Source organism: Lachnoanaerobaculum sanguinis, from assembly GCF_033242365.1.
Taxonomy (GTDB): Bacteria; Bacillota; Clostridia; order Lachnospirales; family Lachnospiraceae; genus Lachnoanaerobaculum; species Lachnoanaerobaculum sanguinis.
The window spans coordinates 1-115,343 of the sequence record NZ_BTHK01000006.1 but is presented as its reverse complement, the minus strand read 5'-3'; the positions used below and the strand labels follow the sequence as shown (position 1 = coordinate 115,343).

Annotated in this window: 113 protein-coding genes, 1 tRNA gene, 2 pseudogenes and 1 other annotated feature (1 of these 117 running past the window's edge); of the genes and pseudogenes, 90 read left to right on the top strand and 26 right to left on the bottom strand. The window is 37.8% G+C overall.

The genetic code is table 11. The features are described 5' to 3' along the window. From SBH76_RS05605 to SBH76_RS05560, 10 genes and pseudogenes are all read left to right on the top strand, one after another. Positions 1–443, top strand: partial view of an ABC transporter ATP-binding protein gene (locus tag SBH76_RS05605; RefSeq protein WP_009663194.1) — the end only. Its footprint begins 610 nt before the window's first position; 443 of the gene's 1,053 nt are visible here — the last part of the coding sequence; the start codon falls outside the window, past its left edge; its stop codon occupies positions 441–443. A gap of 44 nt (positions 444–487) precedes the next feature. After that, positions 488–2,149 (top strand): peptide ABC transporter substrate-binding protein, encoded by a 1,662-nt coding sequence (locus SBH76_RS05600; protein WP_317977099.1) that lies wholly within the window; start codon positions 488–490, stop codon positions 2,147–2,149. A 26-nt stretch (positions 2,150–2,175) separates the two neighbouring features. Then, positions 2,176–3,828 carry a peptide ABC transporter substrate-binding protein gene (locus tag SBH76_RS05595; RefSeq protein ID WP_317977098.1) on the top strand — a complete coding sequence of 551 codons (1,653 nt, stop codon included), beginning with the start codon at positions 2,176–2,178 and terminating at the stop codon, positions 3,826–3,828. 199 nt (positions 3,829–4,027) lie between these two features. After that, complete coding sequence (locus tag SBH76_RS05590) at positions 4,028–5,716, top strand: peptide ABC transporter substrate-binding protein (protein ID WP_317977097.1); 1,689 nt, start codon at positions 4,028–4,030, stop codon at positions 5,714–5,716. A 120-nt stretch (positions 5,717–5,836) separates the two neighbouring features. After that, positions 5,837–6,430: a type IV toxin-antitoxin system AbiEi family antitoxin domain-containing protein gene (locus SBH76_RS05585; RefSeq protein ID WP_317977096.1), complete on the top strand. Its 594-nt coding sequence runs from the start codon at positions 5,837–5,839 to the stop codon at positions 6,428–6,430. Further along, positions 6,427–7,266 carry a nucleotidyl transferase AbiEii/AbiGii toxin family protein gene (locus SBH76_RS05580; RefSeq protein WP_317977095.1) on the top strand — a complete coding sequence of 280 codons (840 nt, stop codon included), beginning with the start codon at positions 6,427–6,429 and terminating at the stop codon, positions 7,264–7,266. The genes SBH76_RS05585 and SBH76_RS05580 overlap by 4 nt, the downstream gene beginning before the upstream one ends. A gap of 259 nt (positions 7,267–7,525) precedes the next feature. Beyond that, positions 7,526–7,759: pseudogene (locus tag SBH76_RS13850) on the top strand (AAA family ATPase); the annotation flags it as partial. 124 nt (positions 7,760–7,883) lie between these two features. Then, positions 7,884–8,501: a TetR/AcrR family transcriptional regulator gene (locus SBH76_RS05570; protein WP_317977094.1), complete on the top strand. Its 618-nt coding sequence runs from the start codon at positions 7,884–7,886 to the stop codon at positions 8,499–8,501. A gap of 80 nt (positions 8,502–8,581) precedes the next feature. After that, entirely contained in the window at positions 8,582–9,310 is a 729-nt protein-coding gene (locus tag SBH76_RS05565) for an ABC transporter ATP-binding protein (protein WP_317977093.1), read from the top strand. Beyond that, the gene (locus tag SBH76_RS05560) at positions 9,285–10,835 is read left to right on the top strand and encodes a hypothetical protein (RefSeq protein WP_317977092.1); all 1,551 of its coding nucleotides are present in this window, start codon (positions 9,285–9,287) and stop codon (positions 10,833–10,835) included. Before SBH76_RS05565 ends, SBH76_RS05560 begins: the two co-directional genes overlap by 26 nt. A 92-nt stretch (positions 10,836–10,927) precedes the next feature. Here SBH76_RS05560 and SBH76_RS05555 read toward each other — a convergent pair whose 3' ends face one another. The 9 genes from SBH76_RS05555 to aroF form a co-directional block, all read right to left on the bottom strand. Continuing rightward, the gene (locus SBH76_RS05555; RefSeq protein ID WP_317977091.1) at positions 10,928–15,190 is read right to left on the bottom strand and encodes a 2-hydroxyacyl-CoA dehydratase; all 4,263 of its coding nucleotides are present in this window, start codon (positions 15,188–15,190) and stop codon (positions 10,928–10,930) included. 229 nt (positions 15,191–15,419) lie between these two features. After that, positions 15,420–16,190: a tryptophan synthase subunit alpha gene (gene trpA, locus SBH76_RS05550; RefSeq protein ID WP_317977090.1), complete on the bottom strand. Its 771-nt coding sequence runs from the start codon at positions 16,188–16,190 to the stop codon at positions 15,420–15,422. Next, entirely contained in the window at positions 16,183–17,373 is a 1,191-nt protein-coding gene (trpB, locus tag SBH76_RS05545; RefSeq protein WP_317977089.1) for a tryptophan synthase subunit beta, read from the bottom strand. Before trpB ends, trpA begins: the two co-directional genes overlap by 8 nt. Next, the gene (locus SBH76_RS05540) at positions 17,360–17,971 is read right to left on the bottom strand and encodes a phosphoribosylanthranilate isomerase (protein ID WP_317977088.1); all 612 of its coding nucleotides are present in this window, start codon (positions 17,969–17,971) and stop codon (positions 17,360–17,362) included. Before SBH76_RS05540 ends, trpB begins: the two co-directional genes overlap by 14 nt. Then, positions 17,958–18,761: an indole-3-glycerol phosphate synthase TrpC gene (trpC, locus tag SBH76_RS05535; RefSeq protein ID WP_317977087.1), complete on the bottom strand. Its 804-nt coding sequence runs from the start codon at positions 18,759–18,761 to the stop codon at positions 17,958–17,960. The genes SBH76_RS05540 and trpC overlap by 14 nt, the downstream gene beginning before the upstream one ends. Next, positions 18,754–19,770 (bottom strand): anthranilate phosphoribosyltransferase, encoded by a 1,017-nt coding sequence (gene trpD, locus SBH76_RS05530; protein ID WP_317977086.1) that lies wholly within the window; start codon positions 19,768–19,770, stop codon positions 18,754–18,756. The genes trpC and trpD overlap by 8 nt, the downstream gene beginning before the upstream one ends. 231 nt (positions 19,771–20,001) lie before the next feature. After that, the gene (locus SBH76_RS05525) at positions 20,002–20,568 is read right to left on the bottom strand and encodes an anthranilate synthase component II (protein ID WP_317977085.1); all 567 of its coding nucleotides are present in this window, start codon (positions 20,566–20,568) and stop codon (positions 20,002–20,004) included. Next, positions 20,565–22,028 (bottom strand): anthranilate synthase component I, encoded by a 1,464-nt coding sequence (trpE, locus tag SBH76_RS05520; RefSeq protein WP_317977084.1) that lies wholly within the window; start codon positions 22,026–22,028, stop codon positions 20,565–20,567. Before trpE ends, SBH76_RS05525 begins: the two co-directional genes overlap by 4 nt. 1 nt (position 22,029) lies before the next feature. After that, positions 22,030–23,043, bottom strand: a complete 1,014-nt coding sequence (gene aroF, locus SBH76_RS05515; RefSeq protein ID WP_317977083.1) for a 3-deoxy-7-phosphoheptulonate synthase — start codon at positions 23,041–23,043, stop codon at positions 22,030–22,032. A 61-nt stretch (positions 23,044–23,104) separates the two neighbouring features. After that, positions 23,105–23,349 (bottom strand) — a binding site (T-box leader). Between the two features lie 180 nt (positions 23,350–23,529). On the opposite strand from aroF, the gene SBH76_RS05510 reads away from it, so the two are divergent. The 14 genes from SBH76_RS05510 to SBH76_RS05445 all read left to right on the top strand — a co-directional run bounded on the left by SBH76_RS05510 (position 23,530) and on the right by SBH76_RS05445 (position 33,562). Further along, positions 23,530–24,351 carry a DUF1751 domain-containing protein gene (locus tag SBH76_RS05510; protein ID WP_317977082.1) on the top strand — a complete coding sequence of 274 codons (822 nt, stop codon included), beginning with the start codon at positions 23,530–23,532 and terminating at the stop codon, positions 24,349–24,351. Positions 24,352–24,466: 115 nt separating this feature from the next. Further along, on the top strand, positions 24,467–25,903 hold the full coding sequence (gene pyk, locus SBH76_RS05505; protein WP_317977081.1) for a pyruvate kinase: 1,437 nt from the start codon (positions 24,467–24,469) through the stop codon (positions 25,901–25,903). A 147-nt stretch (positions 25,904–26,050) separates the two neighbouring features. Next, positions 26,051–26,569 (top strand): peptidylprolyl isomerase, encoded by a 519-nt coding sequence (locus SBH76_RS05500; protein ID WP_007595243.1) that lies wholly within the window; start codon positions 26,051–26,053, stop codon positions 26,567–26,569. Then, positions 26,547–27,185 carry a GNAT family N-acetyltransferase gene (locus SBH76_RS05495; RefSeq protein ID WP_317977080.1) on the top strand — a complete coding sequence of 213 codons (639 nt, stop codon included), beginning with the start codon at positions 26,547–26,549 and terminating at the stop codon, positions 27,183–27,185. Before SBH76_RS05500 ends, SBH76_RS05495 begins: the two co-directional genes overlap by 23 nt. A gap of 113 nt (positions 27,186–27,298) precedes the next feature. Continuing rightward, positions 27,299–28,177 carry a 4-(cytidine 5'-diphospho)-2-C-methyl-D-erythritol kinase gene (gene ispE, locus SBH76_RS05490; protein WP_315049861.1) on the top strand — a complete coding sequence of 293 codons (879 nt, stop codon included), beginning with the start codon at positions 27,299–27,301 and terminating at the stop codon, positions 28,175–28,177. A gap of 20 nt (positions 28,178–28,197) precedes the next feature. Beyond that, positions 28,198–28,878 (top strand): GntR family transcriptional regulator, encoded by a 681-nt coding sequence (locus tag SBH76_RS05485; protein ID WP_317977079.1) that lies wholly within the window; start codon positions 28,198–28,200, stop codon positions 28,876–28,878. Continuing rightward, positions 28,878–29,927 carry a D-alanine--D-alanine ligase family protein gene (locus SBH76_RS05480; protein ID WP_317977078.1) on the top strand — a complete coding sequence of 350 codons (1,050 nt, stop codon included), beginning with the start codon at positions 28,878–28,880 and terminating at the stop codon, positions 29,925–29,927. The genes SBH76_RS05485 and SBH76_RS05480 overlap by 1 nt, the downstream gene beginning before the upstream one ends. Before the next feature lie 6 nt (positions 29,928–29,933). Then, positions 29,934–30,737 (top strand): glutamate racemase, encoded by an 804-nt coding sequence (gene murI, locus SBH76_RS05475; RefSeq protein ID WP_317977076.1) that lies wholly within the window; start codon positions 29,934–29,936, stop codon positions 30,735–30,737. 289 nt (positions 30,738–31,026) lie between these two features. Then, entirely contained in the window at positions 31,027–31,473 is a 447-nt protein-coding gene (locus tag SBH76_RS05470) for a YwiB family protein (protein WP_007595250.1), read from the top strand. Between the two features lie 49 nt (positions 31,474–31,522). Next, positions 31,523–32,104, top strand: a complete 582-nt coding sequence (locus tag SBH76_RS05465) for a rhomboid family intramembrane serine protease (RefSeq protein ID WP_007595251.1) — start codon at positions 31,523–31,525, stop codon at positions 32,102–32,104. A gap of 7 nt (positions 32,105–32,111) precedes the next feature. Beyond that, on the top strand, positions 32,112–32,348 hold the full coding sequence (locus SBH76_RS05460; protein ID WP_007595265.1) for a DUF3791 domain-containing protein: 237 nt from the start codon (positions 32,112–32,114) through the stop codon (positions 32,346–32,348). Next, complete coding sequence (locus SBH76_RS05455; RefSeq protein ID WP_317977075.1) at positions 32,345–32,818, top strand: DUF3990 domain-containing protein; 474 nt, start codon at positions 32,345–32,347, stop codon at positions 32,816–32,818. Before SBH76_RS05460 ends, SBH76_RS05455 begins: the two co-directional genes overlap by 4 nt. Next, the gene (locus SBH76_RS05450; RefSeq protein WP_007595266.1) at positions 32,815–33,045 is read left to right on the top strand and encodes a DUF3791 domain-containing protein; all 231 of its coding nucleotides are present in this window, start codon (positions 32,815–32,817) and stop codon (positions 33,043–33,045) included. The genes SBH76_RS05455 and SBH76_RS05450 overlap by 4 nt, the downstream gene beginning before the upstream one ends. Then, positions 33,023–33,562 (top strand): hypothetical protein, encoded by a 540-nt coding sequence (locus tag SBH76_RS05445; RefSeq protein ID WP_317977074.1) that lies wholly within the window; start codon positions 33,023–33,025, stop codon positions 33,560–33,562. Before SBH76_RS05450 ends, SBH76_RS05445 begins: the two co-directional genes overlap by 23 nt. 176 nt (positions 33,563–33,738) lie before the next feature. Here the strand turns inward: SBH76_RS05445 and SBH76_RS05440 are convergent, their stop codons facing one another. Further along, positions 33,739–34,002 (bottom strand): type II toxin-antitoxin system RelB/DinJ family antitoxin, encoded by a 264-nt coding sequence (locus SBH76_RS05440; RefSeq protein WP_317977073.1) that lies wholly within the window; start codon positions 34,000–34,002, stop codon positions 33,739–33,741. 176 nt (positions 34,003–34,178) lie between these two features. Between SBH76_RS05440 and SBH76_RS05435 the strand changes: the two genes are divergently transcribed. From SBH76_RS05435 to SBH76_RS05425, 3 genes are all read left to right on the top strand, one after another. Further along, positions 34,179–37,637, top strand: coding sequence for a DNA polymerase III subunit alpha (locus SBH76_RS05435; RefSeq protein WP_317977072.1), 3,459 nt, complete (start codon positions 34,179–34,181; stop codon positions 37,635–37,637). Between the two features lie 133 nt (positions 37,638–37,770). Further along, positions 37,771–38,541, top strand: a complete 771-nt coding sequence (locus SBH76_RS05430) for an Mrp/NBP35 family ATP-binding protein (RefSeq protein ID WP_317977071.1) — start codon at positions 37,771–37,773, stop codon at positions 38,539–38,541. Positions 38,542–38,595: 54 nt separating this feature from the next. Beyond that, positions 38,596–39,309: a GTP pyrophosphokinase gene (locus SBH76_RS05425; protein WP_007595280.1), complete on the top strand. Its 714-nt coding sequence runs from the start codon at positions 38,596–38,598 to the stop codon at positions 39,307–39,309. 45 nt (positions 39,310–39,354) lie between these two features. On the opposite strand, the gene SBH76_RS05420 is transcribed toward SBH76_RS05425, so the two are convergent. Further along, positions 39,355–40,725 carry an MATE family efflux transporter gene (locus SBH76_RS05420; protein WP_317977070.1) on the bottom strand — a complete coding sequence of 457 codons (1,371 nt, stop codon included), beginning with the start codon at positions 40,723–40,725 and terminating at the stop codon, positions 39,355–39,357. Positions 40,726–40,739: 14 nt separating this feature from the next. Beyond that, positions 40,740–42,104: a class II fumarate hydratase gene (fumC, locus tag SBH76_RS05415; RefSeq protein ID WP_317977069.1), complete on the bottom strand. Its 1,365-nt coding sequence runs from the start codon at positions 42,102–42,104 to the stop codon at positions 40,740–40,742. A 70-nt stretch (positions 42,105–42,174) separates the two neighbouring features. On the opposite strand from fumC, the gene lepB reads away from it, so the two are divergent. The 16 genes from lepB to SBH76_RS05335 all read left to right on the top strand — a co-directional run bounded on the left by lepB (position 42,175) and on the right by SBH76_RS05335 (position 55,524). Then, positions 42,175–42,705, top strand: coding sequence for a signal peptidase I (lepB, locus tag SBH76_RS05410; RefSeq protein ID WP_009663364.1), 531 nt, complete (start codon positions 42,175–42,177; stop codon positions 42,703–42,705). A gap of 21 nt (positions 42,706–42,726) precedes the next feature. Continuing rightward, positions 42,727–43,566: a ribosome biogenesis GTPase YlqF gene (gene ylqF, locus SBH76_RS05405; RefSeq protein ID WP_007595285.1), complete on the top strand. Its 840-nt coding sequence runs from the start codon at positions 42,727–42,729 to the stop codon at positions 43,564–43,566. A gap of 9 nt (positions 43,567–43,575) precedes the next feature. Continuing rightward, entirely contained in the window at positions 43,576–44,220 is a 645-nt protein-coding gene (gene rnhB / locus SBH76_RS05400; protein ID WP_034211472.1) for a ribonuclease HII, read from the top strand. After that, positions 44,213–44,554, top strand: coding sequence for a YraN family protein (locus SBH76_RS05395; protein WP_007595287.1), 342 nt, complete (start codon positions 44,213–44,215; stop codon positions 44,552–44,554). The genes rnhB and SBH76_RS05395 overlap by 8 nt, the downstream gene beginning before the upstream one ends. Then, positions 44,551–45,408, top strand: a complete 858-nt coding sequence (gene pgeF, locus SBH76_RS05390) for a peptidoglycan editing factor PgeF (protein ID WP_317977068.1) — start codon at positions 44,551–44,553, stop codon at positions 45,406–45,408. Before SBH76_RS05395 ends, pgeF begins: the two co-directional genes overlap by 4 nt. Before the next feature lie 81 nt (positions 45,409–45,489). Beyond that, entirely contained in the window at positions 45,490–45,798 is a 309-nt protein-coding gene (locus SBH76_RS05385) for a hypothetical protein (RefSeq protein ID WP_128674906.1), read from the top strand. Positions 45,799–45,814: 16 nt separating this feature from the next. Continuing rightward, positions 45,815–47,101 carry an aspartate aminotransferase type Ic gene (locus SBH76_RS05380; RefSeq protein WP_007595293.1) on the top strand — a complete coding sequence of 429 codons (1,287 nt, stop codon included), beginning with the start codon at positions 45,815–45,817 and terminating at the stop codon, positions 47,099–47,101. Continuing rightward, the gene (locus SBH76_RS05375; protein WP_317977067.1) at positions 47,101–48,738 is read left to right on the top strand and encodes an ABC-F family ATP-binding cassette domain-containing protein; all 1,638 of its coding nucleotides are present in this window, start codon (positions 47,101–47,103) and stop codon (positions 48,736–48,738) included. The genes SBH76_RS05380 and SBH76_RS05375 overlap by 1 nt, the downstream gene beginning before the upstream one ends. Next, positions 48,719–49,507, top strand: a complete 789-nt coding sequence (locus SBH76_RS05370; RefSeq protein ID WP_290648022.1) for an exodeoxyribonuclease III — start codon at positions 48,719–48,721, stop codon at positions 49,505–49,507. The genes SBH76_RS05375 and SBH76_RS05370 overlap by 20 nt, the downstream gene beginning before the upstream one ends. A 25-nt stretch (positions 49,508–49,532) precedes the next feature. Next, entirely contained in the window at positions 49,533–51,332 is a 1,800-nt protein-coding gene (locus tag SBH76_RS05365; RefSeq protein WP_317977066.1) for a glycosidase, read from the top strand. Then, the gene (locus tag SBH76_RS05360) at positions 51,329–52,021 is read left to right on the top strand and encodes a hypothetical protein (RefSeq protein WP_317977065.1); all 693 of its coding nucleotides are present in this window, start codon (positions 51,329–51,331) and stop codon (positions 52,019–52,021) included. Before SBH76_RS05365 ends, SBH76_RS05360 begins: the two co-directional genes overlap by 4 nt. 144 nt (positions 52,022–52,165) lie before the next feature. Further along, positions 52,166–52,237 (top strand) — tRNA-Gln (locus tag SBH76_RS05355). Between the two features lie 69 nt (positions 52,238–52,306). Continuing rightward, positions 52,307–52,954, top strand: coding sequence for a gamma-glutamyl-gamma-aminobutyrate hydrolase family protein (locus tag SBH76_RS05350; protein WP_317977064.1), 648 nt, complete (start codon positions 52,307–52,309; stop codon positions 52,952–52,954). A 24-nt stretch (positions 52,955–52,978) separates the two neighbouring features. After that, complete coding sequence (locus SBH76_RS05345; protein ID WP_317977063.1) at positions 52,979–53,689, top strand: acyl-[acyl-carrier-protein] thioesterase; 711 nt, start codon at positions 52,979–52,981, stop codon at positions 53,687–53,689. Between the two features lie 9 nt (positions 53,690–53,698). Next, the gene (locus tag SBH76_RS05340; RefSeq protein ID WP_317977062.1) at positions 53,699–54,520 is read left to right on the top strand and encodes a CvfB family protein; all 822 of its coding nucleotides are present in this window, start codon (positions 53,699–53,701) and stop codon (positions 54,518–54,520) included. After that, positions 54,511–55,524: an SH3 domain-containing protein gene (locus tag SBH76_RS05335; RefSeq protein ID WP_317977061.1), complete on the top strand. Its 1,014-nt coding sequence runs from the start codon at positions 54,511–54,513 to the stop codon at positions 55,522–55,524. Before SBH76_RS05340 ends, SBH76_RS05335 begins: the two co-directional genes overlap by 10 nt. A 48-nt stretch (positions 55,525–55,572) precedes the next feature. Here SBH76_RS05335 and SBH76_RS05330 read toward each other — a convergent pair whose 3' ends face one another. Beyond that, on the bottom strand, positions 55,573–55,809 hold the full coding sequence (locus tag SBH76_RS05330) for a hypothetical protein (protein ID WP_007595311.1): 237 nt from the start codon (positions 55,807–55,809) through the stop codon (positions 55,573–55,575). 160 nt (positions 55,810–55,969) lie between these two features. On the opposite strand from SBH76_RS05330, the gene trkA reads away from it, so the two are divergent. From trkA to SBH76_RS05230, 20 genes are all read left to right on the top strand, one after another. Further along, positions 55,970–57,328 (top strand): Trk system potassium transporter TrkA, encoded by a 1,359-nt coding sequence (gene trkA, locus SBH76_RS05325; RefSeq protein WP_317977123.1) that lies wholly within the window; start codon positions 55,970–55,972, stop codon positions 57,326–57,328. Then, positions 57,328–58,776: a TrkH family potassium uptake protein gene (locus SBH76_RS05320; RefSeq protein WP_035620132.1), complete on the top strand. Its 1,449-nt coding sequence runs from the start codon at positions 57,328–57,330 to the stop codon at positions 58,774–58,776. The genes trkA and SBH76_RS05320 overlap by 1 nt, the downstream gene beginning before the upstream one ends. An 84-nt stretch (positions 58,777–58,860) precedes the next feature. Continuing rightward, positions 58,861–59,931, top strand: a complete 1,071-nt coding sequence (locus SBH76_RS05315) for a methionine ABC transporter ATP-binding protein (protein ID WP_007595317.1) — start codon at positions 58,861–58,863, stop codon at positions 59,929–59,931. Then, on the top strand, positions 59,888–60,568 hold the full coding sequence (locus SBH76_RS05310) for a methionine ABC transporter permease (RefSeq protein WP_007595319.1): 681 nt from the start codon (positions 59,888–59,890) through the stop codon (positions 60,566–60,568). The genes SBH76_RS05315 and SBH76_RS05310 overlap by 44 nt, the downstream gene beginning before the upstream one ends. Before the next feature lie 72 nt (positions 60,569–60,640). Then, positions 60,641–61,540, top strand: coding sequence for a MetQ/NlpA family ABC transporter substrate-binding protein (locus SBH76_RS05305; RefSeq protein ID WP_034211438.1), 900 nt, complete (start codon positions 60,641–60,643; stop codon positions 61,538–61,540). 376 nt (positions 61,541–61,916) lie between these two features. After that, the gene (locus SBH76_RS05300) at positions 61,917–62,678 is read left to right on the top strand and encodes a tRNA threonylcarbamoyladenosine dehydratase (RefSeq protein ID WP_315086718.1); all 762 of its coding nucleotides are present in this window, start codon (positions 61,917–61,919) and stop codon (positions 62,676–62,678) included. A 35-nt stretch (positions 62,679–62,713) separates the two neighbouring features. After that, positions 62,714–64,111, top strand: a complete 1,398-nt coding sequence (locus SBH76_RS05295) for an alanine/glycine:cation symporter family protein (RefSeq protein WP_317977060.1) — start codon at positions 62,714–62,716, stop codon at positions 64,109–64,111. Positions 64,112–64,190: 79 nt separating this feature from the next. Next, on the top strand, positions 64,191–64,499 hold the full coding sequence (gene trxA, locus SBH76_RS05290) for a thioredoxin (RefSeq protein ID WP_034211430.1): 309 nt from the start codon (positions 64,191–64,193) through the stop codon (positions 64,497–64,499). A 65-nt stretch (positions 64,500–64,564) separates the two neighbouring features. Next, on the top strand, positions 64,565–65,482 hold the full coding sequence (gene trxB / locus SBH76_RS05285; RefSeq protein WP_317977059.1) for a thioredoxin-disulfide reductase: 918 nt from the start codon (positions 64,565–64,567) through the stop codon (positions 65,480–65,482). A 14-nt stretch (positions 65,483–65,496) separates the two neighbouring features. Next, positions 65,497–66,042 (top strand): glutathione peroxidase, encoded by a 546-nt coding sequence (locus SBH76_RS05280; protein ID WP_317977058.1) that lies wholly within the window; start codon positions 65,497–65,499, stop codon positions 66,040–66,042. A 75-nt stretch (positions 66,043–66,117) separates the two neighbouring features. After that, positions 66,118–66,561 (top strand): MarR family winged helix-turn-helix transcriptional regulator, encoded by a 444-nt coding sequence (locus SBH76_RS05275; RefSeq protein ID WP_007595340.1) that lies wholly within the window; start codon positions 66,118–66,120, stop codon positions 66,559–66,561. Positions 66,562–66,601: 40 nt separating this feature from the next. Further along, complete coding sequence (locus SBH76_RS05270) at positions 66,602–67,120, top strand: NUDIX hydrolase (protein WP_317977057.1); 519 nt, start codon at positions 66,602–66,604, stop codon at positions 67,118–67,120. A 118-nt stretch (positions 67,121–67,238) separates the two neighbouring features. Further along, positions 67,239–67,382 carry a cyclic lactone autoinducer peptide gene (locus tag SBH76_RS13845; protein ID WP_008749952.1) on the top strand — a complete coding sequence of 48 codons (144 nt, stop codon included), beginning with the start codon at positions 67,239–67,241 and terminating at the stop codon, positions 67,380–67,382. Between the two features lie 37 nt (positions 67,383–67,419). Next, on the top strand, positions 67,420–67,872 hold the full coding sequence (locus tag SBH76_RS05260) for a hypothetical protein (protein ID WP_317977056.1): 453 nt from the start codon (positions 67,420–67,422) through the stop codon (positions 67,870–67,872). Between the two features lie 74 nt (positions 67,873–67,946). Further along, on the top strand, positions 67,947–68,780 hold the full coding sequence (locus SBH76_RS05255; protein WP_317977055.1) for a CAP domain-containing protein: 834 nt from the start codon (positions 67,947–67,949) through the stop codon (positions 68,778–68,780). A 223-nt stretch (positions 68,781–69,003) separates the two neighbouring features. Beyond that, positions 69,004–69,663, top strand: a complete 660-nt coding sequence (locus tag SBH76_RS05250; protein ID WP_317977053.1) for an amino acid ABC transporter permease — start codon at positions 69,004–69,006, stop codon at positions 69,661–69,663. Beyond that, positions 69,644–70,315 (top strand): amino acid ABC transporter permease, encoded by a 672-nt coding sequence (locus tag SBH76_RS05245; RefSeq protein WP_317977052.1) that lies wholly within the window; start codon positions 69,644–69,646, stop codon positions 70,313–70,315. The genes SBH76_RS05250 and SBH76_RS05245 overlap by 20 nt, the downstream gene beginning before the upstream one ends. A gap of 19 nt (positions 70,316–70,334) precedes the next feature. Then, positions 70,335–71,108: an amino acid ABC transporter ATP-binding protein gene (locus SBH76_RS05240; RefSeq protein ID WP_009663356.1), complete on the top strand. Its 774-nt coding sequence runs from the start codon at positions 70,335–70,337 to the stop codon at positions 71,106–71,108. 24 nt (positions 71,109–71,132) lie between these two features. Then, positions 71,133–71,984 (top strand): transporter substrate-binding domain-containing protein, encoded by an 852-nt coding sequence (locus SBH76_RS05235; protein WP_317977051.1) that lies wholly within the window; start codon positions 71,133–71,135, stop codon positions 71,982–71,984. Between the two features lie 97 nt (positions 71,985–72,081). Next, the gene (locus SBH76_RS05230) at positions 72,082–72,573 is read left to right on the top strand and encodes an HD domain-containing protein (RefSeq protein ID WP_007595358.1); all 492 of its coding nucleotides are present in this window, start codon (positions 72,082–72,084) and stop codon (positions 72,571–72,573) included. Between the two features lie 71 nt (positions 72,574–72,644). Here SBH76_RS05230 and SBH76_RS05225 read toward each other — a convergent pair whose 3' ends face one another. The 8 genes from SBH76_RS05225 to SBH76_RS05190 form a co-directional block, all read right to left on the bottom strand. Then, positions 72,645–73,334, bottom strand: a complete 690-nt coding sequence (locus SBH76_RS05225) for a DUF421 domain-containing protein (protein ID WP_007595359.1) — start codon at positions 73,332–73,334, stop codon at positions 72,645–72,647. Positions 73,335–73,337: 3 nt separating this feature from the next. After that, entirely contained in the window at positions 73,338–73,787 is a 450-nt protein-coding gene (locus tag SBH76_RS05220) for a DUF3290 domain-containing protein (RefSeq protein WP_317977050.1), read from the bottom strand. 152 nt (positions 73,788–73,939) lie between these two features. After that, positions 73,940–74,692, bottom strand: coding sequence for an ABC transporter ATP-binding protein (locus SBH76_RS05215; RefSeq protein WP_317977049.1), 753 nt, complete (start codon positions 74,690–74,692; stop codon positions 73,940–73,942). A 25-nt stretch (positions 74,693–74,717) separates the two neighbouring features. Beyond that, positions 74,718–75,482: an ABC transporter ATP-binding protein gene (locus SBH76_RS05210; RefSeq protein WP_007595362.1), complete on the bottom strand. Its 765-nt coding sequence runs from the start codon at positions 75,480–75,482 to the stop codon at positions 74,718–74,720. After that, positions 75,482–77,062: an ABC transporter substrate-binding protein gene (locus SBH76_RS05205; RefSeq protein WP_314096944.1), complete on the bottom strand. Its 1,581-nt coding sequence runs from the start codon at positions 77,060–77,062 to the stop codon at positions 75,482–75,484. Before SBH76_RS05205 ends, SBH76_RS05210 begins: the two co-directional genes overlap by 1 nt. Positions 77,063–77,148: 86 nt before the next feature. Next, positions 77,149–77,943 (bottom strand): ABC transporter permease, encoded by a 795-nt coding sequence (locus SBH76_RS05200; protein WP_314096942.1) that lies wholly within the window; start codon positions 77,941–77,943, stop codon positions 77,149–77,151. Then, positions 77,933–78,883, bottom strand: coding sequence for an ABC transporter permease (locus SBH76_RS05195; RefSeq protein WP_314096941.1), 951 nt, complete (start codon positions 78,881–78,883; stop codon positions 77,933–77,935). The genes SBH76_RS05200 and SBH76_RS05195 overlap by 11 nt, the downstream gene beginning before the upstream one ends. A 166-nt stretch (positions 78,884–79,049) precedes the next feature. Then, positions 79,050–79,988 (bottom strand): alpha-hydroxy-acid oxidizing protein, encoded by a 939-nt coding sequence (locus SBH76_RS05190; protein ID WP_317977048.1) that lies wholly within the window; start codon positions 79,986–79,988, stop codon positions 79,050–79,052. Between the two features lie 275 nt (positions 79,989–80,263). On the opposite strand from SBH76_RS05190, the gene nrdD reads away from it, so the two are divergent. Further along, on the top strand, positions 80,264–82,432 hold the full coding sequence (nrdD, locus tag SBH76_RS05185) for an anaerobic ribonucleoside-triphosphate reductase (protein ID WP_317977047.1): 2,169 nt from the start codon (positions 80,264–80,266) through the stop codon (positions 82,430–82,432). Positions 82,433–82,517: 85 nt separating this feature from the next. Here the strand turns inward: nrdD and SBH76_RS13840 are convergent. Then, positions 82,518–82,792, bottom strand: a pseudogene (locus SBH76_RS13840) (transposase); the annotation flags it as partial. A 169-nt stretch (positions 82,793–82,961) separates the two neighbouring features. On the opposite strand from SBH76_RS13840, the gene SBH76_RS05175 reads away from it, so the two are divergent. The 4 genes from SBH76_RS05175 (at position 82,962) to SBH76_RS05160 (ending at position 87,828) form a co-directional block, all read left to right on the top strand. Then, entirely contained in the window at positions 82,962–84,266 is a 1,305-nt protein-coding gene (locus SBH76_RS05175; protein WP_317977046.1) for a four-carbon acid sugar kinase family protein, read from the top strand. 13 nt (positions 84,267–84,279) lie between these two features. Beyond that, positions 84,280–85,281 (top strand): 4-hydroxythreonine-4-phosphate dehydrogenase PdxA, encoded by a 1,002-nt coding sequence (gene pdxA / locus SBH76_RS05170; protein WP_060931073.1) that lies wholly within the window; start codon positions 84,280–84,282, stop codon positions 85,279–85,281. 140 nt (positions 85,282–85,421) lie between these two features. Next, positions 85,422–86,831: a GntP family permease gene (locus SBH76_RS05165; protein ID WP_317977045.1), complete on the top strand. Its 1,410-nt coding sequence runs from the start codon at positions 85,422–85,424 to the stop codon at positions 86,829–86,831. 262 nt (positions 86,832–87,093) lie between these two features. Continuing rightward, positions 87,094–87,828 (top strand): DeoR/GlpR family DNA-binding transcription regulator, encoded by a 735-nt coding sequence (locus SBH76_RS05160; RefSeq protein ID WP_317977044.1) that lies wholly within the window; start codon positions 87,094–87,096, stop codon positions 87,826–87,828. Between the two features lie 297 nt (positions 87,829–88,125). Here the strand turns inward: SBH76_RS05160 and tyrS are convergent, their stop codons facing one another. Beyond that, positions 88,126–89,352, bottom strand: coding sequence for a tyrosine--tRNA ligase (tyrS, locus tag SBH76_RS05155; protein WP_317977043.1), 1,227 nt, complete (start codon positions 89,350–89,352; stop codon positions 88,126–88,128). A gap of 258 nt (positions 89,353–89,610) precedes the next feature. Here tyrS and SBH76_RS05150 point away from each other — a divergent pair, with 258 nt between their 5' ends. From SBH76_RS05150 to nox, 9 genes are all read left to right on the top strand, one after another. Then, entirely contained in the window at positions 89,611–90,639 is a 1,029-nt protein-coding gene (locus tag SBH76_RS05150; protein ID WP_317977042.1) for a 3-deoxy-7-phosphoheptulonate synthase, read from the top strand. After that, positions 90,639–91,187 (top strand): anaerobic ribonucleoside-triphosphate reductase activating protein, encoded by a 549-nt coding sequence (gene nrdG / locus SBH76_RS05145; protein ID WP_317977041.1) that lies wholly within the window; start codon positions 90,639–90,641, stop codon positions 91,185–91,187. Before SBH76_RS05150 ends, nrdG begins: the two co-directional genes overlap by 1 nt. Beyond that, positions 91,159–91,848: a hypothetical protein gene (locus SBH76_RS05140; RefSeq protein WP_315036809.1), complete on the top strand. Its 690-nt coding sequence runs from the start codon at positions 91,159–91,161 to the stop codon at positions 91,846–91,848. The genes nrdG and SBH76_RS05140 overlap by 29 nt, the downstream gene beginning before the upstream one ends. A gap of 70 nt (positions 91,849–91,918) precedes the next feature. Next, positions 91,919–93,382 (top strand): sensor histidine kinase, encoded by a 1,464-nt coding sequence (locus SBH76_RS05135; RefSeq protein WP_317977040.1) that lies wholly within the window; start codon positions 91,919–91,921, stop codon positions 93,380–93,382. Positions 93,383–93,394: 12 nt separating this feature from the next. Next, entirely contained in the window at positions 93,395–94,117 is a 723-nt protein-coding gene (locus SBH76_RS05130) for a response regulator transcription factor (protein ID WP_317977039.1), read from the top strand. A gap of 126 nt (positions 94,118–94,243) precedes the next feature. Next, positions 94,244–95,302 carry a TRAP transporter substrate-binding protein gene (locus SBH76_RS05125; RefSeq protein WP_290650530.1) on the top strand — a complete coding sequence of 353 codons (1,059 nt, stop codon included), beginning with the start codon at positions 94,244–94,246 and terminating at the stop codon, positions 95,300–95,302. A 57-nt stretch (positions 95,303–95,359) separates the two neighbouring features. Further along, positions 95,360–95,896 carry a TRAP transporter small permease gene (locus SBH76_RS05120; protein WP_317977038.1) on the top strand — a complete coding sequence of 179 codons (537 nt, stop codon included), beginning with the start codon at positions 95,360–95,362 and terminating at the stop codon, positions 95,894–95,896. Continuing rightward, entirely contained in the window at positions 95,893–97,188 is a 1,296-nt protein-coding gene (locus SBH76_RS05115) for a TRAP transporter large permease (protein ID WP_009663286.1), read from the top strand. Before SBH76_RS05120 ends, SBH76_RS05115 begins: the two co-directional genes overlap by 4 nt. 203 nt (positions 97,189–97,391) lie before the next feature. Next, positions 97,392–98,726: a H2O-forming NADH oxidase gene (nox, locus tag SBH76_RS05110; protein ID WP_315086120.1), complete on the top strand. Its 1,335-nt coding sequence runs from the start codon at positions 97,392–97,394 to the stop codon at positions 98,724–98,726. Positions 98,727–98,790: 64 nt separating this feature from the next. Here nox and nagE read toward each other — a convergent pair whose 3' ends face one another. From nagE to licT, 3 genes are read right to left on the bottom strand one after another with little or no spacing between them, the layout of a single operon-like run. After that, complete coding sequence (gene nagE / locus SBH76_RS05105) at positions 98,791–100,236, bottom strand: N-acetylglucosamine-specific PTS transporter subunit IIBC (protein ID WP_317977037.1); 1,446 nt, start codon at positions 100,234–100,236, stop codon at positions 98,791–98,793. 60 nt (positions 100,237–100,296) lie between these two features. Continuing rightward, complete coding sequence (locus SBH76_RS05100) at positions 100,297–100,776, bottom strand: PTS sugar transporter subunit IIA (RefSeq protein WP_317977036.1); 480 nt, start codon at positions 100,774–100,776, stop codon at positions 100,297–100,299. Between the two features lie 3 nt (positions 100,777–100,779). Next, a complete protein-coding gene (gene licT / locus SBH76_RS05095) occupies positions 100,780–101,616 on the bottom strand; it encodes a BglG family transcription antiterminator LicT (RefSeq protein ID WP_317977035.1) in 837 nt (278 codons plus the stop codon). Positions 101,617–101,928: 312 nt separating this feature from the next. On the opposite strand from licT, the gene SBH76_RS05090 reads away from it, so the two are divergent. The 13 genes from SBH76_RS05090 to SBH76_RS05030 all read left to right on the top strand — a co-directional run bounded on the left by SBH76_RS05090 (position 101,929) and on the right by SBH76_RS05030 (position 115,206). Then, positions 101,929–102,621: an L-ribulose-5-phosphate 4-epimerase gene (locus SBH76_RS05090; protein ID WP_317977034.1), complete on the top strand. Its 693-nt coding sequence runs from the start codon at positions 101,929–101,931 to the stop codon at positions 102,619–102,621. A gap of 7 nt (positions 102,622–102,628) precedes the next feature. Continuing rightward, a complete protein-coding gene (locus SBH76_RS05085) occupies positions 102,629–104,221 on the top strand; it encodes a xylulokinase (protein WP_317977033.1) in 1,593 nt (530 codons plus the stop codon). Positions 104,222–104,446: 225 nt separating this feature from the next. After that, on the top strand, positions 104,447–105,310 hold the full coding sequence (locus tag SBH76_RS05080; protein WP_317977032.1) for an Rpn family recombination-promoting nuclease/putative transposase: 864 nt from the start codon (positions 104,447–104,449) through the stop codon (positions 105,308–105,310). Between the two features lie 232 nt (positions 105,311–105,542). After that, positions 105,543–107,156, top strand: coding sequence for a sensor histidine kinase (locus SBH76_RS05075; protein ID WP_317977031.1), 1,614 nt, complete (start codon positions 105,543–105,545; stop codon positions 107,154–107,156). Positions 107,157–107,170: 14 nt separating this feature from the next. Then, the gene (locus SBH76_RS05070; protein WP_317977030.1) at positions 107,171–107,827 is read left to right on the top strand and encodes a response regulator transcription factor; all 657 of its coding nucleotides are present in this window, start codon (positions 107,171–107,173) and stop codon (positions 107,825–107,827) included. A gap of 25 nt (positions 107,828–107,852) precedes the next feature. Next, positions 107,853–108,617, top strand: a complete 765-nt coding sequence (locus SBH76_RS05065) for a hypothetical protein (protein ID WP_317977029.1) — start codon at positions 107,853–107,855, stop codon at positions 108,615–108,617. 9 nt (positions 108,618–108,626) lie between these two features. Further along, complete coding sequence (locus tag SBH76_RS05060) at positions 108,627–108,920, top strand: hypothetical protein (RefSeq protein WP_317977028.1); 294 nt, start codon at positions 108,627–108,629, stop codon at positions 108,918–108,920. A 1-nt stretch (position 108,921) separates the two neighbouring features. Continuing rightward, positions 108,922–110,115 carry a signal peptidase I gene (locus SBH76_RS05055; RefSeq protein ID WP_317977122.1) on the top strand — a complete coding sequence of 398 codons (1,194 nt, stop codon included), beginning with the start codon at positions 108,922–108,924 and terminating at the stop codon, positions 110,113–110,115. After that, entirely contained in the window at positions 110,115–111,218 is a 1,104-nt protein-coding gene (locus SBH76_RS05050) for a DUF5305 domain-containing protein (RefSeq protein WP_317977027.1), read from the top strand. The genes SBH76_RS05055 and SBH76_RS05050 overlap by 1 nt, the downstream gene beginning before the upstream one ends. A gap of 173 nt (positions 111,219–111,391) precedes the next feature. Continuing rightward, complete coding sequence (locus SBH76_RS05045; RefSeq protein ID WP_282668925.1) at positions 111,392–112,405, top strand: signal peptide protein; 1,014 nt, start codon at positions 111,392–111,394, stop codon at positions 112,403–112,405. A gap of 139 nt (positions 112,406–112,544) precedes the next feature. Continuing rightward, entirely contained in the window at positions 112,545–113,012 is a 468-nt protein-coding gene (locus SBH76_RS05040; RefSeq protein ID WP_317977026.1) for a YcxB family protein, read from the top strand. Beyond that, positions 113,009–113,995: a TRAP transporter substrate-binding protein gene (locus tag SBH76_RS05035; protein WP_317977025.1), complete on the top strand. Its 987-nt coding sequence runs from the start codon at positions 113,009–113,011 to the stop codon at positions 113,993–113,995. The genes SBH76_RS05040 and SBH76_RS05035 overlap by 4 nt, the downstream gene beginning before the upstream one ends. Positions 113,996–114,003: 8 nt before the next feature. Continuing rightward, entirely contained in the window at positions 114,004–115,206 is a 1,203-nt protein-coding gene (locus SBH76_RS05030; RefSeq protein ID WP_317977024.1) for an iron-containing alcohol dehydrogenase, read from the top strand. The last annotated feature ends 137 nt before the right edge of the window (positions 115,207–115,343 follow it).

The following is a 115,343-nucleotide window of genomic DNA, read 5'->3' as shown; positions in this document are numbered from 1 at the left end:
AGCCTGTATCAGCACTTGACGTTTCCATTCAGGCTCAGGTTGTAAATATGTTTGAGGATTTACAAAAGGAAAGAGGGCTTACCTATCTGTTCATCGCTCATGACCTTTCTATTGTAAATCATATAAGTAACAGAATCGGTGTTATGTATCTTGGAAGAATGGTCGAGCTTGCAGATTCAGGAGAGATTATATTCAGACCGCTTCATCCATATACAAAGAGTCTTATCTCCGCAATACCTGTAGCAGATCCTAAGGTATCAAGAGAAAGATCGAGAATTGTGCTTGAAGGTGAAGTGCCTTCACCTCTTAATCCGCCAAGCGGATGCCATTTCAGAACCAGATGTAAATATGCTACAGAGCAGTGTGCAATGGAAGTTCCGAAGTGGAGAGAAGTGGAAAAAGGACATTTTGTAGCCTGCCACAATATTGAGAGGATAAACTAGAAATTAGAACCTGTTGGTTTTGATAAAAATATTTAGGAGGATTTATGAAGAAACAATTGGTTTTAGCTACATTGATTCTTACCGGTGCACTTGTACTTGCAGGTTGCGGCGGTGGCGGATCAAAGTCGGCTACAAAGGCGGGAGGCAAGATTCTTACTATCGAATTGGGACCGGAAGTGGAATCAATTGACCCTGCACTCAATACAACAAATGACGGAGCAAACTATCTCACATATCTTTTTGACAACTTGTTAAGAATTGACAAGGAAGGTAAGGTAGCTCCAAGTTTGGCTGAAAAATATGAAGTAAGTGATGACGGACTTACATGGACATTCCATTTAAGAGACGGCTTAAAGTGGTCGGACGGTTCGGATCTTACAGCAAATGACTTCGTATACAGCTGGCAGAGAATGATCGACCCTGAGGTTGCCGCACCATATGCGGAGATAACTCTCGGAATGTTGGAAGGTTATGAGGAGGCTATAGGTAAACCTGATGCGGACGGTAATCCTACGATAGATCCTGATGTTACAAAACTCGGTGTTGAGGCAACCGATGACAAGACTTTGGTTGTTCATATGTCATCACCTACACCTTATTTTGACAAGCTTGCAACATTTGCCGCACTTTCACCTGTAAAGAAGGATGTAGTAGATGCAAATCCTGACGGATGGACACTTGACCCTAAGACATATATATCTTCAGGCCCGTTCAAGCTTACAGAGTGGAAATCGGGAAGCTATTTAATGCTTGAGAAAAATGAGAATTACTGGAACAAGGATGCCGTAAAGCTTGACGGTATCAAATGTCTTCTTATGCAGGATCAAAATGCCGCATTCAGTGCATATGAGTCGGGAGATGCTTTAATGATTAAGGATATTCCTACACAGGAAATTACAACATTGCAAAAGAGATCTGACTATCACCTTGATCCACAGCTTGGAACATATTTCATCGACTTGAACAACACATTGGATGAGTTCAAGGATGCAAGAGTTCGTCAGGCGCTTTCACTTGCACTTGACAGAAAGTATATCTCAGAGACTATTACAGCAGGTACATATACTCCTGCAAGCGGATTTGTAAGTGCCGGTACATCAGACTGGGACGGATCACTTTGGGCAGATAAGATTACAGATCCTTCAGTATATATAAATGTTGACGATTTCGCAGGTAACCTTGCAAAGGCTAAAGAGCTTTTGGCCGAGGCGGGACATCCGAACGGTGAAGGACTTCCTACACTTACATACTCAACAAATGATTCAGCTTATCATAAGAAGATTGCCGAGTATTTACAGCAGGCATGGAAAGAGCTTGGAGTTAATGTGGAAGTTAATATAGTTGAGTGGAAGTCATTTACACCGCAGAGAAGATCCGGAAACTATCAGATTGCAAGAGACGGTTGGGTAATGGATTACAACGATCCTTCAAATATACTTCAGCTTACACAGACAGGAAACGGAAACAACAGCTCAAAGTATTCAAATCCTGAGTATGATGCACTTTTAGAGAAAGCCGCTAAAGAGGTGGATCCGCAGACAAGATTCGGATATTTCCATCAGGCTGAGGAGATGCTTATGAGAGATATGGGTGTAACACCGCTTCTTTACTACAATGAGATGTATCTTCAGAGCGATAAGGTAAAAGACAGCTATCATACAGCTGACGGTATCTATCACTTTGAGTATGCCGATATTGCAGAATAAAAAATATTAGAATTTTAGGAGAATTTATGAGAAAAAGATTGTTTTTGGCTACACTGACAATTGCTGCAGCAGTAGCACTTTCAGCATGTGGAGGTTCAAAATCCACAAGTAAGAGCGGAAAGATCCTTACTATTGAGGAAGGACCTGATGTTGAAACAATTGACCCTGCACTCAATCAGTCAGCTGACGGTGCAAACTATTTAACAATGATATCAGACAACTTGCTTAGACTTGATAAGGACGGCAAGATAGCGCCAAGTTTGGCTGAGAAATATGAAGTAAGTGATGACGGACTTACATGGACTTTCCATCTGAGAGACGGACTTAAGTGGTCTGACGGTTCAGCGTTTAGCGCTAACGACTTTGTATACAGCTGGCAGAGAATGGTTGACCCTGAGGTTGCCGCACCATATGCAGAGACTGTACTTGGAATGGTAGAAGGATATGATGAGGCTATCGGTAAGCCTGATGCCGACGGTAATCCTACAATAGATCCTGATGTCACAAAGCTTAAGGTAGAGGCACCGGATGACAAGACTTTGGTTGTTCATATGTCACATCCTGCACCATACTTTGACAGACTTGCGGCATTTGCAGCACTTTCACCTGTAAAGAAAGATGTAGTAGAGGCAAATCCTGACGGATGGAGTCTTGATCCTAAGACATATATCTCTACAGGTCCTTTCAAGCTTACAGAGTGGAAGCAGGGAAGTTATTTGTTGGTTACAAAGAATGAAAATTACTGGAACAAGGATGCCATAAAGCTTGACGGTATTAAATGTCTTCTTATGCAGGATCAGAATGCGGCTTTCAGCGCATATGAGTCGGGAGATGCATTAATGATTAAGGATTATCCTGTACAGGAGATAACAACAATACAGAAGAGACCGGATTATAAGTCCAGTCCTAAGCTTGGAATATCATATATCGATATCAACAATGATTTGGATGAGTTTAAGGATCCTAAGGTGAGAGAGGCACTTTCACTTGCACTTGACAGAAAGTATATGGCGGAAACTATTTCAGCAGGTATACTTGCACCTGCAACAGGTTTTATACCTGACGGTGTAGTGGATTGGGACGGAAGCGCATGGGCTGATAATATCACAGATAAGTCTGTATACTTTGATAATGACAATTTTGATGCAAACCTTGCAAAGGCTAAGGAACTTTTGAAGGAAGCCGGACATGAGAACGGAGCAGGTCTTCCTACTATGTCATATACAACAAATGATGCAGGCCTTAACAAGAAGGTTGCAGAGTACTTACAGCAGGCTTGGAAAGAGCTTGGAATAAATGTTGAAGTAAATATCGTTGAGTGGAAGTCATTTATACCACAGAGAAGATCCGGAAACTATCAGATAGCAAGAGACGGATGGGTAATGGATTACAACGATCCTTCAAATCTTCTTGAGTGTGCATACAGTTCAAACGGAAACAACAGCTCAAGATACAAAAGTCCGGAGTTTGATGCTCTCCTTGATAAGGCAGCACAAGAGTCTGATGCAAAGACAAGATTCGGATATTTCCATCAGGCTGAGGAACTTCTCTTAAAGGATGCCGGAGTTATTCCGATACTTTATCAAAATGAGACATATCTTCAGAGCGATAAGATAACAGACAGTTTCTATACATCAGACGGTATTTGGCACTTTGAGTATGCCGATATAGCAGAATAATATATTATATTTTAGAGTCGGAACTTGCTTTCCGACTCTTTTTGTATAAATATTGATAATCTTTGATGCATAAATTTGAGTTTCTAATGTTTTAACTTGTCAAGATATTATTTATTTAATTTAAAGGGTAGACAAAGATATTCAATTATGGTATATTTATTCACATAATTGAATAAAGTTAAAAATGAAGGAGGAATTAATGAAAAAAAGATTTATTGTTGCCGCATTGGCAATAGCCGGTGCAATGGCCCTGTCAGGTTGTGGCGGTTCAAAATCAGGCGGTGAAGGTACAAAAAGTGGTGATACTACACAAACAGCTGCAGGTAAGAAGATACTTACAATTCAGCTCGGACCTGATGTAGAGTCAATTGACCCTGCGCTCAACTCTGCCGTAGACGGAGCAAACTATATATTGTTTGCTTTTGACAATCTTTTAAAGATGGACAAAGACGGAAAAGTTGTACCGGGACTTGCCGAGAAGTATGAAGTAAGTGATGATCAGCTTACATGGACATTCCACTTAAGAGACGGCTTAAAGTGGTCTGACGGTTCAGCTCTTACAGCTGATGATTTTGTATACAGTTGGCAGAGATTGGTTGATCCGAGTGTTGCCGCACCTTATGCACAGACCGTACTCGGAATGGTAGAAGGCTATGACGATGCTATCGGAAGACCTGACGGTGACGGCAATACCACAGTAGATCCGGATCCTACAAAGTTAAAAGTAGAGGCACCGGATGATAAGACTTTGATTGTACATATGGCAAAGCCTACACCATACTTTGATAAGCTTGCCGCATTTGTTTCTCTTTCACCTGTAAAGAAGGATGTAGTAGAGGCAAATCCTGACGGTTGGAGTATCGATCCTAAGACATATATCTCAACAGGTCCTTTCAAGCTTACAGGATGGGAACCCGGAAGTTACCTTATGTTTGAGAAAAACGAGAACTATTGGGATGCGGATTCCATAAAGCTTGACGGTATCAAATGTCTTCTTATGCAGGATCAGAATGCGACATTCAGTGCATATGAATCAGGTGATGCTTTAATGATTAAGGATGTTCCTACACAGGAGATTACAACATTAAAGGATAGATCGGATTTCCATATAGATCCTATACTTGGAACATACTATCTTGATTTAAATACTACCTTAGATGAGTTCAAGGATCCTAAAGTAAGAGAGGCGCTTTCACTTGCTTTAGACAGAAAATATATTTCAGAGACAATTACAGCAGGTACATATACTCCTGCAAGCGGCTTTGTAAGTGAAGGTGTAACAGACTGGAACGGCACAGCATGGCAGGATAATATAACAGATAAATCAGCTTATATAAATATTGATGATCATGCAGGTAATCTTGCAAAGGCTAAAGAGCTTTTAAAAGAAGCAGGATATGAGAACGGTGTCGGTTTACCTGAGATGGTTTACTCAACCAATGATGCAAGTTATCACAAGAAGATTGCCGAGTATTTACAGCAGGCATGGGGTGAGCTTGGTCTTAAGGTACAGGTAAATATCGTTGAGTGGAAGTCATTTACACCACAGAGAAGATCGGGTAACTATCAGATAGCAAGAGACGGTTGGGTAATGGATTATAATGACCCTTCAAATATCTTGGAGCTTGCATTAACCGGAAACGGAAACAACAATGCCAAGTACAGCAATCCGGAGTTTGATGCTCTTATGAGCAAGGCGGCTACAGAGAAAGATCCACAGACAAGATTCGGATACTTACATCAGGCTGAAGACTTTATAATGAAGGATACAGCTATGGTTCCGCTTCTTTATTACAATGATTTCTATCTTCAGAGCGATAAGATAACAGGCAGCTGGCATTCACCTGACGGCTTCTGGCACTTTGAATATGCGGATATAGCTGAGTAAGATAACAGTATAATATTAAATTTGGGCAGAAACTTCATAGATTGGGGTTTCTGCTTTTTTATATTTATATTGACTTTTTCGCTACAAAAAATTAAAATTGTAGCGAAAGGGTTTGAGAATATGGATGAAAGAAATATTATTGATAGGTTACTTGAAGAACAGAACGGTTATATCAGACTGGTTGAAGCTCAAAATGAAGGATTGTCAAAGTATTCTGTTTTGGATTATGTCCGTAAGAATGAAATGGAAAAGATTGCACCCGGTATATACATTTCACCAGATGCATGGGAAGACAGACTGTATTCGATTCAGCTAAGGAATAGAAAAGTTGTTTTTTCCCATGAAACGGCCCTGTATATTCATAATCTTTCCGACAGAGAGCCTTTTTCACCTGTAATTACTGTTGGACGAGGTTATAATGCGAAACATCTAAAAGATATCGGTGTTGTAGTACATACGGTAAGACAGGAATGGTTAGAGCTGGGATTGACAAAGGCGCAGACTTTTACCGGTAATACTGTGAGAATCTACGACAAAGAGCGTTGTATATGTGATATTATCAAAAATAAAAAAAGAATGGATATTCAAGTATTTCAAAAGGCTTTGACATCATATTTTTCAGATAGTGAAAAAAATATTCATAATCTCATGGAATATGCAGGTATTATGGGGGTCTTAGATAAGGTGAGACAATATACAGAGGTATTGTTATGATTAAAAATGCTACAGCTGTAAAGGCAAAGATAAAAAATAAAACAGGTGGTGATAGTGACAAATCGCAGATAATGCTAAGAATATATTTGATGGAGCGATTTCTGGAAAGAGTTTCTTTGTCACAATACAGAGACAATTTTGTGTTGAAAGGTGGTCTTTTAGTATCTTCTCTGGTAGGTGTGGATATGCGTTCAACTATGGATGTAGATACTACAGTAAAATCACTTCCTTTAAATAAGAGGTCAGCACAGAAGATTTTGGAAGAAATAATAGCAATTGAAGTAGATGACGGAGTTATTTTTCATATAACCAAGGTACAGGATATTATGGAAGGCCACGAGTATGAGGGTATTCGTTTTATGATAGAATGTACGATGGATAAGTTAAAACAGACCATTAAGGTCGATATCTCAACAGGTGATGAGATTACGCCGAGGGCGGTAGCATATAAGTTACCGCTTATTATTGAGGACAGATCAATTAATCTTTGGGCGTATAATTTGGAGACACTTCTTGCAGAAAAACTTGAAACCATCATGGTAAGAGCTGAAGCTAATACAAGGATGAGAGATTTCTATGATATACATGTTTTACTTGAGCAAGATGTAGTGACTATTGACAGAGATACAATGAAATCTGCATTTTATGCTACATGTAAGAGACGAAAGTCTACTGAGCGGATTGTGACGATAGATGATGTTATCAATAAGATTGCTGATGATGAAGTGATGAAGCAGCAATGGAAGAACTATCGAAAAACCAACTATTACGTAGGTGCATTAGAATGGTATGATGTAATAGAAAGCACGAGAACATTAAGAACAATGGTTGAGTAAAAAATAACGATATTGTAGATTGTTCCTGAAAATGAGATATTTTTTATATGGTCCTGTCTTTGACAGTTTTGAAATATAAAATACCCTTCAAACCCTGTGTTTTAGCGGCTTTGGAGGGTATTTGCATTTCGTTTTGAAACTAAAAAATAGTATTTTTTATTAACTGATAGTATATTTTTTACCAAGTGCAAGTTCTATTTTAAGCATATCTGGCTGATAGCATATATCGGTCAGAACTACAAATTTAAAGATATAGTGCGGTACTTTGAAGATGTTTGCACTATACCCGTCTATAAAAGAAGTTTTAGATAATGGTGGAACACTTTTTGTAGACGAACTTAATGCAAGATTGCATCCGTTACTTGTGCGTAATATAATACTTACTTTTTTATCTGAAGAGATAAATACCATGAATGCTCAACTTATCTTTACTACTCACGATATATGGCAGTTTTCAAACGATTTACTGCGAAAAGGGCTGATAATATGGATGACAAAATACCCTTACCTGCATTGTAGATTATATCTACTTTGCAGGTATTTTGCATTGAGATACACAAAAACTGATTGACAACTTGTCAGTTAAAGTATATCATATGACTGAGCGGAGGTATAAAATGAGAGATGTGAAAGAACCTGAAATACGGCGCACCGAGATTATGGATGCTGCAATGATACTTTTTATGGAGAAGGGGTATACCAATACAACAACTCAGGATATAGTCGATAAAGTAAATATATCAAGAGGATTATTATATTATCATTTCAAAAATAAGGAGGATATTTTATATTGTCTTGTAGAAAGATATTCAGAGAGATTGTTGAAAGATATTTACAGTATCGTCTATGATGAAGATAAATCCGCTATAGAAAAAATCAGGTCTTTTATAGATATCACAATTATATCTTCACAAAATATTACTGTAGAGGATACGGTACTGCAAAAAACAGTTGAACTTAAAGAAAATCAATACATGATAGACAATTTATCCCATAAGCTTGTTGAAAAGCTTACAGTATATTTTGAAAAAATTATAAATCAAGGGATAGAAGAAAAGAATTTTTCTGTAAAATATCCGACAGAAACGGCAGAGTTTCTTATGACGGCATATGTTTTTGTATCAAATAACATGAGCATAAAATATTCAAAAAAAGAACCTGTCAATAATTACTTAAATGCATTTAAGACAATGCTTGAACAAAGCTTAAATGCAAAAAAGCTCTTTGAAGATTAAAAATAACCGATAGCTGATACCAAACAAGCTATCGGTATTATTTAAAAGAATAACTGACAATTTGTCAATAAAGGAGAATTATGTTGGAAATAAAGAATTTCAGTAAATTTTATGGAAACAAAAAGGTAGTTGATAACCTGTCAATTTCAGTACAGTCAGGGGATATTTATGGTTTTATCGGAGCAAACGGAGCCGGAAAAACTACAACAATAAAAGCTGTAGTCGGTATTCATGACTTTGAAGATGGAAGTATAACCGTTGGCGGGCATTCAATTAAATCACAACCTGTGATCTGCAAAAAAATGATGGCATATATTCCGGATAATCCTGATCTTTATGAACATTTGACAGGGTTTCAGTATATAAATTTTATTGCTGACTTGTTTGAAGTTACTACTGGAATACGTAAAGAAAGAATTCAAAAGTACAGTGAATTATTTGAGATGACAAAGCATCTTTCAGGATTAATATCTTCGTATTCACATGGTATGAAACAGCGAACTGCAATTATTTCAGCACTGGTACATGATCCGAAGCTGTTTATCTTGGACGAACCTTTTGTTGGACTCGATCCGAAGGCGACTTTTTGTTTGAAGAGGATAATGCATGAATGTGTGTCAAACGGTGGGGCTGTTTTCTTTTCAACACATGTATTGGAAGTTGCAGAAAAATTATGTAATAAGATTGCAATTATAAAAAACGGGAAGTTAATAGCAAGCGGTAATATAGGAGATGTAAAAGGAGATAAATCCTTGGAAGCTTTTTTTATGGAGGTAGAGGATAATGAAAGAATTGTGGATACTTATTAGAGTGCAAATATATAATTTCTTTCCAATAAACGAAATCAGATATTCGAAAAATAATAAAAGCTCCGGTAGTATTACAAGCTTTGGAATAACTGTGCTTTTTGTATTTTCCTGTATATATAATATCATGATAGCCAAAACGCTGGTGCAGGTAGGGCAACAGGAATTGATACCTGCATATATTTTGGCGGTATCAAGTTTTGCTATATTATTTTTGACAATATTTTATTCTAACGGGATTTTATTTGGCAGCCGTGATATGGAAGCACTCTTATCTTTGCCGGTGAAAAACTCAGATATCATAAGCAGTAAATTCATGTTTATGTATTTATTGAACTTTTTTATAGGTTTGATGTTTATGCTTCCCGGAGGAATTGTTTGGGTAGGGAGTGAAAGCTTAGGGGCAGTTGATATTATTCTGTTTTTTCTTTCTATATTGTTTGTGCCGTTGATACCTATGTGCATAGCGTTATGTATGGGAATAATTATCGTTGTTGCCTCATCCTTTTTTAAAAGAAAAAATATTGTTGCTCTGATTTTTTCATTTGCAATGATAGGTGCAATAGGATATATTGCAGTAACAGCCATGGGTAATGAAAACAGCATCGGCATTATACTTGCCAAGCAAATCACAGGACTGTATCCGATATCTAAGCTGTTTATGCAATATTATAATTTCCCTATGTACATTGGAGAAGGAGGTTTTATTTTTCTTTCAACGGCAGTTTTTTATATATTTATAAAAATTGTTTCGGTGAAGTATAGACTGCTTAATACTCTTGCGAAAAGAACACCCGGATATGTCGACAACAAAGAAACATATAATAGAAAATCGTTATTTGTTGCCCTATATAAAAAAGAACTGGGTCGATTTTTAAACTCTTATATGGAGATGTTGAATGCAGGGTTTGGAGTGATACTTTTATGTGTTTTCAGTATATTTTTGTTGTTTAATTCTGTGGAACAAATTGGAGGGTATTTGGGAATTGAAAATGTAAATGAATATTTTTCAAATCTGTCTCCGCTTTTTATTGCGGCTATGTTGGTTATCAGTTGTCCGGCAGCTTCAGCCATATCTTTAGAAGGAAAAAACATTTGGATTTTACAAAGTTCTCCTGCCAGGGTAAAGACTATATTGAATTCAAAGATAGCACTGAATCTTACACTCCATATGATCGGATATATAATTTCAGTATTTGTATTCATATTAAAGCTTGATATGAACTTTATTCAAATATTTAACCTGATCATTGTTCCTATATGTTATTCGCTTTTTATAACAGTGACGGGAGTTGCCTTAAATAAAAAATATCCCAACTATGAGTGGGAAAGTGAGATGATAGTAGTAAAGCAGAGTATGCCTGTTATTCTATCCGGGCTTATAGGGATTGTTGCACTCATTATTCCAATTTTTCTTTATTTAGTTTTAAAGCTTATGATAACATATATCTTGCAAGCGACATCGATTTTTTTACTTGTTATTTCAAGTGTGGTTTATAAAAATGTGAGCAATTCAAAATTTATTTGATTTAATAAGGAAATAAAAAGTTTATAATACTACGAAAATTATTCTTAAAAAAGAAGCTCCACAGATATATATCCGGAAGCTTCTTCTTTATTTTATGATATAACCTTCTTATTCTGTTCTTTCAAATTCTTCTGTGCTGTTGCAAGCATCAGCTTAATTCTGTTGAGCTGGTTTACTTCCGAAGCACCCGGATCATAGTCTACCGCTATGATATTTGCTTCAGGATGTGAACGGCGAAGCTCTTTTATAACACCTTTACCCACGACATGGTTTGGCAGACAACCGAAAGGCTGTGTACAAACAATATTTGGAGTACCGGTCTCTATAAGTTCAAGCATCTCTCCGGTAAGGAACCAACCCTCACCTGTCTGATTTCCGACAGATACATAGTCCTTTGCCATATTTGCAAGATGATCTATTCTTGAAGGAGCGATGAAATGCTTACTCTTTTCAAGTGCCTTTCTTGCATCACTTCTTAGTGCCTCAAGTACCTTGATACCTACATTTGCCATAAATGCAGATTTTTTTGACATACCGAGGTTCTCGGCTTTAAAGTTACTGTTATAGAAACTGTAAAGTAAAAAGTCCAAAAGGTCAGGCATTACAGCCTCAGCACCCTCTTTTTCAAGCAAATCAACTATATGGTTGTTTGCAAGAGGAGAGAATTTAACAAGAATCTCTCCTACAATACCTACTCTAGGCTTTTTGATATTGAGTCTTGGAAGATTATCAAAATCCTTTACAATAGCTCTTATATTTCTTTTAAACTCACCGAAGTTCGGCTTTCTTACAGAAAGTGAATCAATAACACGATTTCTCCACTTTTTATGAAGTCTGTTGGCGGCGCCTTTTTCCTTCTCATAAGGCCTTGTAGCATACAAGACTCTCATAAATAGATCGCCGTATACAACAGCTTGCATTGCTTTGATGATCATTGCAGGAGTCATCTTAAAGCCCTCATTTGTCTCCATGCCGTTGGCATTTACTGAGATTACCGGGATCTGTTCCATATCCACTTTTTCAAGAGCTCTTCTGATAAAGCCGATATAATTGCTGGCTCTACATCCGCCACCGGTCTGACTCATAAAAATGGCAGTCTTATTCGGATCGTATTTTCCTGAAAGCAATGCTTCCATTATCTGTCCTACAACTATCAATGAAGGATAGCAGGCATCATTGTTTACATACTTTAATCCGCAGTCTATAGCGGAACGTGAATCATTTTGGAGTACCTCTACATGGTAGCCGAAGGCATTGAGTGCAGGCTCCAAAAGATCAAAATGTATAGGAGACATCTGTGGACAAAGAATTGTATACTCATCCTTCATCTCCTTGGTAAACACTTTTCTGTGATAAGCGGAAGAGTGTATTTTTCTCTCAAAGTTCTTTTTATCTCTTACACGCAGTGCAGCGATAAGCGAACGTATACGAATTCTTGCGGCACCGAGATTGTTTACCTCATCGATCTTAAGTACCGTATAGATCTTTCCTGAACCTGTAAGTATATCACTTACCTGATCCGTGGTAACGGCATCAAGTCCGCAACCGAAGGAATTAAGCTGTACAAGATCAAGGCAGTCATCCTGCTTTACAAGACTTGCAGCAGCATAGAGTCTGGAATGATACATCCACTGATCGCTTACGATAACAGGTCTTTCTATCTTGGCAAGATGAGAAACCGCATCCTCTGTAAGTACGGCAATTCCGAATGAAGTGATCATATCAGGAATACCATGATGTATTTCAGGGTCAACATGATAAGGTCTTCCGGCAAGAACTATACCGTGGCGGTTGTTCTTATGAAGCCACTCTATAGTCTTTTCACCTTCTCTTTCGATATCTTTCTTTGACTGAATAAGCTCTGTCCATGCAGCATGTGCAGCGAACTTTACTTCTCTTTCATTTATGTCAAATTCCTGCTTCATTACCTTGATAAGCTGATTTGTAAGTACCTCTTCATTTGTAAATGCCATGAAAGGATTCAAGAATCTGGTATTTGTCTCTCTGATCTCCTCCACATTATTCTTGATATTCTCAGCATATGAAGTAACAATAGGGCAGTTGAAATGGTTTCCGGCATCCGGCTGCTCATTTCTTTCATAAGGTATACATGGATACCATATAGTACGAACGCCGTTCTTTATAAGCCATGAAATATGTCCATGTGTAATCTTTGCAGGGTAACATTCAGACTCACTTGGGATGGACTCAATACCAAGCTCGTATATCTTCTTTGTTGACATAGGAGAGAGCACCGTTCTGAATCCGAGGTTTCTAAAGAATACAGCCCAGAACGGGAAGTTCTCATACATATTTAAAACTCTCGGTATACCGATAGTACCTCTGAATGCCTTGTCGGCTGTAAGCGGCTCATAGCCGAACATACGATTATATTTATATTCATAGAGGTTTGGAACATCCTTTTTAACTCTGTCCTTACCAAGACCTCTTTCACATCTGTTTCCTGATATGAAGTTTCTTCCGCCTTCAAATTTGTTGACCGTCATTACACAGTTATTGTTACAGCCACGGCATCTGGTCATGGATGTGTCATACTGCAGTGATATGATATCATCAAGAGAGAGCATGGTGGTCTGTTTTCCTTCATATCTTTCTCTGGCTATAAGTGCCGCACCGAATGCACCCATTATTCCGGCAATATCAGGTCTTGTAACAAAACCGCCTGAAATCTTTTCAAGTGCACGGAGTACTGCATCATTGTAGAATGTACCGCCCTGTACAACTATATGTTTTCCAAGATCTGCCGCATTTGAGATTTTTATAACCTTAAATAAAGCATTTTTTATAACCGAGTATGCAAGGCCGGCCGAAATATCGGCTACGGTAGCACCTTCTTTTTGTGCCTGCTTAACATTTGAGTTCATGAAAACGGTACATCTGGTACCAAGGTCTACAGGATTCTTTGCAAACAATGCTTCCTTTGCAAAGTTTTGAACCGAGAAGTTCAAAGAACCTGCAAAGGTCTCAATAAATGAACCGCAACCTGCAGAACAGGCCTCATTTAACTGCACGGAGTCTACTGTACCGTCCTTGATACGGATACATTTCATATCTTGACCTCCGATATCAAGTATACAGTCGACCTCAGGCTCAAAGAAAGCAGCTGCGTAGTAGTGTGCAATTGTTTCAACTTCACCTTCATCAAGCATAAAGGCGGCTTTTAGAAGTGCCTCACCATATCCTGTAGAACATGAATATACAATCTTTGCTTCAGGATTGATTTTTTCCTTTACCGACTTTATAGCCGAGATAGCTGTAGCCAGTGGGGAACCGTTGTTATTTGAATAAAAATTCCAAAGAAGGCTACCGTCTTCACCTACCAAAGCAATCTTTGTGGTGGTGGAACCGGCATCTATTCCAAGGAATATATTGCCCTTGTAGTCTTCAAGCTCGGCAGTTTTTACACTGTGGCCGAAATGTCTTCCGCTGAATTCCTCATAATCAGCCTCAGTCTCAAAGAGCGGATCAAGTCTGGCAATCTCATGCGCCATCTCAATACCTTCTTTAAGCTTGGCAATAAGATCTGAAATACCGATCATAGCATCCTTGCTCTCACAGTTAAGTGCCGCACCTATGGCTGCAAAAAGATGTGAATTGTCAGGATCTACGATATATTCATCTGTAAGATTAAGTGTTCTGATAAATGCCTGCTTAAGTTCTGAAAGGAAGTGCAAAGGACCTCCGAGGAATGCCACATGACCTCTTATAGGCTTACCGCAGGCAAGACCTGAAATAGTCTGATTTACCACCGCCTGGAAAATGGAAGCGGAGAGGTCCTCTCTTGTAGCTCCCTCATTGATAAGCGGCTGTACATCCGTTTTTGCGAAAACTCCGCATCTTGCGGCTATAGGATAAATTGACTTATAACTCTTTGCATATTCATTAAGTCCTATAGCATCTGTTTGGAGGAGAGAAGCCATCTGATCGATAAAACTTCCTGTACCTCCGGCACATATACCGTTCATTCTCTGGTCTATACCGCCTGTGAAGTAGATGATTTTTGCATCTTCTCCACCAAGCTCTATTGCAACATCGGTTTGAGGTGCAACAGCCTTCAGTGCGGTTGCAACTGCGACAACTTCCTGTACAAATGTGGACTTTAGATGCTTTGAAAGGGTAAGACCGCCTGAGCCGGTGATCATCGGAATGATATTCACTTCCCCTATTTTTTCAAAGGCATCTGATAGCTGTGCCGCCAAAGTCCCCTGTATATTTGCATAATGTCTGCGATAATCTGAAAATACTACTTCATGCTTGCCGTCAAGGATAGCAATTTTGACTGTAGTCGAACCTATGTCTATACCGAGTACATAGGTTTTTTCTGTGTTTTGCATATTATAACCTCTTTTATAAGCTTGTGATTATACAATATGGGGCTATGCCCCTGTGAAACCCGGATGCAGGAATATACCTTACAATCCGTTAAAATCAGTAGCTTGAACATGCCTTTTATTTTGAAAAATAAAATTGCACACAAAACCACACATGTAAAAACATGATTTTATATCATAGCATATTGCTAGGAATAAGGCAATGAATAAGAGGTTAAAAGTGTATTAAAGATTACAAAATGGCGTCTTTCATCTCTTTAACATAGGCTCCTATATATGAAGGAGCTTTGGTTTTGTATTGTTTTAAGAGCTTTATGATGGCTGAACCTACGATTACTCCGTCTGCTATCTGACTCATTTCCTTAGCCTGTTCGGGAGTTGAAATACCGAAGCCTATAGCACATGGAATATCGGTGTTTTCTCTTACTATCTTTACTATGGAGTTTAAATCAGTGGTGATCTCACTTCTGGTTCCTGTTACACCAAGGCTTGATACGATGTATAAAAAGCCTTTGGCTTCTTTTGCAATCATTGCAATACGGTCATCAGATGTAGGTGCAATAAGAGAGATGAGATCGATATTATATTTTTCAGAAATATCAAGGAATTCATTTCTCTCTTCAAACGGGATATCAGGAAGTATAATACCGTCAATACCTATCTCTTTGCATTTGGCAAAGAACTTTTCAGGACCGTAGGAAAATACTACATTGGCATAGGTCATAAATACAAGTGGAACAGTAACTTCCTTTCTGAGATCCGCAACCATAGCAAATACCTTATCGGTGGTAATACCGCCTTCAAGAGCACGAATATTTGCGCCCTGTATCACTACACCTTCAGCAGTAGGGTCGGAGAAGGGTATACCTATTTCCACCAAATCTGCTCCGTTTTTTACCATTTCAAGTATTGCAGCTTTGGTAGTTGCAACATCAGGGTCACCACAGGTGATAAAAGGTATAAATGCTTTTTTATTTTTTAATGCTTCATATATTTTATTCATGTAAGTCTTCTCCTTTATATCTTGCAATAGCCGCACAATCCTTATCACCTCTTCCGGAGATTGTGATTACAATAATTTGGTCCTTCTTCATAGTAGGTGCTATTTTCATGGCATGAGCAACGGCATGAGCTGACTCTATGGCAGGTATAATACCCTCCATTTTAGAGAGGTATTCAAATGCTTCTACTGATTCATCATCCGTTACAGGTACATAGCTTGCTCTTTTTATATCATGAAGATAAGAATGCTCAGGTCCTACACCCGGATAGTCAAGTCCGGCAGAGATGGAATATACAGGTGCTATCTGACCGTATTCATCCTGACAGAAATAGGATTTCATACCGTGGAAAATACCGAGCTTTCCGGTATTTATAGTAGCAGCTGTTTCAAATGTATGAATTCCCTTTCCTGCCGCTTCACAACCGATAAGTGCCACATCCTTGTCTTCAATAAAATTGTAAAAGCTTCCTATGGCATTTGAGCCGCCACCTACACAGGCAAGTACGGCATCCGGCAATTTACCTTCTTTTTCAAGGATTTGTTCCTTAATTTCTTTTGAAATTACGGCCTGGAAATCTCTGACTATAGTAGGGAAAGGATGAGGTCCCATTACTGAGCCTAGGCAGTAATGAGTATCATCTATTCTGCTTGTCCATTCTCTCATAGCCTCTGAAACGGCATCTTTTAGAGTTTTTGTTCCGCTTGTAACAGGGATAACTGTAGCACCAAGCAGTCTCATCTTATATACATTAAGTGCCTGGCGAATAGTATCTTCTTCACCCATAAATACTACACATTCCATACCCATCAATGCCGCCGCGGTTGCTGTTGCAACACCGTGCTGTCCTGCACCTGTTTCTGCAATAAGTCTGGTCTTTCCCATCTTTTTTGCAAGCAGTGCCTGTCCGAGGACATTGTTTATCTTATGTGCACCTGTATGTGTAAGGTCCTCACGCTTTAAATAAATCTTTGCACCGCCAAGATCTTCAGTCATTTTCTTTGCAAAATAAAGTTTTGAAGGTCTGCCTGCATAATCATTTAGAAGATAATTGAGTTCTTTGTTAAACTCAGGATCATTTTTATAATGATTATATGCTTTTTCCAATTCTATCACTGCATTCATAAGAGTTTCAGGGATATACTGTCCTCCGTGAACTCCAAATCTTCCTTTAATATCTGTCATTGTCTACCTCTCTTACTAAATTTACAAATTTTCTTATCTTAGCGGCATCTTTTTTGCCTTCGGTTTCTATTCCCGAACTTACATCCACACCGAATGGATTTAGCTTAATTATTTTTTCTTTTATATTATCTAATGAGAGTCCGCCTGCTAAAAAATACTCTCTGTCAAAGCCGTCAAGTAAGGCTTCATCAAAGGTCTCCCCACAGCCTGCCCCCGCATCCAATAAGATAAAATCCGTGTTTTTATTTATTGATTTTATATCAGACTTTGATTTTATCTGATAGGCATATATTATAGGTACATTTATCTTTTTCTTTAATGTATTTATATAGCCCTCATCTTCATTTCCATGAAGCTGAACAATATCAATGATTTTATTTTTGACAAGATAGGCTATATTCTCAATATCTTCATTTACAAACACACCCACAGCCTTTACTCTGTTATCAAGCCTGCTTTTCAGTACCTTTGCCGTATCAAATGATATATATCTTTTACTTTTTTCGGCAAATACAAAGCCTATATAATCAGGTAATACTTCATTTATCACCTTGATATCATCTTCACTTTTTATGCCGCAAAGCTTAATTTTTGTCATATCTACCCTTTAACCAATCCAAAGTGAATTTTTTATTTTCTGCACGCATTAGTACTTCACCTACCAAAGCGGCATCGGCTCCCATATCAATGATATTTTTTATATCTTCAGGGCTGTTTACACCGCTTTCTGAAACAAATAAGATATCCTTAGGCACAAGGTCTCGAAGTCTTTTACTGTTATTCGTGTTTACGGAAAAGTCCTTCAGATTTCTGTTATTTACTCCGATCATACGGGAATTTATCTTTAAGGCTTTTTCGATTTCAGACTCGTCATGACATTCCACAAGGGTGGAAAGTCCCAGATCATCACTTATATCTTTGAAATACTTCAACTCTTCAACCGATAATATGGAGCAAATCAAAAGGATACAGGATGCACCCATTGCCTTGGCTTCATATATCATATATTCATCTACGGTAAAATCTTTTCTAAGCAGTGGGAGAGTAACTGTATTTGATATTTCCTTTAAATACTTATCACTTCCAAGAAACCACTTAGGTTCTGTGAGCACCGATATACAGTCTGCACCTGCCTCCTCATATTCCTTTGCAATTGAAAGATATGGGAAATCCTTTGCAATAATACCTTTAGACGGTGAAGCTTTCTTGCATTCACATATAAAAGATAATCCAGGTTTTTTTAAGGCATTTTCAAAAACAAATTTTGGTGCTTGAATATTTTCGGCTTCAGATCTTATCAAAGACAGAGGAATATTTTTCTTTTGCTCTTCGATTCGCCATTTTGTATATGTGGCTATTGTATCTAAAATAGTTATTTCTTTACTCATTGCTTACTCTTATAAAATCTTCTAAAACCTTAAGCGCTTTTTTGCTTTCAATAAGATTTATTGCAAGATCTATTCCTTCCTGTATACTGCCTGCCTTATCACCTATATAAAGAGCCGCTCCGGCATTTAAAAGTACCGCATCTGTTTTATGGCCTTTTTCACCGTTTAGTATGGCAAGAGTAATGGCTGCATTTTCCTTAGGATCACCACCTGCCAAATCTTGTTTTTCACAGCGTGTAAGACCGAAATCTTCAGGCTTTATCTCATAGGTGGTGAGTGAACCGTTATTTATTTCGCAAACCTTGGTAGGAGCGGAGAGTGATATTTCATCAAGCTTATCCATACCATATACTACCATACCTCTTTTAACTCCAAGATCCACAAGCACTTTTGCAAGAGGTTCTATAAGGTATTCATCATATACTCCAAGGAGCTGGCGCTTCGGTTTTGCCGGATTTGTAAGAGGCCCAAGTATATTAAAAACCGTTCTAAACCCAAGCTCTTTTCTTATAGCTCCTACATATTTCATAGAACTGTGATATTTTTGAGCAAAGAAAAAGCACATGCCGACCTTTTCCAAAAGCTCTTTACATTTATCGGGATCTTCTTCAATATTTACGCCCAATGCCTCAAGGCAGTCTGCCGTACCGCATTTTGAAGAAGCCGCTCTGTTTCCGTGTTTACTTACTTTCATACCGCCGGCAGCAGCTACCAAAGCTGAGGTGGTGGAGATATTAAAACTTCCGGCATTGTCACCGCCGGTGCCCACTATTTCAAAAAGGTCAAAATCCGTATCAACAGCTGTGGCATGCTCTCTCATAGCCATAGCACAACCTGCGATTTCCTGTGTGGTTTCAGCTTTCGCACTCTTTGTAGAAAGAGCTGCAAGAAATGCGGCATTTTGTGTAGGCGAAGTCTCACCGTTCATAATCTCATTCATTACCGCATAGGCTTCATCAAAAGTTAAATCTTCTTTATTTACAATCTTTACAATAGCTTCCTTAATCATAGTATCCTTTCAGTTCATTATTTTATAGGTTTTAAAGTTTGTAATCCCAATCGCAGTTCTTTCTTAAAGCTTCGTAGGATTTTACGCAACCTGCGGAACTCGTTTGTTCGCTTGAAGAACAGCGAACTACACTCAAACAAGTCCTCGGTTGCTTAATCCTATCTCGCTTTTGCGAAAGAACTAATCGCTACAGGGATTACAAAATAAAACCTATAATGTATGGCTAAAATTTCAATTTTGTATAAAATTCCTCAACATCTCTTTTCCGTATTCTGTCATTATGGATTCCGGATGAAACTGCACTCCATAAATCGGGTAGCTTTTATGTTCTACCGCCATTACTTCACCGTCATCTGTTCTTGCTACCACTTTTAATTCTGCAGGAATTGTATCCTCGCTTGCGGCAAGTGAGTGATATCTGGCAACCTTACTCTCCGTGGGTAAATTTAAAAATATAGTACCGGAGGTATCAAAATATGTAAGAGAGTCTTTTCCGTGCATCAGCTCCTTGGCATAGGTTATCGTTGCCCCGAATGCCATACAGATTGCCTGATGTCCAAGACAAACTCCAAGAATCGGAATACTTTGTCCAAGCTCCTTTATTACATCTATAATTATACCTGCATCCTCAGGTCTTCCGGGACCCGGTGAGATAATAATCTTTTCCGGAGCAAGAGCTTTTATTTCTTCCACAGTCATTTCATCATTTCGTATTACTTTTATATCAGGATTAATTTCACCTACCATTTGAAACAGGTTGTAGGAAAAACTGTCATAATTATCAATCAATAAAATCATTTGTTTATCTCCTGTGCCTTTTTTAGCGCATCGACTACAGCGCCTGCCTTATTTATGCTTTCCATATATTCCTTATCAGGCTCCGAGTCGGCTACAATACCGGCACCGCTTCTGATAAATACTTTTCCGTTTTTCTTATATGCAAGTCTGATGGCAATGCAGGTGTCCATATTTCCGGTAAAATCAATATATCCTATAGCTCCTCCATAAACTCCTCTTTTGTTGTTTTCAAGTTCACCGATAAGCTGACAGGCACGAATCTTAGGTGCTCCTGAGAGGGTACCTGCAGGAAGAACCGCTTCAAGTGCATCCAGTGCATCGTTTTCAGGTCTTATTTCACCCTTTACAGTAGAGCCTATATGCATTACATGCGAATATCTTTCTATAGAGTGGAATTTTTCCACCTTCACACTTCCGAATTTACTTATCTTGCCAAGGTCATTTCTTCCAAGATCTACAAGCATGTTGTGTTCAGCCAGTTCCTTTTTATCAGCAAGTAATTCTTCTTCCAAAAGCAGATCCTCAGCCTCTGTTTTTCCTCTCGGTCTTGTACCAGCAAGAGGGAAGGTGTGGAGTATTCCGTCTTCAAGCTTTACCAGAGTTTCAGGTGAAGCTCCCGCAATCTCTACATCGGTACCTGAAAAATAAAACATATATGGTGAAGGGTTTACCGTTCTAAGCACTCTGTAGGTATCAAAAAGACTTCCGCTAAAGTCCGCCTGCAAGCGGTTTGAAAGTACTATCTGGAATATATCGCCCTCCTTGATATGATGCTTTGCCTTTGCAATCATCTCTGAAAATTCTTCTTGTGAGAATAAAGGCTTTACTTCAGAGAGCAGTTTTCCTGTTTCATAGGATTTCTCACCCGTAAATAAAAGATTTTTTATTTTCTCAAGTCTTTTAACAGCGTTCTCATAGGCAATATGAGTATCTTCATTAAGTGAAATATTTGTAATAAGGATAATTTTTTGCTTTACATGGTCAAATACAATCACATCTTTAAAAAGCATTACATCAATATCTTTAAAGCCCTCAGAATCTTCTACATTTCTTTTGATACTCGGTTCCTTGTAGTTTATATAGTCAAATGAAAAATATCCGACTAAACCGCCTGTAAAAGGAGGTAGAGAGGTAAGTCTCGGGCTTTTGTATTTTTTCAACAAATCTCTAAGATAGCCGGTAGGATCGCTACACTCAAATTCTTCACCGTCCACATTTATTTTGCCGTCATTACAGCTTATAGAAAGTGTGGGATCAAATCCGAGAAATGTATATCTTCCCCAACTCTCGTTAGCCTTTGCCGATTCCAACATATAGGCATGTGTTGAAGCCTTTTTTAGAATTCTTATCGCTTCAATAGGTGTGATAAAGTCGGATAATATTTCCATACTGACCGGTGCGAGAGTGTATTCTTTATTTTCTTTTATTTTTTCTATTTCATTTAATGTAGGGTAATACATACTATAATGTCCTTCCTTCAAGTACAACTCTTTTTTTGATTTCATCCATAAGGGCAGCGAACTGATCAAGGTCAAGTGATTGTGCACCGTCACATAATGCTTTAGCCGGATCATTGTGTACCTCAACCATAATGCCGTCAGCACCTACAGCAAGTGCGGCCTTTGCAAGCGGCGGTACAAGCGATCTGATGCCCACCGCATGGCTTGGATCCACCAGTACCGGAAGATGAGTTTTCTCTTTTAAAAGTGCGACCGCTCCAAGATCCAAAGTATTTCTTGTGGCAGTCTCAAAGGTTCTGATACCACGCTCACAAAGTATTACATTTTCATTGCCTGATGCCATGATATATTCGGCACTCATAAGGAATTCCTCAATAGTGTTACAAAGTCCACGCTTTAAAAGTATAGGCTTTTTCAACTTTCCGACTTCCTTAAGTAAATCAAAGTTTTGCATATTTCTGGCACCTATTTGAATAATGTCCACATTCTCAAACAGCGGTAATTGTGTTTGATTCATTACCTCAGAGATAATCGGAATATTGACTGCGGCCTTGGCACTCTCCAAAAAGTCAATCCCTTCCTTACCGAGTCCCTGGAAAGCGTAAGGAGAAGTTCTCGGTTTAAATGCTCCTCCGCGAAGTATTACAGCTCCGCTGTCTTTAATACTTCTTGCAACCATTGTAATCTGATCTCTTGTTTCCACGCTGCAAGGTCCTGCAATAACGGTAAATGTACCGGTACCTATACTGATGTCGTTTACCTTTATGACAGTATCGTCAGGGTGAACGGTTCTGCCTGCAGCCTTATATGTTTCTGTAACTCTTTTTCCGTAGTCAACTATCGGATGAGTTGCTACTATAGTGTCCATATCTATTTTTGAAGTGTTGCCGATTAAGCAAACAGCCGTATGTTCCGTTCCCGGTGCATATATTGTATCAAATCCTATATCTTCAAATTCTTTTCTAAAGTTTTGTATAGCCTCTTCACTGATGCCTGCTTTTAATATAAAAACCATAAGTCCTCCTGAGTAAATAAAAAAGTCCCTGACAAATAAAAACCTAAAAAGGCTGATATTTGTCAAGGACGAAATTTCAACAATAAAAAATCGCGGTGCCACCTTGATTCACAGTATGACCTGTGCACTTTAAGATACCTACATATCCCTTGCAACTGACGTATGCGTACGTTGTAGTATACTTTGCCGAAGCATTTGACTACACCCTCCATGGTCCATTTGCTAGACTGTTTCTTATCCGGCTCTCACCTTCCCGGACTCTCTGTGAAGTCATGACTAACTTTATCTCCATATCAACGGTTTGATTATTTTTTGAATTCTAATATAAAATTTTTATTATGTCAACAAAAATATTTTTAGGTGTATACTAAAAAACTCAAATCATTTACATACAAGCAGTATAAATGTTATAATAGGCGCGTGTTCTTTGGCAAAAGGCTTTAATACACAAAGTCCATCAAAAAATAGATGTAAGAAAGGAGTGCGATGGGTTTTTTAGAAAAATTGGAAAGAAAATTCGGCAGATATGCAATCAGAAATTTGATGATGTATCTGACTGTATTATATAGTATAGGTTTTGCTATATCCTTGATAAATATTGAAATATATTATAATTATTTATCATTGGATATACCTAAAATACTTTCGGGTCAGGTGTGGAGACTTATTACATGGACTATGTATGCACCGGATCAAAGTATATTTTTCGGGGCTATAATGCTGTATTTGTATTATAATCTCGGAAGCAATCTTGAAAGGGTTTGGGGAAGTTTCAGATTTAATCTCTATATGTTTATGGGATATTTCTTCCTTATTGTAGGAGCATTTGTGCTGTATGCAATATACGGGGATGCTGTAAGCATGTTTCCGCTTACACCCGACAGCCTGAATATGTCAATATTTTTGGCTTTTGCAGTAACTTATCCTGAGATGAGCTTTTATGTATACTTTGTATTACCGATAAAGGCAAAATATTTGGCATTTGTATATTTACTTATTGAAGCATATAGCTTTATAATGGGTGGCGTCATTACAAAGGTATCAATAGGGCTTAGCTTGTTCAACTTTATAATATTCTATTTACTTACAAGAAACTGGTATAGAATATCACCGAAGAATATAGCCGGAAGGGCGAAATTTAAAAAGGCGGCCAAGATAAGACCGGCAGGTGAGTCGATACATAAATGTGCGGTTTGTGGAAGAACCGAAAAAGATGACGATACACTGGAGTTTAGATTCTGTTCTAAATGTAAGGGAAATTTGGAGTATTGCTCAGACCATTTATATACACATATTCATGTGGAATAGAGCTTACATCCGTATTTTGAAGTATTATTGGTTTGCCGTTTATTTTTAAATATATCTTGATACATTTAAAAATGAGCGGTAGTATTTACGCTTATAAAAATAAAGAGGAAAAGAAATGAAGAGAACAAAGATTATCTGTACCATGGGTCCAAACACAAATGATAAAAAGCTTATGAAAGATATGGCGATTGCAGGGATGGATGTTGCCAGATTCAATTTTTCACATGGTGATTATGAGGAGCATCTTGGCAGACTGAATATACTGAGAGAAGTTAGAGAAGAAACAGGAAAGCATGTAGCTGCTCTACTTGATACAAAGGGTCCTGAAATAAGAACAGGTTTACTTGAAGGCGGTCAGAAGGTAACTTTAGTAGCGGGAAATGAATATACACTTACAATAAACGAATGTGTGGGAAATGATAAGAAAGGCTTTATCAATTACAGCGGTCTTAATGATGATGTAAAGGCGGGAGACAGGATACTTATAGATGACGGTCTTATCGAGCTTGAGGTAATATCTGTTGAAGGAGCCGATATACATACGAAAATTCTAAACGGCGGTGAGCTTGGAGAGAAAAAGGGTGTAAATGTACCGGGAGTTTCTATAAAGCTGCCTGCACTTACGCAGAAGGATATCGAAGATGTAAAATTTGCCTGTGACAACGGTTTTGACTTTATTGCGGCCTCTTTTATAAGAAACGGAGATGCGGTTCGTCAGATTAGAGAAATATTAAAGGAGAAGGGTTCAACTATCCAGATTATTTCAAAGATTGAAAACCAGGAAGGTATCGACAACATGGACGATATCATCGAAGCAAGTGATGGTATCATGGTTGCAAGAGGTGATATGGGTGTTGAGATCGATGCCGCAAAATTGCCTTTTATACAGAAAAAGATTATTGAAAAATGTTCTGTGGCAGGAAAGCCTGTAATTACAGCTACTCAGATGCTTGATTCAATGATAAGAAATCCAAGACCTACAAGAGCTGAAGTTTCAGACGTTGCAAATGCCATATATGACGGTACGGATGCAATAATGCTTTCAGGTGAGTCCGCAATGGGTAAGTACCCTCTTGAAGCACTCAAGATGATGGTAAAGATAGCAAAAGAGACGGAGATACATCTTGACCATGCACTTTACAGAGGCAGAAAAGTAAACAAGATGGACAGGAAGAATATTTCAAATCAGGTTGGCTATGCAGCAGTATATACTGCAGACCAATTGGATGCAAAGGCAATAATAGCCCCTTCTATTACAGGATTTACCACAAGAATGCTTTCAAAGTGGAGATCAAGTATACCTGTTTACGGAATGAGTCCAAGTATTTCAACAGTTCGTCAGATGCAGCTTTTCTACGGCGTAGTTCCTGTATGGGCAAAGAGGGCGGACACTACAGATGAGCTTATATCATCTTCAGTTGAGATATTAAAATCAGGAAAATACATTAAGGAAAATGATCTTGTAGTAATTACGGCAGGCATCATACCTGATAAAATTGAGAGAGGACCTGCAAAATATACAAATACAATGCAGGTCGAGATAGTAAAATAATTAATAAATTAGCATACTTTTTTATACAAAAATAAGTAGAAATATGGTAAAATACAGATAAATGAATGACCGTAGAGGTCCTATAAATAAAGTCACAAGGATGTATACATTCGGGTGACTTTATTGGGATTATAAAGGAGAGAAAACATGAAAAACCCAATAGTAACATTAACAATGACAGACGGCTCAGTAATCAAAATCGAACTTTATCCTGAGGTGGCTCCAAACACTGTAAGAAATTTTATCAGCCTGATCAATGAGAAGTTCTATGACGGACTTACATTCCACAGAGTAATTTCAGGATTTATGATACAGGGCGGATGCCCACAGGGAAACGGAATGGGCGGTCCTGACTATCAAATCAAGGGAGAGTTTAACCAGAACGGATTCCAGAATGATTTGGCTCACAGCAGAGGAGTTATTTCAATGGCAAGAGCTATGAGTCCGAACTCTGCAGGTTCACAGTTCTTTATAATGCATCAGGATGCACCTCATTTAGACGGAGCATATGCCGCATTCGGAATGGTAATCGAGGGAATGGATGTAGTTGACAGAATTGCAGCTGCAGATACAGATTATAATGACAGACCGAATACAGAGCAGAAGATTGCAACTATGACAGTGGATACATTCGGCGAGACTTATGAAGCTCCTGAAAAGTGTTAATGTTTCAGGACAGCATTGTGATATATTAATATCTGATGAAAATGTGGCTTTGTGGGAGGCATTTAACTCTCACAAGGCCACAATTGCTGTACTTGGTAAAGAAGATATAGATATATCTGTTTCAAAATATGCGGTGGAAAGTCTTGAAGACATTGATGAGGAATATATAAAGAAGGTTGCCTGCAGAACTCTGGGTATGCCTTTTAATATAGGCAAGGTGGAAGGTATAAATATTCGTGAGATGAGACCCGACGACTTTGAAATTTTATCTAAATTTAGAGAATTTCCTTTTAAAACAAAAAATGACTTACAGGAATATATTTCCTTTCACTACGATTTTTACGGCTATGGATTATATGTATTTGAAAACGATAATGAGTTCATGGGTCTGGCAGGATTTTACAATAAAGACGGAAAATGTTATATTTCATATATGACTGAAGAAAGATACCGAAGGTGCGGATATACATTTAAAGTATGCAGGTATTTACTGGATTACTTAAGAGAGTCTGTAAAAATAATTGATGTATATGCACAAATAGACAAATCAAATATAGCATCGATTAGTTTTGCTAAAAAACTTGGTGTGATAATAAATGAAATTTTAATAGAGTGATGTTTAATTGCATACGCAGGTTAGAAAAACCTAACTGTTGTTTTTATACAAATTTTAATGTATAATTTTAGGAACAATATTTTTAGGGGCAGTAAAATACAGAGGTTTATTGAATGAAAGTGAAGGCATTTGCAAAAATTAATTTATGCTTGGATGTACTGAGAAGAAAAGAAAACGGTTACCATGAAGTAGAAATGGTTATGACAAATGTTGATATATTTGACGTACTTGAAATTAAAGAACTTGAAGAAAAAAAGATATTACTTAAATCATACAATACGGATTTGGCAATGGATGAGACCAATCTTATATACAAGGCCATAGCGCTTTTGCAAAAGGAAACCGGAAAGACATTCGGAGTGGAGGTTTTGCTGGAAAAGAATATTCCGATGGAAGCAGGTATGGCAGGGGGAAGTGCAGATGCGGCGGCTACATTAAAAGCGGTAAATGAGCTTTTTAAACTCGGTGTAAGTGATGAGAGACTTTTGGAGCTTGGAGCAAGCCTCGGTGCGGATATACCTTTTTGTATAATGGGAGGAACGGTACTGGCAAGCGGAATTGGAGAAAAGCTTAGGCGATTAAGCCCCTTACCGAAAATGAAACTTTTAATAGTAAAACCGAAAGCGGGGCTTTCTACAAAAAAGGTATATGAGAGCCTTGATATAGACGGCCTTAATAAGGCAGGATTTATACATAAAGATGTAGGTGAAATGGTTTCGGTTATAGAGAGTGATGAAGCCGATAAGACAAAGATAGAAAAAATTGCCGGGAGACTCGACAATATTTTGGAGGTGCCTTCTATAAGACTTTTGCCTTTAATAGCGGATATCAAGCAAAAGATGCTTGATAACAATTGTCTTGGAGCTCTTATGAGCGGAAGCGGAACCGCAATATTCGGTATCTATGAAAATGATGAGGATATGATAAAGACCAAAGAAATATTGGAAAAAGACGACAGAATAAATTATATACAGATTACAAATACACTATAGAAAGATATATGGAGGATACAATGACAGCTTTTTCGCATGCAGAAGGAGATGAATATATGCCACTGAGAGATGTGGTTTTTAAAACTTTAAGACAGGCAATTCTAAGAGGAGAGTTGCAGCCGGGTGAGAGACTTATGGAGATAGCTCTCTCAAAGAAGCTTGGAGTGTCAAGAACACCTATAAGAGAAGCTATAAGAATGCTTGAACTTGAAGGCCTTGTGCTTATGATTCCGAGAAAGGGTGCAGAGGTTGCAGGGATTACCGAAAAGAATCTTAGAGATACTCTGGAAGTGAGAAGAGCCTTGGAGGAGCTTGCAATAGAACTTTCATGTACAAAGATTACGGATGAGGAGTTAAATGAGCTTGAGCAGGCTGAAGAGGAATTTGTTGATTCAATAGAAAATAAAGATATTATTGATATTGCACGTGCAGATGAGAAATTTCATGATATAATATTTACAAGCACAGGCAATGATAAGCTGGTACAGATGATAAATAATCTACGTGAGCAGATGTATCGTTACAGACTTGAATATGTAAAGGCTGAAGCGACAAGAAATCAGCTTATGGAAGAGCATGAGATGATATTAAAGGCGCTAAAGTGCAGAGACAAGTCGGAGGCTAAGAGAATCATTGCCGAGCATATAAATAATCAGGAGGTGAATGTTTCCAAGAAGATCAAGGAGACACCTACAAAATAATGAGGAAATTAGTGATAATATTCGGAGGACAGTCCTCTGAACATGAGATATCTGTAATATCTGCAACCAATATATCAAAACAGGTGGATACTGATAAATATGAGCTCATTTTAATCGGTATCACCAAGGAAGGTAAATGGCTCAAGGTTGAGAATATATCTTCAATGGAAGACGGAAGTTGGATTAATTCAAAGAATTGTGCATTTATTTTGCCTGATGCAACAAAAAAGTGTATAATAGTAGAGACAGATGGGGAATATAAGGAAATTCATGTGGATGTGGTATTCCCTGTACTGCATGGACTCTATGGTGAAGACGGTACTATTCAAGGACTGTTGGAACTTGCAAAGATTCCCTATGTAGGGTGTGGAGTTTTAGCCAGTGCCGTAGGTATGGACAAGCTCTATACAAAACTTGTTGTTGACAAGCTCGGTATAAGACAGGCCGCATATGAGCCGGTACTTGACTATGAAGCGAGGGAGGATTTTGAAGGAGTAATAAAGAGGATTGAAAACAGATTTGACTATCCGGTATTTGTAAAGCCTTCAAACGCCGGTTCTTCAAGAGGCGTATCAAAAGCCTCAAACAGAGAGGAACTGGAAAAAGGTATAAAAGAAGCTCTAAATCATGACAGAAAAGTTCTTGTGGAAGAAACTATAGTGGGACATGAGGTGGAATGTGGAGTGCTTGGCAAACCGGGAGATGTAATGGCAAGCGGAGTCGGTGAGATAAAATCGGCGGCAACATTCTATGATTATGATGCAAAATATAAGCTGGATTCACTCACATTGCTTGACTCAAAGCTTCCTGACGGAGTAAGAGAAAAACTTCCCGAGTGCGCAAAAAAGATTTTTACAGCTTTGGACGGATTCGGACTTTCAAGAGTGGACTTCTTTGCAAAGGAAGACGGAGAGATTGTATTTAATGAGATAAATACAATGCCCGGATTTACCGCAATAAGTATGTATCCTATGTTATTTGAGGCTGCGGGTATCGGAAAGAAAGAGCTGATTGACAAACTTATTGATTTGGCTTTTGAGAGAAGGTGATTTTTCTTGAATTTACCTATAGGAATATTTGATTCAGGTGTCGGAGGGCTTACGGTAGCAAGGGAAATAGTGTCGCAGATGCCAAATGAAAGTACTGTTTATTTTGGAGATACGGCAAGAGTTCCATACGGCTCCAAGTCAAGAGATACTATTATTAAATACTCCGGACAGATTGTAAAATTTTTACAGACAAAAAATGTAAAAGCTATTGTGATTGCGTGCAATACCGCCAGTGCTTTTGCGCTTGACATATTAAAGACAGAGATTGATATACCGATTATGGGTGTTATTCATGCAGGTGCCATAACTGCCGCCAAAACCACAAAGGTGGGAAGGATTGGAGTTGTGGGTACCAGCGGAACCATATCAAGCGGTATATATGAGAAAACTATTCATCAGATAAATAATGAACTTGAAGTAATACAAAAGGCCTGTCCGCTTTTGGTTCCTTTGGTAGAAGAGGGCCTTATAAATGACAGAGTTACAGATGAGATTATTTCAAGGTATGTTAGTGAATTAAAGAGCAGACATATTGACAGTCTGGTATTGGGATGTACCCATTATCCTTTACTGTATAAGACTTTTGGAAGGATTATGGGAGAGGAAGTTTCCCTTGTAAATCCTGCATATGAGACCGCGAAGGAATTGAAATCTTTGTTGGAGCGTGAGAATCTTTGTGCCGTGGATGACGGCGAAGTTTTTCATGACTTTTATGTCAGTGATATGGCGGAAAGATTTAGTGATTTTGCATCTTCTATTATGCCCGGCATAGTAAAGAAGGCCGGTATAGTCAATATAGAGGAATTTTAGTGACAATAAAATATTGTTACGATTAAAAAACATTTAAAGCTTTGCAGAATGCATACAAATTGGATTGGCTAGACAAGAGTGTACATAAAGCAGACAGGCATTCTTTGTTGAGCATAGTTATCAGTTTTTTATTTAAGGTTATTTTATATAGAATAGTGGGGAGATACATTTTTCTAGTAAACTATCATTCTTTTATTTTAAACTTGATATTTGCATAACAACCAGTGGTAGCTTAGGGTTGGGTAGAGACCGCATTGCGGCTTCTACTATGGTTTTAAGGTAGAAGATTATGAAAGAATTTGTAGATATTGAGATTAGCGGCTCTCATTTGAGGTATGATGAGAACGATCCTATTGCCGTGAATATTTCAGGAAATCACTATATTGATGGTGATATACACAAAATAACTTACGTGGAAGAAGCCCAAGGTTTTGATGAAATTATCCTTAATACAATAATAGTAAAGAAGAACAGGGTTGAAATTATCAAAGAGGGTGTGGTAAATTCCAAGATGGTATTTGCCAATAACAGTAGGTACAAAACAATATATGACACTCCCTTTGGAAGATTGGATATGGAAACAGAGACAAAGCTTCTGCTCATAGATATGAATGAGGAGGAGATAAATGTCTATGTTGAATATATACTCTACATAGAGGGAGATAGGGCATCAAATTCAAAGATGCGCATTCACATAGTTGAAGCTGTTGATAGAGTAGATAAAAAGGGTGGTTGATCCACCCTTTTTTAGAACAGGTTAGTTAAACCTAAGTCAAGGAGGAAATATGGACAATAAATTAAAAATTTCATTCAATTCACCGGTTATATTGGGATTTGTTATTTTGAGCTTTATAGTATTTGTAATGGATGTTATTACGGGAGGACTTTCCACAAGACTTTTCTTCAGTGTATACAGATCGTCTTTTATAAATCCTCTTACATATATCAGATTTTTCGGACATGTACTTGGCCATGCAAATCTTGATCATTTCCTTGGTAATATAATGCTGATACTTGTAATCGGACCGATGCTTGAAGAAAAGTACGGTTCGGCGAATATACTCTTTGTAATTCTTGCAACTGCACTTGTAACGGGATTGGTACATTTCTTTGTATTCCCGTCTTCAGGATTGCTTGGAGCAAGCGGTGTAGTGTTTGCATTTATACTGCTTTCATCATTTGCAGGATTTAAAGAAGGAAAAATTCCTTTTACATTTATTCTTGTAGCGCTTTTATATATCGGAGAGCAGATATATCAAGGATTCTTTGTACAGGACAATATTTCAAATCTTACTCATATCCTCGGAGGTATAGTAGGTGCCCTGCTTGGATATGTGATGAATAAGGGGAGAATGAACAGGTACTAGGGTATTTATGGAGAGAGAAATAATATATGATATTTCTGTTCTGGAATATGTGTTATTTTGTATAGAAGGTCTTGCAAAAAAGCTGGGAAAAGATGGAAGAGAAGTATATCAAATACTGACAGAGGACAGCGATATATTAAACAGTTATATAGTACCGTCATATGATGTATTACATACACAGGGCAAAGATTATATTATTGAAGATATTTTGGATGTGATGAAGAAAAGAGGTCTGACGGTATGAGACTATATCATGGTTCATATACAGAAATTAAATCACCGGATTTATTACATTCAAGAAAAAATGTTGATTTCGGATTGGGATTTTACACAACTCCATTGTATGAACAGGCCGTAAATTGGGCAAGAAAGTTTAAAAGAAATGGAGGCAATGGGATAATATCATATTATAGATTTGATGAAAAGGTACTTCATAAATTAAAGGTATTAAACTTTGATACATATTCAGATGAATGGTTGGACTTTATTCTAAATTGTAGAGCAGGTAAGGATGTATCAGATTATGATGTGGTAATAGGTGGTGTTGCTAATGATAAAGTTTTTAACACTATTGAATTATTTTTTGATGGACTGATTGACAAGAAAGAGGCTATAAGTCGATTAAAATATGAAAAGCCTAATCTACAGATATGTTTCAGGACACAAAAAGCGTTGGACTACAGTTTATTATATGAGGGAAGTGAGACAATATGAATGCAAATCCTGTGTTATTACAAAAGAAATATGCACGCATTATAGAAAATTTTGCACGAAAAAAAAACATTTCAATTGAGGAATCTTTAGATTTTTTTTATCACTCATTTACATATGAACTGATGAGTAAAGGGATTTCCGATATGCATTGTATGAGTGATGAATATTTGATTGAAGATTTGGAGCGAGAATATAGTGGCGAGTATGGAAATAGGAAAGCTATATGAGATATACTCAACCGATGATGAAAGCTTTAGTGTAGGATATCTGCTGCATCAAAATGATGATATCTGTATATTTAAAGCGTATGATGATCAGGGGAGAGAAGCAGGAATTTATGCTTTTAAAAAGAAAATAATAAGCTCATGTTTTGAGGGTACGGAATATTTAGCCAAAATGAAATTATATATAGATTACTGGAAGGGTAAAGAGACAAAAACGGTATCTATGAATGACTTGGACGGTGAAATATCTATTGGAAATATCCTCGAATATATAATTTTGAGTAAACGAATATCAACTGTTATGATAGATTCGAATGATGAAATGTATACAGGTTTTATTTCAGAATTAGATGCTGTATCTGTAGCTATAGAATGTGTAGATATATCAAATGCAAAAGTTTATGATAAAATAAAAATTAATGTAGGAGATATATGCTTTATAGAATTTAACAGCGTAGATAATGATGTACTTTTGTATGCGTACAGGAATCTTAACGGAAAGCATGACTGTTGTAAATAGATTATCTATAAGCGATCAATTGTTTAAAAGGGAGATATTACAAAATTCTTATACTTTGTGATATCTCCCATTATTTTAATTATAATGTCCACGACAGGATAGAATTGTCCTGACTTTGCCAATAAAGGTAGTCTTCCCATGCATCAAAATCCCACTGTAATGTTCTTGCCATAACTTTAATCCTCTATTAATTCATGTTCGGCAAGTTTAAGCTGACCGGCTTTGTATTTGTCAAGCTTTTCTTTCAAATACCTTTGATTATTCTCCGAATAAAACGGATCCATAGAGACTTCAAAAGGTATACGATGCTCTCTGCCAACTTTCTTGGCAAATATAGTAAAGGCCGCACTCATAGAAAGTCCAAGCTCATTACAAACATTTTCCATTCTCTTTTTATCCGCCTCATCCAGACGAAAGTTTACATTAACGGTCTGTGCCATAAAACTTCTCCTTTCTTATATTGATGAATTTATTATAGCATTTGTAAAGAAAAATACAAGAAAAGTTATATAAAATATATTTACATAATATAATCAATATTGATTTTTACATATACTCTCCAATTTCCCAAAATATGATATAATATAATAAGTATTGAATGAAAAAGAGGAGAAATATGTCTTTTACACATCTACATGTACATACAGGATATTCATTATTGGACGGATCCTGTAAGATAAAAGAGATAATAAGTAGAGCAAAAGAACTCAATATGACATCACTTGCCATTACCGATCATGGAGTGATGTATGGAGTCATAGATTTTTATAAAGAGGCAAAGGCACAGGGTATCAAACCGATACTTGGTTGTGAAGTGTATGTAAGCCCTTCATCAAGATTTGAAAAGCAGGCAAAGCAGGGAGACAGATACTATCACCTTATTTTACTGGCAAAAAATAATAAGGGCTATGAGAACCTGACAAAGATAGTTTCAAAAGGTTTTACCGAAGGTTTTTATTATAAACCGAGAATAGACTTTGAACTGTTACAGGAATATCATGAGGGTATAATAGCGCTTTCAGCTTGTTTGGCAGGTGAAATTCCAAAGCTTATATCAAGAGGTAGAGAGGATGATGCAAGAAAGGCCGCACAAAAATATAAGGATCTGTTTGGTGAGGATTCTTTTTATTTGGAGCTTCAAAACCATGGAATTCCCGAGCAAAAGTATGTAAATCAGGTTCTGGTAAAAATCGGAAAAGAGCTTGATATTCCGCTTGTGGCAACCAATGATATACACTATATAAATGCTGAAGATGCAAAAGCACATGACATACTGCTTTGTATACAGACCGGTAAGACAGTGTCCGATCCCGACAGAATGAGATATGAGGGCGGACAATTTTTCTTAAAGTCCGAAGATGAGATGAAGGCACTATTTCCATATGCAATAGATGCTGTTGAAAATACCGGTAAGATAGCGGATATGTGTGATGTGGAAATAAAATTCGGTGAGACCAAATTGCCTGAATATCCTGTGCCGAATCAAATGTCGGCAAAGGAATATTTGGAAAGTCTGTGTCAAAGCGGTTTTGAAAGAAATTACCCGGACGATTATCCAAACAGAGAAGAAATAAAGAGCAGAATGTACTATGAGCTTGGCGTAATAGAAAAAATGGGTTATATAGACTATTTTTTGATAGTTTGGGACTATATAAATTATGCAAGAAGCAAGGGTATCTCTGTAGGACCGGGAAGAGGTTCTGCAGCAGGAAGTGTAGTATCATACTGTCTTGGAATCACAGATATCGATCCGATAAAATATAATCTTATTTTTGAGAGATTTTTAAATCCCGAGAGAGTTTCCATGCCCGATATAGACGTGGACTTTGCGGATGAAAGACGTGGCGAAGTTATTGAATATGTGGTAAACAAATACGGCAGTGAAAGAGTATGTCAGATAATAACCTTCGGTACATTGCAGGCAAGAGGTGTTATCAGGGATGTCGGAAGAGCTATGGAGATTCCATATGCCAGATGTGACAGTATTGCAAAGATGATACCAATGGATAAGGATATTACTTTGGGGCTTGCACTTGAGAGAAATAAGGAACTTAAAGAGCTGTATGACAGTGATGAAGTGGTTCATGAACTTATAAATTACAGCTTGAAACTTGAGGGGCTGCCAAGACATGCAAGTATTCATGCGGCAGGCGTTGTAATCTCAAAAAAAGCTGTTGAAGAATATGTACCGCTTGCACTTGGAGTGGATAATGCGGTTACAACGCAGTTTACCATGACGACCTTGGAGGAGCTCGGTCTTTTAAAGATGGACTTTTTGGGACTGCGCACACTTACAGTACTTCAAAATGCTTTGGCAATGATAAAGAAAAATCATAGTATAGATATCGACTTAAAAAATATTGACTATGATGATAAAAAGGTATATGAATTCATATCCACAGGAAGGACAGATGCGGTATTCCAGTTGGAGAGCGGCGGAATGCAAAGCTTTATGAAGCGATTAAAACCTGAAAATCTTGAGGATATAATTGCCGGTATTTCACTTTATCGTCCGGGGCCTATGGATTTTATACCGAAATATATTGCAGGTAAGAACAACAAAGACAAAGTAAGCTATGATACGCCACAACTTATTTCCATACTTGAGCCGACCTATGGCTGTATAGTATATCAAGAGCAGGTAATGCAGATTGTGCGAGATCTGGCAGGATATACCATGGGTGGAAGTGATGAGGTTCGCCGTGCCATGAGTAAGAAAAAGGCACATATTATGGAGATGGAGCGAAAGAACTTCGTATATGGAAATGAAAAAAAGGGTATCAAGGGCTGTATAAATAACGGTATAAAAGAAGAAATAGCAAACAGAATCTTTGATGAAATGATTGACTTTGCAAGTTATGCCTTCAACAAATCACATGCGGCATGTTATGCTGTGGTTTCATATCAGACCGCATATCTGAAATATTATTATCCGAAAGAGTTTATGGCGGCTTCACTCACTTCCGTAAGCGATAATCCGACAAAGCTTATTGAATATATGGGTGGCCTTTCCGATATGGGTATAAAGATATTGCCTCCGGATGTAAATCTCGGTGAGGGAGCATTCAGTGTGGATGAGGACGGTATAAGATTCGGTCTTTCCACCATAAAGGGTGTCGGAAAAGCGGTATCCGATGCGATTGTAAGAGAGAGGACTTTAAACGGAAAATTTCTTTCGCTTGAAAACTTTATAAACAGACTTCCTCAAAAGGATTTGAATAAGAGAAGCATTGAAGGCTTTATAAAGTCGGGAGCCCTTGACGGTATGGAGGGAAACCGACATGAAAAGATTCTTAATGCGGAACTTTTCATAGATAAGAAGTCCAAGGAGAGTAAGGCGGTGATCCCCGGTCAGATGTCATTTTTTGATGTGGTAAGTGAAGAGGATAAGGACAGCTTTGTTTCTGAACTTATTCATATAGAGGAGTATCCTAAAGAAGAACTTCTAAAATATGAGATGGAAGTTATGGGAATGTATGTCAGCGGACATCCTTTGGAAGAATATATTTCACTTTTGGAAAAGCACTCCGATGCAAGAAGCATTGACTTTTATCCGGATGAAAACGGAGAGATTCCTTTGGAGTCGGGAATTAAGTTGACCATTGGCGGATTGCTGGTGGAGGTAAATAAAAGATTTACCAAAAAAGGCGATATGATGGCCATATGTACTCTTGAAGATCTGTATGGAAGAATAGAGCTTGTTGTATTCCCGAAGGCATTTGAAAACTACGGCAATGAGCTCATAGAGGGTGGAAAAGTATTTGTTAAGGGAAGAGTTGATACCTCGGGAGAAGAGGAAGGCAAACTCATAGTGGATACTGTAAGTGAGTTTGGAAGAGTGAAAAAAGAACTTTGGATACAGTATGCCGATAAGGAAAGCTATGAAGAGGATCTTGGAAACCTCCTTACAGATATAGGTATGATGAGCGGAAATGACAGTGTTATCATATATCTGAAAAAGGAAAGAGCAAAAAAGGACCTTGGCGGTGAGTGGGGAGTGCCCGCAGATGAGGCTGTCAGAATACTTGGCGAAAGACTTGGCAGCGACAATGTAAAGGTAGTGGAGAAGATTTAATATATAAAAGTCAGATATGTAACAAAACGCATAGAAAAATATTGATTATTTTAGTATAATTACTTTGTGCTCAATAGAGTATTGTACTAAGTAAGAAAGGAAATTATAGACATAAGTCTATACGGTTTTTAATATGGCAAATAATGAATTCAGGGAAGAGCTTGACCCTCAAAGCAGTGTAAATAAAGTAATAGGTATTGTTTCAGGAAAGGGTGGAGTAGGTAAAAGCCTTGTGACATCATTGATGGCGGTAAAGGCAATGACAAAGGGCTTTAGAGTCGGTATTATAGATGCCGATATCACAGGACCTTCCATACCTAAGGCATTCGGGCTTAGCGGAAAGCTTGGGGTTACATATGATCAGCTTATGGTTCCGGCTGTTACAAATACGGGAATTAATGTGGTAAGTACAAATCTTATCTTAGAGAATGAGACAGATCCGGTTATATGGAGAGGACCTGTAATAGCAGGTGTTGTAAAGCAGTTTTGGAAGGATACCGTATGGAATAATATCGACTATATGTTTGTTGATATGCCTCCGGGTACAGGAGATGTTCCGCTTACAGTTTTCCAGTCAATACCTGTTGACGGAATTATAATAGTTACCAGTCCTCAGGAGCTTGTTTCAATGATAGTTGCAAAGGCCGTAAACATGGCTAAAAAGATGAATGTTCCTATACTCGGTCTTGTTGAGAATATGAGCTATTTTGAGTGTCCTGATTGTGGAAGCAAGCATGAGATATTCGGAAAGAGTCATATTGATGAGATAGCAAAAAAAGAAGGATTGAAGGTACTTGCAAAGCTTCCTATAGATCCTGAAGTGGCGAGACAGGTGGACGCAGGTCTTGTAGAGTATGTTAAGGCACCTTGGTTTGATGAAGCGGCAGATTATATTTTAAAATAATTATTTTGACCGGGGAATATACCGGAAAGAGTATGCAAAAGAAGTGGAGAGCTTATGTATATATCAAATAACCCGAATAACGAATTGGAGCAGTCCATTGTACAAGTTCCCGATTTGGTACAGATACCTGAAGAAATACATGAAATGGCACAGAAATTTCAAGAGGCCATGATGATGTATACCTGTGCAATCAGGGAAGTAAAGACAAAGCTGGAAGTTTTAAATGATGAACTTTCGGTTAAAAACAGAAGAAACCCTATAGAGGTGATAAAATCAAGAGTAAAAAAGCCGAAAAGCATTGTGGAAAAGTTAAAAAGGCGTGGACTTCCGCTTACACTTGATTCAATAGTCAATAATCTGGATGATGTGGCAGGTATAAGAGTTATCTGCTCATTCCTTGATGATATTTATGAAGTGGCCGATATGCTTACAAGACAGGACGATGTAAATTTGATTGCCGTAAAGGATTATATAAAAAAGCCTAAGGAAAACGGATATCGCTCTTACCATCTTATTATCGAGATACCGGTATTTTTCTCGGAGAAAAAGCAGCCTATGAGGGTTGAGGTACAGATAAGGACTATTGCCATGGATTTTTGGGCGAGCCTTGATCATCAGCTGAAATACAAAAAAGATTTTATTGATTCCGACGATGTTGAAAGACAGCTTAAGGAATGTGCCGATGTGATAGCAAATACGGACCAACAAATGCTTAATATAAGACAAAGCATAGAGTCAAGAGGTATAGAAGTAAGAAAACCGAGATAAAAAGTGGGGCTGTAACTTATGAAAAATTAAGTTACAGCCTTTTTGTTAATCAATAGTATATATATTGGATTTTAACCAAAGCTTCATCTTGCTGAAGCCGAACATGTATATCAAAAACAGTGTGCTGGTGATGATCCATGAAAGCGGATAAGCCCAGAGTATTGTATAGAAATTCGGGAATTTTGGTACCATTACAATTATCCAGACTATTCTAAGTACGCATACACCTCCAGCGGTCATTATCATAGGTATCCAGCTGTCACCGATTCCTCTGAGAGACCCTGAGAAGATCTCGATAATAATGTATGCCGGGAAGGCGACAACCATAAAATTCAGCATATCCGTACCTATCTTTAACACATTCTCGTCCTTGGTAAACAGGGTATAAATATTTCTTCCAAAGAGTTTTAACATTATCATTACTATTCCGGTAACTACGACCGATAAAATCATTCCGTAAATTATTCCTTTTTTTACTCTTTCTTTATTACCGTAGCCGAAGTTTTGTCCGGTGAAGGTGGTAACGGAGATTCCGAGAGACTGTATAGTCATCCAAAAGAGAGTGTCTATTTTACCGTAGGCGGTAAAGGCGGCAATTGTGTCGGTACCGAGACTGTTTATAGAGGCCTGAATAAGTATATTTGCAATGGTGTACATGGCAGACTGCATTCCTGCGGCAGTACCTATACTTATCATTTTTCTGAGCTCCGAAAAATTTATTTGTAAATTCTTTAATCTCAATTTTAATGCATCATTTCTTTTATAGAGCACTATGATGACCAATACGGCACTGATTATTTGCGATGTAACGGTTGCAATTGCTGCACCTGTTACGCCCATATTCATATAGCGTATCAATATAATATCTAAAACTATATTCACAAAACAGCTTATAACAAGGAATATAAGCGGAGTTTTGGAGTCACCTACAGCACGAAGGAGTCCGGCTCCCATATTGTAGATAAGATTAGGTGCAAGTCCCAGAAAGTATATTTGAAGATAGGGTAATGCCATAGACATCATATCATCCGGAATATTCATATTTGCAAGCATTGTCTTTGAAAATATTATACCTAATATACTGACTATGATTCCCACTATAAGTGAAAACGCAATTGAAGTATGAACGCATATACTTACAAGCCTATCATTTTTTGCGCCATAGTGTTGTGAGACGATTACACTGAAACCGGAGGATAATCCTACAAAAACGCCTATAAAAAGATTGATTATTGTACTTGTGGTTCCACCTACGGCTGCAAGTCCGAGCTTTCCTACATTTTGACCCACGATAACGGCATCTGCAGTGTTATACAGCTGTTGGAAGAAAGTTCCAAGGAGTATGGGGAAGAAGAATAATAAAAGCCCGAAGGTAATATTCCCCTTGGTCATATCCTGCTTCTTGGTTTGTTGCATAAATATCCTTTCTTTTATATCATTTCTTCAGGTTTAAAAACCTCATCAAATTTTTCCTCTGTCATAAGATTCATGACAAGAGTCGCCTCTTTTAGAGAAATATTTTTCTCATGTGCAAGCTTGGCAACTTTTGCAGCGTTCTCATATCCGATATATGGACTGATGGCGGTTACAAGCATCAGTGAATTATGCAGATTTTCATGCATTTTTTGTTTGTTTGCCTTGATACCGCACACACAGTGAACTCTGAATGAGTCCATACCTTCAGATAAAATTCTGACAGACTGAAGGAAGTTATGGATAAGCACAGGCATAAATACATTCAGCTCAAAATTCCCTTGGCTTGATGCCATATTTACAGCCGTATTATTTGACATTACCTGTACACATACCATAGTCATTGACTCACACTGTGTAGGATTTACTTTTCCGGGCATTATTGAGCTTCCGGGTTCGTTTTCAGGAATAAATATTTCACCCAAACCGCATCTTGGACCGCTTGAAAGCCATCTTATATCATTTGCTGTTTTCATCAAATCGCCTGAAAGAGATGAAAGTGCTCCATGTACAAAGGTAAGTTCGGATTTTGAAGTTAAAGCATGGAATTTATTGCTGTCTGTAACAAAATCTTTACCGGTAAGTTTTGATATATTCTTTGCAACCAGAGTGTCAAATCCCTTTGGAGCATTCAGTCCCGTACCTACAGCAGTGGCACCGAGAGCAAGTTTTTTTATAAATGGAAGCGCACTTTCTATTTGCATATAATCATTTTCAAGAGAAGACCTCCATCCGCTTATCTCCTGTGAAAAGGCTATAGGAGTGGCATCCTGTAAATGTGTTCTTCCGGATTTTACAATTCCTTCATTTTCCTCTTCAAGCTTTTTAAATGCATGTATCAGCTTATCTAAAGAAGGAAGGAGCTTATCCTGTACTTCCAAAACCGCAGCTATATGCATTGCAGCGGGGAAGGTGTCGTTTGAGCTTTGTGACATATTTACATCATCATTCGGATGCAAAAGCTTTTTCCCCAAAATCTCATTGCCTCTATTGGTAATTACCTCATTTACGTTCATATTGCTCTGAGTACCGCTGCCGGTCTGCCATACTGAGAGCGGGAAGTGCTCGTCCAGCTTACCTTCAAGTATTTCATTGCAAACCTTATTTATAATGTTCGACTTTTCCTCCGTCAATTTTCCAAGTTCAAGATTTGTAGCGGCACAGGCTGATTTCAGATATGCAAATGCTCGTATCACCTCAGTCGGAATTTTTTCGGTACCGATTTTAAAGTTTGAAAGACTTCTTGCTGTTTGAGCGCCGTAATATTTGTCCACAGGTACTTTGATACTGCCCATAGAGTCATGCTCTATACGATATTCCATAGTTTTCTCCTAACATCATTTATGCTATAATCAGTTTAACAAAAAACAAAATAAAAAAACAGGTCAATAAATGAAAATAAAAAAACAAGAGTCAAGATTTTTAATAATACTGGACATATTGATGCAATTGGCAGTGATACTTTCACTTGCATGGTTTGTGGTGTATATATTTGGAGCAAAAACCTTTATGGTCGGTCAGTCCATGTCACCGCAGATAGAGCAGGGAGAGGCTGTACTTATAAATAAAGCCACATATACTTTTTTAAAACCTAAAAGATATGATTTGATAGCATTTCAAAATACAGACGGAAGAGTGTGTATCAGAAGAGTCATAGGGCTTCCCGGTGAAAGTGTTAATATAAGAGAAGGTTTGGTTTATATAGACGGTGAAGTATTGGATAAATTTTTTGAGGCTTCATCAGGCGGTTTGGCTGCAGACGAAATTAAGTTGGCAAGTAATGAATATTTTGTATTGGGTGATAACAGAGTCGGAAGTGAAGACTCAAGGATCTCAACAATAGGAAATGTAACGGAAGATATGATTATAGGTAATGCATGGATCAGAGTATTGCCTGTAAAAAGGATAGGTTTTATAAAATAGAGCCTGATGAAAGGATAGTTTATGAAGATACAATGGTACCCGGGTCATATGACTAAGGCAAAAAGAGCCATGTCAGATGCCATAAAGCTTGTGGATATTATTATAGAGATGACTGATGCCAGAGCACCTGAGGCTACAAGAAATCCGGAAATCATGGAACTGGGTTCCAATAAGTCCAGAATTATTATATTAAATAAGGCCGATCTCTCCGATGAGAGTGCAAACAACAGATGGGCAAGCCATTATAAGGAGCAGGGTTATGAGTGCATGTTTATGGACTCCAGAAAGAAAAACGGAGTGAATGCACTGATAAAGGCTATAGAGAATGTTTCAAAGGAAAAGAGAGAAAGAGACGCCAAAAGAGGAATTAAAAACAGACCTGTAAGAGCAATGGTGGCAGGTATTCCGAATGTCGGCAAGTCCACACTTATAAACTCGGTTTCAGGAAGAGCAATGGCAAAGACCGGAAATAAACCGGGAGTTACCAAGGGGAATCAGTGGATAAAACTTAAAGGTCAGATAGAACTTTTAGATACTCCGGGAATACTTTGGCCAAAGTTTGAAGACGAAAACATCGGTGAGATGATTGCATTTATCGGCTCTATAAACGATATGATTATAGATATCAGAGAGCTGGGGCTTGAACTTATTAAATGGTTTATTAAAAACAGACCTGAGATACTTACAGAAAGATTTGAGATGGAAGACGGTGATGATGAAAATGCCGTTTTAATAAAAATAGCAAACTTAAGAGGTTGTACAAAGAAGGGCAATGAGCTTGACTATGATAAGGCCGCAAGTATCTTTGTAAATGAGTTCAGGTCGGGGAAGCTTGGAAGAGTTACATTACAAATGCCGTAGGAAAACAGGATGAGGAAAATAAGTGAAGAAAAACTTGCCCTTGAGAGAGTAAGACTTGAGGGCATGAGAGAATTTGAAAATAAATACAGCGATTTGGCATATGTTGCCGGTATAGACGAGGCAGGCAGAGGGCCGCTTGCAGGTCCTGTGGTGGCGGCGGCGGTAATTTTGCCGAAGGACATCTTCCTTCCTTTTTTAAATGACTCCAAAAAGGTGACGGAAAAGAGAAGAGATGTTTTATTTGATGAAATAAAGCAAAATGCCATAGCGTACGGTATAGGTATTGCTTCAAATACTTTGATAGATGAGATAAATATATTACAGGCTACTTATGAGGCAATGAGAGAGGCCGTAAATGCACTGGAAAAAACACCTGATGTTTTACTGGTGGATGCTGTACATATACCTGATATAAATATAAAGCAGGTGGGTATAGTAAAAGGAGATGCCAAGAGTGTAAACATAGCCGCAGCAAGTATACTTGCAAAGGTCACCAGAGACAGGCTTATGGCAGAGTATGATAAAATCTACCCTGAGTACGGATTTGCATCAAATAAGGGCTACGGTACGGCGACGCATATAGCGGCTTTAAAGGAAATAGGGCCATGTGCCATACACAGAAAATCATTTATAGGAAATTTTGTAAGTGAATAAAAGAGAAGTCGGAAACAAGGGGGAGGCAATTGCTGCCTCTTTTCTTGAAAATAACGGAATCATAATACTTGAAAGAAACTACCGAAACAGATTCGGCGAGATAGATATTATCGCCATAGAAGGCAATGTATTATTATTTATAGAAGTAAAATACAGGAAAGATGAAAGCTTCGGATATCCGCTTGAGTCTGTAGGATATTTTAAGCAACAGAAAATACGAAAACTGGCAAGGTATTATCTTAATGAAAAGCATTATTTCATGCACAGTATAAGATTTGACTGTATAGGAATAATGGGTGAGAAGATAGACTGGATAAAAGGAGCATTTTATTGAGTATAAAGATATTAAAAAAGAATGATAAAAATATTTTGAGATTGAAAAAAGCTGAAAACGGAGTGGAATATTTTTCGTTTGAAGCATTGGAAAAATATGAGGAGCTTGTTCAGGGATTTTCCACAAGGATAGGAGGGGTAAGCGAAGGCCCTTATGCCTCTATGAATTTAAGTTTCAGCAGAGAGCCTGATAATAAAGAGGGTGTACTTGAGAATTATAAAAGAATGGCAAAAGCTCTGGGAGTAAAGGAAGACAGTTTTGTGCTCTCATATCAGGAGCATTCCACCAATGTAAGAGTAGTGAATAAAAGCGATATGGGTAAGGGAGTATCGGTTGAAAGAGACTACAGAAATATTGACGGGCTGATAACTGATGAGAGAGGCATTACCTTGGGGGCTTTTTTTGCAGACTGTATTCCGCTGTATTTTTACGACAGAAAAAAACAGGTAATAGGGCTTGCTCATTCGGGTTGGAGAGGTACCTGCAAAAGAATGGGTGCGGTAATGATAGATGAGATGGCAAAAAAATTCGGCACGGATGCAAAGGATGTAATTGCCTGTATAGGCCCCGGGATTTGTCAAGACTGCTATCAGGTAAGCGAAGATGTATACGAAGAGTTTTCAAAAAACTTTAAAAGTGAAGATATAGAGAGTATTTTCAGAGAAGACGGAGAGGATCATTTCAGACTTTCACTTTGGAAAGCGAATGAAACAGTCTTAAAAGAGGCGGGAGTCTTGCCTGAGAATATATTTACATCAAATATTTGTACCGCCTGCAATCCGGATTTGCTTTATTCCCATAGAATAATGGGAGATATCAGAGGAAATATGGCCGCATTTTTGGCATTAAAATAATTTATTGTCTAACTGTAACCTTGGACTTGCTAAAAGTTGATAAAGTAATTATACTGTTAATATTTGAATAAAGGAGGCTATATGGAAGATTTTTTCAAGAAGTTAAGCATATATGGAAGTATTGCTAAAGAAGAAGGACAGAAAATAGCACAGAATGCTTTAAATAAGGGCAGAGAAATTGCCGATATTACAAAGCTCAAAAGAGACATAAAAATAGAAGAGGATATTATAAAGTCCTACAAAATGGTTATAGGAGAGTATGTGGCGGCCAATGATCTTTTAAAAGATGATGAGCTGGTATTTGATCAGAGATCAAAGATACTTGAATGCCAAAAGAAATTAGATGAGTTGAATGCAAAGCTTGAAGAAATGAGCAAAAATAACAAATAGGTATAAGGAGAAGATAATGAAACCATACGCAGAATTGACAAAAGAGGAACTTTTGGAGCTTAAAAAAAGCTTGAAGGCCGAATATAAGGCAATGCAGGCCAAAGACTTGAAACTTGATATGAGTAGAGGAAAGCCTTCACAGGAGCAGCTTGATATCTCTATGGGACTTATGGATGTACTTTCATCAGATAAAGATCTTATGAGTGAGAACGGTTCAGACTGCAGAAACTACGGCGTACTTGACGGTATTCCTGAGGCAAAGGAGCTTATGGGTGATATGATGGAGGTTCCGGCAGATAACCTTATTATCTACGGAAACTCAAGTCTTAATGTAATGTATGACTGTATATCAAGATCATATACACATGGAGTAATGGGTTCAACACCATGGTGTAAGCTTGACAAAGTAAAGTTCCTTTGTATAGTACCGGGATATGACAGACATTTTGCAATAACTGAGTATTTCGGATTTGAGAATGTATGCGTACCGATGCTTGAGAGCGGTCCCGATATGGATATGATAGAAGAACTTGTGCAAAAGGATGACTCAATAAAGGGAATCTGGTGTGTACCGAAGTATTCAAATCCTACAGGAAACTCATACTCTGACGAAGTTGTAAGAAGATTTGCAAGATTAAAGCCTGCCGCTAAGGATTTCAGAATTTATTGGGATAATGCATATACAATTCATCACCTCTATGATCTTGATCAGGATCACCTTATAGAGATTTTGGCTGAGTGTAAGAGAGCGGGAAATCCTGATCTTGTATATAAGTTTGCTTCCACATCAAAGGTTACATTCCCTGGATCAGGTATTGCGGCACTTGCAACATCACATAACAACCTTGAGGATATAAAGAAGCAGTTGAAGATGCAGACAATCGGACATGATAAGGTAAATCAACTTAGACATGTAAGATATTTTAAAGATATTCACGGTATGGTAGAGCATATGAAAAAGCATGCCGACTCACTCAGACCTAAGTTTGAGATGGTAATAGATACACTTGAAAAAGAGCTTGGCGGTCTTGGTATAGCAAGCTGGACAAAGCCGAAGGGCGGATACTTTATCTCTTTTGATACTATGGACGGATGCGCAAAAGAAGTTGTATCAAAATGTAAAAAAGCAGGTGTTGTAATGACAGGTGCAGGAGCTACATTCCCGGGCGGAAAAGATCCGGATGATAAGAATATTCGTATCGCTCCTTCATTCCCGCCTGTAGCGGATTTGGAGATAGCCGCAAACCTTCTGTGTCTATGTACAAAGATGGCGGCAGTTGATAAACTCTTAGGAGAATTATAATGATTAGTGCAAATGGAATAACCCTCAGATTGGGGAAGAAAGCCCTTTTTGAAGATGTTAATATAAAATTTACACCGGGTAACTGCTATGGACTTATAGGTGCAAACGGTGCGGGAAAGTCAACATTCCTTAAGATACTCTCAGGACAGATAGAACCTACAAACGGTGATATAGTAATAACACCGGGAGAGAGACTTTCATTCTTGGAACAGGACCATTTCAAATATGATACATATACTGTTTTGGATACAGTAATAATGGGAAATGCAAGACTGTATGAGATAATGAAGGAAAAAGATGCAATATATGCAAAGCCTGACTTTACCGAAGAAGACGGTATAAAGGCGGCTGACCTTGAAGGTGAGTTTGCAAATATGAACGGTTGGGAGGCCGAATCCGATGCGGCGGCACTTCTGAACGGACTTGGAGTCGATATGGAACATCACTATACACTGATGAGTGATATGCCGTCAAACCTTAAGGTGAAGGTACTTCTTGCAAAGGCACTCTTCGGTAATCCTGATATACTCTTACTTGACGAGCCTACAAACCACCTTGATTTGGATGCTATTGCCTGGCTTGAAGAGTTCCTTATAAACTTTGAAAACACAATTATAGTTGTATCTCATGACAGATATTTCCTTAATAAAGTCTGTACAATGATTGCAGATATTGACTATGGCAAGATACAGCTCTATGCCGGAAACTATGATTTCTGGTATGAGTCAAGCCAGCTTATGGTTCGACAGATGAAGGAAGCAAACAGAAAGAAAGAAGAAAAGATCAAGGAGTTGCAGGAGTTTATTCAAAGATTCTCTGCAAATGCTTCAAAGTCAAAACAGGCTACATCCAGAAAGAGAGCCTTGGAAAAGATTGAGCTTGACGATATAAAGCCGTCTTCAAGAAAGTATCCATATATTGATTTTAGACCTGCAAGAGAGATTGGTAATGAAGTTCTTACAGTTGAAAATCTTTCAAAAACTGTTGATGGTGAGAAGGTACTTGATAACATCAGCTTTGTACTGAATAGAGAAGATAAGGTAGCACTTGTAGGACCTAATGAAAAGGCAAAGACAGTTCTTTTTAAGATACTTGCAGGAGAGATGGAGCCTGACAGCGGAAGCTATAAATGGGGACTCACCACTACACAGAGCTATTTCCCAAAGGACAATACCAAGGATTTCTCCGGTGAAGAGACAATAGTTGAATGGCTTACAGGATATTCTGAAATCAAGGATGCTACCTATGTAAGAGGCTTCCTTGGCAGAATGCTTTTTGCAGGTGAAGATGGAGTAAAGAAAGTTAAGGTACTTTCAGGAGGAGAGAAGGTTCGTTGCATGCTCTCAAAGCTTATGATAAGTGGAGCAAATGTACTTATACTTGATGAGCCTACCGACCACCTTGATATGGAGTCTATTACAGCACTCAATACAGGACTTGAAAAGTTTAAAGGCGTACTGATCTTCTCATCAAGAGACCATCAGGTAGTACAGACTACTGCAAACAGAATTATGGAGATCATTAACGGAAGTCTTATAGACAAGATTACAACCTATGATGAATACCTTGAGTCTGATGAGATGGCAAGAAAGAGATTTACATATACAGTTTCAGCAGATGAAGAGAGTGATGATTGATATGGCAAGTACAAAGAAAATGATTTCATGGAATGTCAACGGACTTAGAGCCGCTGTTACCAAGGGATTCTTAGACTTCTTTAGAGATATTGATGCCGATATTTTTTGCATACAGGAGTCAAAGCTCTCAGAAGGTCAAATAGAGCTTGATTTGCCGGGATATTATGACTATTGGAACTATGCGCAAAAAAAAGGTTACTCCGGTGTAGCTGTTTTTACTAAAGATAAGCCTCTTAATGTAACCTATGGTATCGGTATAGAGGAACATGATAATGAGGGAAGAGTTATTACAGCGGAGTATGAAGATTTTTATCTGATAACCTGCTATACTCCAAACTCTCAAAGAGGCCTTACAAGACTTGACTACAGAATGACTTGGGAAGATGCTTTCCTCTCCTATATCTTAAAGCTTGAAGAAAAAAAGCCGGTGATATTCTGCGGTGATTTGAATGTTGCTCATAAAGAGATAGATTTGAAAAATCCTAAGACCAATAGGAAAAATGCCGGATTTACAGATGAGGAAAGAGGCAAGATGGATGTTATTCTATCTTCAGGCTTTTGCGACAGCTTCAGAGTACTGTATCCGGATAAAACGGATGCTTACTCATGGTGGTCCTATATGGGCGGTGCCAGAGCAAAGAATGTTGGTTGGCGTATTGACTATTTTATAGTTTCTGATAAATTAAAAGATAGAATAAAGGAAGCTAAGATACACAGTGATATCTTAGGTTCAGATCATTGTCCGGTAGAACTGGATATTGAAATATAAATATATGACTTAAAGGAGGTGCGTTATGGTAGTTCAGAAGGAGAGAGGAAGAAGTTATTCTTATCCGCTTGGTATAACGGTGACGCCCTCTTATTTTTGTATAAAGGTTATAAGAAAGTGTGAACGACTCTATTTAAACCTTTATGAAAGAAATGAAGAAGCGCCTGTAGACAGAATAGAGTTTCCTAAAGAATCAAGAATAGGAGATGTGTGGTTTTTACAGGTAAATACACGAATTAAGAAAACTTTTGAGTATGCGTTAGAGGATGAAAAAGGACTTTTTCCGGATGAATACGGTAAATGTTTTTCAGGCAGAGACAGTTTCGGTAAAACGAGTCTTATAGATAATCCGAGAAGAAGCCCTGTGTATATAAGTGAATTTGACTGGGGTAATGGTTTTGAAAACAACTTGGACAATAAAACTTTGGATGAAGCATTTATTTACAGGCTTCATATAAGAGGTTTTACAAAATCAAACAGCTCAAAGGTTGTGGACAAGGGTACATTTAAAGGACTTATAAGTAAGATAGACTATTTAAAAGACATTGGCGTGGATTTTGTTGATATAATGCCTGCTACAGAATTTGATGAATTTATAAGAGTCGGTGGAAGCTGGATTTCTCTTTTTGATAAGGAGAAGAAAGTAAAACAGGAAAAAATCAGAATAAACTATTGGGGATATGCAAACAGTTTAAACTTTGCACCTAAGGCAAGTTATTCTACCAGAAAAAACAGAAATCCTGTAAATGAATATAAGAGTATGGTGAAATCTCTGCATGAAGCAGGTATCGGAGTTATACAGGAATTTTTCTTTGCTAAGAAGAATATCAGCTATATAATTGATGTATTAAGATATTGGAAAATAGAATATCATATAGACGGTTTTCATCTTACAGGAGTTGACTACTGTGAGGATATTGTAAAAGATCCCTATCTTCTTGAGTGCAAATTTATCTTTACAAATAAGATATATGAAAGTAAGGACAAAAACATCATCTCTATGGATTATGATTATATGAATAATATGAGAAAATATCTGAAGGGTGATGAGGGAATGGTTCCTTTCGTTGCGAATGTGATTGCAGATAAGAGTAATTATATGAATTTTATTGCAGATATCAACGGATTTTCACTTGCTGATATATACAGATATGATTATAAGCATAATGAAGACAATGGAGAGGACAATGCAGACGGATCAAATATGAACTTCTCCTGGAACTGCGGATTTGAGGGTGACACCAAAAAAACTCAGGTGCTTAATCTAAGAAAAAGGATGTATTTGAATGCGGTTTTACTTTTGATGATATCAAAAGGTACTCCATGTATATGCAGCGGCGATGAGGTACTACAGTCAAAGAACGGAAATAATAATACATACTGTCAGGACAATGATATAAGCTATTTCAATTGGAAGCTCGTAAACAAGAATAAGGATTTTCTTGACTTTGTAAGGGCTATGCTTGAATTCAGAAGAGAGTATATTTTGGGTGGGGAAAAGTCTAAAACGTCTGTCCACGGTATGCAGGTGTGGAAACCGGATTTTGAATACTATAACAGACAGATGGGAATACTTATAGAAGGAAAACAGGATATATATATTATCTTAAATATGCATTGGGACAGACATGAGTTTTCTCTTCCTACTATAAAGAGGGGAAGCTCTTGGAAGATATTGGTAAATACGGATGATATAAATACTCCTTTTAAGAAAGAAGCTGTAAATACAAAAGACCAAAGAAAGATATCGGTTGAATGCAGAAGTTGTATGGTACTTATTGCCGAAGAAGATAAAAAGGCGGATGTAAGAAAGAAGAAGGTATGAATGTAATTATTATAGCGGCAGTTGCGGTAGTGATAGTTGCGGTTTTTCTAATGATAAAAATATCAAAGCCTAAGAGTTCCGATGATGATATGGCTGAATACTCAAAGTCTAAAGAGGGTAAAAAAGAGTTTTTAAAGCCAAGCCTTAAAAAGGGATTTCAGGAAGAGGCAAGTGTAAAATGCATGGTTGCAAATGCCACATGTTCCCGTTTAAAATATATGGATTTTAAAGGCGATATTTATGATGTGAAGTATGACGGTAAAAATGTTAACATCGAAAGAGAAACCGAAAAAGATGATACATTAAAGGATTATAAGATAGAAAAAGCCTATATGCAGGGAGGTTTTTCTCTTATAGAGGGCAATGAAACAGCTGGGAGAATAAATAACTTCAATCAAAATATGAAGCATATAAGGATCTATGATAAAGACGACAATGATTATAAGTCTATAACATTTAAACAGGGTATAAATGATTTTGTCGATATAAAAACTCTTGATGAACTGTGCGACTTTTTAAAAAAAGAGCTTCCACAGGGCGGTATCGTTTTAGATAAACTTGTAAAAATAGGATTTGGAAAGAGAAACCTATGGACGACTTTTTGCTATGATTACGGAGACGGCAGAAGTAAGGTTATAAAAAAAGATGATACCCTGAAGTTTGAAGATTTGTTTGAAAGATGGGAATAAAATTTTTTAGAAGATAGGGCCTGTTTAATAGGCTCTATTTATTTGAAAATTTTAAATAAAAAGTTTATTTTTCTATTTTAAATAAAAAGTTTATTTTTCTATTGACAAATGTATATAAGTGCAGTATCCTATTAAAGTCAGTTTTGGGTTATCGCCAAATGGTAAGGCACTGGACTCTGACTCCAGCATTTCTAGGTTCGAATCCTAGTAGCCCAGCTTTTACAACTCCCATTCAAACAATGATGTTTGTGGGAGTTTTTTAGTATATATAGACGAGGATTTTTTATGAAGAAGGTAGCACTTGCAGGGACTGAAAACTTGACAAATTATATCGATGCATTAAAAGAAAATGATATAGAAGTTATCGCAACTCTTGATGTGGATGAAGCCATAAAATGTGACGGTCTGCTTCTTCCCGGTGGCGGAGATATAGATCCTGTTTACTATGGTGAAGAAATGAACGGTTCGGATGAGCCTGACAGAGAGCTTGATAAAGCACAAAGAGATATTTTAGATGCATTTGTAAAGGCAAAAAAGCCCATCTTAGGCATTTGCAGAGGTATGCAGCTTATAAATATATACTTTGGCGGAAGTTTACATCAGGATCTTGCAACAAGAGATATTCATACAAGAAAAAATGATAATGACAGCATACACAGTGTAAAAAGCGTAGAAGAAGGAAATTTATTTGAAAAATTTTACGGTAAAACTTTCAATATAAACTCCGCACATCACCAAGGCGCAAAAAAACTCGGGAAAGGACTGAAGGAGGTTTTACGCTCCGAGGACGGAGTGTGTGAAGCCGTTATACATGAAGAATTACCGATTATAGCTACACAGTTTCATCCTGAGAGAATGTCTTATAAACAAAGAAGAGATGATGCGGTAGTAGGTGAGGAAATTTTTGAGTATTTCAAATCTCTTTTAAAATAAGAGACAGTGAGGTAAGGTAGTCAAATGTATTCATTTAATGAAAGAATCAGATACAGTGAGTTGGGGGAGAGTGGAGAGCTGTCTTTGGTAGGACTTTTGAATTTATTTCAGGACTGTTCAACATTTCAATCTGAGGACCTGGGACTTGGAATAAAATATTTACAAGGGAAAAAGGAAGCCTGGTGGGTGAATTCCTGGCAGATAGATATAAGCAGATTGCCGGGACTTGCACAGAAAGTGGAAGTAGGCACATTTGCCTACAACTTTAAAAGCTTTTACGGCTATAGAAATTTCTTTTTAAAAGATGAAAACGGTGAGTTTTTGGTAAAAGCGGATTCCATATGGTTTCATTATGATTTGGACAATAAAAGACCTACCAAACCCACAGATGAAGCTTTAAAAAAGTATTTGGCAGGAAATGAGAAACGCCTCGATATGACTGAGATTGTCAGAAAATTTGATATACCGACAGAGTACGAACTCGGCAAGGAAATTGTGGTAAGCAAGAATGATTTGGATACAAATCATCATATGAATAATGCGGTATATGTAAGTAAAGCAAAAAATATTATTGAAGAAGATTTCAAAGTAAAAAAAATAAGTGTACAATACAAGAAGGCAGCCGTATTGAATGATGTGATTTTACCTAGAATTACAAAGAATGAAAATTCATATATTGTAAATCTGGCAGATCAAAAAGGAGATACATATGCTATCGTCAGATTTGAATATTAAGGGGGATTTATGGAATTAGGAAAAATACAGAGCCTGAAAGTTGACAGAAAAAAAGATTTCGGTGTATATCTTACAGACGGGAACGGTGAAGACGTACTTCTGCCTATGAAGGAAGTGCCGGAAGGTTGTGAAGTAGGAAGTGAGATAGAAGTATTTGTATATCGTGACAGTAAAGACAGACTTATTGCGACTACAAGAAGACCTAAAATTTTAGTTGGAGAAGTCGGAAGACTCTTGGTAAAATCTACAACAGGAATAGGAGCGTTTCTTGATATAGGACTTGAAAGAGATGTGCTTTTGCCTTTTAAGGAGACGGTGAATAAGGTAAAAGAGGGTGATGAGATACTTGTATATCTTTATGTGGATAAGAGTAACAGACTTGCGGCCAGTGCAAAGGTCTATTCACATCTTTCACCGAACAGTCCGTATAAAAAGGATGACGAAGTTGTCGGAACGGTATTTGAAATCAAAAAGATGGGTATATTTGTAGCGGTAGACGACAAGTACAACGGCATGATACCGCCAAATGAGAGTTTTGAGGACATCAAAATCGGTGACAGACTTGATATGAGAGTTATAAGAGTAAGAGAAGACGGAAAGCTTGACTTGAGTCCGAGAAAAAAGGCTTACAGACAGCTGCTTACCGATGCGGATATTCTTTACAATATAATTGAGAGTAGAGGCGGAAGCTTAGGTTTTGATGAGAGCGTTTCTCCCGATAGAATAAAGGCGGAGCTTAAGCTTAGTAAGAATGCTTTCAAAAGAGCGGTAGGACATCTTTTAAAAGAAGGCAAGATAGAAATAGCGGACGGAGACATCAAATGTCTTTAATTGATGATGTAATAAACAAAGCAAAAGAATATGTCGGTGTTACTGAAGATCCGCCGGAAAGCAATAATGTGGTATTTAACACAGATTATTACGGGCAGGAAGTATATGACGGCAGTGTGGCAACATATCCATGGTGTGTGACTTTTCTTTGGGATATTTTCAGGATGGCCGGAGCGGAACATGTTTTTTGTGACGGAATGAAGACAGCCTCCACGGAAAGCGTATACAGTTATTACAAAAATAAAAATATGCTTTTTGATAAGGGACAAAGAGGAGATATCATTCTTATTCTGACTGCAGAGGCATCAAAATCAAGAAGAGTAAATCATGCGGGAATTGTAGTTTCGGCAAACAGAGACGGTACATATGAAACAATAGAGGGCAATACCGGCAGCGGAAATATCGCAAACGGCGGTATGGTAATGACAAGACAGAGAAGCTTTGAAGGGAAAGGCTATACAATAGTGGGGTTTGCAAGGCCCGGCTATGAAAAAAAGGCAGTTAAACAAAGCTCTACCGATACAGGAGTTAATGAAATTCCCGTAAGCGCAAGACTTACAGTTACAGGCAGCGGTGTAAGAGTCAGAACCGCACCGAATACCTCATCTTCCATAGTAAAAAACTTAAGTGAAGGGGAAAAGCTAAAGGCTGTAGGCAGAATTGCAAGCAGATATAATCCATGGTTTCATATATCCGAAGGCTATATAAGCGGAAACTTTGTAAGGGGCTGGATAAAGGATTACAATGACAATAACAGATGGTGGTATGTGGATAAGGACTACAAGTATGCCAAAGCGGAGTGGAAAACTATTGAAGGAAAGGATTACTGCTTCGGTAAGGACTCCTATCTGTTTGTAAAATGCTATATCAAGTCGGCTATAAACGGTACTTATTATTGGGTGGATGATGACGGTGTTTATCAAAAGCGATATGATACCGAAAGCCCAAGCCGAAAATACAGAATAGTGGAAAATTATAAGAATGAAAATGCTTATAAGGTATAAAAAAAGGTCCGGCAGTTTAATGCCGGATCTTTTTTAGGTAAATATATTTTATTCACCCTGATACATGAATTTTATTATTCTTTCAACGTCTTCTTTATCATGTGCTACAAGATCAAGTTCCTTGATATAGCCGTTTGAAAAGATGTTTGCCATTGAAAGATACTGTGTAAGCTTACTCTTAAGGTTGATTCTGTCACCTTCAGGGGAAACAAGCTCAACTGTTCCTTTGCATTCATCGATTACTTTGAAAAAAGCATCAACGTCTTTGATATTTTGTACTTTCACATAAACCTCCATACAAATATATTTTTCTACAGTATAGCAAAATAGACATGCAGAGTAAAGAAGTGAATTTCTTAGATATGGCAAATATAAGTTTATTGTGCTACAATAGGCAGATGTCACGGGGTGACATAATATGAGTATTTCAATAATGGAGATGGAAATGCAGATAATAATTGTAGGCTGTGGCAAGGTTGGTTCGACTATTGCGGAGCAACTTAGTGCAGAAGGACATGATATAACAATAGTTGATACAGATGAAGCGGTTGTAAAGGCTTTGGCGGCCAGACTCGATATAATGGGTGTTACAGGAAACGGAGCGACACATAGCGTGTTGGAGGAAGCCGGAATAGAAGATTCCGATCTTTTGATTGCAGTTACCGAATCGGATGAGTTAAACCTTCTATGCTGCATGGTAGGAAAAAAGGCCGGAGCGGAGCATACCATAGCCAGAGTAAGAAATCCGGAGTACAGTCAGGATATAGGTTTTATGAAAAAAGAACTTGGACTTGCTATGACCATCAATCCGGAGTATGCGGCTTCTACAGAAATGGCAAGACTTTTAAGATTCCCTTCAGCTATAGAAATAGATACTTTCGGAAGAGGAAGAGTAGAGCTTTTGGAATATAAGATTTCCGAGGGCAATATACTTGTCGGAAAGAGCCTTATAGATGTCGGAAGAAATATAAAGTCGGATGTACTTATATGTGCAGTGGAAAGAGAAGATGAGGTAATTATACCTAACGGAAGCTTTGTATTACAAAGCGGTGATATTGTAAGTATTGTGGCCTCCACAGAAAATGCAAAGGACTTCTTTAAGAAAGTCGGATGCAACAGTAGCGGTGTAAGAGATACCATGATAGTCGGTGGAGGAACAATCGCCTACTACCTGGCAAAGCAGCTCTTACCTCTTGGAATAAAAGTAAAGATAATAGAAAAATCCTATGAAAGATGTGAGGAACTTTCCGCAATGCTTCCGAATGCGGTCATTATCCACGGCGATGCGGCCGACAAAGATGTATTATTGGAGGAGGGAATAGAGAAATGTTCATCCTTTGTTTCGCTTACCGGAATTGATGAGGAGAATGCATTCCTTTCACTTTATGCAAAGAGTGTTTCAAATGCCAAAATAGTTACAAAGATAAATCGTATTGCATTTGATGATATTATAGAGAAGTTCGATCTTGGAAGTATGATCTATCCTAAGCATATCACGGCGGAATATATTGTAAGATACGTAAGAGGATTACAAAACAGTGTAGGAAGCAATAATGTCGAGGCACTTTATAGGATTATACATGGCAAGGTAGAAGCTTTGGAGTTTTATATAAAGGAAGATTCGGGTATGACAGGTGCCACCTTGGAGGCATTACCGATAAGAGAAGGTGTACTTGTTGCCGGTATTATCAGAGACGGAAAAGTGATGATACCTAACGGTAAGTCAACATTACAAAGAAATGATTCTGTTATTATAATAACAAGAATTACAGGTATGCAAAATTTAGAGGATATATTAAAGTAATGAACTATTCAATTATATTATATATAGTGGGAAAGGTGATGATGCTGGAGTCTGCCTGCTTTTTGATACCGGCGGTAACATCACTTATATACGGTGAACACGAGGGCATGGCGTACTTGATTGTGGGTGCTGTGTCTGCAATTATAGGATACCTTATTTCCAGTAAGAAAAAATTTGAAAATGTTTTTTTTGCAAGAGAAGGTTTTGTAATGGTTGCCCTATCATGGATAGTACTCAGTGTGGTGGGAGCAATTCCATTTGTACTTACCGGTGAGATTCCGAATATGGTAGATGCTTTATTTGAAACGGTATCAGGATTTACCACAACAGGAGCAAGTATACTTGAAGATGTGGAGAGCCTCAGTCATACATCACTTATCTGGAGAAGCTTTACACACTGGGTAGGCGGTATGGGAGTTATTGTACTTCTTCTTGCCATACTTCCTATGGCAGGCGGCTACAATATGCATCTTATGAAGGCGGAAAGCCCGGGACCTGTAGTCGGAAAACTTGTTCCGAGACTTAGAGATACCGCAAAGATTCTTTATCTTATATATCTGGCAATGACGGTTATAGAGTTTGTTATTTTACTGTTTGTAAAGATGCCGGTATTTGATGCCCTCTGTATTACTTTCGGTACGGCAGGTACCGGAGGTTTCGGTATAAAGGCGGACAGCCTTGGAAGTTATTCCTATGCGATACAGGTGGTGGTGACCGTCTTTATGATACTTTTCGGTGTTAACTTTAATGCTTACTTCTTGCTGCTTGGAAAGCATAAAAAAGATGCCTTCAAGATAGAGGAGGTCAGATGGTATTTCGGAATAATCTTTGCTGCAATTATTATTATTACAATAAATATCAGAGGCTATTTTGAAAATATTTTGACAGCACTAAACCATGCGGCATTCCAGGTAGGATCGATTATTACCACCACAGGATATTCAACCACAGATTTTGATTTGTGGCCGCAACTTTCAAGAAATGTAATAATTTTCCTTATGATGTGCGGTGCCTGTGCAGGAAGTACAGGTGGTGGAATTAAGGTTTCAAGAATTATAGTTATGTTAAAATCGGTATTCCAGGAGATAGGTTACTATATTCACCCAAGAGGTGTAAAAACTATAAAAATGGACGGTAAGGTACTTGAAAAGCCGGTACTTACCAGTATAAGAGTATTTATGCTCACATACATCATGATATATGTAATATCAATGTTTTTACTCTCACTCAATAATTTTGACTTTGAAACCAATTTTACAGCCGTGGCGGCTACATTCAACAATATAGGTCCGGGACTTGCAAAGGTGGGACCTATGGCAAATTTCAATATATATTCATATTTTTCAAAGCTGGTGCTAACATTTGATATGTTGGCGGGAAGACTTGAGTTATATCCGATGCTTCTTTTATTCAGCCCGGGAGTATGGAGAATAGGAAAAGATAAATAAATTTATTTTTAAAGCACTTGCAAAATCTTTGCAGGTGCTTTATAATTCCTACTAATATGATAGGAAAGAGGAAATAAAGATACAATGATTGAACTGAAAAATGTTACAAAGACTTTCAGTGCAGGAAGTAATACGGTTCATGCGGTGAAAGATGTATCTTTAGTGATAGAAAAGGGAGAGATATTCGGAATTATAGGATTTTCCGGCGCGGGAAAATCCACACTTGTAAGATGTATAAATCTTTTGGAAAGACCGAACTCGGGAAAAGTATTTGTAGACGACAAGGATCTGACAGCCCTTTCAGCTAGAGATTTAAGAAAAGCAAGAAAAAAAATCGGAATGATTTTCCAGCACTTTAATTTGATGCCGTCAAGAACGGTAGCCGATAATGTAGAATATTCACTTTTTGGAAGCGGACTTACAAAGGCTCAAAAAAAGGCCAAGGTCAGAGAACTCTTGGCACTTGTAGATATAGCGGATAAAGAGAATTCATATCCGAGTCAGCTCTCGGGAGGTCAAAAGCAAAGAGTGGCGATAGCCAGAGCTCTTGCAAACGATCCTAAGGTTCTTTTATGTGATGAGGCGACATCGGCACTCGATCCTCAGACCACGGCTTCCATTTTGGAACTTTTACAAAGTCTTAATAAAAAGCTCGGAATCACAATAGTGGTCATTACACATGAGATGGCTGTTGTAAAGCAAATCTGTGACAGAGTGGCGGTAATGGAAAACGGTAATGTAGTGGAAGAAGGAGATGTATTCTCAATATTTGCAAACCCTAAACATCAGATTACCAAGGACTTTATAAAGACCACCTCAAATCTTCAAAAGATAGAGGGGCTTATAGCATCAGGCTCTGATGTGGTTAAGTTGAGTCCGGGAGAAGTTATACTTAGACTCAGTTATAAGAAAGCCAATACTTCGGAGGCTCTGATTTCGGAAGTTTCCAGAAAGTTTAATATAAATCTTAATATAATATATGCGGATGTGGAAATAGTAAAAGGAGCACCTATAGGCGGAACCGTGGCGATAGTCAGCGGAGAAAAGGCCGATATAGATGCCGCTATCAAGCATTTGCATGATAAGGAAGTAGGAGTGGAGGTGATAAAGGATGAAAGAATTTTTACACATTCTCTTACCAAACATATCGGCTAAACCGAATGAACTTATCGAAGCTACTTTACAAACTTTGAATATGATGGTATTATCAGGTGCAATTTCACTTTTATTCGGTCTTATATTCGGAGTTATGATAGTTGTAACCGCACCGAAGGGTATACTTAAGAATGCATTTATTTATAATATATTAGATAAGCTTATCAATGTATTCAGATCAATACCTTTTGTAATACTTCTTGCGGCTCTTATACCTTTTACAAGAATGGTGGTAGGAACTGCAATAGGAACAAAGGGTGCGATACTTCCTTTGGTATTCGGCACGGTACCTTTCTTTACAAGACAGATTGAAAGTGCATTGCATGAAGTGGACAACGGTCTGATAGAAGCAGCACAGAGTATGGGTTCATCACCTATAGAGATTATTTTCAGAGTATATTTAAGAGAAAGTATGACGGGAATTATCAGAGGTGTACAGATTACATTTATATCACTTTTGGGACTTACAGCGATGGCCGGAGCTATAGGCGGTGGAGGTCTTGGAGACTTTGCCATAAGATACGGACATCAAAGAAATCAGACTGATGTAACCTATGTAACGGTAATCATTATACTTGTAATGGTAAGCTTGATACAGGGCATTGGAAACAGAGCAATAAAGAAAAACACACATTAACAGGATTTTATGCAGTGATTTGACTATATTCGGAGCACTGATAAAATATATATAATCATAAGGAGGTTAATTATGAGAAAATTAAGTAAATTATTGGCAGTAGGCGCTATTTTAACTTTGGGACTTACTGCATGCGGTTCAAGTCAGAAGGCGGATACAAGTGCAGAGAGTACAAAGGCGGATGCAAGTCAGAAGGCGGAAGAAAGCACTAAAGCGGGAGAGAGCGCTAAGACAGAAGGCGATACAACAATCAAAATCGGTGTTGTAGGTGAGAACAACGAGCAGTGGACTCCTGTAATAGATGCTATGGCAAAAGAAGGCATCACTGTAGAGCTTGTAAAGTTTGCAGACTATTCATTGCCTAACAGAGCTTTAAATGACGGAGAGATCGATTTAAACGCTTTCCAGCACAAGGCATATCTTGCAAATGATATAAAGGATAACGGATATAAGATTGAGGCAATCGGTGATACAATCGTTGCACCTCTTGGAGTATATTCAAAGAAGATTACCGACCTTTCAGAGTTAAAGGACGGCGACACAATTGCAATCCCAAGTGATGCTACAAACGGCGGTAGAGCTTTAAAGGTACTTGAGAGCGCAGGAGTTATCAAAGTAAATCCTGACGCGGGATATACACCTACACTCAGCGATATTACAGAGAATCCAAAGAATATCAAGTTTACAGAAGTAGAGGCTGCAAATACACCAAGTCTTTTACCTGATGTGGCTGCAGCAGTAATCAACGGCGGACATGCTGTAGACAACGGTTTAAATCCTGAGAACGATTCTATCTTCCTTGAGAAGGTACAGGAGGGAACAGACAATCCGTATGTAAATGTTATTGTTGCAAGAACTGAGGACAAGGACAATGAGAATTACAAAAAGATTGTAAAGGCATATCAGAGTGATGATGTGAAGAAAGTCATTGAAGACGTATATAAGGGTGCTTATTTACCTGCATGGAAATAATTTTCTCTAAAAAATAAAAAAGAGCTGTCGTATATTTCAAAAGTCGGAATATACGGCGGCTTTTTTTATAAGAATACCGGCTCCGGACAGCGTTCATATATTGTTCATATCTAATTCAAAAACCTTTTACATAAAAAACAAACTTTAGCCACTTTTGTTTTCTATAATACAAAACATAGACGAGAGATAGCGAGTCTATAAAAATAAAAGATTTTTTTCATAATACTCGAGCCGATACATTCGGCTCTCCTCCCAAAAAATACAGGCCGACAGAGATGTCGGCTTTTTTATTATATTTATTGACATTTATTACTTTAAAATATAAACTTGCTTGATAGTAAAAAAATAACGAGAGGATAGATTTATCTAATAATATATGGATCAGTTTGCAAGAACTCAGCTTTTACTTGGTAAAAAAGCTATGGAAAAATTAAAAAATTCAAGAGTGGCGATATTTGGAGTAGGCGGTGTAGGCGGATACAGTGTCGAGGCACTTGCCAGGTCGGGCGTAGGAGCTATTGATTTGATAGATGACGACAAGGTATGCCTGACAAATATAAACAGACAGATAATTGCGGATGTAAAGAGTATTGGAAAATACAAAGTTGATGTTGCAAAAGAGAGGATACTGAGTATAAATCCTAAATGCAAAGTAACTACACATCAGTGTTTTTACCTGCCTGAGAATGCCGGGGACTTTGACTTTGCACAGTATGACTATGTAATAGATGCTGTGGATACCGTGACTGCAAAAATAAACCTTGTAATGCAGGCAAATGAAAGTAATGTAAAGATAATAAGCAGTATGGGTGCGGGAAATAAGCTCGACCCTACAGGCTTTATTGTGAGCGATATATATAAGACAAGTGTTTGCCCGCTTGCAAAGGTTATGAGGCGTGAGCTTAAGAAAAGAAATATAAAAAAGCTTAAGGTGGTATATTCAAAAGAAGCGCCTATAGTACCTTTTGAGGATGAAAGTATAAGTTGCAGTTCTCACTGTGTATGTCCTCCGGGAACTGAGAGAAAATGTACGGACAGAAGATCGATTCCGGGTTCCGTTGCTTTTGTTCCTTCTGTTGTGGGACTTATAATAGCCGGAGAAGTAATAAAGGATTTGATAAAGGATGTTACGGAATAAGTATCATCAATTAAATAATATTTTGAGAGGGAAATATGATTGAAACTATTACGAAGCTGAACGCGGCTCTAAGCGGGTTCATATGGGGTGTGCCGGCAATGATAGCTCTTATGGGTGTAGGCATATTCTTAAGTATCAGGACAGGATTTTTACAGATAAGAAAATTCAGATATATAATGAAGACCACTGTCGGTAGAATTTTTAAGAAAAGAGATGTAGCAGACGGTGCACTTTCACCTTTCCAAGCTGCTACTACGGCACTTGCGGCCACAGTGGGAACAGGAAATATCGCAGGTGTTGCAGGTGCCATATCAATAGGCGGCCCGGGAAGTGTATTCTGGATGTGGATATCCGCAATACTTGGAATGTGTACAAAATTCGCGGAGGTTACTCTTGCCGTATATTTCAGAAAAACAAATAAGCATGGAGATCTTGTAGGAGGACCGATGTATTATATTCAAAACGGTCTTTCAAAAAGATGGCTGTTTTTGGCTTACTTATTTGCAACATTCGGCACTCTTACAGTATTCGGAACAGGAAATGCCACTCAGGTAAATACGATTACGGCAGCTATAAATGTAGCACTTGAAGGATATGGAATAGTGAAACCGGGTGGACATGAGATGATAAACTTGGTCATAGGAATCATTGTAACCCTACTTGTGGGACTGGTTTTACTCGGCGGTATCAAAAGAATAGGATCGGTGACTGAAAAGCTTGTACCTTTCATGGCGCTTATATATGTAATATTGGCACTTGGAGTTGTTTTTCTAAACATAAACAGAGTACCTGAGGTCTTTGGAAGTATTATATACGGAGCGTTCAATCCGAGAGCGGTCACCGGAGGTATTATAGGAAGCTTCTTTTTAAGTATGAAAAAGGGAGTGTCCAGAGGTATATTCTCAAATGAGGCGGGACTTGGAACAGGCCCTATTGCACATGCATCGGCAGATACAGGAAAGCCGGTAAAACAGGGATTTTTCGGAATATTTGAAGTGTTTGCCGATACCATAGTTATATGTACACTTACAGCTTTGGTAATACTTTGCTCGGGAGTAAGTATTCCTTTCGGTTCACCTTCAGGTGCCGAACTTACAATAGGCGGATTTATAAAGACATACGGTAACGGGGTATCAATATTTACAGCAATAGCTATGTGCTCATTTGCTTTCTCAACAATTATAGGATGGGGACTTTACGGCGCAAGATGCATAGAGTTCTTATTAAGTGAAAAGGTTATAAAGCCTTTTATGGTGGTATATTCTTTGACTGCAATAGTAGGTGCTACGATGGACCTCGGGCTTTTATGGGATATATCGGAGACTTTTAACGGACTTATGGCAATACCTAACCTTATAGCACTGTTCCTCCTTTCAAACGTGGTTGTTAAGCTGACAAAGGAATATTTTGAGACGGAAGGAAAAGAAAAATAAAAAACACTTGACAATAAAATAAGATTGTGTAAAATATAATCATAAGCTATTTAAGAAAAGATTTGGAGGAGAAAAAGTTATGGCAGTAAAGACAATTACAAGTGAAAATTTTGAAGCGGAAGTTTTAAATGCAAAAGAACCTGTATTGGTAGATATCTGGGCACCATGGTGCGGTCCATGTAAGATGCTTTCACCTATAGTTGATGAAGTGGCTGAGGAGGCGGACGGTTTCTCGGTAGCTAAGATCAATGCGGATGAGAATCCTGATTTGGTAAACAAGTTCCATGTTATGTCAATACCTACACTTTTGGTATTCAAAAACGGTGAAGTTGTAAACAAGTCGGTAGGTCTTATAACAAAGGATGAAGTAAAGGCTTTATTGGCATAATAGTAGCTGATTAAGAGCGGTATCGCATATTCAGATACATTTACATTAAAGAAAGAAGTGATTATATGTACGATATAGTAGTAGTGGGCGCCGGAACAGCCGGATTGTCAGCTGCAATATACGGAGTAAGAGCGGGAAAATCGGTACTTGTACTTGAGGGCGCATCCTATGGAGGACAGATAATAAATACTCCTGAGATAGAAAATTATCCTGCTATCAAGAAAACTTCAGGATTTGAATTTGCCACAGATTTATTTAATCAGGCAAAAGATCTGGGTGCTGAAGTAAAATATGAAAAGGTGGTTGGCATCAGCCTTGAAGGTAATATAAAGAAAGTAAAGACTGAAAAGGAAAACTATGATGCAAAGTCGGTAATACTTGCTACCGGCGCAAAGAACAGACCTCTCGGACTTCCTAATGAGAAAAAATTGGTTGGTTCAGGCATATCATACTGTGCAACCTGTGACGGAATGTTTTACAGAGACAGAGTTGTTGCTGTGAACGGTGGCGGTAATACAGCCATAGAGGATGCTACATTCTTGGCCAATGTTGCAAAGAAAGTATATGTGATACATCGTAGAGACGAGTTCAGAGCAGAGGAAGCCGTAGTTGCGGCTTTAAAGAAGAAAGACAATGTAGAGTTTGTTTTAAACTCAAATATTGTGGAGATAAAGGAAGAGTCCTTTGCAGTTACAGGAGTAGTTGTAGAAGATAAAAATACCGGTGAAAAAAGAGAGATTGCAGTGGACGGACTCTTTGTAGCAATAGGTCAGGTACCTGATAATGCGGCTTTTGCCGATGTGGTAGAGCTTGATAAGGCAGGTTATATCGTATCGGGTGAAGACTGTAAGACAAAGACGGAAGGTGTATTTGCAGCAGGAGACGGCAGAACAAAGGAAGTACGCCAGCTTGTAACTGCAGCGGGAGACGGTGCGGTAGCAGGAATTGCAGCGGCAAAATATGTGGAAACACTGAATATATAATTAGGAGAAAAGATATGAATATATATGATTTTAAAGTAAAGAACAACAAGGGTGAGGAAGTTAGCCTTAGTGATTATAAGAATAAAGTAGTACTTATAATAAACTCTGCAACAGAGTGTGGATTTACACCACAGTATGAGCAGTTACAAAAGCTCTATGCAGACTATCAGGATAAGGATTTCGTGGTACTTGATTTCCCATGTGATCAGTTCGGACATCAGGCACCGGGAAGTGATGAGGAGATTGCTAAGTTCTGCAGCTCAAGATTCGGTGTAACTTTCCCATTGTTCTCAAAAATAGAAGTAAACGGTGACGGAGCTTGTGAGGTATTTAAGTATCTTAAGAGCGAGAAAGGTTTTGCAGGCTGGGGCGCAGACAATGATATGTCAAAGCTTCTTACAAAGATGCTTGGTGAGGCCGATCCTGACTATGCAAGCAAGCCTGATATAAAGTGGAACTTTACAAAATTCCTTATTGACAAGAACGGAAACGTTGTAAGAAGATTTGAGCCTACAGAAGGTGTTGAAGTAGTAGAAGAGGCTGTAAAAAAATTAATCTAATATAGAAAAGACAGGGGAGCGTTTATGAAAATAAAGGCTCCTTGAAGTCTTTTAAAAGAAAGAGGGAATATTAAAATGGCGGATAAGTACGACTCACTTAAACTGGAAAATCAACTTTGCTTTCCACTGTATGCCTGCTCAAAGGAAATAGTAAGAAGATATAAAGTATATCTTGATAAGCTTGATCTTACATATACACAGTATATTGTAATGATGGTAATGTGGGAAGATAAGGAATTGAATGTAAAAGAGTTGGGAGATAAACTCTTCCTTGACTCAGGTACACTTACACCTGTATTAAAGAAGCTTGAATCAAAGGGTTATGTTACAAGAGAACGTTCAAAGATAGATGAGAGAACACTTATAGTTACATTGACAAAAAGCGGAGAAGAGCTTAGAGAAAGTGCGCTTGACATACCGGTAGGTATGAGAGGCTGTTTGAATATAAATGATGAAGAGATGGCACAGCTTCGTACCATGCTGAATAAAATTTTAAGTGAAATGGGAGATGTTGCATAGACCTTGAAAGAGCTGACAATTTGCAGCAACGGTAGTAAGAATGAGTGCAGAAAAAGAACTTTGGGACATATATGATGAAAACAAGATGCCTACAGGAGAGACTGTAGACAGATATAATCTTTCTCTAAACCCTAAACAGTTTCATTTGGTTGTAATAGGAATACTCTTTACAGAGGATAAAAAAGTATTGATTACAAAACGCTCACCAAATAAGAGATATGCCGGAGGACTCTGGGAGATACCGGGAGGTGGAGTAAGAGCCGGAGAGAATTCACAGGATGCCGTACGTAGAGAAATTTTGGAAGAAACAGGTATAAATCTTTATGACAGAGACTATGAAAAGCTGTATACCTATAAGAGGATAAATACTGAAAGCAACAGTTATTTTGTGGATATGTATTCTTATATTATATCGGAAGATGATGTGCGAAATATAAAAATGCAGGTAGAGGAAGTATCGGATTTTAAGATATTAAGTGTTCCAAAGATAAAAGAGATAGCAAAAAGAGGTGAATTCCTACATTTTGATAATGTAAAGGAAGTTTTATATAATTTATAAGATTTTTTTTGGAAGCTGCGAGAAAATCGCGGCTTTTTTGTATGGAATTTGTTATTTTATTTTACTTCTATTTAGGGTAAACTATATGTAATATTTATTACCGGAGGGGGATTTAACTATGAAAAAGTATTTATTGCTAATAAGTAAAGGCATTGCTCTATGCTCATTTGTATTTGCACTTTTTAATGCAAATTCAGCGTGTGCTTTTATTTATCATCAGCCTGAGTTACCTGACAAAGTGAAAAAGTTGCGCAAATTTTAAGTTATGGAAAGGCTATCAAAAAAATCATACAATAGCTATGAATAATTTAGGATTAGTGGGTGTAATTATGATATTCTATAAGAATAGTTTATTTTTAATTTTGTTATTAAGTGCTTTATATTTATCAGGTTGTGAAAAAACACAAAATAATGGTTCTATTTTGTATTATGAACAAAATAAATTTGAAGTAGATATTAAGCAACTTATTGATAATAGGTATTATATTATAAATAATAGTGATAATTACAATTTTTATTATCGAACTTATGGAGATATTATCTTTTATTCAAAGCTCAAAGTAAATGTGATAACATATGAGAACAGTATATTAAAAATTAATTTAAAGGCTATTCCAGTTTACAGCGATGATGAAGTATCTTCAGAAATATTTGTTAATATCCCTGATTTTAAGGAGAATGTTGATAAAGTAATAGTTGATGTCAATAGTGATACTGCAGGAGAAGTATATCATGGAGAAAGTAGATTATAGACAAAGCAAATTTTATCTATGGTAAATATTTTGTTAGATAATAATTTTAAAATTAATATTGAAAGGAGCAATGTATGAAAAAAAGAGTTTTTCTCGGATTGGTAGCAAGTACATTATTGATGGCTGTGCCTACATTTGGAGCAACCGGAGGTTGGAAAAGAGATAATAACGGATGGTGGTATCAGTTTTCGGACGGGTCATATGTAAGGTCATCATGGCTTAGTATAAACAATGTCCGGTATTATATGAACGGATCGGGCTATATGCAAACAGGCTGGTTAAAAGAAGGAAGAGACTGGTATTATCTGGATACAAACAACGGAGATATGAAAGTAGGCTGGGTCAATGTCAATAATACATGGTACTATATGAATCCTTTCAACGGCGGCAGAATGGATGTAAACACATATACACCTGATGGATACTTTGTTGATGCAAGCGGAGCATATCAGCCGGGCGGAAGAATGACCGAAACAAATGGCAGGCAAAACAACAGTGCAAATACAACATCGGGATCGGCTTCAAATCAGACTTCTACAGCCGCCTTTGCGCAGAGAGTTATTGAGCTTGTAAACGAGGAGAGAGCAAAATACGGACTTTCCCCACTCTCAGCCGACAGTGCACTTATGAACAGTGCGGATATAAGAGCAAAGGAACTTGTGACATTGTTCTCACATACAAGACCTGACGGTTCAAGCTATCGTACTTTAATGCCTTCAGGACTTATGACCTGGGGAGAAAATGTTGCAATGGGACAAAGAAGCCCTGAAAGTGTTATGGACTCATGGATGAACTCACAGGGGCATAGAGAAAATATACTAAGTGACGATTTCAGCTTAATAGGTGTAGGTTGTTATAATGACGGCAGTACACTTTATTGGGTTCAAAACTTCGGTGCAAGAAGATAAATATTTTATAAGTACCAAATTAAACCTATACTTTAAAGCATTATTTTGCTGTGAGGTATAGGTTTTTTTGCTAAAGACTGTACGATATTTGTAAAGATTTTTTGGCATTATGCAGATATGAAAATAAATACTATAAACCTATAGACAAAAAGGGTTTATAGTGATATTATCATCTCCATAAAATAAATGCAGAGATACAAAGAGTATCTTGGAGAGTAACATTATGGATTTTGAATTTATAAAACAGGTGTTTCCTTTATACATACATGCAGCCATACTGACATTGAAAATAGGTATACTGGGAATCATACTTGCAATAATTGTAGGGCTCTTATGTACACTTGTTTTACATAAGAAGATACCGATACTTAGTCAATTTGTAAGTGTATATATTGAAATGAGCAGAAATACGCCGCTCATCATACAGTTGTTTTTTATATACTACGGTTTACCGAAGCTTGGGTTAAAGATAGACGCCTTTGTATGCGGAGTGTTCGGACTTGCATTTCTGGGAGGCAGCTATATGTGTGAGGCTTTCAGAAGCGGAATAGAAACTATAGATAAGATACAGGAAGAGAGTGCATTAAGTCTTGGACTTAGCCACAATCAGACACTCTTTTATATTTTACTTCCTCAGGCTGTTTCAATAAGTACACCCGCATTTGTAGCCAATATAATATTTCTTTTGAAAGAAACATCTGTGTTCTCGGCTATCAGCTTAATGGATCTTATGTTTACCGCAAAAGATTTGATAGGTTTGTATTATAAAACTGTTGAGAGCCTTGTACTGCTGGTATTTTTCTATTTAATTATATTATTACCGGTATCAATACTCGGTTCCTATGTAGAAAGGAGGGTACGATATGCCGGATTTGGGTCTTGATGTGATATTTAAAGGAAAGAATGCAATAAGACTTCTTGGCGGACTTGGTATAGCACTTAGAATCAGTTTAATATCTGTGCTTATAAGTATCCCCCTGGGTATCATGGTCGGTATTCTGATGACTTTTAAAAATCCGATATTAAAAGCGGTGCTTAGGATATATCTTGAAATTATAAGAATAATGCCGCAGCTTGTACTTTTGTTTATAGTATTTTTCGGAAGCACAAGAGCACTTGGAATAGATATCTCCGCCGAACTTTCAGCAATCATAGTATTCAGCCTTTGGGGAACTGCGGAGATGGGAGATCTGGTAAGGGGAGCTATTACAAGTATTCCAAAGCATCAGTACGAGAGCAGTGAGGCACTGGGACTGAATAAGAAACAGACTTTTATCTACATCATTATACCTCAGACGATAAAGCGACTTATTCCGCTTTCAATTAACCTGATTACCAGAATGATAAAGACTACATCACTTGTACTTATGATAGGAGTTGTTGAGGTAATAAAGGTGGCACAGCAGATAACGGAGGCAAACAGAAATTCAAGCCCGAATGCGGCTTTCGGAGTATATCTGGTGGTGTTTATGATGTATTTTATCGCTTGTACCCCGATAAGCATGCTTGCAAGATATCTGGAAAAAAGAAATTAGTGTGATGGAAGGAGATAGTATGCCGGCATTATTGGAAATAAAAGATGTTGTAAAAAATTATGACGGAAAGAATGCGGTGCTTGACGGTGTAAGTCTTGAACTGAATAAAGGTGAGGTAATAGTACTGATAGGGCCAAGCGGTTGCGGTAAGTCCACATTACTTCGATGTATAAACGGTCTGGAAGAAATACAAGGCGGAAGTATAAGCCTTGACGGAAAAGTCATTGACTATAAGCAAAATGATTTGACGAAGCTCAGACAAAAAATAGGTATGGTTTTTCAAAGCTATGAGCTTTTTCCACATATGACAATACTTGAAAATATCATTTTGGCACCTACAAAGGTGGCCGGAGTAGGTAGAGAGAGTGCAAAGAAGGAAGCGATGGAGCTTCTTAAAAGAGTAGGCCTTGCACACAAATCAAATGCCTATCCGAGAGAGCTTTCAGGTGGACAAAAGCAAAGAGTAGCAATAGTAAGAGCATTGGCAATGCATCCTGAGATTTTATTATTTGATGAGGTTACGGCGGCTCTTGACCCTGAGATGGTAAGAGAAGTGCTTGATGTAATGCTTGATTTGGCTAAACAGGGCTCAACGATGATTATTGTAACTCATGAGATGCAATTTGCAGAGGCTGTCGCAGACAGAGTGTATTTTCTTGATAAGGGAAATATAGTGGAGACGGGCAGACCGAAGAGCTTTTTCACTTCACCGAAGACTGAAAGAGCAAGACAATTTTTGAATATTTTCGAATTTGAATCCATTAAGGATGATAAGGAAGAATATAATATATAGATTTTCATATAGGAGGAATATAAAATGAAAAAAGGTAAATTAATAGGATTATTAGGTGTTTTGGCTGCAGGAGCTTTGGCACTCAGTGCATGTGGTTCATCTTCAAAGAGTGCGGCTAAGAATAAATTCAGAACTTTAGATGAGATAAAGAGTGCCGGAACTATAAATATAGGTGTTTTCTCAGATAAGCATCCTTTCGGATATGTCGATGAGAACGGTGAGTATCAGGGATATGATATTTACTTCGGAAACAGACTTGCAGAGGATCTTGGTGTTAAAATCAATTATGTAAGTACAGAGGCCGCAAACAGAGTGGAATATCTTGAGACAGGTAAGGTTGATATTATACTTGCAAACTTTACAGTTACACCTGAAAGAGCGGAGGCGGTAGATTTTGCACTTCCATATATGAATGTAGGACTTGGAGTTATATCATCCGATAAAGAGCCTGTAACAAGCCTTGACAATTGGAAGGCTGAGGATGAGATGATAGTTATTTCAGGAACAACAGCCGAGACTTATATGATTAAGAACTATCCTGATATCAAGCTTCAAAAGTATGATACATATGCGAATGCCAAGAATGCGCTTTTAAACGGTTCAGGCAAGGCATGGGTAAATGACAATACTGAGGTTATCGCATTTGCAAAGAGCAATCCGGGATATACTGTAGGTATTGACAATCTTGGTGCAAAGGATACAATCGCACCGGCTGTAACAAAGGGAAATACTACATTACTTGAATGGATCAATACAGAGATTGAAAGTCTTGGAAAAGAGAACTTCTTCCACAAGGATTATGCAGAGACACTTACAGATACTTATGGCAGTGAATATGCAGATACTCTTGTAATAGAAGGCGGAAAAGCGGAATAAGGATTAAAGCGGGTTTTGGATAAAAGCCCGTTTTTTATTTATAAGTGTAAAAAATTAATATATAATATTAAGCAAATATTTTTGTAAGAGGTGTTATATGACTGTCAGTGAAGTAATGGAGAAGATGATAAAAGAAAGCAAGGGCAGCTTTAGGGATATCAATCATTTTTTAAAGGTATGGGGATATGCAAGAAATATAGGAAAGGGAGAGAATCTTGATGATAATACTCAAAAAACACTTGAAATAGCCGCTATAGTGCATGATATTTCCTGCCCTTCGCTCAGAGAAAAGTATGGTGAAGCGGACGGTAAAAAGCAGGAAGAGGTATCTTCACCGATGATTGGAAAATTTTTTGAAGATACAGATATATCAAAATCTATGCTGGACAGGATAGACTTTATGATAGCACATCATCATACATATACGGATATTGACGGCATTGATTTACAAATTTTATTGGAAGCCGACTTTTTGGTCAATGCAGATGAGATGAAGTTGAAAAAAGAAGCAATAGAAGAGATGATGAGAAAGGTTTTCAAAACGGAAACCGGTATAAGATATCTGAAATCCTTGTTTTTAGACAGATAAAATAAGAACCCTCCAAGTTTTGGAGGGTTCTTTTAAATTCAGTATTTAGTTTTGTGAAGGCGGAAGTAAAACTACAAGCATCTGTGCCGTTTCAGTATAGTTATGCATTTTTTATATAACAGATTATCAATATTCGGATAAATAGTAAGATTCAATTCGCCGTTTACATATTCACCTAGGAAAATATCCTGTATGTTTTCAATGCCCTGTTCATTGATTGAAGAAAGCAACCATTTTTCATCGTGTCCGATAACCTCAAGTATATCTTGGTTTATTCTGCCGTTTGAAATAATAGGGAACTTAGGTGTAGCTGATTGCATATCTATAATGGTAAGCTTACCGTTAGTTTCCATTATTGCAGACTTTACCTCTTTTGTAGAAAAGAGTCCTTCCATCCGTATATGCAGCATAAGCTGGTCTGCAGATATTCCTACTTTGGCGCAGTTTTCAACATTTACCTTACCGTTTTTTATAAGGATAACGGGATTTCCGACTACCAATGACTTTACGGCCTTTATATTGACCAGCAATTTTACGATAATAACGACTAAAGACCAGATCAATATAAAAATAAGGAATGTTATGATGGAAATGGAAGTATTATAGATCACACCTCCGATAATTCCACCGAGTACATAGTTTTGTATCTGGTTTAGCGGAGTATTTATAGAGAACTCATACTTTCCAAGTATATGTATCTGTAAAATCATTACCATGATACCGAGAATAAATTTGATACCGACTAATAAATATATATTCATAAATTACCTCTCACCGTTTATATATACATTATGATCTATTACATGTGTACGCTGCAAAGTGTAGGAATTATTGTCATTGTTCAGATGTACCGTATAGTCCTCTTCATTGTAGCGGACTATAATACCGTCTTTTAAAGTGGTGGAATTTACCATTATTTCTTCAGGTGATACATGTGCATCCGTAGCTACACTCTCTATAAATTTTACAAATACATGTGACTGGGAAAAGTCTTTGTGGTTTTTAGTATAATTTTCCACATGAATTCCCAAAAGTATAAATGTAAAAACGGCAATACCTATGGAAATGTCTCTAAGCCTTGTTTTCATTCTATCCTTCATAAAGCGAAAGCCTGTAATTATAAAGATAGCTAAGAGAAGAATGATAAAAGTGGATCTGATAATCATATCGGTAGACTGGTGTTCTATAATATAATCCAGAGTATAAAAATTCATATGATACTTGCACTCCTTTCAATAATCTTTGTAATTTATAGCATAAACTCTATTTGGATTCAAGCTGTTTCATACCGGATATTTTAAGCGATATTATTATACTTTTATTAAGGTGATTTTACATATGTTTAATAAAAACAGCATCCGATAAATCAGTATACATCGGATGCTTCTATAAGTGCCTTGGTATATTCATTTTGCGGGCGGTGTATTATTCTGCTTGTAACATCTTTTTCCACTATATGACCGTCCTTCATCACGGCTACGTCATCACACATATAATGAACCAAAGATATATCATGGCAGATAAAAAGTATTGCCATTCCCAATTCATCCTTCAGTTCACCCAGCAGTGATATTATTTTTCTTTGAACTATCATATCAAGTGCCGAGGTGGCTTCATCACAGATAAGAAGTTTTGGTGAGCAGGCGATGGCTCTGGCAATAGCGGCCCTTTGACATTCACCTCCGCTGACTTCACCGGGATATTTACTATAGAAAGAAGAATCAAGACCACAGCGGTTTAAAAGAGATATCGCTTTGTTTTTATAATTACCTCTAAAACCGAAGTTTTTCAGGTTTAAAACTATACTCTCACCAAGGCTTCTGACAGGATTAAAGCTCTCCCTCGGAAGCTGAAAAATCATTTGTAAATCTTTGTATATTCTCCTGTACTGTGAGGCTGAAAATTTACTGATACATTTGCCGTCAAATATAACTTCTCCGGATGTTACCGGTATCAAACCTGTTATTGCTCTTGCAAGTGTGCTTTTTCCTGAACCGCTTTCACCTACAACGCCAAGGCATCGTCCCGATTTTAATGTAAGATCGATATTTTCAATACTTGGCTTTTTCTCGCCGTCAAATTGTTTTGTAAGTTTGTTTATAATTAAAATATCATTCATATATACTCCGAAATAAAGAGATACCCTAACCGAAAGCGGAAAGTATCAGCTCCTTTGTGAAATCATTTTTAGGAGAGGAGAGTACGTCACATGTTTTTCCGTAATCAACCGTTTTACCGTTATTTAATACCAATATCCTGTCTGTGATACTTTTTGCTATTTTTATATTATGGGTTACAAGTATAACAGCTGTATTGTACTTTTCACGCAGTGATTTCAGCTCATTCACTATTTGCACAGCAACTATAGGATCAAGTGCACTGGTAGGCTCATCGGCTAAAATTAAAGAAGGTCTGTTCAGCATGGCAAGCGCTATACCCACTCTTTGATTCATACCGCCTGAAAGCTCAAATGGGTATGCTCTCAAAATCCTTTTCGGGTCAGGTAATGAGAGGTTTTCAAAGATGCCTGTTGCAATATCAAGAGCTTCTTCTTTTGAAATCTGTTTATGTGCTTTCATACTTTCAAAAACAGTGTCACCTATAGTTTTTAAAGGATTGGTATGAATACCGGATTCCTGAAAAACCATACTGATACGATTACCGCGAATTCTCCTCATTTCAGAAGCATTAAGTGATAACAGATCTTCGTTTTCAAAAAAAATATTACCGGAAAGTACTTTGGGGCCTGAAAGCCCCAAGATACTCTTTAGCAATGTGGATTTTCCACAACCGCTGTTTCCGACTACACCCAGAATCTCACCGGAGTTAAGAGAAAATGACAGATCATATAAAACTTGTCTTTTTTCATATGAAATATTTATATTCTCAAATTTCAAAAGTTCTTTCATTATTCGATTACCAGATCCTTACTGAATTCATAATAGTCACTTGGCATAGGAGTAAGACCTTTTATATTTTTCTTGCTTACAAGACTCATCTGTAAGTGTGAAACAAATATAAAACCGCAATCATCCACTAAAATATCGCTCATCTTTTTTGCAATCTCTTCACGTTTTTCATTTTCAAATGTTGTGGAAAGAGTTTTGGCAAGTTCGTCAAGTTCGGCATTTGAGTAATGTCCTCTGTTCTTTGGTGACTCGGTAAGAGAAGTCATATCAAAGAAATATCCCTTGTTTCCGGTAGGATTTGTAACCATTGCACTGCCGAAGATATCCCATGTAGTGCTGTCCTTCATAACCTCAAGATAATTCTCCGTACTGTTTATATTAAGCTTGATACCGATATCCTTTAAGTTTGCCTGTATACTTTGTGCAAGTATAGGAAGCTCGGTTCTTCCGGGATATGTGATGTAGTTAAGTTCTAAATTTTTACCGTCCTTATCTACATATCCGTCATTATCACTGTCACTCCATCCTGCGTTTGCAAGTAACTCCTTTGACTTTTCAGGAGAAAAACTATATGTCGGGTTTTCGCTATCCTTCATAGGGAACGGTCCGTTTGCAACTTTTCCATGACCGCCAAGCAAAACATTTACAAAGCCTTCTTTATCAATGGCCATAGCTATGGCGGATCTGATGTTTTTATCTGCGAGAAGTTCATTGTCAAAGTTTAACTGCAGGAAGAATGCTCTGCTTGTAGCCACAGAGTTTATATTGTAATTGTCATTTTCAAAAAGCGGGTAGCTTGCATAAGGAAGTCCGGAGGTTGCATCAAGCTCTCCCGACTGAAGTCCCATAGTCAATGTGTCACCGTCTGTGATAGACTTTACAGTGATGTTTTTCTTTGATACTTCACCGCCCCAGTAGTCATCTCTTGATACAAGGCTTATTTCACTGTCAGACACTGCGGTTGCTTTGTAAGGACCTGTACCTGAAACATTCTTGCTTGTATCCACACCTGCCTGCATATCTATAATTGCGGTATAAGGCTCCGCAAGGAAGTTTAAAAGAGCAGGATTCGGTTCGGTAGTTACAAATGTGAGTGTTTGACCGTCAGCCTTTATTTCCTGTATCTTCATATCCTTAGGTGCTCTGTCATGTACCGCTATCAAATCTTCAAAACATTCTTTTGCGGCGGCTGCATCAAGCTTTCTGCCTGATGAAAAATTGATTCCGTCTTTAATCACAACTTCAAGAGTATTATCATCTAAGAACTTATAAGAATCGGCAAGCCATGGTACAAGCTCTATATCTTCATTTAATCTGAACAATGTCTCACCGACACCATATCGTACACAGCTCCATCCCGAGTAGTCCTCATGAGGATTAAGACCTGCATCGGACATACCCACACCGTAACTGCCGGTGCCGTATACAAGAGTCTTTGCAGTATCGGAAGTATCTGATGAAACCGACGAGGTTTCGGAACCTGCCGAGCTCTCAGACAAAGTTTTTGAAGAAGAGGTGCACGCACCCAGAAGCAGAGCGGCACTGAAGGCAACAGAAAGTAATTTTATTTGTTTTTTCATGTATGTAAAAACTCCTTTATATATTTACGGATAAACATCTGTTTAACCGTTTATGTATTGTTTAATAATTTCAAAAGTATATTAATTTATACGTTGAAGTAATCTCTAAGTGATTCACCGAATATATTGAATATAGAGACTGTAATAAAGATGGCAATTCCCGGTGAAAGTGTGATCCATGGAGTTATCTGAAGCAAACTCCTGCTTTCACTTATCATGCTTCCCCATTCAGGAGTGGGAGGGGTGGCACCAAGTCCCAAAAATGACAGGGCGGACATTTCCATAAGGCTTGTACCTATATCAAGGCTTGCCGTCACTACTATCGGTCCTATAATATTTGGAAGTATTTCCGTAAACACTATTTGTATCGTATCACTGCCGCTTATTTTTGCGGCATTTATATATGTGGAGGTTTTTGTAGACAGTACAAGACCTCTTGAGAGTCTTGCATATCTTGGCCATCCCACGGAGGCAAGCGCTATTATCGCCCCGAATACACCGTTTTTAAAAAGTCCTGCAGTGGCAATCGCAAGCACAAGTCCCGGAAACGCCAAAAATATATCCGATACACGCATAAGTAAAGTGTCTGCAATCCCTCCGAGATATCCGCAAAAGATTCCGATTACCACACCGATAACAGCCATCAAAAGTACTACCGCCAAAGCTGAAAATATACTGATTCTTGCTGCGGCAATCACTCTTGAAAACATATCTCTGCCATATATATCCGTTCCCATTATATGAGGAAAGGACGGGGGAGATTTTGCCTTCATCAGGTTTTGTGCTGTGATATCAAAAGGTGTAAGCATTGGAGAAAAGAATGCAAATATAAGCAATGCAATCACCAAAAAAGACGGAAAGATTAATTTTTCAGTTCGCATATTTTCCACCTCCGATTCTAAGTCTCGGATCCAAGAAATAATATGAAATATCCGACATTAAATTTATAAATACATATATAAATGCCATCCACAGTACATAAGCCAAAATCACAGGATAGTCACGTAAATTTATAGATTCAATAGCCAGCTTTCCGATTCCGTCCCACATGAAGATACTCTCAACAATGGAGCTTCCGCCAAGTAGACTTCCGAAACTCAGTGACATCAATGTGATGAGAGTGAGAGATGTAAGCCTCAGTACATTAAAGAATATGATCGTATTTTCTTTTATACCTCTGGCTCTTGCTCCGGTCACATAAGGTTTTGAGAGCTCCGATATAATAAGTGCACGAATCTGCCTTATATACTTTGCGCTCATTGCCAGTGCAAGAGTAAGCGTGGGAAGTATCAGACTTTTTATACTTGTTCCCTGTGAAATTACCGGAAGAATCTTTAACTGTAATGCAAATATATATGAAAGCACAAGCGCCACAAAAAAGTTTGGCAGAGAATTGCCTATAAATGACAGCGCCTTTATAATATTGTCAAATACAGAGTTTTTCTTTACCGCTGAAAGTATACCAAGCGGCAGGGAGATAATTAGGGTAGTAAGTAAAGAGCTGATACTAAGTAAGAGAGTATTCGGTAATTTAGAGAAAATATAGCCAAATACCGGTTTTCCCGATACATAGCTGATACCCATATCACCTTGAACCACCCCCAAAAGCCAACTGATATATTGAACGATAAAAGGACGGTTTAAACCAAGTTCTTCCCTCTTTTGATTTATAAGTTCCGGAGAAAGCACTCCACCTATGGCTTCATATCTTACCGCCACCGCATCACCACCGGTGAAATAGATAAGCGCAAATGATATAAAGCTTATACCTATAAGTATAGGAATTAATGATAATAATCTTTTTAAAATATATTTAAACAATTTTTCCACCAAGAAAAGGTAAAATTTATTTGTTTAAGCAAAGCTGTAAACATGATAATAGAATATAAAAGAGAAAGGGATATGTCAAGAGAAAATGAAAATGAGTTTCAAATTTAAAAAGGCCTTATTTTACAATATAAAATATTGAAAAATAAAGCCTGTATTTTTATCTTATATATAAAACCGAAGGATCGAATGAGTTTGTATCTTTCACACCTGTATACATCATAAGCTCTGAAAGTTCTTCATTCATTTTGTTTATTTTTTCAATGACGCCGCTTTCCCCCTCCTTTAAAAGTGGAGAAAGTATCCCCCTGCCGACAGATACGGCATCTGCACCAAGTGCCAAAGCCTTGTAGGCATCATATCCTGTATCTATTGAACAGTCTACAAATATCTCCATACCGCTTATTTCATTCTTTATATCGGGAAGTATCATAACGGGAGGTATACCGAAAGGAATGCGACCGTGGTGGTGAGATACTACTATAGCACTGCAGCCCGCCTGTTTTGCCTTTGCGGCATCTTGAAGCGATAAAACTCCTTTAGCCACAAAAGGTATTTTTGCAAATTTTGCATATTCTTCCAAATCGCTTTGAGTAACCGGACCCATTGCTATACCGTCAACTATATCATATTTCCCGTCCGTTCCGGGAACATGGTCAATATCCACACCCACAGCGACGGCACCGCATTTTTTTGCAAACTCTATCTGCTCAAATATTATATCATGGTCGGCAAAAGGTTTTATAATTCTGACAGTTTTGGCTCCTGTATCCGCTATTTCTTTAAATTCGTCATCCGGCTCCATGCCTACCCAATTGAGTATATTTAAGCTCTTTGCAGCCTTTGCATATTCAAGCATAGGCTTTTTGCCGTCCTTGCCGACCTTATTCAAATGAGAAAAAGCAGGCATCATTATCGGAGAGTCAAATTCAGTCCCGAATATTTTTTTATGCTTATCGGGAAGTATTGCATCAATGATTCTCATCTCCACAAGAATATTATTTAAATAGTTTCTGTTGTGCACATTTGCATCTTCCGCCTTACCGCTTGTTACAGGAATAAGTCCTGCAGGCCCCGGCCATTTTACATTTTCCGACATAATTATCCTTTCTAAAAATATATTATTATTATGTAATATTTATATTGCTTTTAACTCAATAATACCACAGTTGAAATTTTTTTTGCAAATTTTCGTCGATTTTTCCTGTTTAATGTTCATACCGCTGCTTACACCATGTGGTAATAAAGTCGTTGACCAAGCACAATATATTGTGTATACTATGAATTCGAGAGAGTTATATACTCTTAAAAAGGTACTTATAAGAACTGCGACAATAAGCAGATACTATGTAATAATAAAGAGAGGTTACCGACATGAGAATCATTAAAAGAAGCGGCGCTGAAGTTGATTTTGATATTTCAAAAATTATTGCTGCAATCTATAAAGCAAATGCTGTAGTAGGTGAAGATGATAAGTTGAAGAAAGCCCAGGTTGACCGTATTGCCAATACTGTAGAGAATCAGTGCATGAGTATGAACCGTGCGATGAGCGTGGAAGAAATACAGGATATGGTAGAGGACGGCATCATGAGAGAGAATGCTTATGAGGTAGCCAGAAGATATATTACATACAGATATGTTCAGAGTATAAAGAGAAAACAAAATACAACAGATGATAAGATATTGGCGCTTATAGAATGTGATAATGAGGAAGTAAAGCAGGAGAACTCAAATAAGAATCCTACTGTTGCCTCAGTGCAAAGAGATTATATGGCCGGAGAGGTTTCAAAGGATCTCACAGAAAGAATACTTCTTGACGGTGAGATAGTGGAAGCTCATAAGACAGGTATTCTTCACTTCCACGATGCGGATTATTTTGCACAGCATATGCACAACTGTGATCTTGTAAATCTTGAGGATATGCTTCAAAACGGAACCGTGATATCAGGCACATTTATAGAAAAGCCACATAGTTTTTCAACAGCCTGCAATATCGCTACACAAATAATTGCGCAGGTAGCTTCAAGCCAGTATGGCGGACAGAGTATTTCTCTTACACATCTTGCTCCTTTTGTGGATATAAGCAGACAAAAGATCCGTGATGAAGTGGAATCCGAGATGTACGGATTAAATGTGTCTACTGAAAGAAAAGAAGAGATTATTGAGAACAGACTTCGCAGAGAAATCACAAAGGGTGTACAGACTATACAGTATCAAGTAGTGACTTTGATGACTACAAACGGTCAGGCTCCGTTTATCACAGTATTTATGTACTTGAATGAAGCAAAGAATGAAAGAGAAAAAGAAGATCTTGCACTTATTGTTGAAGAAATGATAAGGCAGAGATATCAGGGTGTGAAGAATGAGGATGGTGTATGGGTAACACCTGCATTCCCAAAACTTATCTATGTTTTAGAAGAGGACAATATTCGCCCGGGAACCAGATATTACCATCTTACAAAGCTTGCGGCAAAATGTACCGCAAAGAGACTTGTACCTGATTATGTTTCGGAAAAGAAGATGTTTGAGTATAAGGTGGATAAAAACGGCAACGGAAACTGCTACACACCTATGGGATGCAGAAGTTTCTTAACACCCTATGTGGACGAGAACGGAAGGCCTAAATACTACGGCAGATTCAACCAGGGTGTTGTAACTATAAATCTTGTAGATGTGGCACTTTCATCAGGCGGAGATACTACAAAGTTTTGGAATATCTTTGAGGAAAGACTTGAGCTTTGCCACCGTGCACTTAGAGCAAGACATGAGAGATTGCTTGGAACACCTTCAGATGTGGCACCGATACTCTGGCAGCATGGAGCTCTTTCGAGATTAAAGAAGGGTGAGCCGATAGATAAGCTTTTGTATGGAGGATATTCAACTATAAGCCTTGGATATGCAGGACTTTATGAGTGCGTAAAGTATATGACCGGAAAGAGCCATACAGATGATGTGGCAAAGCCTTTTGCACTCAGCGTAATGCAGAAGATGAATGATAAATGTAATGAATGGAAGCAGGCGGAGAATATTGATTATTCACCATATGGTACACCGCTTGAGTCCACAACATACAAATTTGCCAAGTCACTTCAAAAGAGATTCGGCATTATAGAAGGTATCACAGATAAAAACTATATTACAAACAGCTATCATGTACATGTATCTGAGGATATTGATGCATTTACAAAGCTTAAGTTTGAGAGTGAATTCCAAAAACTTTCACCGGGCGGTGCCATCAGTTATGTAGAGGTTCCGAATATGCAGGATAACCTTGAGGCGGTAATGAGTTTGCTTGGATTTATCTATGACAATATAATGTATGCCGAGCTGAATACCAAGTCAGACTACTGTCAGGAGTGTGGATTTGACGGAGAGATAAAGATCGTTAAAGATGCGGGTAAGCTTGTATGGAAATGCCCGAAATGCGGAAATACGGATCAAAGTAAGCTTAATGTGGCAAGAAGAACCTGCGGTTATATAGGAACACAGTTCTGGAACCAGGGAAGAACTCAGGAGATTGCGGATAGAGTACTGCATTTATAAAAATAAATATAAAGTTAAAGGCTGTTGCACTAAAATGCGGCAGCTTTTTTGATGCAAAAAGGGGCTGTCCACAATGTTCAAGCTCTTCATAGAGATGTTGAAGTTTTGGCTTTCTCCCTTGAGTAAGCCGGATAAAAGCAATATCTCTTTAACATAAATCCACAATACGATCAATAGAGCGTATTCCTCGCATATTTGCATAAGTAATAACTGCATACATCATGACCCGGTTGTACCCTGTTCTTCCCTTGTTCGAACAATTGGCTAACAGTCCGGAAAAATCTAAATCCTCCCTAACTTTTTTAGGGTATAGACCGGATCGTCATCGGGTAAACTCAATTCATAGAAACTAAAGTTGATTTATAAAAAATCAGGTAATAGTATCTTATAAAAAAATTCGGTAATAGTATCTTATTCTTGACATTCCACCGTAATAATATATAATAATAACAAAGTCAAACATAATTTTCGCAAATAAAAACAAAGTCAAACAGAAATATTTTCATAAGCAAACATTTTTGGAGGTGAAATGGCAAAGTGTATTGTTATAGCGGACGACCTGACCGGTGCGAATGCTACAGGCGTATTGTTGAAAAAAATGGACTACAATACCTATACAATGATGAATGCCGAACGGCTTGAGCTTTCGCTCTCGGACAGCTGCGACTGTCTGATGTACCCAACAGACAGCAGGGGCATTGATAAGGAGCTTGCATATAACAGAGTGTATAATGCGGCAAAGCTTCTTTTTGACAGTGAAGTTAAAGTATGGGCAAAGAGAATTGATTCTACTATGAGGGGAAATATCGGAGCCGAAACCGATGCAATACTTAATGTGCTTGGAGATGATGTCATAGCCATAAGCGCCCCCTGTTTTCCGGAGTCAGGCAGAACGGTTGTGGGCGGATATCTCATGGTAAACGGTTTGCCGCTGCATAAGACATCTGTTGCCCTTGACCCCAAGTGTCCGGTAAAAACTTCCAATGTAGCCGATATTTTCAGACAGCAAAGCAAATTTAAGGTTGGCTCGATAAAGCTTGACGATATGATGAGCGGAAAGCATGTACTGGCGGAGCATATGAAAAAACTTGTTAATGAGGGAAATCGTATACTTGTATTTGACTGTGTTACTCAGGGAGATTTGGATTTGATTGCCGATGCTCTCATAACCTCAGGACTGAAATTTGCGGCGGTAGATCCCGGGGTCTTTACCGCTACTATTGCAAGAAAGCTTATTACGCCGGTAAAAAAGGATACAAAGCACAAAATTCTTGCGCTTATAGGTTCTGTAAATCCGGTTACAAAGGCACAGGTGGAAGAGCTGTGGCTGAATCAGAGAACAGCATACAATGTTTTTATAAAATCATCACTGATGCTGGAAAACGACGGTATACGAGATGCCGAAATAAAGAGAGTAAGTGATGAGCTGCTTGAAAAGTCCTCAAAGTATGAGATATTGACTGCTGTGGGAGACGGTATATATTCCGAAAACAGAATTGACTTCAGTAAATATACCGACAGATATGATAATACAGATAAAATGACGGAAAGAATAAATGATGCATTCGCACAGATAGGTTATAATGTATTGTCGCAAAATCCCGCGTTTAAGGGTATATACAGCAGCGGAGGCGATATCACCCAGGCACTGTGCAAAAAATTTAATACAACCGGACTAAGGCTGTTAGATGAGGTTCTGCCTCTTGCCGCTTATGCCGAGATGATGTCGGGAGATTTTCCGGATATCAAGATAATCACCAAGGGCGGAATGGTAGGAGATGATGATGCGGCAAACCGCTGTATTACCTACCTGAAAGAAAAACTATATATGTAATAAAGGAGGAAAGATGAAAAAGGCACTGATTGCAGTTACTATGGGAGACCCTGCCGGTATCGGACCGGAGATTACAGCCAAGGCACTGGCGGATGAGGCGACGTTTGATTATGCCGACTGCATAGTTATCGGGGATAAAAAAATAATGGAGCAGGCTATACAGATTACAAAGGTACCGTTGAAAATAAATACCGTTTCCAAGCCTGCTGAAGGAAAGTATGAATTCGGGGTTCTTAATCTCATAGATTTGAATAATGTTGATATGAGCGGGTTTGAATTCGGAAAAGTAAGCGGAATGTGCGGCAAGGCTGCATTTGAATATATTGCAAAGGCTATAGAGCTTACAAACACAGGTGAGACCGACGCCGTAGCTACGACCCCTATAAACAAGGAGTCTTTGCATGCCGGAAATGTTCCTTTCATCGGTCACACGGAAATATTTGCCGCTCTGACAAATACAAAAGATCCTCTGACAATGTTTGAAACAAACGGATTAAGGGTTTTCTTTCTTACCAGACATGTTTCACTCAGAAAAATGTTGGATATGATAAAGAAGGAAAGAATAGAGGATTATATAGTCCGCTGTTTGGAGGCACTAAAGCGCCTTGGAGTAAATGACAGGCAAATGGCTGTGGCGGGACTGAATCCTCACTGTGGTGAACACGGGCTTTTCGGCGATGAGGAAATGAAAGAAATAACACCTGCCGTAGAAGAAATGCAGGCTAAAGGTTATCCGGTTACGGGTCCTATAGGTGCAGACTCGGTATTTCATCAGGCTGCTCAGGGAAGATATAACAGTGTGCTGTCGCTTTATCATGACCAGGGACATATTGCAACAAAAACACTTGATTTTAATAAAACGATAGCTATTACTAACGGTATGCCGATACTTAGAACCTCAGTAGACCACGGCACCGCTTTTGATATAGCAGGAAAAGGCATTGCGGATGCGGTAAGTATGGTGGAGGCTATAAGATTGGCTGCAAAATATGCCCCGAATTTCAAGAAAATATAGGAAAGCAATATTGGCTTTCCTTTGTGTAAAAGGACGGCTGCGGGTGATCGGGCGCCTTTTGGCGCTGATGTCCTTACGCCCCCGTGTGCATAAATCAGGAAATGAATAAATTCGTTTCCAATAATTAGAAGGAGGTTTTTATGGTTGGTGGTTTAAGCGGTGAGAGAATGCTGATAGGTCTTATTATAGGCATTATACTTCTTATTGTGCTTGTACTGAAAACAAAGATACATGCATTCATAGCTCTGATTCTCTCGGCAATCGTTATCGGTGTCATAGGAGGCATGCCTTTGGTAAATACGAAGCTGGAGAGCGGGGCAACATTTGGTATTATCAATTCCGTTACTACAGGCTTCGGTAATACGCTGGGCTCTATAGGTATAATTATAGGCTTCGGTGTTATTATGGGGCAGATTTTTGAAGTGACGGGAGCGGCTAAGAGAATGGCTCTTACTTTCCTTAAGGTGTTCGGTAAGAACAGGGAAGAGGAGGCATTGGCTGTAACAGGCTTTATGGTGTCGATTCCTATATTCTGTGATTCAGGATTTATTATTCTGGCGCCAATCGCCAAGGCTATATCAAAGGCTACCAAAAAGTCGGTTATTTCCTTGGGAGCGGCACTGGCGGCAGGTCTGGTTATAACACATTCCTTAGTGCCGCCTACACCGGGGCCTCTCGGGGTTGCGGGTATTTACGGAATAGATGTGGGCAAATTCATTCTTATAGGCTTTGTCCTCGCAATTCCCATGACGCTCGCCTGTACGGCATATGCGAGATATATCGGAAAAAAAATTTATCAGCTGCCTGACGAAACTGAAGAGAGCGGATACAAGAGAATGCCTTATCAAAAGCCTGATTACTCACAAGAGGCTAAGCTTGAAGCTGAAAATATCCCCGGCACCTTGGAATCGTTTTTTCCTATACTAGTCCCGATAGTATTGATACTGATCGCGACCGTTATATCTGCTATGAAGCTGACAGAGGGCTATATGCAGATATTCCAGTTTATAGGTTCGCCTATATTTGCCGTCGGTATAGGACTTGTGCTGGCAATACTTACATTGGGAAGGAACCTTACCAGAGAACAGATACTTAAGGAAATGGAAAAAGGTATGGCTTCGGCAGGTATTATTATGCTGGTAACCGGAGGCGGAGGTGCACTTGGACAGATAATAAAGGACAGCGGACTCGGAAGCTACATTGCGCAAGGCCTTGCAGGCTCAGGACTTCCTATTGTAATTCTTCCGTTTGTCATAGCTACTTTGATAAGATTTATTCAAGGCTCGGGAACCGTGGCAATGACTACCGCGGCCAGTATTACGGCAGCCATAGTTGCCGAGTCGGGAGGAAACCCGTATATGGCGGCATTGGCCTGCTGTGTAGGCTCGCTTTTTTTCAGCTATTTTAATGATTCATACTTTTGGGTGGTCAACAGGACTTTGGGTGTCAGCGACACAAAAGATCAGATAAGGACTTACTCTATAACATCCACGATAGCTTGGGCTGTCGGTTTTGTGGAAATAATGATATTAAGTATTTTCTTCCATTAAAGCCTGTGATATACTGTCACTACAATACAGGCGGGAGCGGTGGCTTTCGCCCCTATAAGCAGGCAGTTATGGTGAACAACAAAATAATTTGCGGTAACTCCACACATATGCAATCACTGCCCGTATGAGCTTTTGATACTGCTATGCTGTGGAGTTTTTTATGCACACGGGGGCGAAAGGACATTAGCGCCAAAAGGCGCACGCCCCCAGCACAGACGAGTAGGGTTGGTTTCACCTCCCCTACCGGATTGAGGAAGGATATATGCTAAGTGGCGAAAGGCAGCTGGAAATTATAAATATTATCAGAGAAAGCGGTGTGGCAGAGGTGGAATATCTTGCTAAAACATTGGGGGTAAGTACAATGACTATCCGCCGAGATTTGAAAAAGCTTGATGAGTCCGGACTTATTGAGAGATGCTACGGCGGAGCGGTGAGAAAAACCGAAGTCACATACGAAGCTAAAAGGATAAAAAACCATGAAAGCAAGATAAAAATCGCCGCAAATGCGGCTAAGTATGTACATGACGGAATGGCGGTATTCCTTGACGCAGGCACAACAACATTTGAGATTGCCAAAAATATAATGAATATAAACAATCTTACCATAGTTACAAATGACATAGAAATAGCTTCCCTGCTTGTAAATTCCGACTGTGACCTCATAATATGCGGGGGCACGGTGCAAAAGAGTACAAAAAGCGTATACGGCTACTATGCTATGGATATGATTAAAAAATTCTCTTTTGATATAGCTTTTTTCGGAGCCGCAAGTATTAATGACAAGCTTCAGGTAATGACGCCCACCATTGAAAAAGCTTTTTTAAAAAAAATTGTGATAGAGCAGTGTAAGGTTTCGATACTGGCTGTGGACAATTCAAAGTTTGACAGAGACGGACTTCATATTATAAATGAGCTTTCCGACTACACCGCAGTTATTACAGACAGAGAATTTTCAAGTGAGGAGAGCAAGCTGCTTGATAAATCTGCAAAAACATAGTTCTTTTATGGAGGATGCATGAATTTAGTTTTATTGATTACCGCATTGGTCATATTATTATGTGTGTGGCTATCATAGAAACTATCATAGAAACTAAAGTTGATTTTCTGTTGACCTATTTCAAAAAAGTTGTTATAATAATTGAATGTGAGCATAGTTACATTATAACATGTAACGGAGAAAGATGGTTGTCGTTAGCCATCTTTTTTTATGTAAAAACTTAGGGTGGTGTGACTCATTTTGAGCTACACCACCCCTTCTTATGACTATCATTTCCCGACAGCCCCTTAAAAAATTTTATTCTGATTTAACCTTGCAGAAGTTTTTCTTTCCTCTCTTAACAAGAAGTCCTTCGCCTGCAAAATCTTCTTTTGTAAAAGTTTTCTTTACATCATTTATAACTTCACCTTCTATGGAAACTCCGCCCTGTTCGATATTTCTTCTGGCTTCGGATCTGGTCTTTGAAAGTCCGCTTACTACAAGCACACCTGAAAGATCTATAGTACCGTCTCTGTAATCCTCATCCTGCAAAACATAAGTAGGAACATTGCTCATATCGCCACCGCCTACAAAAAGAGACTTGCTTGCTGCATTTGCTTTCTCAGCCTCTTCCTTGCCGTGTACAAGCTCTGTAAGATGCATTGCAAGGATTTCCTTGGCTTCATTAAGCTTGGCACCTTCCCAGCTTGACATTTCCTCTATCTGCTCAAGAGGAAGGAAGGTAAGCATTCTAAGGCATGTGAGAACGTCAGCATCAGGAAGATTTCTCCAGTACTGGTAGAACTCAAAAGGAGTTGTTTTATTTGGATCAAGCCAAACAGCACCGCCGACGGTTTTGCCCATTTTCTTACCCTCTGAGTTCAGTAAAAGGGTAATAGTCATGGCATGTGCATCTTTTCCAAGCTTTCTTCTGATAAGCTCAGTACCGCCAAGCATATTTGACCACTGATCGTCACCACCGAACTGCATATTGCAACCGTAGTCAAGGAAAAGTTTATAGAAGTCAAAGCTTTGGAGTATCATATAGTTAAACTCAAGGAATGAGAGTCCGTTTGCCATACGATTTTCATAACATTTTGCTCTAAGCATATTGTTGACTGAAAAATGCGGACCTATATCACGGATAAACTCCATGTAGTTTAAGTCCCTGAGCCAATCGGCATTGTTTACCATTCTGGCTTTATCCTCGCCGAATTCAATAAAGCGACTCATCTGCTTTTTGAAACATTCACAGTTGTGATCGATATCTTCTATGGTAAGTACCTTTCTGAGGTCACTTCTTCCTGAAGGATCACCGATCATACCGGTACCTCCACCTACCAAAGCGATAGGCTTGTTGCCTGCCATCTGTAGTCTCTTCATAAGGCAAAGCGCCATAAAATGACCTACATGTAAGCTGTCTGCTGTAGGGTCGAAACCGATATAGAATGTGGCTTCTCCGTTATTTATCATTTTGCTGATTTCTTCTTCATTTGTAACCTGGGCAATAAGTCCTCTTGCCTTTAATTCATCATAACAATTCATACATATCCATCCTTTATTTATTGCAGCTTAGGCTGATAAAAATTCATAAAAAGAAGTATAACAAAGTAATTAAAAAGAATCAAGCTTGTACTTTGAATATTTAAAGTTCAGAACTTTAAAGTAATAAAGACTTGATAATTTTTTACGATTAATTTATACTGTTAAAATGTTATATGGAGATACCGTGTAACTGTAAAGAATACATACTAAAGTTTGGAGCTGTTTAAGTTCAAAACATATATAATGAAAGAGGCAATTATGGGAATAAAATATATCAGTAATCTACCAAGTCCGGAAGAAATCATAGATAAGTATCCTTTAAGTAAAGAACTTGTGGCAAAGAAAAAAGAATTCGATAAAGAAATAGCTGATGTAATCACAGGAAACAGCAAAAAGTTTTTGGCTGTAATAGGTCCTTGTTCTGCAGATAATGAGGATTCCGTACTTGATTACGCAAGCAGACTTGTAAAAGTGGCGGAGGAAGTCAAGGATAAAATAATAGTTATTCCAAGAGTCTATACAAATAAACCCAGAACCAACGGAGACGGATATAAGGGACTTTTGCATCAGCCGAATCCTGAGAAAAAGCCCAATGTACATGAGGGAATTATCGCAATCAGAAAGATGCATCTTAGAGTTATAGAAGAAACGGGGTTATTTACAGCAGATGAGATGCTCTACCCTGACAATCTCGGATACTTGGACGATTTAATGAGCTATATTGCAGTCGGTGCAAGATCTGTGGAAAATCAGCAGCACAGACTTACATCATCCGGAGTTGATGTACCTGTAGGTATGAAAAATCCTACCAGCGGAGATATGTCTGTAATGCTGAATGCGATATATGCCGCACAACAGTCACATGAGTTTATATATAGAAACTATGAGATAAAGACTGACGGAAATCCTTTATCACATGCGATACTCAGAGGTGCGGTAAATAAGCATGGCCAGTGCTTGCCAAACTACCATTATGAGGACCTTAAGCTTCTTTTAGATCTTTATATGGAAAGAGATATTAAAAATCCCGCTGTTATTGTGGATGCAAATCATTCAAATTCAAATAAGAAATATAAAGAGCAGGTTCGTATAGTAAAAGAGGTGTTACACTCTATGAGATATTCACAGGAGATAGGAAATTTTGTAAAGGGTGTAATGATTGAGAGCTATATAGAAGAGGGAAACCAGAAAATTGAGGAGCATATATACGGAAAATCTATTACGGATCCATGTCTGGGATTTGAAGATTCAAAGAAGCTCCTTTTGGAAATGGCTGAAATGTTATAATGAATTATGCAAATATAAAATATGATGATATAGCAAACGGTCCGGGAGTAAGGACTTCTCTGTTTGTATCAGGTTGTACACATGCGTGCAAAGGTTGCTTTAACGAGACGGCATGGGATTTTAAATACGGTGAAGAATTTACAGATGAAACCATAGGAGATATATTAAAGTCTGTAGAGCCTGAGTATATATCCGGTATTACCATACTTGGAGGAGAACCTATGGAAAAGGCAAATCAGAAGGGAATACTGCCGCTTATAGAGGAGTTTAAAAAGAGATATCCTAATAAAAGCCTTTGGATATACTCGGGATACACTTATGATGTGGACCTCATTCCCGGCGGAAGAGCCTATTTTGATGAAACATCAAAAATCTTATCGCTTTGTGATGTGATGGTGGACGGTGAGTTTGTACAGGAACTCTATGATATTACATTGAGATTTAGGGGAAGTTCAAATCAGAGAATTATAGATGTGAAACAAAGTGCTAAAGAAGGAAAGACAGTACTTTGGGAGGGAGATGCCACATTTGCCGACCACAGCATGTAGATCGCTTGAAAACGATCTTCTTATAACAGATGACAAAAAATCTTATACAGGCGGAAATCAAGGCTGGTTTCTAAGCCTTGGTTATAAAGATATAGAAGAATACGGTTGCGGAATAATTGCCATATGCAATTTTTTGATGTGCTTTTGGAAGTCTGTATATAAGAGCAAAAATACAGTCAGCAAAGATACATTTACAGCCTTTGTACTTATGGTCTACAGGAAGTATTTAAATATCCTTGATACACCTCTTATAAAGGGACTGACAGGATTTGCTCTTGCAAGAGGCATAAATTCTTATTTCAGAGAAAATAAACTTTCTTTGAAAGCAAGATGGGGATTGGGATACAACATACTTTCAAAGGTAAATAAAAGTCTGCATACAGGGATGCCTGTAATACTCGGAGTAGGACCGGATCTTTTATCTTTTCTAAAAAAGGAAAAGGGCATAGAGGTTACAGATATTCAAACCGGCAATACAGCAAAGATATATGCACATTATGTGCTGATTTATGACTGTAAAAAAGAAAACGGAGAAGACTTTTTTTATATATCATCATGGGGTAGAGGGTATAAGCTTGCCTACAGTGATTTTATAAGATATCAAAAGAAAACATTTTTGGGATTTTTATTATCAAATATACTGGAAATACATAATATATAAATGAGGGATACTATGGAAGAAAAAAATTTTTTGTAGTATCCTTTTATTATACATTTTTAGGATGGCATTTATGAGAAAAAAAGTTTTAAATCAATCGATAAAAGCAAAAATAGGTATTTTCATTATTGCCGTAGTTTCTGCGTTGATAGTGAATTTATGTTTTGATTTTTTTGTTGTGGAATATACCTCTTCAGGTTTCGGTGAGATAATAAATGAGATATCGCTTTGTTATGAGTTGCAGGATGCGATGACAAAGGAAAAGGCGGACTTCGGTACTTTTATAAGAAACAGGGACAATATAGATGAATTGTTGGCAAGTTGTAAAAGAACGGATGAAATAGTTGATAAGTTGGAACTTGATATAATGCATATGGATAATGAAAGATATGCCAAAATATGGAGTATAAAAAACAGTTATCCGGTATATGCTGCCAAAAGACAGGAAATTCTGGATGATAAATATGAAGCTAAGGACTTTATAGAAAAAGTATATAATGTGTATGAAATGCAGGATTATCTGATAAGCTATGTTGAAAGACTTATGGATGTCACTCTCAGCGAGAACAATGTAATATATCAAAAGAGGGCTGAATTCTTTAAGAAAATGCCTCTTGTACTTGGGATAATACTGATACCTATCATAGTATTGATAATTTACATGGCATTCAAGCTGCAGGCTCTTATAATCTCACCGATAAACAGGATGGTGGAGATATCAAAAAATATCGCAAAAAATGATTTTTCAGATAAGGATATAATAATACGCAATAAGGATGAGATGGGAGATTTGACAAACGCCTTTAACAAGATGAAGCATGCTACCTCCGTATATATTTCAAGCTTAGAGGAAAGATATGAGCTTTCGGAACTTTTGCACAAAGAGGCTCTTGAAAAGATGAACATGGAAAAAAGGCTTAATGAGGCGAGATTTGACGTTCTTAAAAATCAGATAAATCCTCATTTTCTATTCAATACCTTAAATATCATAGCCGCATCCGCCAATTTGGAAGATGCCAAGGATACCGAGGATATGATAAGGGCACTTGGAAATATATTCAGATACAGCTTAAAGACCGATGAAAAGCAGGTAAGCCTTGAGAGGGAACTTAGCATCGTAAATGACTATATGTATATACAAAAGATGCGTTTCGGTGATCGTGTTTCATACGATATAGTTTCAAAAGTTGACAACGGAAATGTTTATATTCCGTCATTTTCACTTCAGCCTATAGTGGAAAATGCCATAGTCCATGGGATTTCCAAAAAGGAAGAGGGGGGTAAGGTAGTAATAAGAGTATGGGAAAAAGAAAATATGCTTCACATTATTGTTGCGGACACAGGTGTCGGAATGAATGCTGAAAGGCTTAAACAGCTGAAAGACTTTATGAGAGAGAGGCCTACGGCAAAACTCGGAATAGGTTTTGGAAATATTTATAAGCGTATAAAGAACATATATAAAACAGGTGATTTGAGAATATACTCCAAAGAAGGAAAGATGACAGTGGTATATTTTCTGATACCGCAAACCGTTTAGGAAGGAGAGATTGTGAATTTACTGATAGCGGATGACGAAAATCTTGAGCTGAAGGTACTTGAAAAGACAATTAAAAAGTTTTTTTTAAATGAGCTTGATATTTTCATGGCAAGTAACGGAAAGCAGGCGGCAGGTATAGTTGAAAATACAGATATAAATATTGCACTTTTGGATATTGAAATGCCGGGAATGAACGGAATAGAGCTGGCAAAGCTTATAAGAGAGAAAAATCACAATTGTATTATTATTTTTATAACAGCATATGACAGATTTGAATACGCCATAGAAGCGATGCATATAAAAGCATTTGACTATCTTTTAAAGCCGTGGAAGGAGGAAAAACTTACAGGACTTATAAGTGAAGCTATATCAAGTATAAAAGAAATAAGTTCTGATGACGGTAAAAGTGAAAATCTTCAAGATTCACAAAAAAGCATTATAAAAAAATATATAAAGGAAAATTATAAAAGAGATATAAGTGCCGGAGATGTGGCAGGTATACTTGGTTATTCGGATGTTTATTTTTCAAAGATATTTAAGCAGCTTTTTGACGATACATTTATAAATTATCTGACCAATCTGAGAATAGAAAAGGCAAAGGTACTTTTAAAGGATGTCAGTTTTAATATAAAAGAAGTCGGTGCAAGTGTGGGGTATACGGATTCAAACTACTTTACAAAGGTGTTTAAAAGAGCGGTAGGAATGAGTCCTTCAGAGTACAGAGGTAACATTTAATTTAAAGATTAAAAATTTACTTATTATATTAAAATATTACCATTCACATAAGTTTTTCTTAAATATAGAATATATAAAAGAGATGTAAGACTTTTTAGTCTTAAGTATTTATTTTTTGGAGGAACAATGAAAAAGAGATTTTTTGCATTAGCGATCGCTACATTAGCGTTATCAGCTTGCGGACTTAAGAGTCCGGAGACAACAACAACTGCTGCAAACAGTGGAGAGACAACTGCTGCAAAGGCAGACAGCGGTAGTGAGGGTGCAGAGGTAACCTTGGTTTATGCGGAGGTAAATCCGCTTGATACAATCGTAGGACAGAGCGGTACGGCATTCAAGGAGAAGGTGGAAGAGCTTTCAGGCGGAAAGATTCATATCGATGTTCAGGCAAGCGGTGTACTCGGTTCAGAGAATGATGTACTTGACGGAATGCTTGGTGGAACAGGTACAGTAGATATGTCAAGAATTTCAGCTTTCGCTCTTACAAGCTACGGTGCAAAGAAGGCTTCACTTCTTTCATTACCATACACATTTAACTCAAGAGAGCATTTCTGGAAGTTTGTTGACAGCGATTTGTCAAAGGAGTTCTTAGAGGAAACATCAGATCTTAACCTCGGTATCAAGAGCTTGTACTATGGTGAGGAAGGTTTCAGACATTTCTTTACAAAGAATCCTGTAAATTCTGTTGAGGATTTAAAGGGAATGAAGATGAGAGTTTCAAATGACCCTGTAATGAACGGAATGGTTGAGGGTCTTGGTGCGTCTCCTACAGTAGTTGCATTTAATGAGCTTTACTCAGCACTTCAGACAGGTGTTGTGGACGGTGCGGAGCAGCCTATAACAAACTATAAGTCAAACGCTTTCCCTGAGGTGGCACCGAACATCATCCTTGACGGTCATACACTTGGAGCATTCCAGGTAGTAATCACAGATGATGCTTGGAATAAGCTTACACCTGAGCAGCAGGATATCCTTGTTGAAGCAGGAAAGTATGTAGGTGAGGTAAACAGAGAAATCGCTCAAAAGGCGGAGGATAAGGTTTTAGAGGAGCTTAAGTCATCAGGTGTAAATGTTGTTGAAGTTACAGATAAAACACCTTGGAAAGAAGCTACAAAGAATGTTATCGAAAAGAACACAACTGATCAGAAAGAATTATATCAGCAGATAGTTGACTTGGATAAATAATATTATTGCCTCTTGGAGACTTCTCCAAGAGGTTTGTTGATAGAATAAGAGGTAATTATGTCAGATTTTTTTAAGGCGGTAGACAAAATAAAACCGGCATATGATGCTACATACAAATTTGTTCTGCTTATATGTAAACTTTTATTGATAGGAGATATTGCCATCACAACAATGGCGGTTGCCGGAAGATATATATCATTTATACCGGATCCTGCATGGAGTGAGGAGATAGTTCTTACATTTATGGCATATATGGCAGTGCTTTCAGCAGCACTTGCAATAAGAAGAGGTGCACATATCAGGATGACGGCCTTTGATCCGTATCTGCCTAAGAGTGTTGTAAGATTTTTGGATGTACTTTCAGATATTGCGGTTTTGATACTTGCAGTGGTAATGATAGTTGTGGGCTGGAAATATGCTATGAAGATTGGTGCAAAGGGTACTTATGTAAGTATGCCGGGACTTTCAAAATTCTGGCAGTACTTCCCGATACCTTTAGCAGGTGTTGCAATGTTAATATTTGAGCTTGAGGCACTTTATAACCATATAAAGGCTATTTGCTTAAAAGAAGATCCTAAGGAGGTGCAGGCATGAGTACAGGAGTAGCAATTGCTATATTACTTATAAGCTTTTTTGTAATGATATTTTTGCGTTTCCCGATTGCATATGCGGTAGCACTTTCATCTTTGCTCTGTCTTTTGGCACAGGGACAACCGCTTTCAACAATATGTCAGCAGATGGTTAAGGGTATTTCATCATTCTCACTTATGGCGGTACCGTTCTTTATAACAATGGGTTGCCTTATGGGAAGCGGCGGTATATCGGAGAAACTTATTGCACTGGCAAATGCCTGTGTAGGCTGGATGCGTGGAGGTATGGCGATGGTTAATATCGTGGCTTCATACTTCTTTGGAGGAATTTCAGGTTCTGCCGCAGCAGATACGGCATCACTCGGTTCAATCCTTATACCTATGATGGTGGATCAGGGATATGATGCGGATTTTTCTACAGCGGTTACAATTACATCATCATGCGAGGGACTTTTGGTACCTCCTTCACATAACATGGTTATATATGCTACCACAGCGGGCGGTGTATCGGTAGGAAGCTTATTCCTTGCAGGATATATTCCGGGAGCATTGCTTGCGGTATCACTTATGATCGGTTCATATATTATTTCAGTGAGAAAGAATTATCCAAAGGGTGAGAAGTTCTCTATGAAGGTGCTTTTAAAGCAGCTCAGTGTATCATTCTGGGCATTGGCGGCAGTGCTTATAGTAGTTGTAGGTGTAGTAGGCGGTGTGTTCACAGCAACAGAGTCGGCAGCTATTGCGGTTATCTACAGCCTTATTGTCAGCGTATTCATATATAAAGGTCTTGACTGGAAGGGTGTATGGAAGACTCTTGATGAATGTGTAAATACATTGTCAATTGTACTTATCCTTATTTCAACATCAAGTATCTTCGGATATTGCCTTACAACACTTCATGTTCCGGATATGGCTGCAAGTGCAATCACAGGATTTACAAACAACCCTATAATACTTGCATTACTTCTTAACCTTATTTTGCTTATACTCGGATGTATCATGGATATGGCACCTATCATACTTATTGCCACACCGATACTTCTTCCTATAGCAAACTCTATAGGAATAGGACCGATACAGTTCGGTATCATGGTTATCTTAAACTGCGGTATAGGTCTTCTTACACCACCGGTTGGAGGAGTACTCTTTATCGGTTCGGCCGTAGCAAAATTGCCTATGGAAAAGGTAGTAAAGGCAACATTGCCATTCTATCTGTGTATGATAATTACACTTTTACTTATAACATTTATACCTGTTATAAGCCTTGGACTTCCAATGCTTTTGGGAAGCTTATAAATAACTATATAATAAGAAGCTGTTGCAAAATAGACGAGAAATACGTCTATGGAGCAGCAGCTCTTTTTATATTCATTGTATACAAAATATATTTTAAAAAATTTAACTGCACAAGCCCGAAAATGCTTGTTAAAAGTTATAAAACATAGTACAATTTGTTAAAGAGATGACAATAAATATTAAAATATATTTTGGAGGAAAATATGAGCAAGGTAGTAGTTGTTGGAGCAAATCATGCAGGTACTTGTGCAATCAATACAATCACAGGATTCAATGAGGGAGATGAGGTAGTAGTATTTGATCAGAACTCAAATATCAGCTTCCTGGGATGTGGTATGGCACTTTGGATAGGCGGTCAGATATCAAAGCCTGACGGACTTTTCTATTCAAACAAGGAAAAGCTTGAATCACAGGGTGCAAAGGTAAATATGAACAGCAAGGTTGAAAGAATAGACTTTGATAAAAAGTTTGTATATGCAACTTTGGAGAACGGTGAGAAGGTAGAAGAAAGCTATGACAAATTGATACTGGCTACAGGTTCACTTCCTATCGTACCACAGATACCGGGCAAGGATTTGGAGAATGTTCAGCTTGTAAAGCTTTTCCAAAATGCCGAAGAAGTGATTAAGAAGCTTGAAAATCCTGATATCAAGACAATTGCGGTAGTCGGTGCGGGATATATCGGAGTAGAGCTTGCAGAGGCGTTTGAGAGACATAATAAGAAGGTAATAGTTGTTGATATTGCAAAGACTTCACTTTCAAGTTACTATGATCCGGAGTTCAGTGCACTTATGGACAAGAACCTCTCAGATCACGGTATCAAGCTTGCTTTCGGTGAGACTGTAAAGGAGATTAAGGGTAACGGCAAGGTAGAGGCTATAGTAACAGATAAGAATGAATATCAGTGTGATATGGTTATTCTTGCTATAGGATTCAGACCTAATACCGAGCTTGGAAAAGATTATCTTGAAACAATGTCAAACGGTGCATATATAGTTGATGAGACTCAGCAGACAAGCAAGAAGGATGTATATGCAATAGGCGACTGTGCAACAGTGCTTTTTAACTCTACAGGAGAGAAGTCATATATCGCACTTGCAACAAATGCCGTACGTTCGGGAATTATAGCCGCATATAATGCATGCGGTAAGAAACTTGAAACTATCGGTGTTCAGGGATCAAATGCTATTTCAATTTATGATTTAAAGCTTGTATCTACAGGACTTAGCGAGCAGAAGGCAAAGCAGCTCGGTATGGATGTGCTTTCCACTTCATTTGAAGACTTACAAAAGGCAACATTCATTGAAACAACAAATCCTAAGGTAAATATAAAGATAGTATATGATGCAAAGACAAGAGTGATACTTGGAGCACAGATGGCATCTACATATGATATGTCAATGGGTATCCATATGTTCTCACTTGCAATACAGGAGAAGGTAACTATAGACAAGCTTAAACTGCTTGATATATTCTTCCTTCCACATTTCAATCAGCCATATAACTACATCACAATGGCTGCATTATCCGCAAAATAAAATTATAGTAAACCAAAAGGGAGCATATTTGATATGCTCCCCTTTTTATGAAGTGTGTTAATTATTATTTATTTTTAGCAAGTTTTTTGAACTCGTCTGCTACGAACTGAACTTTTGTACCGATAATAACCTGTACGGCAGTCTTTGAAGGTCTGATAACACCTGCAACACCTGCAGATTTGATCTTCTTCTCATCAACCTTTGTATAGTCCTTGATCTCAAGACGAAGTCTTGTGATACAGTTATCAATAGATGTAAGGTTTTCAGGACCGCCTACACCCTCTAAGATAATAGCTGCAACTGCAGTAAAGTCATCATTAGCTAAAACAGCTTTCTTCTCTTCTTCCTCATCATCCTCTCTACCGGGAGTCTTTAAGTCAAACTTTGTGATAACGAAGCGGAAGATTGCATAGTAGATAGCACCATAAACCACACCGATTGGAATCAAAAGAAGTGGATTTTGTGCAAATGGTGCCTTAAAACTGAGTACCCAGTCAACAAGACCTGCACTGAAGTTAAATCCTGCTCTTATAGGAAGGAGTGCAACTACAGCAAGTGAAATACCTGTTAAAAGAGCGTGGATAAGGTAAAGTACCGGTGCAAGGAACATAAATGCAAACTCAAGAGGCTCTGTAACACCTGTAAAGAATGATGAAAGAGCGGCAGCAAGTAAAAGACCGTAAGCGGCTTTCTTTCTTGCATCCTTAGCTGTGTGATACATAGCAAGAGCAGCGCCCGGAAGACCGAACATCATTACAGGGAAGAATCCTGACATATACATACCTGTCTGTCCGAGGACACCGCCTTCTGCGCTTCCCCAGAATTTACCGATATCATTGATACCTGCAACATCAAACCAGAATACAGAGTTAAGTGCATGGTGAAGTCCGAACGGAATCAAAAGTCTGTTGAGGAATCCGTAGATACCTGCACCTACAGCACCTGTGCTCAGAATTGCCTCACCGAAGCTTACCAATACACCATAAACAACAGGCCAGATAAAGAATAAAACAATAGCTGCAATAAGTGAAAAGCCTGCAGTAACGATAGCCACGCTTCTCTTACCGCTAAAGAAAGAGAGTGCATCAGGAAGCTTTGTTGTTTTAAACTTATTATAGCAAGCTGCACCTATAAGACCACAAACAATTCCGATAAACTGAGTCTGTGTCTTACCGAAAGCTGCAGGAACAGCATCAGCTTCAACACCTGTAAACATAGCTACAGAACCCTTTGATAAAAGAGTTGTGATAACAAGCCATGAAACAAGACCGGCAAGTGCGGCGGCACCGTCACCGTCATCACTCATACCGACAGCAACACCTATGGCAAACAAAATAGCCATATTGTCGATGATAGCACCACCTGCCTTTAAAAGGAAAGCCGCTACTATATTATTTCCACCCCAACCGGTAGGATCGATCCAATAACCGATACCCATTAAAATCGCCGCCACAGGAAGGCAGGCTACAGGAAGCATCAAAGACTTCCCAAGTCGTTGTAAATACTTCATAAAAATTTCTCCTTATTATTTAAGATCATCCCTTTGCCGGCCGGTCAAAGAGAAAATTTATTATTTTGGTATTACTACCAATATTTCACTGTCCTTATTCACAGCTTTATCTGTGATACTTTCAACAGATTTAAAATCCATAGTATTGCAAACAAGCATCATGGTAATGGTATTAAATCCTGCCGATTTTATCTTTTCAAGATCTGCCTGTATAAGCGGATCTTTTGTTTTAACTCTATCCCCTGCTTTTACAAAGGAAGAGAATCCTTCACCGTTCATCTTTACAGTATCAAGACCGATATGTATGAGAATTTCCTCACCGGTATCGGCTAATATACTGACAGCATGTAAGGTCTCAAAAACCATGGTTACCTTGCCGTCAGCAGGAGAGGTTACAAGACCGTCGTTTGGAACGATTGCTACTCCCTTTCCAAGCATCTCTGATGAAAATGTCTCATCAGGAACTTCTTTTATAGAAACACTTTTTCCGCTCATAGGGCTGAAAAATACATTTTTCTTCTTCTTAAATAAACCGAACATATTTTACTCCTCTGCCATAGTTACTCTTTTTATATGAATTGCCAAATAGGTCATTTCCATTCGGGTTATTTTTGAACGGGTTTCAACCTCTATATATTCTGCAATTCTTTTTCCGCATTCAAATTCTTCGGGATATTTTTCCTTCATCATATCCTCAAAAATCGTATCATCATCATGGAGCATTTCATTTCTATAAAGTCTTTGAATAAGAAACTTTACGTGAGTTACAAATCTTTCATAATGAATAGAATTTTCATTAAGCTCTACATTCAATTCACTTTTTACAATATCCATTATATCTCTCATAAGATGTGGAAGGCTCAAAGTCTCCTTCATATGAGTGCTGTATTGCGCATTTACAAAATGAAGTGCAATAAAGCCTGCCTCCGAATCCGGAAGGGAAAGTCCTATTCTATCATTTATGAGTCTGAGAGTATAGAGTCCAAGCGCATATTCCTGAGGATAAAATCTTTTGATTTCCCACATCAGGGCATTTTCGGGAGTCATACCTTCTTTAAATCTCTCAATAGCAAAATTCACATGGTCAACCAGAGTAAGATAAATACTTTGGCTGAGTTTGAGCTTTTCTACATTGATTGCATATGAAATGACATCATCAGTAAGAGTTATTCTTTCAATAGGGATATCCGCAATCATATCCTGAAATTTAAGAAGCATTTCATTTTCCTTGATACGAAATACCTTCTCTATTTCAGACTCCGATAAAGTATCTCCTTTTTTTCTGCCAAAGCCTATACCCTTACCCATGGCAATAATTTCCTTGTTTTTATGGTCATGGGTCAAGACGATATTATTATTTATAATTTTTTCAATGATCATCGCACCACCATAAAGCAATAAAAAAAACCAAATAAACCATAGTACTATGGTAAATTCGGTCTTGCCTGCGTCTCAGTAACAATCCTAAAATATTAGAATTTATGTAAGTATTATGACAGAATTCTTAAGATAAATCAATCGGCAAAATGTAGGAATTATATTTGTAAAATTGGGGAGAATAGATAAAGAATCAAGAAAATGTGATAAATACAGTAAAAATTAAAGTATTAATATATTGCGAATAAACATTTTAAAAGCTAAAATATTTAATATAATAATTCGTAAAATCTATGTATTTATATCAGGAGGAATATGTTAGAAAAACTGAAAAAAGAGGTATATGAGGCAAATATGCTTTTGCCGAAATATGGTCTGGTTACATTTACATGGGGAAATGTATCGGGCATTGATGAAAGCGGAAAATACTTTGTAATAAAGCCAAGCGGAATAGAGTATGAAAAACTTACACCTGAGGATATGGTGGTAATGGATATTGACGGCAACCGTGTGGAAGGAAGATATAATCCTTCATCCGATACAAAGACACATCTTATACTGTATCAAAACTTTAAGGATATAGGTGGAGTTGTACACACACATTCACCCTATGCAACGGGATTTGCACAGGCAGGAGCGGATATTGCCTGTATGGGTACTACGCAATGTGACTATTTTTACGGTGATATTCCATGTATAAGACATCTTACAAAAGAAGAGCTTTATGAGGATTATGAGCTTAACACAGGTAAGGTGATAGTGGAAACCTTCAAAGAAAGAAATATCAATCCTGTATATATACCGGGATGTATATGCCACAGCCATGGTCCTTTTGCATGGGGTAAGGATGCATATACAGCGGTACATAATGCAGTAGTAATGGAAGAAGTTGCGAAGATGAATTTATTTGCACTAAGCATAAATCCTGATGCTGTGAAAGCGCCGAAATATTTACAGGATAAGCATTTTTTGAGAAAGCATGGCAAGAATGCCTACTATGGCAACTAGGGGGAATATGGAAGTAAAAAAGATAATAGAAACAGGAGATATATTCTTAGGAATTGAATTTGGATCTACAAGAATAAAGGCCGTATTGACTGATGAAAAAGGAGAAGTACTGGGAATAGGAATCCATGACTGGGAAAACAGCTTTTTAGACGGTATTTGGACATATCCTCTTGATGAGATACTCTCAGGACTTTCAAGCTGTTATGCGAGTATAAAGAGGGATATAAAAGAAAAGTATGGAGTGACTCTAAAGCAGATAAAATACATGGGTATCAGTGCTATGATGCATGGATATATGGCATTTGATAAGGATATGAATCTGCTTGCTCCTTTTCAAACTTGGAGAAATTCAAATACTGAGGAAGCTGCAAAGGATTTAAGTGAAAGCTTTAAGTTCAATATTCCGCTCAGATGGACAATAGCACATCTGTATCAGAGAATACTTGATAGAGAAGAGCATGTAAGAAATATTAATTTTGTTACAACATTGTCATCATATATTCATTACCTGCTTACAGGTGAAAAGAATATAGGTATAGGCGATGCTTCCGGAATATTCCCCATAGATTCAACGGCTATGAATTATGATGCATCAATGCTTGATATTTTCGAAGAAAAGATTGTAGAGTACAAATTTCCATGGAAGATAAGGGAGATATTGCCAAAGGTAATGGTCGCAGGACAAAGAGCCGGAGTACTATCAAAGTCGGGTGCAAGTCTTTTAGATAAAGACGGGGACTTACAAGAGGGAAGTATACTTTGCCCACCGGAGGGTGATGCAGGTACAGGAATGGTAGCAACCAACTCTATTAAAAAAGGTACAGGAAATATGTCAGCAGGTACAAGTATGTTTGCAATGCTTGTACTTGATAAGAAACTTAATGATTACTATGAGGAAATAGATATGGTGACTACACCGGCCGGAGATCCGGTGGCTATGTCACACGCAAATAACGGTACAAGTGACTTGAATGCCTGGGTTGGCTTATTTAGAGAATTTTCAAAGCTTTTCGGTATAAATATTTCAGATGGAGAACTGTTTGAAAAACTCTATACAAATTCATTAAACGGTAGCCCCGACTGTGGTAATCTGATGTCATTCGGATATTTTTCAGGAGAGGGTATTACGAAGCTAAATGAAGGAAGACCTTTATTTTTACGAAGCCCTAAGAGTGAGTTCAATCTGGCAAACTTTATGAGAGCACATTTATACAGCTCACTTACAGCAGTTAAGGTGGGACTTGATATCTTAACAGAGAAAGAGAATGTAAAGATAAAGAAAATGATGGGACATGGAGGACTGTTTAAAACCAAAGGAGTCGGACAAAGATATCTTTCTGCAGCTATCAATGCTCCTGTAGAAGTGCTTGAAACCGCAAGTGAGGGTGGTGCATGGGGAATAGCATTGCTGGCATTATATGTCAGTCAGGCGGACAAGTACAGCTTAGATGAGTTCCTGTCTAAGAAGATTTTTGACAAAAACACCGGAAGTGAGATTATGGCTGATGAAAAGGATGTGGAAGGATTTAAGACCTTTACACAGAGATATCTGAATACTGTGGATATTGAAAGGTTGAGCGTGGAGAAATTCGCTGAATAAAAATGTAAAGCTTAAACATAGAAGTACGAATCCGAGATATAGGGACTGTCACCATAAGATGGTCCCTTTTAAGGTATCTTAGAGAAATTGATTATTGTATTTTATAGATATTTAAAGTAAAATATCTATATATTATAAGTGTTTTGAGATTCTAAAAATTCTAAAATTCTAAATTTCAAAAAAAATCCAATAGTATAGTAAATTTTGATATAATAGGGAGGAGATATGAAGGAAAAAGACATAACTCAAAAGATGCTCGAAAAGTACAATGATGTATTTGCTGATATTTTAAATGTACTTTTGTTTGACGGAAGAAATGTTGTTGACGAATCTACGCTTGTCGATGCATTGCCGATGAGTGCACTCAAGATAGATGGTAGGATAAGAACACAGGAAAGAGATATTGCAAAGTATTGGCGTAAGAGTAAAATTAATATAGCATTATTTGGATTGGAAAATCAGACAAAACCTGATAAGTTGATGCCTCTTAGGGTGTTTGGATATGATGGTGCAGAATATGTAAAGCAGAGTAGGAAAGAAAACAGACACAGGATGACACATCCGGTAATTACTTTGGTAATATACCTCGGTTATGATAAAAATTGGAATTGTCCAAAGACACTTTTTGAAGTTCTTGATATAGACGAAGATATAAAACCGTTTGTAAATGATTTTAGAATAAATCTGTTTGAGATAGCATATTTGGATAGAGAAAAGATAGATTTATTCAGAAGCGATTTTAGGATATTGGCAGATTATCTGTATCAGATGAGGGTAAATAGAGATTATATTGCAGACAGTACGGTTATTGAACATGTAGAAGATCTACTAATGCTTATGTCTGCAATGACAGGAGATAACAGATTTGAGGACACTATAAATGATTTGAAAGGAAAGGATAAGGTTAATATGTGTGAGGTACTGGATAGAATTGAAGCTAGAGGAATAGAAAAAGGGATTGAGCAAGGTATAAAAAGAGGTACTTTAAATACTCTTATATCATTGGTTAATGACGGTATTTTAAGCATTGAGGAGGCTGCAGCCAGAGTAGATATGAGTGTTGAATGTTTTGAAAAGTATATGAAGTGAGGTAAATATAAATGAAGGTTGCCGTATAATGGCAGCGATAAAAATGGATGGTTGTTGTCAACCATCTTTTTTATTGCAATACAAACTTTTCGACATGTGACTATCACTAAAAAAGTTTTACTAGATATATATCTTATAGTGATATATAATAAGAAAGTAATAGAAAGTTTAAATCATAAATTAAATAAATTTTAATAGACGGCTCTAGGGGCTGTGCAGGGGAACGGTTTAGATGGGTGGAAAAGAATGCTCCACATATATAAATATAAACGTATTGTGGAGAATAGCGGCTTTTATAATATCAACAGTATTTTATATTTCGGTTTCGGTATATAACAAAGAGAATATAAATCTGATTATTTTTTTGGGGATGTCAGTCTCATGTGCATTAAGTTGCTGGTTGTATAAAAAGGTCTGTGAGAACAGAATGCACTTTAGGATTATGTTCGTTTTGGAAGTATTTGCTTATGGGATATTTATATTTCTTAGCGGAGGATGCAACAGTCCGTATTTGTGGTATGAAGTCAACTGTATTTTATTGATGGTTGCTTTAGACAAAAACATCACAGTGACATTCATTGCCTGTATCTGGTGTTTATTTTGTGCAATAGCCGGAAAGAGTATAGAAAATTCGTCTTATCAGGATATCAATATTATTCTGGGCATGGGTATGCTTATGTGTGAGTTTTATATAATCCGTTATTATGTAGCATATATAGGAAAGCAAAATGAAGAACTTGAAAGCTTGAATACGGAGCTGAATAAAGAAAAAGAACTTAGCAACTATGCCTTTGTAATGTTGACGGAGCTGAGTGAGAGCTTTGGACTTTTTGCAATGACGGATCCGAAAAAAATCATGGAAAAGTTGTCAATGCTGCTTAGAAATAACAATTTGTATCGGGAATTTGTGCTTGTAAAATTTGAACGTGATGATTTTCCTGAGATTATAGAGAGCTGCGGTATTGAAAAAGATGTATATGATGACATATCGGAAAAGGTAAAGTTTCAAGATGAATACTCCGGTGATGGTGAGAATGTAGAAATATTAAAAATAGAGTCATCCGGTAATACTTATGAATTAATAAAAATAGGAGAGACCGATTATCTAAGCGGTATTTTGATAAGGCGTGCATCGGAGTTGCATGATGACGGAAAGGATTTCTACTTACAGTTGATAAAGACGGTATTCAATAATCTGGATACCTACGCTCAAATAGAAAGATATGTAGCTGTAGAGGAACAAAATCGTATTGCAAATGAAATACATGATACTGTAATACAGAAACTTTTCGGCATTACCTGCAATCTCGCGGTATTGGAAAGTAAGGTAAAGGCGGAAGAGGGGGAGTTAGAAAAAGAAGATATTATAGAGTCCATACATATACTGAAAAAATCTGTAGAGAGCACGATGGCGGAACTTAGAGAAAGTATCTACGGAAAAAGATTCAAGGATAATATAAATACATTTATTCATGCACTATATGCATATATGGAGGAACTTGAAAGGCTTAATGATGTAAAAATAAATTTAAATTTGGATGAAGAAGCGGATTATATAAAGATAGCGCAAAAGATAGCTCTATACAGAGTTGCATGTGAGGCTGTGAATAATGCTATAAAACATGGCAAGTCAAAAAATATAAATATCGAATTAAAAATGCAATCAGATACTGTAGAGCTTTTGATAGAAGATGACGGAACAGGTTTTTCAAGAGAGGATAAAAACTTCTCAGAAGGTAACGGCTTAAGAAATATGCGAAATATAGCCGTTTTATTAAAAGGATATTTGAGTGTGGTATATGACGATAAAAAAGGTGTTAGAGTTAAACTTAGTTTGCCGAGATAACAGGAGGACGGAATATGGTACTTGTTTTAGACGATCACCCTATTGCAAGACAGGGACTGGAATCAATTATAAAACTTCATAAGCCGGAGGAGGAAACCTTGCAGGCGGGCACTGTCGGTGAAGCCATCGATTTGGTAGAGCATAAACCGGTAGATATGGCATTTGTGGATTTGCATTTACATAATGAGAGCGGATTTGAATTTTTGGAGTGGGTACAAAGACATGATAAAGCTATAAAGACATTTGTAATAACTTCATCTTCAAGTGAAAGTGATTTTGTAAAGGCAAAAAATCTCGGGATAGATGCATATGTATTAAAAGATGCGTTTATAGACGATATTATGTATAGCCTTAAAGTTGTTGACAGGGGAGGAAAGTTCTACTCTTCAGACCTGGTTGACAATATGGGAAGCTTTACGGAAGAAGAAAAAAAGATAGAAGCTCTGACAAAAAGAGAACTGGAAGTCGCACTGCTTTTAAGAGAGGGGTATACAAATGTCAAAATTGCAGAGGACTTGTTTGTATCTGAAGGTACAGTAAAGAAACATATTTCAAATATATTCGGTAAGCTTGATATGTACAGCAGAACGGAAGTATTGGTATTTGTTGAACGAAATATTGAAAAATTTGAATTGGCATTTAATTCGGCCGACACAAGCCGTAATTTATAAAAATCATATATAGGATAGGAGAGTTATGCACAGTAATAGAAAGTTTTTAAAGAAACCGTTTGTTTTTTTGATTTTATTTTTCGGATTGGCGGCAATAGGCAGAGCTTATTCAAGCTGGCATTCCGCTTTATCGGCAGAAATGAAGATGACGAGCGGAGTTATGGATATATTATTTGCCGGAAATTCCGATGAGAAGTATTCGGTGTATCTGACTGATGAAAGCGGAAATAATGAAACTTTGATAGATGCCGAGTTCAGTACAACAGATAAGGAAGTTGAGATTACATTTACTGAGGGTTTGCCTGTGAATTCATTACTTGAGGGAAAGCTCTTGAAATTGGATTTTCCTCTTACAACCTCACAAGGAAGCACCGTAAATAAATTAAATTATACAAAGCTTGATATTACAAAGACAGGAGAGGACTTGGAGTTGAGAGCGGATAAGGCTGTGCTTGCATATGAAGGAGCGGCATATTCTCTTGGAGAAGATGAGGCTGCTTTTATGCAACCTCTACAGTTTGAAGTATACAAGACTTTGAGTGAAGAAGGAAAAGATGAGTTTAGCGGACAGATTTATCTGAAACTCAAGGCGGAAAGTGTGGAAAAAATACTTGAACTGCCTGTAAGCTTCATTATAAACAGTGAGAAAGTGCAGGAAAGCCTTGATCTTGATTTTAATGAAGGAAACCTTGTAGCTTCAGTAGGAAACGGCGTAGTGGTGACATATTCCTGTGATATACCTTTTGATGTATTTCAGGGAGGATCTAAGGTGCAGGACGGCGGTAAATAGGAGAGGAATATGAAAAAAAGAATTTGTTTATGTATAGCCGCATCGGCAATGGCTTTAATATTCTGCCTGACTTCATGGGCATACTGGAAGGATGAGCTAAAGGTAAAGGCCAATGTTGCCTTTGTTTATGAAGCACAAATAGAAGTAAAAGAAGAAACGGTTCAAAAATCCGAACAAAGAGATAATATCAAACCTGATCAAAGGGACCTTGTTATAAGACCTGAAAAGTCTAAAGAAATTACACAGGAACCCGAGAAATCTTTAGGTGAAGATAAGTCTGAGAACATTACTGAATCCAAATGATATGAAAAAGATAAGCCTTGAAAAAAGATATATTATTTATGCAAGTATACTTTTACTATGTGTAATAATTCCGGCCTTACCATATATTAAAGTAAAGACCTTAGAGATGCCTTTTATTGTGTCTTTATATTGGTGCATACTGATAGGCATTATGCTTTTTATTTTACCATGGCTTTATATACCGGTAAAAAATCCTGCAAGCAGATATCTTGTAGGATACGGTTTATCAGGGGGAATAATATTTATAGCACTGAAATTTGTTCCGGCGGTATTTATGAAAAAGCTGGGGGCCAGCCCCTACGATACATCGCTTCCGGGAATATTTGTAAATGCATTGACGATAATACCGGCAATTACGGCAAAGGAGATGATAAGGTATTACTCTTTTGCATCGGCATGTAAAACTTTAAAATATAAGAGAACAGCTGTATTTTTAATAACAATAATAATGTGTCTGGTTGAAATCAATTTTGGAAATCTTTTGGCCATAAAAGAGTTTAAAGAATTGTTTATATACAGTACACAGATTTTATTGCCGATAGCGGCAAAGAACATTCTTATGTCGGTATTTGTATTCTATGGAGGTGTGCTGCCAAGTGTAGTGTATATCGGGATAATACAGATTTTTGAAAAATGCTTTCCTGTATTGCCTGAATTGTCGTGGCTTCTTGACGGATCCATAGGAATCGCTTTTCCGATTGTCTATGCCATGTTTATATCGGACCATGTTTTTGCAACTGTAAGAAAGAGAAGTGAAGATAAAAAAAGCGATGTGATGTATCTGATTTCACTTTTAGCAGCAACAGCTTTTGCCTGGTTTTGCGTGGGAGTATTTCCGGTATATCCTTCCGTGATACTTACAGGAAGTATGGAACCTCTAATAATGCCGGGAGATGTGGTGTTGATACATAAAATATCAAATGAAGACGAGATATATGAGCTTTCAAAAGGTGATATTATAAACTTTAAGCGGGGTAATATCATAATAACCCATAGAATTAAAGAAGTTTTAAAAGATGAAGCGGGGAATTTGAGTTTTGAGACTAAGGGGGATAATAATAATGCCATCGATGAAGAGAAAGTACAACCGAATGATATAAAGGGTACAGTGATAAAAGTTGTACCTAAGCTCGGTTTGCCGACATTGATACTGAAAGGACAGGATAAAATTCCGGAGGGAGTTATAGACAACTGATGAAGAAAATCATAAAATATAACAGGAAAAAGACAAAAGATGTACATACCTTGGAGCAGGATAAAAAAGATGATTTTAAGCTGACAAAAAATACAAGATTTTTTCTATATGTCTTAGGCGGTATATTGTGTCTTGTAAGTGCGATACTCTTATTTATAAATATAAGACCACATACCCGAACAGAGGAAGTGGTTGTAAATTCCTATAACATAACAACAGGTGCCTCTTATAGGGTACATCTGAAAGAAAACAATATTTTTGAAGAAGAATTTCTGGAAGAAGGAAGAGTATATCCAAGCGCAATTACGGATTTTATAAATATTGATTTTAAGTCGGAACTTGCTATGACAAATGCTTTAAGCATATCCGGAGATTATATTATACGGGCTGTACTTGAAGGGTATCAAACAGGAAAAGATGAAGAGAAGGTTCCGGTGTATGAAAAAATATATCCTATTATTGAGGGCAGGGTGATTGAGAGCGTTACAAGCAGCGCCTCAATAAATGAAAGTCTGAGTATAGACAGAGCGGCATACAGAAATTATGCACAGGAGATAGAAAATGCACTTGGCGGAGAAACGGGAAAGGATTTCTACGTTGAGCTTAGCGGAAAATATATTGTGGACGGAGAGGAAAAGCCGTTTTCATACAGAATTGATATACCTATAAACAATGATAAGTTCTATGAAATAAGAAAGGCCGAGCCGGTGGAGGACAGCGGTGATATTAAAGAATCAAATCTTGTTAATGTTATGCCTGCTTTCAGTTCTTATGCGATATTTATATTATTACTTTTTGTAGCTGCCGGTATTCTTGTATTTGTAAGATTCTTTACTGCAAATATGGAGGGAAAAGAACTTGAACAAAAGAAACTTTCAGAGTTGATGAGAAAGTACGGCAGCAGAATGGTTTGTATTGAAAATCTGCCCGATATTTCGCAAAAGTCTGAAATAAGAGTAAAAAGTATTACAGATCTGATAGAATTGGCAGATGAAATCAGAGAGCCCGTACTTTATATTGAAGGTGAAAAAGAGCTGCCCAAGGACGGTAAGATATATATACTTTCAAAGGATTATATATACTTCTTTGAGAGTAATGTCTAGATTTGATTACTCATATACTACTTTAGTGGTATTCCAAATTATGACTTGAGTACATTTTATAAATGTAACAAATGCTATACAATTGGAACATAAGTGAAAAACGAGAAAATATCCGTTTTTCAAAAGTTGAAATCATGATTCACAATTTAATATCCGATTTTTAGGAGGAAAAGATGAGAAAATCAAGAAGAAACACATTAGTTGGTGGAATAGTAGCATTAGGATTGGTATTGGCAGGAACAGGTTATGCTTATTGGACAGATTCATTAAACGTAACAACTAAGGCAACAACCGGAGATTTCGGTGTAAGATTCGTTGACCTCGGATTATACGGACAGTACTCAGATGAGACAATGAAGGGCGCAGGATGGTCAATCGTAGACGGTATAGATGAGTCAGGATTCGTTGGAGATCAGTTCTTCTTAAGAGGTCCTAAGGATTACAACAGTATTGCGGCTCCGGGAACAGTTGATGCTTACAAAGACAGAGCAAAGGGATACAACAGTGTTGATTTCAATGCAGAGCTCGTAGATAAAGAGGGATTATCAAAGAAGGTAGGTCCTTACAATAAGGCAGTTACAGACGCAAGCGGTAAGATTCAGATAACAGTTGACAATATGTATCCGGGATATGCACAGGTATTCCGTTCAGATATCGTAAATGTCGGTGATATCGCAGCAAAGCTCAGCAATATTAAGTTTGAGGCAAAGACACTTGATAAGAAAGATATGGGAAATCTTGAGGATATGATCGGTGTTGCAGTATATATTCACAGAGAGCAGTACAATCCTAAGAATACAGGAAATGAAGATACATTCAAACTTGCTAAGGCTGTAGCAAGCGAAGTACCTAGTGATGACAGATTCTTCACAGTTGGAGGCGTTGACTTCGTTAGATTGTCAGCTCTTGATGATGTAGACTTAAAGCAGGCTTTACAGAACAATATTATTAAGTGTGCACCTGCTACAGATCAAAGACTTGATATCTTCGTTGGTGTAGCTATGGATCCTGATGCAAAGGGTGTTTACACAACAGGTACAACAGAGAACAGAACAGATAAAGATGATAAGTTAAGCCAGGGCAAGGGCGTTCAGCTTTCAATGGATCTTCTTTGGGATCAGTTCAATGCAGGCAAGGATGCAGGAACAACAAATATCTTAGTAAACCAGAATAAGGCTGCTAAGTAATAACAAAAAAGTAATAGAAAAGGCTTTGACATCATGGACGGGTTGAAATTCAACCCGTCTTTTTGCGTGAGAAACGCTATTTGCCAACCTGATATTTTTGATATAGAATAGTTATATAACACTAATACATGGAGGCCCTATGAATTACAAATTTCACTACAAGAATACAGCTTTTGAGTTGTTTAAGCTGTCTTTCTTTTTTCTATATTCTTCACTTGCGGGAATCGTGAATATTATTTTTACGTTTGCAATGCTTGCGCTTATAATTTCAAGATGGCATGAAGCCAATAATTTTCTTAGAGTAATACTTGTATTTGCCGTACTTTTCTTCGTGCTCTTTCAACCTTTTATGATGTATAACAGGGCGAGAGGGAATGTAAATACTCTCAAGGAACTGACACTTGAAATTGGTGAAAAAGGAATAACCGTAGAGGTGGAGGGGAAGCACGAGTATATTGACTGGAGTAGGGTCAAAGCCGGAAAGAGATTTCCGGGTATGCTTATAATTTTTACCGACAATACAAACGGATATATTCTGACAAAGAGAATCGTAGGTAAAGATTACAAAAAAATATTTAATGATATTTTGGGAAAAATAAAAAGATGAAAAGAAAACTGATATGGTTTTTTATCATTTCCGTTATGATTATTAATACTTCATGCGTGAGAAAAAATCCGGCCACAGAGTATGTTTTTACATATGCGGAAAACCACCCGAAGGATTATCCGACTACATTGGGAGCATTTGAGTTTGCAAGACTTGTAGAGGAAAAGAGCAAGGGGAGAATAGTAATAGAAGTAGTATATGACGGAAAGCTTGGAGACGAGCTGAGTGTTATAAAACAGCTGAAGTTTGGAGGAATTGATTTTACCAGAGCATCTATTTCACCGCTCTCAAACGATATTGCGGTTTTGAATGTTTTGCAGATGCCTTATTTATACAGGGATGAGGAGCATATGTGGAATGTACTTTACAGCGAGATAGGCGATGAAATCCTTGCACAGTTTAAGGGTTCCGGCATTGAGCCTTTATCATTTTATACTGCCGGTGCGAGAAACTTCTATAACAATGTAAGACCGATAGAAGATATATCGGATCTGTCGGGATTGAAAATCAGAGTGCAGCAATCAGACCTTATGAAGGATATGATTAGAGCTTTGGGAGCTGAGCCGGTGGCACAGGAGTACAGTCTGGTTTACGCTTCTCTTGAAAGAGGTGTGATAGACGGTGCGGAGAATAATATTCCGTCTTATATATCGGCAATGCATTATCAATATGCGAAATATTACACAAAGGATGAGCATACCAGAGTTCCTGAAATGCAACTTTGCTCTGATGTGACATGGAGTAAACTTTCAGAAGAAGACAGGGCAATTATAAAAGAGGCTGCCATAGAGAGCAGTATTTATGAGAGAGAAATCTGGGCAAAACAGGAAAAGATATATGAGAAGGAGCTTGTAGATAAAGGTATAGAGATAAATACTTTATCAGGCGAGGATAGAGCAAATTTTAAGAAAATCTTGGAGCCCCTTTATGAAAAATACTGCAAGGACTATATGGACTTGATAAATAGAATAAATGAAAAGTGAGGTAGTATATGCAAAAGTTTAATTATTATTCACCTACAAGGATTGTTTTCGGAGCAGGAACAAGGAATGACATAGGAAGTTTGATAAAAGAGTTCGGAGTAAAGAAGGTTGCAGTTATCTTTGGCGGAAACAGTGCAAAGAAAAGCGGTCTGCTTGATTTGGTAGAAGAAAAGATAAAGGCTGAAGGTATAGATGTACTCTTGCTTGGAGGTGTGGTGCCGAATCCGCTTTTAAGTAAAGCAAAGGAGATGACAAAGGAGGCTGTCAAGTTCGGGGCCGAGTTTGTACTGGCGATAGGTGGTGGAAGTGTAATAGATACCGCAAAGTTTGTTGCAATAGGTGTGGCAAGTCCCGATACCGATATAGAAGAGTTTTTCTTTCAAAGAAAGAAGGTGGAAAAATCTCTTCCGATAGGTACCGTTTTGACTATTGCCGCAGCGGGTTCCGAGACCAGTGACTCAGCCGTACTTACCGATGATGTAACCGGAAGCCATATAAAGAAGGGAATTACAACTGATTTTAACAGATGTAAGTTTGCGATAATGGATCCGGAGCTTACCTATACATTACCGAAGTATCAGATAGGTGCCGGTGCGGCAGATATCTTCATGCACACATCTGAGAGGTATTTTACTAATATTCTGGGCAATCATTTGACAGATGAGATGGCAGAGGGACTCTTTAGAGATATTATAAAATTCGGACCGAAGGCTGTAAAAAATCCAACCGACTATGAAGCTATGAGTGAAGTTATGTGGTGCGGAAGTGTATCACATATTGGTCTTACAGGTCTTGGAGCAAAAGGTGATACTCCAAGAGACGGTGACTGGTCATGCCATCAGCTTGGAATGGCTATATCATCACTTTATGATTCAACACATGGTGCTACACTTAGTGCAATTTTTGCTTCTTGGGCAAACTATGTAAAGAATGAAAATATAGAGCGATTTGCAAATTTTGCAAGAAAGGTATATGGAGTAGTTGAGACTGATGATAAAAAGGCAGCTGATATAGGTATTGAAAAGACTGTTGAGTTTTTCAAATCTGTCGGAATGCCTGTAAGTTTACATGAGCTTCTTAACAGAGAGGTAAGTGAAAAAGACTGTGAGGACTTGGCAATAAACTGTTCCTATAAGAAATCAAGAAGTATAGGAAGTTTTAAATCACTTGATTATAATGATATGTACAATATCTATATGGCTGCAAGATAATGTAAAAAGGGGCTGTCGGGAAATGGCAGCTATAAAAGAGGGAGGAGTAACTCAAAACGAGTCACTCCTCCCTAAGTTTTTGCATAAAAAAAGATGGCTAACGACAACCATCTTTCTCCGTTACATGTTATAATGTA

What these genes read in the sequence shown, in the direction of transcription:
- SBH76_RS05240 (WP_009663356.1), top strand. Translation starts at nt 70,335, where the DNA reads ATGCCGGCATTATTGGAAATAAAAGATGTTGTAAAAAATTATGACGGA.
- SBH76_RS05090 (WP_317977034.1), top strand. Translation starts at nt 101,929, where the DNA reads ATGTTAGAAAAACTGAAAAAAGAGGTATATGAGGCAAATATGCTTTTG.
- SBH76_RS05480 (WP_317977078.1), top strand. Translation starts at nt 28,878, where the DNA reads ATGAGGAAATTAGTGATAATATTCGGAGGACAGTCCTCTGAACATGAG.
- SBH76_RS05455 (WP_317977075.1), top strand. Translation starts at nt 32,345, where the DNA reads ATGAGACTATATCATGGTTCATATACAGAAATTAAATCACCGGATTTA.
- SBH76_RS05320 (WP_035620132.1), top strand. Translation starts at nt 57,328, where the DNA reads ATGAACTATTCAATTATATTATATATAGTGGGAAAGGTGATGATGCTG.
- SBH76_RS05345 (WP_317977063.1), top strand. Translation starts at nt 52,979, where the DNA reads ATGTATTCATTTAATGAAAGAATCAGATACAGTGAGTTGGGGGAGAGT.
- SBH76_RS05425 (WP_007595280.1), top strand. Translation starts at nt 38,596, where the DNA reads ATGTATATATCAAATAACCCGAATAACGAATTGGAGCAGTCCATTGTA.
- SBH76_RS05225 (WP_007595359.1), bottom strand. Translation starts at nt 73,334, where the DNA reads ATGAATATATATTTATTAGTCGGTATCAAATTTATTCTCGGTATCATG.
- SBH76_RS05175 (WP_317977046.1), top strand. Translation starts at nt 82,962, where the DNA reads ATGGCAAAGTGTATTGTTATAGCGGACGACCTGACCGGTGCGAATGCT.
- SBH76_RS05055 (WP_317977122.1), top strand. Translation starts at nt 108,922, where the DNA reads ATGAAAAAGATAAGCCTTGAAAAAAGATATATTATTTATGCAAGTATA.
- aroF (WP_317977083.1), bottom strand. Translation starts at nt 23,043, where the DNA reads ATGGTTTTTATATTAAAAGCAGGCATCAGTGAAGAGGCTATACAAAAC.
- trpB (WP_317977089.1), bottom strand. Translation starts at nt 17,373, where the DNA reads ATGACAGATATTAAAGGAAGATTTGGAGTTCACGGAGGACAGTATATC.
- SBH76_RS05050 (WP_317977027.1), top strand. Translation starts at nt 110,115, where the DNA reads ATGAAGAAAATCATAAAATATAACAGGAAAAAGACAAAAGATGTACAT.
- SBH76_RS05250 (WP_317977053.1), top strand. Translation starts at nt 69,004, where the DNA reads ATGGATTTTGAATTTATAAAACAGGTGTTTCCTTTATACATACATGCA.
- SBH76_RS05215 (WP_317977049.1), bottom strand. Translation starts at nt 74,692, where the DNA reads ATGAATGATATTTTAATTATAAACAAACTTACAAAACAATTTGACGGC.
- SBH76_RS05275 (WP_007595340.1), top strand. Translation starts at nt 66,118, where the DNA reads ATGGCGGATAAGTACGACTCACTTAAACTGGAAAATCAACTTTGCTTT.
- SBH76_RS05600 (WP_317977099.1), top strand. Translation starts at nt 488, where the DNA reads ATGAAGAAACAATTGGTTTTAGCTACATTGATTCTTACCGGTGCACTT.
- SBH76_RS05070 (WP_317977030.1), top strand. Translation starts at nt 107,171, where the DNA reads ATGGTACTTGTTTTAGACGATCACCCTATTGCAAGACAGGGACTGGAA.
- SBH76_RS05280 (WP_317977058.1), top strand. Translation starts at nt 65,497, where the DNA reads ATGAATATATATGATTTTAAAGTAAAGAACAACAAGGGTGAGGAAGTT.
- SBH76_RS05365 (WP_317977066.1), top strand. Translation starts at nt 49,533, where the DNA reads ATGGTAGTTCAGAAGGAGAGAGGAAGAAGTTATTCTTATCCGCTTGGT.
- SBH76_RS05300 (WP_315086718.1), top strand. Translation starts at nt 61,917, where the DNA reads ATGGATCAGTTTGCAAGAACTCAGCTTTTACTTGGTAAAAAAGCTATG.
- SBH76_RS05135 (WP_317977040.1), top strand. Translation starts at nt 91,919, where the DNA reads ATGAGAAAAAAAGTTTTAAATCAATCGATAAAAGCAAAAATAGGTATT.
- SBH76_RS05260 (WP_317977056.1), top strand. Translation starts at nt 67,420, where the DNA reads ATGAATAATTTAGGATTAGTGGGTGTAATTATGATATTCTATAAGAAT.
- SBH76_RS05295 (WP_317977060.1), top strand. Translation starts at nt 62,714, where the DNA reads ATGATTGAAACTATTACGAAGCTGAACGCGGCTCTAAGCGGGTTCATA.
- SBH76_RS05510 (WP_317977082.1), top strand. Translation starts at nt 23,530, where the DNA reads ATGGGTTTTTTAGAAAAATTGGAAAGAAAATTCGGCAGATATGCAATC.
- SBH76_RS05035 (WP_317977025.1), top strand. Translation starts at nt 113,009, where the DNA reads ATGAAAAGAAAACTGATATGGTTTTTTATCATTTCCGTTATGATTATT.
- SBH76_RS05580 (WP_317977095.1), top strand. Translation starts at nt 6,427, where the DNA reads ATGATTAAAAATGCTACAGCTGTAAAGGCAAAGATAAAAAATAAAACA.
- SBH76_RS05075 (WP_317977031.1), top strand. Translation starts at nt 105,543, where the DNA reads ATGGGTGGAAAAGAATGCTCCACATATATAAATATAAACGTATTGTGG.
- SBH76_RS05585 (WP_317977096.1), top strand. Translation starts at nt 5,837, where the DNA reads ATGGATGAAAGAAATATTATTGATAGGTTACTTGAAGAACAGAACGGT.
- SBH76_RS05305 (WP_034211438.1), top strand. Translation starts at nt 60,641, where the DNA reads ATGAGAAAATTAAGTAAATTATTGGCAGTAGGCGCTATTTTAACTTTG.
- SBH76_RS05380 (WP_007595293.1), top strand. Translation starts at nt 45,815, where the DNA reads ATGAAACCATACGCAGAATTGACAAAAGAGGAACTTTTGGAGCTTAAA.
- SBH76_RS05485 (WP_317977079.1), top strand. Translation starts at nt 28,198, where the DNA reads ATGACAGCTTTTTCGCATGCAGAAGGAGATGAATATATGCCACTGAGA.
- SBH76_RS05230 (WP_007595358.1), top strand. Translation starts at nt 72,082, where the DNA reads ATGACTGTCAGTGAAGTAATGGAGAAGATGATAAAAGAAAGCAAGGGC.
- SBH76_RS05370 (WP_290648022.1), top strand. Translation starts at nt 48,719, where the DNA reads ATGAAGAGAGTGATGATTGATATGGCAAGTACAAAGAAAATGATTTCA.
- SBH76_RS05540 (WP_317977088.1), bottom strand. Translation starts at nt 17,971, where the DNA reads ATGACAAAAATTAAGCTTTGCGGCATAAAAAGTGAAGATGATATCAAG.
- SBH76_RS05200 (WP_314096942.1), bottom strand. Translation starts at nt 77,943, where the DNA reads ATGCGAACTGAAAAATTAATCTTTCCGTCTTTTTTGGTGATTGCATTG.
- rnhB (WP_034211472.1), top strand. Translation starts at nt 43,576, where the DNA reads ATGAGGAAAATAAGTGAAGAAAAACTTGCCCTTGAGAGAGTAAGACTT.
- SBH76_RS05420 (WP_317977070.1), bottom strand. Translation starts at nt 40,725, where the DNA reads ATGCAACAAACCAAGAAGCAGGATATGACCAAGGGGAATATTACCTTC.
- SBH76_RS05210 (WP_007595362.1), bottom strand. Translation starts at nt 75,482, where the DNA reads ATGAAAGAACTTTTGAAATTTGAGAATATAAATATTTCATATGAAAAA.
- SBH76_RS05270 (WP_317977057.1), top strand. Translation starts at nt 66,602, where the DNA reads ATGAGTGCAGAAAAAGAACTTTGGGACATATATGATGAAAACAAGATG.
- ylqF (WP_007595285.1), top strand. Translation starts at nt 42,727, where the DNA reads ATGAAGATACAATGGTACCCGGGTCATATGACTAAGGCAAAAAGAGCC.
- SBH76_RS05590 (WP_317977097.1), top strand. Translation starts at nt 4,028, where the DNA reads ATGAAAAAAAGATTTATTGTTGCCGCATTGGCAATAGCCGGTGCAATG.
- SBH76_RS05445 (WP_317977074.1), top strand. Translation starts at nt 33,023, where the DNA reads ATGGAAATAGGAAAGCTATATGAGATATACTCAACCGATGATGAAAGC.
- SBH76_RS05375 (WP_317977067.1), top strand. Translation starts at nt 47,101, where the DNA reads ATGATTAGTGCAAATGGAATAACCCTCAGATTGGGGAAGAAAGCCCTT.
- SBH76_RS05335 (WP_317977061.1), top strand. Translation starts at nt 54,511, where the DNA reads ATGTCTTTAATTGATGATGTAATAAACAAAGCAAAAGAATATGTCGGT.
- fumC (WP_317977069.1), bottom strand. Translation starts at nt 42,104, where the DNA reads ATGGAATATCGTATAGAGCATGACTCTATGGGCAGTATCAAAGTACCT.
- SBH76_RS05235 (WP_317977051.1), top strand. Translation starts at nt 71,133, where the DNA reads ATGAAAAAAGGTAAATTAATAGGATTATTAGGTGTTTTGGCTGCAGGA.
- SBH76_RS05350 (WP_317977064.1), top strand. Translation starts at nt 52,307, where the DNA reads ATGAAGAAGGTAGCACTTGCAGGGACTGAAAACTTGACAAATTATATC.
- SBH76_RS05595 (WP_317977098.1), top strand. Translation starts at nt 2,176, where the DNA reads ATGAGAAAAAGATTGTTTTTGGCTACACTGACAATTGCTGCAGCAGTA.
- SBH76_RS05160 (WP_317977044.1), top strand. Translation starts at nt 87,094, where the DNA reads ATGCTAAGTGGCGAAAGGCAGCTGGAAATTATAAATATTATCAGAGAA.
- SBH76_RS05085 (WP_317977033.1), top strand. Translation starts at nt 102,629, where the DNA reads ATGGAAGTAAAAAAGATAATAGAAACAGGAGATATATTCTTAGGAATT.
- SBH76_RS05310 (WP_007595319.1), top strand. Translation starts at nt 59,888, where the DNA reads ATGAAAGAATTTTTACACATTCTCTTACCAAACATATCGGCTAAACCG.
- SBH76_RS05120 (WP_317977038.1), top strand. Translation starts at nt 95,360, where the DNA reads ATGTCAGATTTTTTTAAGGCGGTAGACAAAATAAAACCGGCATATGAT.
- SBH76_RS05435 (WP_317977072.1), top strand. Translation starts at nt 34,179, where the DNA reads ATGTCTTTTACACATCTACATGTACATACAGGATATTCATTATTGGAC.
- SBH76_RS05570 (WP_317977094.1), top strand. Translation starts at nt 7,884, where the DNA reads ATGAGAGATGTGAAAGAACCTGAAATACGGCGCACCGAGATTATGGAT.
- SBH76_RS13845 (WP_008749952.1), top strand. Translation starts at nt 67,239, where the DNA reads ATGAAAAAGTATTTATTGCTAATAAGTAAAGGCATTGCTCTATGCTCA.
- SBH76_RS05125 (WP_290650530.1), top strand. Translation starts at nt 94,244, where the DNA reads ATGAAAAAGAGATTTTTTGCATTAGCGATCGCTACATTAGCGTTATCA.
- trxA (WP_034211430.1), top strand. Translation starts at nt 64,191, where the DNA reads ATGGCAGTAAAGACAATTACAAGTGAAAATTTTGAAGCGGAAGTTTTA.
- trpE (WP_317977084.1), bottom strand. Translation starts at nt 22,028, where the DNA reads ATGTATTACCCTACATTAAATGAAATAGAAAAAATAAAAGAAAATAAA.
- SBH76_RS05080 (WP_317977032.1), top strand. Translation starts at nt 104,447, where the DNA reads ATGAAGGAAAAAGACATAACTCAAAAGATGCTCGAAAAGTACAATGAT.
- SBH76_RS05565 (WP_317977093.1), top strand. Translation starts at nt 8,582, where the DNA reads ATGTTGGAAATAAAGAATTTCAGTAAATTTTATGGAAACAAAAAGGTA.
- SBH76_RS05500 (WP_007595243.1), top strand. Translation starts at nt 26,051, where the DNA reads ATGAAAAACCCAATAGTAACATTAACAATGACAGACGGCTCAGTAATC.
- SBH76_RS05205 (WP_314096944.1), bottom strand. Translation starts at nt 77,062, where the DNA reads ATGAAAAAACAAATAAAATTACTTTCTGTTGCCTTCAGTGCCGCTCTG.
- ispE (WP_315049861.1), top strand. Translation starts at nt 27,299, where the DNA reads ATGAAAGTGAAGGCATTTGCAAAAATTAATTTATGCTTGGATGTACTG.
- SBH76_RS05220 (WP_317977050.1), bottom strand. Translation starts at nt 73,787, where the DNA reads ATGAATTTTTATACTCTGGATTATATTATAGAACACCAGTCTACCGAT.
- pyk (WP_317977081.1), top strand. Translation starts at nt 24,467, where the DNA reads ATGAAGAGAACAAAGATTATCTGTACCATGGGTCCAAACACAAATGAT.
- SBH76_RS05065 (WP_317977029.1), top strand. Translation starts at nt 107,853, where the DNA reads ATGCACAGTAATAGAAAGTTTTTAAAGAAACCGTTTGTTTTTTTGATT.
- trpD (WP_317977086.1), bottom strand. Translation starts at nt 19,770, where the DNA reads ATGATTAAGGAAGCTATTGTAAAGATTGTAAATAAAGAAGATTTAACT.
- SBH76_RS05470 (WP_007595250.1), top strand. Translation starts at nt 31,027, where the DNA reads ATGAAAGAATTTGTAGATATTGAGATTAGCGGCTCTCATTTGAGGTAT.
- SBH76_RS05165 (WP_317977045.1), top strand. Translation starts at nt 85,422, where the DNA reads ATGGTTGGTGGTTTAAGCGGTGAGAGAATGCTGATAGGTCTTATTATA.
- SBH76_RS05560 (WP_317977092.1), top strand. Translation starts at nt 9,285, where the DNA reads ATGAAAGAATTGTGGATACTTATTAGAGTGCAAATATATAATTTCTTT.
- licT (WP_317977035.1), bottom strand. Translation starts at nt 101,616, where the DNA reads ATGATCATTGAAAAAATTATAAATAATAATATCGTCTTGACCCATGAC.
- nagE (WP_317977037.1), bottom strand. Translation starts at nt 100,236, where the DNA reads ATGAAGTATTTACAACGACTTGGGAAGTCTTTGATGCTTCCTGTAGCC.
- tyrS (WP_317977043.1), bottom strand. Translation starts at nt 89,352, where the DNA reads ATGAATTGTTATGATGAATTAAAGGCAAGAGGACTTATTGCCCAGGTT.
- SBH76_RS05465 (WP_007595251.1), top strand. Translation starts at nt 31,523, where the DNA reads ATGGACAATAAATTAAAAATTTCATTCAATTCACCGGTTATATTGGGA.
- trpA (WP_317977090.1), bottom strand. Translation starts at nt 16,190, where the DNA reads ATGAATAAAATATATGAAGCATTAAAAAATAAAAAAGCATTTATACCT.
- SBH76_RS05450 (WP_007595266.1), top strand. Translation starts at nt 32,815, where the DNA reads ATGAATGCAAATCCTGTGTTATTACAAAAGAAATATGCACGCATTATA.
- nrdG (WP_317977041.1), top strand. Translation starts at nt 90,639, where the DNA reads ATGAATTATGCAAATATAAAATATGATGATATAGCAAACGGTCCGGGA.
- SBH76_RS05440 (WP_317977073.1), bottom strand. Translation starts at nt 34,002, where the DNA reads ATGGCACAGACCGTTAATGTAAACTTTCGTCTGGATGAGGCGGATAAA.
- SBH76_RS05340 (WP_317977062.1), top strand. Translation starts at nt 53,699, where the DNA reads ATGGAATTAGGAAAAATACAGAGCCTGAAAGTTGACAGAAAAAAAGAT.
- SBH76_RS05150 (WP_317977042.1), top strand. Translation starts at nt 89,611, where the DNA reads ATGGGAATAAAATATATCAGTAATCTACCAAGTCCGGAAGAAATCATA.
- SBH76_RS05030 (WP_317977024.1), top strand. Translation starts at nt 114,004, where the DNA reads ATGCAAAAGTTTAATTATTATTCACCTACAAGGATTGTTTTCGGAGCA.
- SBH76_RS05385 (WP_128674906.1), top strand. Translation starts at nt 45,490, where the DNA reads ATGGAAGATTTTTTCAAGAAGTTAAGCATATATGGAAGTATTGCTAAA.
- SBH76_RS05100 (WP_317977036.1), bottom strand. Translation starts at nt 100,776, where the DNA reads ATGTTCGGTTTATTTAAGAAGAAGAAAAATGTATTTTTCAGCCCTATG.
- SBH76_RS05525 (WP_317977085.1), bottom strand. Translation starts at nt 20,568, where the DNA reads ATGATTTTATTGATTGATAATTATGACAGTTTTTCCTACAACCTGTTT.
- lepB (WP_009663364.1), top strand. Translation starts at nt 42,175, where the DNA reads ATGAAAATAAAAAAACAAGAGTCAAGATTTTTAATAATACTGGACATA.
- pdxA (WP_060931073.1), top strand. Translation starts at nt 84,280, where the DNA reads ATGAAAAAGGCACTGATTGCAGTTACTATGGGAGACCCTGCCGGTATC.
- SBH76_RS05460 (WP_007595265.1), top strand. Translation starts at nt 32,112, where the DNA reads ATGGAGAGAGAAATAATATATGATATTTCTGTTCTGGAATATGTGTTA.
- SBH76_RS05190 (WP_317977048.1), bottom strand. Translation starts at nt 79,988, where the DNA reads ATGTCGGAAAATGTAAAATGGCCGGGGCCTGCAGGACTTATTCCTGTA.
- SBH76_RS05255 (WP_317977055.1), top strand. Translation starts at nt 67,947, where the DNA reads ATGAAAAAAAGAGTTTTTCTCGGATTGGTAGCAAGTACATTATTGATG.
- nox (WP_315086120.1), top strand. Translation starts at nt 97,392, where the DNA reads ATGAGCAAGGTAGTAGTTGTTGGAGCAAATCATGCAGGTACTTGTGCA.
- SBH76_RS05245 (WP_317977052.1), top strand. Translation starts at nt 69,644, where the DNA reads ATGCCGGATTTGGGTCTTGATGTGATATTTAAAGGAAAGAATGCAATA.
- SBH76_RS05495 (WP_317977080.1), top strand. Translation starts at nt 26,547, where the DNA reads ATGAAGCTCCTGAAAAGTGTTAATGTTTCAGGACAGCATTGTGATATA.
- SBH76_RS05060 (WP_317977028.1), top strand. Translation starts at nt 108,627, where the DNA reads ATGAAAAAAAGAATTTGTTTATGTATAGCCGCATCGGCAATGGCTTTA.
- SBH76_RS05430 (WP_317977071.1), top strand. Translation starts at nt 37,771, where the DNA reads ATGGCAAATAATGAATTCAGGGAAGAGCTTGACCCTCAAAGCAGTGTA.
- SBH76_RS05140 (WP_315036809.1), top strand. Translation starts at nt 91,159, where the DNA reads ATGCCACATTTGCCGACCACAGCATGTAGATCGCTTGAAAACGATCTT.
- SBH76_RS05115 (WP_009663286.1), top strand. Translation starts at nt 95,893, where the DNA reads ATGAGTACAGGAGTAGCAATTGCTATATTACTTATAAGCTTTTTTGTA.
- SBH76_RS05360 (WP_317977065.1), top strand. Translation starts at nt 51,329, where the DNA reads ATGAATGTAATTATTATAGCGGCAGTTGCGGTAGTGATAGTTGCGGTT.
- trxB (WP_317977059.1), top strand. Translation starts at nt 64,565, where the DNA reads ATGTACGATATAGTAGTAGTGGGCGCCGGAACAGCCGGATTGTCAGCT.
- SBH76_RS05555 (WP_317977091.1), bottom strand. Translation starts at nt 15,190, where the DNA reads ATGCAAAACACAGAAAAAACCTATGTACTCGGTATAGACATAGGTTCG.
- nrdD (WP_317977047.1), top strand. Translation starts at nt 80,264, where the DNA reads ATGAGAATCATTAAAAGAAGCGGCGCTGAAGTTGATTTTGATATTTCA.
- trpC (WP_317977087.1), bottom strand. Translation starts at nt 18,761, where the DNA reads ATGAGTAAAGAAATAACTATTTTAGATACAATAGCCACATATACAAAA.
- trkA (WP_317977123.1), top strand. Translation starts at nt 55,970, where the DNA reads ATGCAGATAATAATTGTAGGCTGTGGCAAGGTTGGTTCGACTATTGCG.
- SBH76_RS05045 (WP_282668925.1), top strand. Translation starts at nt 111,392, where the DNA reads ATGAGAAAATCAAGAAGAAACACATTAGTTGGTGGAATAGTAGCATTA.
- SBH76_RS05040 (WP_317977026.1), top strand. Translation starts at nt 112,545, where the DNA reads ATGAATTACAAATTTCACTACAAGAATACAGCTTTTGAGTTGTTTAAG.
- SBH76_RS05315 (WP_007595317.1), top strand. Translation starts at nt 58,861, where the DNA reads ATGATTGAACTGAAAAATGTTACAAAGACTTTCAGTGCAGGAAGTAAT.